The sequence below is a fragment of the Amycolatopsis vancoresmycina genome, assembly GCF_000716785.1.
Taxonomy (GTDB): domain Bacteria; phylum Actinomycetota; class Actinomycetes; order Mycobacteriales; family Pseudonocardiaceae; genus Amycolatopsis; species Amycolatopsis vancoresmycina.
Window position 1 is genome coordinate 1 of record NZ_JNYY01000019.1, and the last position, 112,776, is coordinate 112,776.

The following is a 112,776-nucleotide window of genomic DNA, read 5'->3' on the forward strand; positions in this document are numbered from 1 at the left end:
GAGCAGCCAGCGGCTGGAGATGCCCTGCATCTGGGGGACGGATTTGGTGGTGGTGGCCAGGGTGCGGGCCGCGGCCCGGCTCAGGCTCGAGGGCGCCTGTTCGTCGGTGTTCAGGGCATCCACCGGATCGGTGACAGTCACAGCGAAACCTCACTCATTGGTAGCGCGGATTGGTGGCGTGCCAGGTGAACCCGCCGCCCATCCAGGACCGGACGCCCACCAGGAACCGCTGCAGCTCCGGTGACGGCACCGCCATCAGGTCCCGGTGTCCGTCCTCGAACTCGTGGACGATCCGGTTGTGCAGCTCGACGGTCGCCTCGACCGCCTCTTCGACCGGGCAGCCGCGGTCGGCGGCGATCTGCAGGACCATGTTGCAGACCGGTTTTTCGTCGGCCGCGTCCTTGGCCACCGAATGGAGGTCGTTGACCAGCACCGACGCGGTCCCGGCCCGCATCATCGCCTCGCGCACGCGGGGGTCGTAGTAGAACGGCGCGGCCAGTTCGTAGCCGCCGACGGCGTCGACCAGGGTCATCGACGTGTAGAAGCTGTCGTGCTGGCGCGCCGCCAGGTACTCCCACGCCGGTGGGTAGCGGCCGGTGTGGCGCCAAGCCGCGTAGGCGTCCCAGCTGACGAACATCGAGAAGGTCGCGTAGCAGACCCGCTGCACGAGCACCGGCGAGCCGTGCCGGCCGAGGTGGTCGATCGCCGAGTGCAGCCCGACGAGGATCGGGTCCGACCGCAGGGCCTCTTCGAGGGGCGCCGAGAACTCCCCGGCCGGCGCGACCGGGTCCATGGCCGCCATGACGAGCGCCAGGCGCGGCGGCAGTTCGGTCGGCGCCGCGCCCAGCGTGCTGTCGTCGGCGTAGTAGTCGTCGGCCGCCCACCAGACCGCGTTGAGCTGCGCCGCGACGAGCAGCCGGTCCGGGTCGTCGCAGTCGGCGTGGGCGAGCATCACCAGCCGGCCGAACCCGCCGCCGGCGATCTGCTCCAGGCCCTTGCCGGTGAACCCGCAGCCGGCCGCCCACGCGACCAGCCGCCGGTCCACCTCCGCGGCCAGGCCGTCGTCGACCCGGCCCACGACCGGGCAGTACAACGGCGGCGCGCTGCCGTCACCCCACGGCAGGTAGGCGTACGCCGGGTCCGGCCCGGACGCGGGCGCGAACTGCGTCGCGATCCGCGCCGCCGACGTCCCGAGGCCGAACGGCACCGCCGCCGCCCCGCCGGAAGTCCACTGTGGACAGGTGCTGCGCTCCCCGGTCACCCCGCTCGCCTCAGACGCGATCGGCGGCGATCAGCAGGTAGTGGAAACTGCCCTCGCGGTAGGCGGTCAGGAACGGCTTCTCGACGCCGGTGGCGACCGACGACTGCTCGCGCAGCTCCCAGTAGGGGATCGTCGCCGCGGTCAGGTCGACGACGTTGATCGGCACGAACCCGTTGGCGGCCAGTGCCTTGAAGTAGTCGCCGCGGGCGTGGATGTTGCAGATGTAGTGCTGGTCGATCTGGCTCACCGCGCGCGACCGGCCGCCCGTGACGTCGTTGTAGCACCCGGTGATCGTCACGTACCGGCCGCCCGGTTTGAGCTGCCTCGCGTGCTCGGCGAACAGTTCGTTCAGGTCCACGTACATCGTGCTCTCGTTGTTCCAGATGCCCTGGAACACGCCGGATTCGAACCCGGTGCCGAGCATGTTCTTCAGGTGGTAGCGGACCGAGCCGTCGATCCCGCGCTGCCGCACGTGCTCGTTGGCGAACCCGACCTGCTGCTCCGAGATGGAGATGCCGTCGACCTGGCAGCCGAACCGCAGGTGCGCCATGACGCTCGTGCCGCCGCGGCCGCAGCCGGCGTCGAGCAGCCGGTCCTCCGGCGTGATCGGGCCCAGGTGGTCGAGGAGGACGTCCGCCTGCGCGGTCTCGAGCCGGTGCATCTCGGCGATGATCGCCTCGTCGCGCGTCGCGACCGGGGCCTCGAGCACGGCCGGGTCGTAGTCGCCGAGGCCGTAGTGGTGGTGGTAGAGGCCGTCGACGTCGCCCAGCCGGAGGTTCACCGGATCCTTCTCCGCGTTCCAGTAGTCGGCGACCGACTGCTGGTACGCGGTGCGGGTCACGGGCTTCTCGAGAGCGGTCATCGATTGAACTCCTCGGTCGTTTCCTTGACAGGAAAGGGATCCGATCCCTCATGGGAAACGCTAGTGCCGGGAGTTTCGGGTGGACAAGAAGCTTCACTCCCGCTGCCCGAGTGTGGCCCGTCCGGCCCAGCGGGGCCCGCGCCGGGGTGTGCAGCGGGGTGGGTTCAAGGCCCCGTTCGGGACCGGGGACACCTCGACCGGCTGACGGTTCGCCACCGTCCGTGTCAACCCGCTCTGAGCTGCCCGCGAGCTGACGCCGAAGAGCGTCTCGCCGCGTGCCACGCTCACCGGCCGGGCCTGGCCCCCTCCGTCGTGATCCCGGCGAGGAAGTGCCGTTGCGCCACGAAGAACACGATGAGCAGCGGCACGGTCGTGAGGACGCTCCCGGCCAGCACGATCTCCCACCGCTGCTCGCCGGCCTGGCCGAACTGGTCCGACAGCGCCTTGAGCCCGCGGGGCAGCGTGTAGAGCGCCGGGTCGCGCAGGTAGATCAGCGGCTTGAGCAGGTCCGACCAGCTGGCCTTGAGCTCGAACACGAAACTGACGATCAGCGCCGGGCGGCACAGCGGCACCGCGATGCGCCAGAACAGCGTCCAGTGGCCCGCGCCGTCGACGCGCGCGGCTTCGAACACCTCGCGCGGCAGGCCGAGGAAGAACTGGCGCAGCAGGAAGATGTAGAACGCGCTGCCGAACAGGTTCCCGGCCCACAGCGGGACCTGGGTGTGCGCCAGGCCGACGCTGTTCCAGATCAGGTACACCGGGATCATCGTCACCGCGGCCGGCAGCATCATCGTGGCCAGCACCAGGCCGAAGAGCGCGTTGCGGCCGGGGAAGCGGAAGTACGCGAAGCCGAACGCCACCAGCGAACTGGTCAGCGTCACGGCGACCGCCGCCGCGAGCGACACCACCACGCTGTTGACCAGCCAGGCCGCGACCGGCGCCGCCCGCCAGATCTCGGCGTAGTTGTCCCACGCCCAGGTGCGGGGGATCAGCAGGTTGTCGAAGACCTGCGCGCGCGGCTTCACCGACGCGCTCAGCAGCCAGACGAACGGGTACAGGAACAGCACGGTCGCCGCGGCGACCGCGCCCCACCGCAAGACGCGGCGGGCGGTCACCGGTCACCGCCTTCGTAGTGGATGAACCGGCGGCTCAGCCGCACCTGCACCAGCGTGATCGCCAGTATCACGACGAACAGCAGCCACGCCATCGCCGAGGCGTAGCCGAGGTGCAGGAACTCGAACGCCTGCTGGAAGAGGTAGATCAGGTAGAACAGGGCGGCGTCGTTGCTGTAGGTCGCCGCCGCCGCGGAGCCGTAGAACGCGGTGTAGGCCTCGTCGAACGACTGCAGCGCCGCGATCGTCTGGACGATCAGGGTGAAGAACAGGGCCCCGCTGATCATCGGCACGGTGATCCGCCGGAACCGCTGCCACGCCGACGCGCCGTCGAGCTCGGCGGCCTCGTACAGCTCCCGCGGCACGCCGCGCAGCGCGGCCAGGTAGATCACCACCGTGCTGCCCACCGACCACAGGTGCATGAGCACCAGCCCCGGCTTCACCCACGGCCCGTCGGTGCTCCACTGCGGCCCGTCGATCCCGACCAGCCCCAGCGCGGCGTTGACCAGCCCGGCCTGGCCGTTGAACAGGATCAGGAACAGCACGCCGACGGCGACCTTCGGGGTGATCTCGGGCAGGTAGAACACCGTGCGGAAGAACCCGGCCGACCGGCGGCCCGCGCGCGTGAGCAGCGCCGCCAGCGCCAGCGAGACGGCCATCGTGGCGGGCACCGACAGGACGGTGTAGACGAGCGTGTTGACCAGGCTCGTGCGCACGGCCGGGTCTTCGACGAGGTGCCGGTAGTTGGCCCAGCCGACGGCGCCGGGCGGGCGCAGCGCGTCGTAGTCGGTGAAGGAGAGCACCAGGCTGGCGACCATCGGGACCGCCATGAAGATCACGAACCCGATCATCCACGGCGACAGGAACGCATACGCGGCCCAGGTTTCCCGCGTGCGCCGCCTCACCGGCGGGCCACCGCGGCGTCGAGCGCCCGCTGGGCCTCCTGCTGGGCCTGCCGCAGCGCCTCGGCGGGCTGCTGTTCGCCGGACAGGACCCGGTTGACGGCGTTCTGCCACGCCGTCTTGAACTCCGATCCGGCCGGGGACGCGGGCATGGTGAAGGCGCTGTCCTGGGCCTTGAGGACCGTCCGGACGGCGGCGTCGAACGCCGGCCGGTCCCGCAGCTGCCCGAGACTGCCGAAGATTTCCTGGTCCGCGACGCGGTTTCCGGTGTAGACGCCGGTGAACGCCTTGCCGGTGGCCTGGCGTTTCCCGGCGCGGGCCTTCGCGGCGGCGACCCACGTCGGTGCGTCGGTCATCGTCTTGATCCAGGCGCAGGCCTGGTCCTTGTGGGTGCTGCCGGCGGGGATCACCCACGCGCTGCCGGTGACCCAGTCGATCGGGGCGCCGGCGCCGTCGGTGAACGGCGCCGCGGACACCCGCACGTCGGGCGAGTAGTCGGCGAGGACGTTGAGGTACCAGTCGTCCATCAGGGTGGCCGCGAGCTGTCCCTGCCGGAACGGGTTCTTCTCACCGAAGAAGTCGAACGAGTCGCGGAACGCCTTCACCGCACCCCAGCCGCCCTGGGCGTCGATCAGGGACTTGGCGTACGTCAGGGCGTCGGCCAGCCGGGGGTCGTCGAGGTGGGCGGTGCGGCCGTCGTCGCTGAGCATCCGGACACCGTTGGCCCTGGCCCACAGCGGGAGGAACTCCGGGATCTTCGGGTCGAAGCCGATCCGCGACAGGGTGCCGTTCGTGCGGGTGGTCAGCTTCTGCGCGGCCGCGGACAGCTTCGCCCGGTCGGCGGGGGCGAGGTCCTGCGGTGTGAGCCCGGCCGCCGCGACGGCGTCGTCGTTCACCAGCAGGACCCGGTTGTCGTAGAACTCCGGAATTCCGTAGACCGTGCCGTCGAGGGTGGTTTCCCGCAGGGCGGCGGGCCGGTACTGGCCGACGTCGATGTGCTGGTTCGCGATGCAGCCGGTGAGGGGTTCGAGGGTGCCGCGGGCGGCGTAGGTGCCGAGCAGCTGCCGGTCGAGGTAGACGAGGTCCGGCGGGGTGTGCGAGGCGACGGCGGCGAGGAACTGCTGGGCGTCGAAGGCGCCGCCGCCGACCTTCACCGTGGCCGGCGCGATCGCTTTGCCCGCCAGGTCGGCCCGGGTGGTGGCGATCTCGTCGCCGAGCCCGAACCCCATCGTCGTCAGGGTGGCCGCCCCGCCGGTGTCACCGCCGCTGCCGACCCCGCCGCACCCGGCGAGCAGCACGACCACGCCCGCACCGGCCAGAAGTTTCCGCACCATCGCGCACCCCTCCCAGAGGGGCGGCGGTTACCCACCCGGCGAGCGGTCCAAACCAGTGGGGTCAGTGCGGGTCGGTGACCCAGGGGTTGGCCCGGCAGACGGCACCGTCGGGCCGGACGTTCGCGGCGGCCCCGGGTTCGGCGCGGTTGAGGTTCGCGAGGTAGGTGTTGGAGAGCCCGAAGGTCTGCTGCATCATCACCGGCGCCGGCGCACCGGGGGCGGGGCAGCCGACGTGGCCGAGGCCGAGGGCGTGGCCCATCTCGTGGTTGACGGCGTAGGCGCGGTAGCCGGCGAGGTCGCCGTCGTAGGAGTGGGCGCCGCGGAGCCACCGGGCGAGGTTGAGGACGATCCGGTGGTCGCGGGTGAGCCGGCACGAGGAGTCGAAGGGGATGGTGAAGCCGCAGAGGTCGGGACGCCGGGCGGTGCCGGGACTGGTGAGGCTGATCCGGACGGCGGGCTCGGCACCGGGATCGGCGAGCCGCCGGAAGGTGACTTCGCCGAGCCCGGTCCAGCCACGGGGATCGGCGAGGATGGCGTCGACGTCGTCGGCGAAGGAAGGAACGTCGACACCGTCCTCGACTTCGACGGTGTAGGTGAGGACCCGGTCCCCGGTCCCGATGTCGCGGCCCGGCCCGGGAATGACGTGCCAGGTACCGGCGCCGGACTCGGTGACGGGAACCCCGTCGGGCAGGGCGGCCGGTTCGGGCGGAGGAGCGGGGTGCGCGGCGGGAACCGGGGTGACGGCCTGCGCGGAGGCGACCCCGGAGACCCGCCGCGGTTCGGCAGCCCGCGGCGTGAGGAGCAGGGCGAGAGCGAGGGCAACGGCGAACACGAGCACGGCGGGCGGCCACCAGGCGGACGGCGCCGGCGCGGGCGGCGGAGCGGAAGCGGGGATGACGAGGGGGGAGGGGGCGGCGGGCCGCGGGACGCGCGGAGCGGGCGGGCCGACGGAGATGGCGGGTGCGATGAGCAGGCTCTTCCTTGGGACGTGGGTGGATTCCGGTTCTGGTGCCTCGGGTTCGGCGGGAGCCGGTGCTTCCGGGGCGGCCGGGCTGGCCGATGGTGGTGCCGGTGCGGCGACTTCGGCGGAGATCCGCGGGGCGCGCGCGGATGCCGGAGTGGGAGGTGCCGCGGCCAGATCCGCCGGGCCGGGCCAAGCCGGGGCGGCCGCGGTAGCTGACTCCGGCGCCGGTTCGGCGGGGGTGATGGAGGCGGGGGTTGCGAGAATCGCCGGAGCGTCGGCATCGGCTGGTGCGGTGGATGCGGGTGCCGCGAGAATCGTCTGCGCTACCGGCGTTTCGGCCACCGCAGCCGAAGTCAACCCCGCCGCAACCGGATCACCCGCGGGCGTCGGCTGCTTCTGCGCCGGAATCCGCGGGATCCGCGGCGACCGGGGTGCCGCCGTCGCGCGGGCGGCCTGGCTGCGGCGGCGGGGCTGGGGCAGCCAGTCCACGCGGGCCGCCGGGGTCGGGTCAGTAGGCAAGGGCCACGCTCGCACACGCCGGCGCCGGCGCGCCCTCGGACCGGGGGTAGGACACCGTCGACGGGTCTCCGTCCGACGTGTACCGGTGGCCGCTCGGGGCCGCCAGCTCGTCGAGCCAGTGCGTCGAGCCGTACTCCGCTTCGCGGCCTTCGGACTGCGAACGGATCCGCGGGATCGCGCCGGCGTCGAACGACGAAGCACACGGTGACGGCGCCGGCCCGGCACCCACCAGCAGCACCCCGGCGTACGCGTAGCCGGGCCCGCGCTGCGCCAGCTCTTCGCGGCGCGGGTGCATCCCGAACGGCAACGCCAGCGTGGCCGGCTGGTAGCCCGGGATCGCCTGGCGGATCAGCGCATCTCCCTCCGTGATGGCCGTGGTCGCCTCGCTCTCCGTCGCCTTGTGGAGGTTCGTGTGCCGGCGCGTGTGGTTGCCGATCTCGAACCCGTGCTCGGCCAGCCACCGCAGCGTCCGGCCGTCGCCCGGGTCGGCGAACGGGTGCTCGTTGACGTACAGGCTCGCCACCGGGCGGAACCGCGGGTGCGCCGCCGCGACGTCCAGCAGGATGCGGATCGCCGTGCCCGGGGCCGGCTGGCCCTGCGGGGTCAGGCTGAACGTGCTCGGGTCGCCGTCGTCGAAGGTCAGGACCACCGGGTGCGCGCCGGCCGGCAGGTCGAGCCGGCGGGCGGCCAGGTCGGCGGCCGTGATCGGCACGTAGTTCTCGGCGGCGAGCCGCTCGAGCTCCGCGGTGAAGTCGGCGGGCGTGCGGTCGTACACCGAACGCGGCTGCGCGGCGAGGCGGTGGTACATCAGGACCGGCACGCGGCCGAGCTCGTCGGCGCCGACCTGCCGGGCCACGGCGGGCGTGACCCGGACCGGGGCCGCGGACGGCGCCGGCCGCGACGGAGCGGGCGCCGGGGCCGGCGCCGGGCCGCCACAGGCCGCCACGGCGAGGAGCGCGGTGAACCCGGTACCGAACCGGAAAAGGCAACGCATGCGGGAAGTGTGCTGCCGGCCCGGAGCGGGTGCGGGCCGGGCCACCGGGTCGGGTGAGCGCGGAATTGCCGTGCCCCGCCCGGAAAACCGCGTTTCCGCAGGCCGGGACGCCGAGCGCGGAACCGGCGCGAGCACGATGCGGTGATCGGCGCGAAACGGGTTTGGTCAAGATCGCGATCGGGTATTTCCCCGCGATGGTCCCGAAAAAGGCGGTTGCCGCCGAACGAACCTTCGATCGACGTCTGGTCCTCACCGCCGCACTCGCGGGCTTGGCCACGAGCGCGTGCGGCGCGCTGCAGCGGGGGCAGCCGCTCGCGGTGCCGGCACCCGCGGCCGCGGCCGCCGCGGCTCCACCGCCGCCACCGCCCCCGAACCCGCTCGAAACGAGCCTGCTCGTCGGCTACTGCGGAGCGCCGGGCGCCAAAGCCCTCGGCCGCATGACCGGCGACCTCGCGGAGGCGAGCCGCGGCCTGCGCCGGCAGATCGAGGCGTTCCCGGCGGGCCGCCCGATCACCCCGGTCGTCGAGCTGATCGCGACCACCGTGCACCGCTCGCCCGGCGCGGACGGCATGTACCGCAGCCGCTGCGACGAAGGGACGGTGCGCGACTACCTCGACGCCGCGCGGGCGCTGAAAGGCCTGCTGCTGCTGAACATCCAGCCCGGCCGCGCCGACTTCCTGCCCGAGGTCAAGGCCTACGAGCGCTGGCTGACCGAGCCCGACGTCGGGGTCGCGCTCGATCCCGAGTGGGCCGTGGAGCCGGGCGTGGTACCGGGGAAGAAGTTCGGCCGCACGACCGGCGCCGAACTCGACGACGTCGCCCGCTACCTCGGGGCCCTGGCGGACGCGCACCGCCTGCCCGCCAAGGTGATGGTCTACCACCAGGTCGCGGCGTCCGTGGTGCGCGACGAGCAGCTGCTGCACGCCCACCACGGGGTGTCAGTGGTCAAGGTCGTCGACGGCATCGGGTCGGCCACCGCCAAGAAGGCGACGTGGAAGACGCTGATGACGACGATGCCCGGCCACGTCCGGCCGGGGTTCAAGCTGTTCTTCGAGGAGGACACCCGCCGCGGCGCGGCCCTGATGAGCCCGGCGGACGTCATGGCGCTGAACCCGGCCCCCGCCTACGTCGTCTACGAATGATCCCCGGCAGACCAAAGCCCGGTGCGGTCCGCCGCACCGGGCTTCTTCTTGTTCCGCAGGGTTTCGTCGGCCACGGGCGACGAAAGCCCGGCGCGGGAGGGGAACCGCGCCGGGCCGTCGCCGGCTTGTCCGTCCGGGGGTCCGGCCGGCTCAGCCGACCGGGACGGGCAGCCCGCCGAGAAGGTCGTTCACCAGCGCGGAAAGGCTGATCAGCACGCGCTGCAGCAGCGCGTTGAGCAGGGCCGACACCGGCGGCAGCGACTGCCGGGAGTGCAGCTGGGCGGCGAGGTCGTCGACGCCCTTGCGCGCCTTCGCGGTTTCCTGCTGCGCGGTGGCGGCGCTGTCCTTGGCCGCGGCCTGGATGGTGTACCGGTTGCCCTGAGCCAGATCGGAGAGCAGCGGGTCCAGCCGGGAGAGGGTGGCCTGCGTGCCGGGCACGTCCCCGCGGTCCGCCCGCGCCGCCAGCTGGTCGCGCAGGCCCTGGACCTCGGCCGCTGCGCTGGTGGTGCTCGACGATCCGGTTCCGCCGGGCCCGCCCGCGGTCGCCACACCCACCCCCGCCAGCGTCACCGCGGCGGCGGTGACGAACACCGTGAGCGCTCGGGTCAGTGCACTTTTCATGTCGTACTCCTCCGGATTGTGCGTTGCCGACTGCGATCATCGTGAGCGCCGATCCGCGATAGCGCGAGCGGATGTCCGGGGGCCGGCGGCAACGACCGATTTCGCACGGTGTACGGCCCCGCGACGGCACCGGAACAAACATCAAGTTCGCGTGAAGCACGTCGGAAGCCGTTTTGCGCTTTAACTACGGTCTGTAATACCATCACTCGTGCGTGTCGGCAGGTTACGATATTCGGCTGAATCGGCCCGATTTTCTTCACCTCGGGTGCGACTGGCGCCGGATCCGGGTGACAACGCGGTTTCACCCGTTCGTGAGGTTTAGGGAAAGAAAGAATGGGTAATCAGGCGCGTTTGCCGTGCGCACGAAAAGACACCCTTAAGAAGGGTACGACGAAAAAACACTTCTGGCACGCCGAGTCACTCGCTAATCTGGGTGGCGGTCGCGGGCCGGTTTTCCGGTCGTCCACGCGGCCGCCTCGGTGCCGAGACCTGACAACTGGGCGCCAATCGGAGAAGCAGGAAACGCAGAACGTCCCGACGCCGTCGGCGCCGGGACGTTCTGCGCGAAGAGAAGAGAGAAGGGGGATCCGCGGTGCGGGGCACCAGGGGTACTCGGCCACCCGGCGGAGACCGGGCGCGGGGTACCGGTGACGCCCAGCCGATCGGCGGGCTCCGCCACGGGGCGAGTGGATGCCGGGTGCGGAGTGCTGGTGGCGCTCGGGTGCTTGGTGGGTTGCGCAATGGGCCGAGTGGGTGGCGGCCGTGGGTTGCTGGCGGTGCTCAGATGCCTGGTGGCTTCCGCCGCGGAGCGGGCTTCCGCTGGCCGTCGGTTGCTGCTGGTGCTCGGGTGCGTGGCGGGTTCTGCATTGGGCCGTATGGCGGGCCGCCGTGGGTGGCTGCTGGTGCTCGGGCGCTTGGCGGGTTCTGTTGCGAGCCGGGTGGATGCCGGGTGTGTGGCGGGTTCCGCACTGGGCCGTATGGGTGGCGGCCCCGCTCTACCCCCGTAACCCAGCCACCCAGCGGGTTCCGCCAAGCCGGTGGCTGCCGGGCGCGAAGCGCCACTGACGCCCGGGCGCCCGGCGACCCCCGCCGCGAGCCGGGCACCTGCCGGCCGCGGGGTATCCCTCAGGCGCCCGGCGGGTTCCGTCGCGGGCCGGCGGGCGGGTACGTGTTGGCCGGCGGCTCCGCTGCTGCCGCCGGGTATCCCGCCATCGCTCCCGGTTTGGGGCCTCGCCTGACCAGGCCCGCCAGGCCCAGCAGGCCGACCAAGCCCAGCAAACCCCACAACCCGTTGTCGTCGTTGTCGTCCTTTGCCGTGTCGTGCGCGTTGCCGTCGTCGGTCTGCGCGTGCCATGCCGGGGCCGCGAACTCCGGGGCCGCCGATGCCGGCAACGCGCCGGTCAGGGCGATGGCCGCGGCCGTGACGGCTCCGCAGAGCAGTTTCCGTGCCGTGTGCGTCATCTCGGTTCTTCCTTCCGTGCCGAGGTTCCTTCCCCGGCGGCGTACCCCCGCCGCCTCCGTTCATTCCCGCTGTCACGGGAACGAGCGAAGCCGCCGGGACCCGGTTCCGGCCGCTTTCCCCGCGTTTGTAAGATGGTTCCCGGTTCAAGACCGAGCCGGGCAGGGACGCGTTGTGCGTGTACGTCCGCCACCGGCCGTCCTTCCCCTTCTCAAGCGCAGCAGTGCATCCGAGCCGGGCCATTCCGTCCACTGCCGTGGACCGGGGGAGTAATGAACACTGATCTCGTCGTCGCGCCGCTCGGCGCGACCTTCACACCACGCCTCATCTGCACCACCGGCGACCGCCTGATCCACCCGGCGGACGGCCGCAACGACCTCGCCAGGATCGTCGTGCGCTGGGCCCGTGCCTGGGTCCCCGAAACCTGGCCCGCGCGCCAGTACTTCGCCGCGCTGGGTATCGGTGACGAGGAAAACCCCTGCTACGGCGACGAAGCCGTCGTCGGCTGGCACCTGCTGCAGCCGCGGCCGGACTCGCTCGCGTGGCGGGTGCGGTCGGGCGAGATCGACGTGACCACCGCGCTCACCGCCGAAGCCGAGGCCTGGCCCGAATAGCACGCCCTCCCGAGGAGCTCTGCGCCGCCACCACCGTGGTGACGCAGGGCTCTTTCGCGTGCCCGCGTTCTCCCTTGCCCCGCAAGCGATTCCGGCGGACGATGGTGGGAAGGCGTTGGCCGGCCGGAAAACCCGGTTAACCCGATCGGACCACCCTTTGCGCGGTCAGAGGCTCGCGGTACCCACACGATGGTGGCACGGAGTGGAAACGGCGCGCGGGCCTCAGTACGTTTCCACCACGCAGGACGGACAACACACTTTTACCGCCGTCCTGATTCTCCGAAATCGTTCACCGAGGAGCAATCCATGCTGAAGAAGATGGGCTTCGTCGCGGTCACCGCGGCGGCCGGCGCGTTCCTGGCCGGCGGGGTCGCCGCGGCCGGCACCCCGGAGGGGCACGAGCACCACCACCACGGTCACCACTACGGCGACTACGACCAGATCGGTCAGGTCGGCCTGGTCAACCTGAACAACACCGACGTGCTCCACAACGTCAACGGCACGCTCGGCGTGTGCGGCAACGACATCAACGTGCTCGGCGTCCAGGTGCCGCTGCACGACGTCGCCAACGGCATCGGCGTGCCGATCCTGTCGCCGGGCGCGCACGCGGCCGAGGGCGAGTCCCCGTACAACTGCGCTTCGGGCGGCCTCGCCGACGGCGGCACCGACCAGGGTCACTGAAAAATCTCCGTGCCGGAGCCGCCCGCTGTGTGTGCGGATGCCGGCTCCGGCACGGAGCCGGCGGGTTGCGCCGCCGCCGCGCCGCGTGCCCGGAACTCGGAGCGAGCTGCACACTCCGGTTCCGCGTCCCGGGCACGCCGCGACGCCGGACGACGCCGGCCCGGGTGGGACCGGCCGCGACGCTGGAGAAGTGTGCCGGTCCCACCCGGCGTGCCCGCACCCTAACCGACTTCACCGGGCCCGGCGAACCGAAGCCGGGCCCGGTTCCCTTCCCCCGATCCCCTGCCGGACGGTCCGGCGGGTTTCCATAAGGAGTTCTCTCCCGTGATCAAGCAGTTCGGCTTCGTCGCCACCGCCCTCGCCGCCGGGATGGCGGTGCTCGGCGGATCCGCGTCCGCGACCACCGTCAGCGTCGCGGGCCACCCGGTCGACTCCACCGACCAGTTCGGCCTGATCGGCAACGTGCAGAACCTCGACGCGGTGCACAACCTGAACCTCGTCGGCGGGGTCTGCGACAACGACATCAACGTGCTCGGCGTGCAGGTGCCGCTGCACGACGTCGCCAACGGCATCGGCGTGCCGGTGCTCTCCCCGGGCGAGCACGCGGCCGAGGGCGAGTCCCCGTACAACTGCGCCGCCGGTGAGATCGCCGACGGCGGGACCGCCCAGGGCAACTGACCGATCGCGGTCCGGACCGCCGTGCGGGATTCCCGCGCGGCGGTTTTTCACGTCCGGTCGAGCCGGTGCACGGCCACTTCGCGCACGACGAGCAGCACCGCGGCCGCGACCGGGACCGCGACGAACGCGCCGACCACGCCGAGCAGGGCGAACCCGAGGAGCACCGCGACCACGGTGACCAGCGCGGGGATCCGGACGGCGCGGCCGACGACCTTCGGCAGCAGCACGTAGTCCTCCAGCAGCCGGTAGGCGACGAAGAAGCCCACCGTCGCGAGCCCGGCCGGCACCGACACCGTGAACGCGACGAGGCTGGTGCCGGCCCCGGCCGCCACCGAACCCGCGACGGGGACGAGGTCGAGCACGGCGACGAGCACGGCCAGCACGAGCGAGTAGGGCACGCCGAACACCTGGAGCCAGGCGAACGTCAACGCTCCGGCGACCAGCGACACCACGACGTTGCCGACGAGGTACGCGCCCACCTTCCGGAAGACCGCGTCGCCGATCAGGATCACCCGCGGCCGCCGGGACCGCGGGGCCAGCCGGTACAGCGCCGTGCGGATCCGCGGGAAGTCGGCGACGAAGTACGTGGCGAGCACGACGACGATCGCCGCGTCGGCGAGCAGCCCGGCCAGCGACCTCGCCACGTCCGACGGGCGGACCGACCGGACGGCGGCTTCGAGCCCGAAGGTTTCGTTGGCCTGGCCGAGCAGGGTGGTGTGGTCGCGCAGCAGGGCCAGGTAGCGCGGAACGCCGTCCTGCAGCTGCGTCGCCTGGTCGGCCAGCGGCACGGCGGCCGCGGCGAGCGCCCCGCCGAGCACGGCCACCCCGGTCACGACGACGACGGCGGTGGCGAGCGCGCGCGGCATCCGGCGCGCGAGCCGGGCCGTCACCGGCTCGAGGCCGACCGCGAGGAAGAACGCGACACCGATCAGCAGCAGCGCGTCGGAGGCGGCGAGCACGACCTCGACGACGGCGACGGTGACGACCACCCCGGCCGCCGCGAGCATGCCGGTGAAGAACGGCGACCGGCGGTCGAGCGGTTTCCCGGGTGCGCCAAGGGGTTCCGCCTGCTGGGCGGCCGCTCCCTCGGCCTCGCCGATCGGGTGCCCGGCGCGGTACGCCCCGCGTCCGCTCGTTGCGTGCATGCGACGGCGGCTACCCCCGCCCGGCCCGCGCGAATCCACCCGATCCGGGCGCGCGGGCAAGTCCACGCTTCCCGGTGACGGCGGCCGCCTGCCGTTGCCGGAAGCGTTGGGGTGTCAAGAGAATCGCGTATGCGTCTCAAGGGTTTCCCGCTCGCCCTGGTCCTGGCCGTCACCGCCGCGTTCGCGGTGGCCCCGGAAGCCGCGGCGATCAGCGCGCCGCGGCTGCTGATCAACCAGGACTTCCCCGATCCGGACGTCCTCAAGACCGCCTGGGGCTACTTCGCGTTCTCGACGGGCACCGGCGCGACGCGGATCCCCTTCGCGACGGCGCCGGCACCGGAAGGGCCGTGGCGGGTCGCCGGGGACGCGCTCGGGGCGGTACCGGTGTGGGCGAAGCCGGACGGTGGGTTCTGGGCACCGGATGTCACGCAGCTGGCGGACGGCACGTTCGTGCTGTACTTCGCGGCCGCGCAGCAGACCGGCGGCGAGATGTGCCTCGGCGCCGCGACGGCGGCGAAGGCGGCGGGCCCGTACACGCCGGCGGGCGACCGGCCGCTGGTGTGCGCGCCCGAGGACCACGGCGACATCGACCCGCAGACGTTCGTCGACACCGACGGCTCCCGCCACCTGCTCTACAAGAGCGACGGCGCGGCGACCGGACCGCCGGCGGCGATCTGGACGCAGCGGCTGCAGGCCGACGGCCGCACGCTCACCGGCCCGCGCACCGAGCTGCTCCGGGCCGACCTCACGGCGGAGAAGGCCGTCGTAGAGGCGCCTTCGGTGGTGAAAACGGCGTCCCGCTACCTGCTGTTCTATTCCGCGGACACGTTCCAGAGCACGGGCTACCACACGAGTTACGCGTCGGCGCCGGCGTTGGCGGGCCCGTTCGTGAAGGCCGACGCCCCGGTCCTGTCGACCGGCCTCCTCGGCGGCAAGGTGGACGCCCCGGGCGGCGCCGACGTGGTGGACGGCCACATCTACTTCCACGGCTGGCTGGGCGGCGGCCGCACCGCGCGGGGCCTGTACGAGCTGCCGATCTCGGTGGCCGGCGACGTGCCGAAGCTGGGCTGAGCGTGTCACTCATACGGGTAGCGCTCCGGTTGGCCGGCGCGGGGCCGGATATCCGGGAGCGAGGGAACGGAGGAGAGCGATGACGGTGTGGTGGGGTTTGGCGGGCCTGCTCGGCCTGCTGGGGTGCTGCGGTCTGGTCCGCGGCCACCGAGCGAACGGCGCGATCGACGACGACCCCCTGGCCCGCTACCCGGCGGCCCGCGAACCGGCGACCCCGAACGCGGACGCGGCCCACACACCGCTGATGACCCCGGCGATCACCCCGGACATGCTGGCGGCCCGGCAGCATGCGGAGCCACGGCGGGAGGGAGCGGTGCCCGGGGCGGGGAGGATGGCGGGGGAGATCCCGGCTCCGCGGCCGGTGGAGGAAAGGCCGCCGGTGCGGGAGGAGGTTGCGGCACCGCAAGGTCAGGCGGAACACTATGCGCCGGGCCCGCGGGTCGTGACGGAGATGCCTGTGCCGCAGGGCGGTCCGCATCCGGCGGCGGAGGCCGCGGTCGACGGAGATGCCTGTGCCGCAGGGCGGTCCGCACTCAGCGGCGGTGCCGACGAGCGCCGCGGGGATCGGTGTCGATGAGCGGGTTTCCGCGGTGGCGCAAGAACCCGCGGAAGTGCCGAGCCCGCAGCCGCAGACCGCGGGTGGTTCCCAGCCGAAGCATGCGCTCGGACCGGATGAAGAGCCGGAGATCCCGCAGGCGCGGTCCGGCCCCGAACCTCGGCCGACCGCCGACCAACCGGAGCCGCAACCCCAGAAAACCCTTGCCCCGCAAGCAAAAACCCCGGTCGGCCCGTTCCTGCGCGGGCTCGCCAAGCTCTTCCGGCGTCCCTGACCCTCAGCCCGGCAGCGCCACCACCTCGGTGACCCCGGCCAGCAGGTCGCCGTGGTCGTCGATGCGGTCGAGGACCTCGTCCGCCGTGAACGTCAAGTGGGTCACGTGGCGGCACGCGCGGACCTCCTCCCACGTCACCGGGGTCGATGCCGTCGGGTGGTCGCGGCCGCGCAACGAATACGGGGCCACCGTGGTCTTCGCCGGGTTGTTCTGGCTCCAGTCGATGAACACCCGGCCCGTCCGCTGGGCCTTCGCCATCACCGCCGTCACCGACTCCGGTGTCTCGCGCGCCAGGCGCTGGGCGAGCCGCTTCGCGTACGCCGACGGTGCCGCCGGGTCGTCCGTGCGGATGCCGCAGTACAGCTGCATCCCCTTCGAGCCCGACGTTTTCGCGTACGGCCGCAGCCCGTCCGCCACCAGCACGTCGTGCAGGCGCTCGGCCACCCGGCAGCAGTCGACGATCGTCGTGCCCGGGCCCGGGTCGAGGTCGAACACCAGGCGGTCCGGGGGGCGGCGGGCGCCCGACTCCACCGTCCACTGGGGTACGTGCAGCTCGAGCGCCGCCATGTTCGCCGCCCACACCAGGCCCGGCAGGTCGTCGAGGAGCGGGTAGTCGATCGTGCCGCCGCTGCCGGCCAGCCGGACCGTGCGCAGCCAGTCCGGGGCGCCCTTCGGGACGTTCTTCTCGAACCACTTCTGGCCGTCGACGCCGTTGGGGTAGCGGATGAACGTCACCGGCCTCCCCGCGAGGTGCGGCAGCAGCACCGCCGCGACCCGCGAGTAGTAGTTGATCACCTCGCCCTTGGTGAACCCGGCCGCCGGGTACAGCACCTTGTCCAAATTGGACAGGGTGAGCCGCCGGTTCCCCGCCTGGACGGTGATTCGCTGCCCCGAAGGCTCGGGAGGCGGCGGCGCCGGCGCGGGCTCGGCCGGCCCCGCGCGCGGGGCCAGCACCTCCGCCGGGTCCTTGTCCTGGCGCAGGCCGCGCCAGGCGGTGTGGCGGACGCGGCCGCCGCGGGTGAACTGGCGGTAGACGATCTCGCCCACCAGCCGCGGCTCGACCCAGTGCGCGCGGCCGGTGTCCTCCCGCGGCGGCGGCGTCGCGAACGGCGGCGTGCGCCGCTCGATGGCCTGCAGCTGCTTCATCAGGTCGGCGCGGCCGGCCTGGCTGAACCCGGTGCCGACGTCGCCGAGGTAGACCAGGTCGCCGCTGCCGGGGTCGTGGGCGCCGAGCAGCAGCCCGCCGAGGGTGCCGGTGAAGCTGCGCTGGCCCGGCCGCCAGCCGCAGACGATCACCTCCTGCGTCCGGATCAGCGGGTGCTTCAGCCACGAATCCGGGCGCTGGCCCGGGAAGTAGGCCGACGAACGCAGTTTCGCGACGACGCCCTCGTACCCGGCGGCCCCGGCGTGCGCGAGGAAGTCCGCGGGCGTGCGGCGGTCGGCCGCCAGTTCGTCGAAGGTGACCGCGCGGACCACCGAAATGCGGTACGGATCGGGCATCGGCAGTTCCGCCAGCAGCCGGCGGCGCTCGTCGTAGGGCAGGGCCAGCAGGCTGCGGTCACCCAGCCGGAGCAGGTCGAAGGCCAGGAACCGGACCGGGACGTCGGTGAACTCGAGCCCCTTCGGCCCGCTCTGGTGCCGCACCCAGCGGCCGCGGCGCTCCTGCATCCGCTCGAAGTCGATCCGGCCGTCGTCGCCGTAGACGACGACCTCGCCGTCCAGGTAGGCGGCTTGCCCGTCCAGTGCGGGGGCGAGCACGCCGGCGAGGTCGGCGAACTCCGCGGTGAAGTCGATGTTGTTGCGGCTGGTCAGCACGGTGGTGCCGTCCGGCGCGATCCGCATGGCCGCGCGGTAGCCGTCCAGCTTGTACTCGTAGGCCCACTCCGGGCCGCTGCGCAGCCGTCCGCCGTCGGCCTTGGCGAGCATCGGCTCCAGCCAGGCCGGAACGCGCGATGCCTCGTCTGCCGCCATGTCGACCTCCGTCACCTTGCGCGATCAAGGTAACTCGTTCGGCCTAGCTTTGCTGGGTTTTCGCAGGTGAACGCCGCTTGAACGCGTGTTCGGCCCGCCTTTTCAGGCCGGCAGGAGGTCGTCGACGGCGCGGCGGAGGGTCGCGCGCACCTTCTCGGGATCGTCGAGTTCGCCGCCGTGGAGGGCGCCGTCGCGCAGCAGGACGAGCACGCGCGCCGCGTGGTCGGGCTCGGGGTGGCCGAGTGCCGCGGCCTGCTCGCGGAGGACGCCGAAGAACCACTGCCGGTGGTCCTCGATCACCTGGCGCACCTGGTGCCCGGCGTCGGGGTATTCGGCGGCGGCGTTGAGGAACTGGCAGCCGCGGAAGTCTTCGCCGCGTGTCGCGTCGCCGACCACCGCCATGGCGTCGACCAGGCCTTCGCGCGGGGGCTTGCCCACCCGCGCCGCGTCGACGGCCACGCGGATCCGGCGGCTCGTCTCGGCGAGGTAGGCCGCGACCAGGTCGTCCTTGGTCGGGTAGTGGCGGTAGAAGGTCGCCCGGGTCACGGCCGCCTCGGAAACCAGGCGTTCCACGCCGACGGCGTGGATGCCCTCGGCGTAGAAGAGCCGGGTGGCGGTCGCGAGCAGCCGGTCCTTCGGGTGCGGCTCGGCAGTCGTCATCCCGTCAGCATAGAGAAAGACCGATCGTTCTGCTAGAGGGTGTTCGTCACGTTGCCACGGCGGTCCGGGCGGGCCAGAGTAGTCGACAGAAAGACCGATCGTTCTCGCTAAGGAGCCAGCCATGAGCAAGCCCACCATCGTCCTGGTCCACGGCGCCTTCGCCGACTCGTCGAGCTGGACCGGCGTCGTCGCGAAGCTGCAGGAGCAGGGCTATCCGGTCAAGGCGGTGGCGAACCCGCTGCGCGGCGTCGAGTCCGACGCGGCCTACGTGAAGGACGTCGTCGACGGCGTCGAGGGCCCGGTCGTCCTGGCCGGCCACTCCTACGGCGGCGCCCTGATCACCCGCGCGGCCACCGACACGCCGAACGTCCGTGCCCTGGTCTACATCGCCGCCTTCCAGCCCGACGCGGGGGAGAGCGTGTTCGAGCTGTCCGGCCGCTACCCCGGTGCCAAGCTCGGCCCGGAGACCACGAACGTCCTCGTGCACGACGGCGAGCCCGAGCTGTCGATCAAGCCGGAAGACTTCGCCGAGGTCTTCGCCGCCGACGTCCCCGCGGCCACCGCGGCGGTCCTGGCGGTGACCCAGCGGCCGGTCGCGCAGCAGGCGCTGGCCGCGCCGTTCGAGGGCACCCCCGCGTGGACCAAGCTCCCGTCGTGGACGCTGGTCGCGAACCAGGACAACGCCATCCCGGCCGCGGCGCAGGAGTTCATGGCCGAGCGCGCGTCGTCGACGGTCCGCCGGATCGACGCCTCGCACGCGGTCGCGGTGTCCCAGCCGGACGTCGTCGCCGAGGTGATCCTCGCCGCGGCCGCAACCGCCGAGTGAGTCAGCGGCTGAGGGCGGTGGTTTCGGCCAGGCGTGACAGCTTTTCCGGGTTGCGCACGGCGTAGAGGCCGGTGACGAGGCCGTCGTCGACGCGGACCGCCACCACGGTGTCGATCTCGCCGTCGCGCCGCAGGAGCAGCGCCGGGTAGCCGTTGACCTGGGCCGCTTCGAGGGTGCCGCCGGCGAGGTTGCCCAGGCCGGCGGCCAGCAGGCGGGCCACGTCGGCGGCTCCGGAGACCGGTGACAGCGTCGCCTGCACGACGCCGCCGCCGTCGCCGAGGAACACGACGTCCGGCGCCAGGACGTCGAGCAGGTCCCGCAGGTCGCCCGTCTCGACGGCGCGCCGGAACGCTTCGAGCGCGTCCCGGGTCGCGGCCGCCGAGACGGTCCCGCGCGGCCGGCGCGCGGCGACGTGGGAGCGGGCGCGGTGCGCGATCTGGCGCACCGCGGCCGGGCTCTTGCCGACGGCTTCGGCGATCTCGCCGTAGTCCAGCGCGAACACCTCGCGCAGCACGAACACCGCCCGCTCGGCCGGCCCGAGCGTCTCCAGCACCAGCAGCATCGCCATCGACACGCTGTCGGCGAGCTCGACGTCCTCGGCGACGTCGGGTGCGGTCAGCAGCGGCTCGGGCAGCCACGGCCCGACGTAGGACTCCTTGCGCCTGCCGAGCGCTCGCAGCCGCATCAGCGCCTGGCGGGTGGTGATCCGGACGAGGTAGGCACGCTGGTCCCGCACCGCGGCGAGGTCCACGTCCACCCACCGCAGCCACGTCTCCTGCAGGACGTCTTCGGCGTCGGCGGCCGAGCCGAGCAGCTGGTAGGCGACGGTGAACAGCAGGTTGCGGCAGCCGAGGAAGGCTTCGGTGGCGGGGTCGGCCATGGGGGCTCCTCTTCGTTTCCGGGTCCGCCCACCAGATGCCGGGCGCCGCCGCGGTGTGACAGTGATCGTCGTCACCCGCCGGGCCTGTCACGCGGCGGGGGCCGCCGGCATCTCGTGGCCGTCCGGATCGACCACGAGTGAGGACCACCCCATGGAATCCCGGTTCACCCTGACCGACAACGAAATCGGCGCCCGGTTCGCCAAGCGGTTCGGCACCGCCAGCCTGGCCGTCATCCAGTCGCCGCTGGAGAAGGTCACCCAGGAGCTGGTGTCGCTGCGCGTCAGCCAGATCAACGGCTGCGGCTGGTGCGTCGACATCCACACCAAGGAGCTCGCGGCCGCCGGCGAGCCCGCCGTGCGGATCCACCTGGTCGCGGCCTGGCGCGAAGCCACGGTGTTCACCGAAGCCGAGCAGGCGGCGCTCGCACTGGCGGAGGAGGGCACCCGGATCGCCGACGCGGCCCCCGGCGTCTCCGACGAGACGTGGGCCCGGGTCCGCAAGCACTACGACGACGACCGGATCGCCGCCCTGGTCGCGCTGGTCGCGCAGATGAACGCGGCCAACCGGCTCGCGGTGATCGTGCACCAGAAGGGCGGCGCCTACGAGCCCGGCATGTTCGGCTGAGCCGCCGGTTCGTGCTTCGCTGAGGGCATGACGAAGGCGGAGCGGTGGCGTCGGTACTGGGACCGCAAGTCCCCGGCCTACGACGAGGAGATGGGCGTCTGGGACCGCCGCCTCTTCGGCGACTCGCGCGAGTGGGCCTGCGGGCAGGCCACGGGCGAGGTGCTGGAGGTGGCGGTCGGGACCGGGCTGAACCTGCCCTGCTACCCGGACGGGGTGACGCTCACCGGCCTCGACCTCAGCGAAGGGATGCTCGCCATCGCCCGTGACCGGGCCCGCGGGCTCGGCCGCGAGGTGACCCTCCGTCAGGGCAACGCCGAGGAGCTGCCGTTCCCCGACGCCTCCTTCGACACCGTGCTGTGCACGTTCGGCCTCTGCGCGATCCCCGGCCACGCGGCGGCGGTCCGGGAGATGGTCCGGGTGCTGCGCCCGGGCGGCCGGCTGATCCTGGTCGACCACGTCGCCTCGACGTCGCGGGTGGTGCGCGGCATGCAGTGGCTGGTCGAGCTGGGGAGCGTGCCGCTGGCGGGCGAGCATTTCCGGCGGCGGCCGTCGCAGCTGGTGGAGGGGCTGGGGCTGCCGGTGGAGCGGCGGGACCGGTTCAAGCTCGGCCTGGTGGAGCGGCTGGTGGCCCGCAAGGTCAGCTGATCAGCACGCTGTCGTGCAGCCCGGCCAGCAGGGCCGCGGCGTCGTCGTAGGTCGCAACCGCGCCGGCGTCGGTGAGCTCGGCCGCGCCGACGCCGCCGGAAAGCACCGAGACCGTGCGGACGCCGGCCTTCGTGGCGGCGTGGACGTCCCAGACCGCGTCGCCGACGAAGATCGTCTCCTCGGGCGAGGTCCCGGCCTTGTCGAGGGCGGCGAACACCGGCTCCGGGTCGGGCTTCGTCGCGTCGACGTCGGCGCCGGAGACGATCCCGGCGACCACGTCGTCGACGTCGAGGACCTTGCGCAGCACGTCGAGCTCGTCCGGCCCCGCCGACGTCGCCAGCACCACGCGGATGCCGCGCCCGGCCAGCTCGCGGACCAGGTCCTGGGCGCGGTCGAACGGGCGCAGCAGGTCCGCGGTCTCCAGGTAGAAGCGGCTGTGCAGCTCCTTCGCGCGGTCGCCGACGCGGCCGGCGTCCTCGTCGCCGAGCAGGGTGCTCAGCAGCTTGCCGGAGCCCTTGCCGATCGCGCGGTGCACCCGCCAGGAGTCGACGTTCCGGCCGAGCTCGTGGAACGCCCGGCGCCAGGCGTGGACGTGGAGGTAGTTGGAGTCGACGAGCGTGCCGTCGACGTCGAACAGGACCGCGGTGGCGATGGCCGGCTCCTCGGGTCGGTGCGGTTCTCCGCGCGGGTGGCGGGAGGACGAACGAGTACCCCGGCCGGGAGGGAAGTACACCTGGTGTGGTCCGGCTCGGGCCGGGGAAGTGCCGTGTTTGACGGGTTCGGCAGGGGTTACCCGATCGGCTGATCCGCGGAGGAGGTGGTCGCCGGTGCTCGCGCGGCACAACTCGGTGTGGCTGGTGCCCCGGCAGGGTGCGCTCGCGAAGGTGGCCGTGGTCGGCGTGCTCGACCGGGCGACGTACCCGCAGCTGCGGGACCGGCTGCTGGAGTTCGCGGTGGATTCCGAGAACGGGGTGCTCGTCGACATCGAACGCCTGGAGCTGCGCGAGCCCGCGCTGACCCGGGTGTTCAGCCTGGTCGCCCTGCGGATCGGGGACTGGCCGGCGGTCCCGTTCGCCCTCGTCACCGGCCGGCCGGACCAGCGGGCGGTGCTCGCCGCCGGTGCGGTGGACCGCCGCGTGCCGGTGTACGCCGACGCCGACGCCGGCACCGCGGAAGCGGCGCTGACCCGGCCGGCCCGCCGCCGGGCCGGCCGGCTGCTCGACCGGTCGGCGCGCGCTTCGGCACTGGCGCGCGCCTTCGTCCGGGACGTCTGCGCGGAGTGGATGGTGCCCGAACTGGCCGAGGACGCCCAGCTCGTCGCGACCGAGTTCGTCGAGAACACGCTGCGGCACACCGATTCCGAGCCCCGGCTGCGGCTCGAGCTGCGCCGGGGGATGCTGGCCGTCGCGGTGTCGGACACCGGGCCGCGGGCCGCAGTGCTGCGGGAACGCCCCGACCCGGTGGGAGCGGGCCTGGGCCTGCGGCTGGTCACGAAGGTGGCGAAGACCTGGGGCTGCAGCCGGCGCTCCGGCGGCAAGACCGTGTGGGCCGTGCTGGCCCGCCGGTGAGCCCCGGCACGGCAGGCCGTGCCGGGGCGCGGTGATCAGGAACCGGGGCCGGAGTAGATCTCCGCGGCCGGCGGCTCGGAGACGGTGGTCGGCTTGTTCCAGTCGCTGAACTCCATCGCGCCGCTCTTCGGGTCCTGCATGCGCAGCAGGTAGTGCGGTTCGGTGGCGGCCACGGTGGCGGTGCCGTCCGGGCTCGTGAAGCTCAGCGCCGGCGCGCCGGCCAGCGTGGTGGGCTCGCCGCCGGTGAAGGTCGACTTCTCCAGTTCGCCGAGGGTGCCCTGGGTGAACGACTTGTAGTCCAGGAACACCTTGAAGGCGTCGGCGATGCCCGCGCCGACCTTGGCCGTGGACGCGACCCACTTGCCGGTGAGCTGCTTGGCGGCCGCCGCCGGGACGCCGGCCTGCTTCACCAGCGAGTCGGTGAACTTGAACCAGTACTTGTCGCCGATGCGCAGGACCGGGATCTCCAGCCCGTCCTTGACCACCGTGCCGCCGGCGCTGTCCGGGTTGAGCTGCAGGTCCAGGTTCACGTTGCTGCCGTCCTGGGCCATCGTGCCCTTGACGTGCACGGCCGACGCCTGCTTGGCGGCGTCGGCGACAGCCGGGCCCACCTTGGCGGCGTCGAGGGCCGGGGCCGCCGGCGCGCTCGGGGACGGCGCGGCGGACGACGAAGAGGCGGCGGCCGGCGCCGGCGTGCTCGGGGTGCCGGAGCAGCCGGAGACGAGGGCGAGGGATCCGGCCGCGAGGAGCGCGGCCAGGCGGAGGCGAGGCATGGGTAGTCCGTTCGTGAGGGCCGGGGCGTCCCCGGGCACGAACGGGCTATCGTCCGAACGGGTGATTCGTTACAGAGAGCCGTCGACCCGACGGCGCGGCCGGAAGTCGCGCTCGGTCTCGACCTCGCCCTGCGCGGTGTGGACGACGTGCCCGACCCGGCGCTTGCGCGCGATCTGCCGCCCGGCCAGCACGGCGTCGATGCGGCGCAGGGAGGTGTTGGATGCCCGCACGCCGCCTTCGACCCGGTTCTTCCACAGTCCGTCTTCGAAGTAGGTGTGCACGTCACCCTCCGCCACGACGCCGCCTCCGATCGCGAGTCTCGCCAGCGACCCGGTTGCCCCGGGAGGTAGCGGACAAACGTGGCCGGGGCGTCAGGACAGCCCGAGTACTCCGATCGCGTTGTCCTTCAGGATCAGCGGCCGCACCTCGTCCTTGATCTCCAGCTCGGCGAAGTCGGCGAGCCAGCGGTCCGGGGTGATCACCGGGAAGTCGGAGCCGAACAGCACCTTCCGCTTCAGCAGCGTGTTGGCCGCGCGCACCAGCTGCGGCGGGAAGTACTTCGGCGACCAGCCGGACAGGTCGATGAAGACGTTCGCCTTGTGCGTCGCCACCGAGATCGCCTCGTCCTGCCACGGCACCGACGGGTGCGCCAGGATCACCGTCAGCTCCGGGAAGTCGGCGGCGACGTCGTCCAGCAGCATCGGGTTCGAATAGCGCAGCTTGATGCCGTGCCCGCCCGGCAGGCCGGCGCCGATGCCGGTCTGCCCGGTGTGGAACAGGGCGGGCACGCCCAGCTCGGCGATCGCCTCGTAGAGCGGGTAGTACCGGACGTCGTTGGGCTCGAACGCCTGCAGGCTCGGGTGGAACTTGAACCCGCGCACGCCGTGCTCGCCCACCAGCCGCCGCGCGCGCAGCACCGCGGCCTTGCCGGCGTGCGGGTCGACCGAACCGAACGGGATGAGCACGTCGGCGTGCTCGGCGGCCGCGTCGGCGATCTCTTCGCTCGACAGCGCCGGATGCCCGGTCGCGGCCGGCGCCTCGACGGTGAAGACGACCGCGGCCATGTTCCGCGCGCGGTAGTGCTCGGCGATCGCGGCCACCGTCGGCGTGCGGTCCTGGCCGGCGCGGAAGTACTTCTCGGACGCGTCCAGTAGTTCCTGGTCGAGGGCGAAACAGCCGTGACCGTCCTGTTCGACGTGGGTGTGCACGTCGATGGCGGTCAGCGAGGAAAGGTCCACGAGGGGCTCCAGGTCAGGGCAGGTCGGGCTGCGCGGCCTTGGCGGCCAGCAGGTGGGCGAGGACGGCGTCGCGGGCGGCGGCGAGCCGGTCGTGGCCGGTGCCGGCCAGTTCGGCGTCGACCCCGGCGACCAGGGTTTCGGCCAGTTCCGGCGTCAGGTGGACGCGGCCGAGGTCGCGCCACCACGCTTCGGTGGGCGGGCCGAGGTGGCGCAGGACGTGCGCGAGCCCGCCCGCGCCGCCGGAGAGGTGCTGGTTGGCGAACGGGCCGAGCACGGCCCAGCGCAGGCCGGGGCCGTTGGCGATGGCGGCGTCGATGTCGGCCACCGTCGCGACCCCGCGTTCGACGAGGGAGTACGCCTCCTGCCACAGCGCGGCCTGCAGCCGGTTCGCGACGTGGCCGGGCACCTCCCGGGCCAGCCGGATCGGCCGCTTCCCGAGCGAGGTGTAGAACGCCATGGCCCGGTCGACGACCTCGGGCGCGGTGTCGCGGCCCGGCACGACCTCGACCAGCGGGATCAGGTGCGGCGGGTTGAACGGGTGCCCGACGACGACCCGCTCGGGGTGGCGCGGGCAGCCGCGGGCGATGACGCTCGGCAGCAGCCCGGACGAGCTGCTCGCCAGGATCACGTCCGGCCGCGCGGCTTCGTCGAGGACGGCGAACAGCGCGTGCTTGACGTCCTCGCGCTCCGGCCCGTTCTCCTGGACGAAATCCGCGGCCGCGGCCGCCTCGCCGGCGTCGGCGGCGAACCGCAGCCGATCCGCCGGCACGCCGTCGAGCGCAGCCCACAACCGCTCCTCGGCGCCGGGCGCCGGATCGGTGGCGACGACGTCGAAGCCCCGCTCCAGGAAGAGCGCGGCCCAGCTCGCGCCGATCACGCCGGTGCCGACGACCGCGACGGTGCTCATGCGGACGCCCCGAAGTGGTCCAGTGCGGTGGGATCGGCCAGGACGTCCCGGCCGACGACTTCGTCGACGGGCGCGCCGAGCAGGAGTCTCTTCACCGGCAGCTCCAGTTTCTTCCCGGTGCGGTTGCGGGGGATCGCCGGGACGGCGGTGATCGCGTCCGGCACGTGCCGCGGCGAGAGCGCGGTCCGCAACGCCGACGCGATCCGGCCGCGCAGGGCGTCGTCGAGCGAGAAGCCGTTGCGCAGCGCGACGAACAGCCGGAGGTCGCCGTTGCCGCCCGCGGGGTCTTCGAGGTGCACGACGAGGGAGTCGGCGATCTCCGGGAGTTCCTCGACGACGGCGTAGAACTCGGCGGTGCCCAGCCGGACGCCGCCGCGGTTGAGGGTGGCGTCCGAGCGGCCGGCGATGACGCAGCTGCCCTCCGGGGTGAACCGGACCCAGTCGCCGTGCCGCCAGATCCCGGGGTAGGCCGAGAAGTACGTCTCGCGGTAACGCTCACCGGAGTCGCCCCAGAACCCGACCGGCATCGACGGCATCGGCGCGGTGATCACCAGTTCGCCCAGCTCGCCGACCACCGGCGCACCGCGCTCGTCGAACGCCTGCGCGTCGACGCCGAGGCAGGGGCCGGCGATCTCGCCCGCCACGACCGGCTGCAGCGGGCCGCCCTGGACGATGCCGCTGCACACGTCGGTGCCGCCGCTGCCGACGTTGAGCAGGACGCCCGGGAGCTTCTCGTGCACCCAGTGGAAGCCCTCGGCGGGCAGCGGGCTGCCGGCCGCGCCGAGCTGCCGCAGCGCCGACAGGTCGTACTCGGCGGCCGGGTCGAGGCCCGCTTTCCGGCACGCCATCAGGAATCCCGGGCTCGCGCCCAGCAGCGTCGCGCGCGTTTCCGCGGCCAGGCGCCACTGCCACGCCAGGTCCGGGTGCAGCGGGTTGCCGTCGACGAGCACGATCGACGCGCCGGTGAGCAGGCCCGAGACCAGCGCGTTCCACATCATCCACGCGGTGGTGGAGAACCACAGGATCCGGTCCCCCTGCCGCAGGTCCCAGCTGAGGCCGTGGTTCTTGAGGTGCTCCAGCAGGATGCCGCCGTGGCCGTGCACGATCGCCTTCGGCTTGCCCGTGGTGCCGGAGGAGAACAGCACGCACAGCGGGTGCGCGAACCCGACCGGCTCGAACCCGGGCGTGCTCTCGGTGAGCAGATCGGCCCAGGCGAGCGTGCCGGGGAGGTCGTGGCCGCCGTAGGGGACGTGCACGACGTGCTCGACGGTGGGCAGGCCGGCCCGGATCGCGGTGACCTCCTCGCGGCGGTCGACGTCCTTGGCGCCGTAGCGGTAGCCGGACACCGTCAGCAGCACCCGCGGCTCGACCTGGCCGAACCGGTCGACCACCGAGCGGGCGCCGAACTCGGGCGCGCAGGACGCCCAGATCGCGCCGAGGCTCGCCACCGCCAGGTAGGCGACCACCGTCTCGGGGATGTTCGGCAGGTACGCCACGACGCGGTCGCCGCGCCCGACGCCGAGCCGGGCCAGTCCCGCGCGGGCGCGCGCGACCTGGTCCCGCAGCTGCGCCCAGGTCAGCTCGGTGCGCTCCCGCGTCTGGGAGTAGGCGATGACCGCGGCCGCGTCGTCCGGGCCGTGGCCGAGGGCGTGCTCGGCGTAGTTGAGGGTCGCGCCGGGGAACCACTCCGTGCCGGGCATGGCCCGGTCGGGGACCACGGCGGTGGCGGGGGTGGCGAAGCGGACGCCGAAGAAGTCCTTGATCGAGGACCAGAAGCCGTCGAGGTCGGTCACCGACCAGCGGTGCAGGTCCGCGTAGCCGTCGAAGAACCGCCCGCGGCTTTCCAGCCAGCGCAGGAACCGGCCGATTTCGGTGGTCTGGCGCGCGTCGGGCGCGACCGGGCGGAGGATCACGGGACGACCTTCCCCGCGCGCTTGTCGAGGAACGCCTGCATCCGTTCCTTCGCCTCGGCGCTGCCGCCGGCGACCGCGGCCATCAGCGCCTCCATCAGGTACCCCTCGGCCGGGTTGGCCTCGGCGATGCGGGGCAGCGCCTGCAGCACGGCGAAGTTGGTGATCGGCGAGTTGTCCGCGATCTTGCGGGCCAGGCCCAGCGCGTGCTCCAGGCCGTTTTCGGCGCGGTAGTGCGACAACCCGGCCGCGTGGCCCTCGTCCGCGTCGAGCACCCGGCCGGTGAGCATCATGTCGGCCATCCGGTGCGCGCCGATCAGCCGCGGCACCCGCACCGACGCGCCGCCGCCGACGAACAGCCCGCGCTGCCCCTCCGGCAGCGCGTAGAACGCCGAGGACTCCGCGACGCGGATGTGCGCGGCGGCCGCCAGTTCCAGGCCGCCGCCGACGACCGCGCCCTTGAGCACGGCGACCACCGGCACCCGCCCGCGTTCGAGCCGCTCGAACGCGCGGTGCCACATCATCGAGTGCTCCAGGCCCTCGAACGCGTCCCGCTCGGTGAGCTCGGCCAGGTCCAGCCCGGCGGAGAAGTGGTCGCCGACGGCGTCGAGCACGACGGCCTTGACCCCCGGCGGCGGGCTGCCGAAGAACGACTCGAGGCCGAGCACGGTCGCGTCGTCGAGCGCGTTGCGCTTCTCGGGACGCGCCAGCCGCAGGACGGCGACGTCGTCCCGCAGCTCCAGGCGCAGCGTCGGGGGCAGGAGGGGGCTGGTCATGCGGATCCGTTCGTGAAGGTTTCGGCGGCGCGGGCGCGCAGTTCGACGCGGCGGATCTTGCCCGTCGCGTTGCGGGGCAGGGCGTCGGTGAACTGCACGTGCTTCGGGATCTTGTAGCGCGCCAGGTGCTGCTCGAGGTGGGCCCGGAACGCCGGTTCGTCCAGCTCGGCACCGGGCCGGACGACGACGAACGCGGCGCCGGCTTCGCCCCAGCGCTCGTCGGGCACGCCGACCACGGCACAGGCGTCGACTTCGTCGAGCCGGACCGCGGCGGCTTCGATCTCCGCCGGGTACACGTTTTCCCCGCCGGAGATGATCATGTCCTTGACCCGGTCGACGACGTGCGCCCAGCCGTCGTCGTCGACGCGGACGACGTCCCCGGTGCGGAACCAGTCGTCCTCGACGAAGCTCGCGGCCGATTCCCCGGGCCGGTTCCAGTAGCCGCCGAAGACGTGCGGGCCGCGCACCAGCAGCTCGGCCGGTGTCCCGTCGAGCGGCTGCGGCGTGAGCCCGGGGCCGAGCGCGGCCACGTCGGTGAAGAAGTGCGGCACCCCGGCGGCGACCGGGTGGTCCAGGGTGCCCTCGTGGGTGGCCATCGAGACGCCGGGGGAAGCCTCCGTCATGCCGTAGCCCTGCAGGAGCTTGACGCCGCGGTCGAGCCACGCGCGGGCGACGCGCTCGGCGACCGGCGACCCGCCGTAGAGCACGCAGGTCAGCGAGCTCAGGTCGGTGCGGGGCCAGTCCTCGTGGCGGCACAGCATCTCCAGCATCGTGGGGACCGCGGAGAAGCTGGTGATCCCGGCTTCGCCGATCCGGGCGAGGATGGTGCCCGGCTCGAACCTGGCCACCGGTTCCACGCTGCCGCCCTTGAACAACGTCGGCAGCGTGATCTGGCCCAGCCCGACGCAGTGGAACAGCGGCGCGATGCACAGCGCCTTGTCGGTGCCCAGGACGTCGAGGTGGGCCAGCTGGTTGACGGTGTTCCAGGTGAGGTTGCCGTGGGTGAGGACCGCCGCCTTCGGCCGTCCGGTGGTGCCGGAGGTGTAGAGCAGCAGGCACGGGTCTTCCAGCCGCACCGGGGTTTCCGGAGCCGGTCCGGCCTCGGCCAGTTCGGCTTCGAAGGTCCCGGCCGTGGCGAGGACGACGCCGCCGGGCAGCCCACCGGCCGCCGCCACCAGGTCGGCGGTGTCCGCGCTGTGCACCAGGACTGAAGCGCCGCTGTCGTCGAGCATGTACCGGATCTCGGCGGGGGAGAGCCGGTAGTTCAGCGGGACGAAGATCGCGCCGCAGCGGGCGGTGGCGAACAGCGTCTCGAACACGGTGATGGCGTTGACGCCGAGGTAGGCCACGCGGTCGCCCGGCCGCACACCGAGCCGGGTCAGCGCCCCGGCGAGCCGCTGCACCCGGTCGGCGAGCCCGGCGTAGGTGAGCGACCGGCCGGCCTCGGTCAGCGCCGTGCGGCCGGGGTTGATCCGCGCCCGCCGTGCGGGCCAGCTGCCCAGGCCGAAGTCGGGGAGGTGCACCGAAGCCTCCTTCACCACCGCAGCACCGGTTTGATCGCGGTGCCCGCGAGCATGTCGTCCACTGCCTGCTGAATCTGCCCGAACTCGTAGTGCGTGACCAGCCTTTCGAGGGGGAACCGGCCCGCGGCGACCAGTTCGGCCAGCGTCGGCACCAGCGCCTGGGTGTCGGCGTCACCCATGGTGAGGCCGGTGACGTGCCGTCCGGGGAGCAGGAAGTTGACGTCCACCCCGACCTCGGTGCCGAACGCGGGCGCGCCGACGACGACCGCGGTGCCGCGCGCGGCGAGGGTGCCGATCGCCGCCGCCAGGACACCCGCGTTGCCGGTGGTTTCGACGACGCCGTCGACGCCGCGGCCGCCGGTCAGCTTGCCGACCGTCTCGGCGAGGTCCTCGCCGCCGGTGTCGATCGTGTCGGTGGCGCCGAGTTCGCGGGCGAGGCCGAGCCGGCCGGGCACGCGGTCGACGGCGATGATCCGGGTCGACGGCGTCAGGCGGGCGGCCATCACCGCCGACAGCCCGACCGCGCCGGCGCCGGTGACCAGCAGCGTGGCGCCCGGCCGCGGGGCGAGGACGTTCCAGACCGCGCCGGCGCCGGTCATGACGCCGCAGCCGAGCGGGGCGAGGAGGTCCAGCGGCGCGTCGGCGGCGACCTTGACGACGCTGCGTTCGTCGGCGACGGCGTGCCCGGCGAAGCTGGACTGGCCGAAGAAGTGCCCGCCGAGCGGGGTGCCGTCGCGGGAGATCGGCGTGGTGCCGTCCGGGCGCTGCCCGCCGAGCAGGTTGGCGGGCAGCCAGGTTTCGCAGTAGGCGGGGTGGCCGTCGCGGCAGTTCGCGCAGCCGCCGCAGGAGGTGTAGCTGAGCAGGACCCGGTCGCCGGGCCGGACGCGGGTGACGGCGGCGCCGGTCTCCTCGACGATCCCGGCGCCCTCGTGCCCGAGCACGCCGGGCAGCGGGAAGGGCAGGGCACCGGCGGCGACGCCGAGGTCGGTGTGGCACACACCGGTGGCGACGATCCGGACCCGCACCTCGTCCGGGCGGAGCGTGTCGAGGGCCACTTCGCCGAGGGTGAAGCCGGAGCCGGCGGACTCCACGACGGCCGCGGTGGTTCTCGTGGGGGACATGGGCTTTCTCCTGGGTGGGCTCAGGCGAGGGAGATGACGACGGACTTGGTGCGCGTGTACGCGTCGAGGGATTCGGGGCCGTATTCGCGGCCGAAGCCGGAGTCCTTGACGCCGCCGAAGGGGATCGCCGGGTCGAGCATCGCCCAGTCGTTGACCCAGACGATCCCGGCCTGCAGCCGCGCGGCGACGCGGTGCGCGCGGGCGAGGTTCGTCGTCTGCAGCCCGGCCGCGAGTCCGTAGGGCGTGCTGTTGGCCAGCGCGATCGCTTCGTCTTCGGTCGCGAAGCGCTGGACGGTCAGCACGGGACCGAAGATCTCCTCCCGGATCACGCGGGAGTCCGCCGGCAGGTCGGCGATCACCGTCGGCTGGAAGTAGAAGCCGCCCTCGATGTCCGGGCGGCCGCCGCCGGTGACGATCCGGCCGCCGTCGGCGCGAGCCTGCTCGACGTACTCCTCGACCTTCGCCCGGTGGCGTTCGCCCGCCATCGGGCCGACCACCGTCGCGGGGTCGAACGGGTCGCCGACCGGCACGTGCGGCACGGCTTCGGCGAGCGCGCCGAGGATCGTGTCGTAGAGCGCGTCGGCGACCAGCAGCCGGGGCCCGCCCATGCAGAACTGGCCGGTGTTGAAGACGAACGCCTTGATCACCGCGGCGACGGCCTGCTCGACGTCGGCGTCCTCGAACACGAGGTGCGCCGCGTTGCCGCCCAGCTCCAGGGTGACCGGCTTCAGGTGCTGCCCGGCGACGCCCGCCGCGTGCCTGCCGACCGCGGTCGAGCCGGTGAACGCGATCTTGTCGACCCCGGGGTGGCTCAGCAGGGCGTCCCCGATCTCCGAGCCGAAGCCGGTGACCACGTTGAGCACGCCGTCCGGCACGCCGGCCTCGGCGAGCAGCTCGGCCATCAGCAGCGCGCTGAGGGAGGTGTCCTCGGCCGGTTTGTGCACCACGGTGTTCCCGGCGGCCAGCGCGGGCGCGATCTTCGACGTCGACAGGATCAGCGGGAAGTTGAACGGCGTGATCGCGGCGACCACGCCGAGCGGTTCGCGGCGCGTGTAGGCGTGCGAAGGGATCGGGATCTGCCGCGTGGCGCCGTCCACGCCCTGCGCGAGAGCCGAGTAGTACTCGTACTGTTCGGCGACGGTCTCGACGTCGACGGCCCGGCACAGCGAGATCGGCTTCCCGACGTCGGCGCTTTCGAGGGTCGCGAGCTCGTCCGCGCGGGAGCGCACCAGGTCCGCGGCCCGGTGCAGTACGCGAGCCCGTTCCCGCCCCGGCGTCGCGGCCCAGCCCGCGAACGCCTGCCGGGCCGCGTCGACCGCGGTGCCGACGTCGGCGGGCGTCGCGCGGGCGAGGGTCGTGAGGGTCTGCCCGGTGGCCGGGTCCACGGCGTCGAAGCGGTCCGCGGTCTCCGTCCACCGGCCGCCGACGAACAGCCGGCCCGGCTCGACGGCCGGGCGAGGCCGGGTGCCCGGCCGCTCCTCCACTGCGGTCATCGTCCGACTCCTCACTGAGCGACGTCTATATCAGGAACCCTGACATCGGCCAGGATGCGCGGGCGGGCCCGCCGCTGTCAAGGGCGCCGTCTCCGAGGCTCCTCGCGCGAAGCAATTTTCCGCGGCCGAAATTTGTCCGGCCGTTAACCGGACCCGAGGTGGACGGACCAGTTTTTCAGCGGAAAAACGGATATTTCACCGGGGCGGCCGGGAAGCGTAACGGCTGGTTGGAAGGGTGCGACTCACCACTGCCCGCGAAACGGCCGTGGTGTTTCCGCGACCTGGAAAGCCGGAAAGAGGTTACCCGTGAACCCGACGATTTCCCGGCGGTTCGCTCGCCGGACCCTGCCGCCCGGCGCGGCGGTGTTCGCTCTGCTGACCGCCGCCGGGACCGCCGTCGCCGCGACCTTCGCCGCGGGTGTTCCGGTCCGGGTGCCCGACCACCCGCTGGGCGGCGAGGCGGCGTGCGCCGCGCTCGTCGCGCAGCAGGAGGCGCGCGGCAGCGTCAACTACCCCGCGTCCGAGGTCGAGCCGTACCTCGCCGCCGACCCGGCCGACCCGCGCCACCTCGTCGGCTCGGTCCAGCAGGACCGCTGGAACGACGGCGGGTCCAACGGCCTCACCACCGTCGTCTCCCGCGACGGCGGGGTTTCCTGGACGCCGGCCGCCGCGCAGCCGCGGTTCAGCATCTGCGCCGGGGCGGCGGCCGGCTCGCCCGGGTACTTCCAGCGCACCACCGACCCGTGGGTCGGCTTCTCCGCCGACGGCCGGGTCGTCTACTCGATCGCGGACTCGTTCAACGCCGACGGCCCGGCGTTCGGCGGCGCCAGCGCGATCCTCGTCAGCCGCTCCCTCGACGGCGGCGACCACTGGGAAACCCCGGTCACCGCGCGCCTGGACACCTCGACGCAGGTGCTCAACGACAAGGAGTCGGTGACCGCGGACCCGCTGCTGCCCGACCGCGCCTACGCGGTGTGGGACCAGCTGGTCTCCCCGCAGAGCCACGCCAACCCCAGCGCGTACAACCACGCGTTCACCTACCGCGGGCCGAGCTACTTCTCCCGCACCACCGACCAGGGCCGGACCTGGAGCACCGGCCGGATCGTCTTCGACCCCGGGCAGAACGACCAGACGATCGGCAACCAGATCGTCGTGCCTGCCACCGGCCCCGGCCGCGGGGTGCTGATCGACGGCTTCGACCTGATCGCCAACAGGGGCGGCGCCTGCCCGTTCACCCACGGCGGGCAGCACTGCCACGGCTCGTCGACCTCGACCGCGGCGGTCATCCGGTCCGCCGACGGCGGGACGACGTGGTCCGGCGCGATCGGCATCGACACCCAGGAGGTGGCGTCGGTGACGATCGCCGGCCACCCGGTCCGCTCCAGCGACGAGCTGCCCGAGTTCGCCGTCAACCCGGTCAACGGGCACGTGTACGCGGTGTGGCAGGACTCGCGGTTCAGCGCGTCCGGCGCGGCGAAGATCGCCTTCGCGCAGTCCACGGACGGGGGACTGACGTGGGGTGCCACGATCCGCGCCGACCAGTCGCCGGGTGACACCCCCGCGTTCGTGCCGCAGATCCACGTCACCGCCGACGGCACGATCGGCCTGAGCTACTACGACCTGCAGCACGCGACCGCGGCGCAGCCCGGGCTCACCGACAGCTTCATCGCCCACTGCCACGCCGCCACGAGCGACTGCGGCAACCCGGCGAACTGGGCGGTCAACGGGCAGACCCGGCTGACGGCCGCCTCGTTCGACTTCACCACCGCGCCGGACGCGGGCGGCTACTTCCTCGGCGACTACTCCGGGCTCGCCGGAACGTCGTCGTTCACCGCCTACTTCGGCGTCGCACGGCCGGTGGCGGTGAGCGGGGTGTCGGACGTCTTCGCGAACCACGCCGGCTGAGAGGTTTTTTCGCGGTTCACCCGGATGGGTGGTTTGAGAAACGCGCGTGCGGGTCGCGTGCGGAGGTGCCGGGTTCGGCCGTTGGCGGGGTTGCGCCGTTCGGATCAAGGACTACGCTGCGAAGTGCGGTTCAGCAAGTACCAGCCGCCGTCCCCCGAACTTGCCAGCGACCGAGCGGGTCGGTCGAAAACGCCCCGCTCGTCACGTCATCTGCGAATGAGGCGTGGAAAAATGTTAGTCGTCCAGCCCCCCGCGACGGCGATCCCCGTAGCGCCGCCGGCGCGTGCACAGCGCAGTGCGTTCGACATCCAGGTGATCCGCCCGTACTTCGGGGCGGTGATGGTCCGCATCCGCGGCGCCCTCGACGCGGACAGCGCCCCGCAGGTCCGCTCGGCGCTGGACACGTGGGCCCACCGCCGGTTCCCGGTCCTGGTCCTCGACCTGTCGGAGGTCGACTTCCTCGACGGAGCCGGCCTGGCCGCCCTCGGCGGCATCCAGGCCCGCACGGTCCGCGAGAACGCGACCCTCCGCATCGTCACCGGCGACAACCGCGTGGTGCGCCGCGCGCTGTCGGCCAGCGGCCTCGACCACGCCCTCAACGTCAGCCGCCTCCCCTCCGGCTGGGAACGCGCCACCGAAATCCCCAGCCAAAGCTGACACCTCCCGCCGCGACTCCACGGTCACCCGGCCGTGGAGCCGCCGCCACGCGTGTCGTCCGTCCAGGTACGCGAGTCGACCGTCCAGGTACGCGTGTCGTCCGTCCAGGTACGCGAACCGACCCTTCCGCGGGTGGTCCGCCGTGGTCGCTCAGGGCCGGTCGAGGCCGGCCAGCTCGGCGAACGGCCGCCGCACGCGGACCTCCGGGCCGGACAGGTCCAGGTCCGCCCACTCCACGTACCGGCTGTGGCGGTGCAGCCGGCGGATCAGCGCGACCAGCGCCTTCGGCCCCCGCTGGTCGTGCCGCTGGTACCCGAACAGCCGCACCCGCGTGCGGCCCACGATCACCCCGCGCACCACCAGTTCCGGCAGCCCGTCCGAGCGGGGGACCGCCTCCGCGCGGATCTCGCGGATCGCGCCCAGGTCCCGGCCGTTCGCGTCGCGGGCGCGGCGGCCGAGCAGCTCACCGGCTCGCACGGCCCGCTCCCGGGATCCGGCCGACGATCTTCCGCCGCAGCCAGTCCTCCGACGGGCTGTCCGTCGCCTGCGCCACCGCCGTCGTCACCACGATCGTCGGCTCCACGCGGCGGATCGCGTTCAGCGGGATGCGCTGCGGCGCGCCCGCCCGGAAGCCGCGGCCGATGTGGTGCAGCAGCCTGCCGATCGGGCCGCCGATGCGGTCGGCGAGCGCCTCCGGGCCGACGAGCAGCGCGTCGACGACGTACGTCCCGCCCTCCGCGCGGAGCTCGAGGTCGTCGACCTTGCCGACGACGGTGCCGTCCTCACCGGTGATCTGCCGGTCGAGCAGCGAGTCGCTCAGATCGACGAAGCCGCGATCGGTCCACGGGTTCATTGGCCTGCTCCGGTGAAGATCATCAAGGGGATCGCCGTCACCGCCGCGACGACGATGATGACCAGCGTGCCGACGCCGACGATGTTGCTGAAGCGGCGGTTGGCGTGCTTCCCGAGGTACTCGCGGTCGTTGGCCACGATCAGCACCGGCAGGTAGGTCAGCGGCAGCGCCACCGCGGAGAAGATCAGCGAAATCTCGGTCAGGCCCACCGGGTCGATGCCCGTCTGCACCACCAGCACCGCGAGCAGCAGGCCGGCGCCGACGGTCAGGTGGAACCGGGCGGCGTTGCGCGGCGCGCGGCGCTTGCCCCAGTCCCAGCCGAAGTACTGCGCCAGCATGTACCCCGACGACAGCCCGGTCTCCAGCGCCGCGCCGAAGGTGGCGGCGAAGATGCCGATCAGCACGATCACCAGCCCCGCGGTCCCCAGCGCGAGCGTCACCGGCAGCACGATCTGGCTGACCTGGCTGACGTCGACCCCGGCCGGGAACAGCACCGTCGCCGCGCACGCCATCACGGCGATGGCGAGCAGGCCGCCGAGGGGGAAGCCGAGCAGGACGTTGGCGCGCTGCACGGACAGGTCCTTGACCTGCCAGCCTTCTTCGACGCCGCCGGAGGAGAAGAAGAACACCTCGTACGGCGTCATCGCGGACGCGAACAGCGCGACCGCGTGGTAGGCGTAGGTCGGCAGCGCCTCGTCCGGCGGCGGGGCCAGCCCGGCGACCTGCGAGCCGAGCGACGACCAGTCGGGGTGCAGGAAGAAGATCGCGACGGCGAACACGCCGATCGCGAGCCCGCCGAGGCCGAAACCGGTTTCCATCCGCTCGAACCCGACGCGCCAGATCACCAGCCAGACGAGCACGCCGATCGGCAGCACCCACACCAGCCGGTCGACCCCGGAGGCCAGCTCGACGGTGATCGCGACGCCGCCGATCTCCGCGCACACGGTCAGCAGCGTGATGAGGAACGACCCGGCGAGGTTGAGCAACGCCATCCGCGGGCCGAGGCGCTCGCGGATCAGGTCGAACACCGGGCGCCCGGACACGGCGACGACGCGCCCGGACATGTCGGCGTAGACGCAGATCCCGAGCACGCCCAGCACGGTCACCCAGACCATCGCCATCCCGTAGCGGGCGCCGACGACGCCGCTTTCGACGAGGTCGCCGATGTCGACGAAGCCGCCGACCGCGGTCAGGATGCCGAGGGTGACGGCGAGGAGCTTCTTGCTCACGACGTCACGCCCCAGCGGGCGAGTTCGCCGATCAGGCCCTGCAGTTCGGCGTCGATCTCGTCGAGGCCCCGGTCGGTGCCGTCGCCGAGGCCGTCGTCGAGCCGGTGGGCGAGCGCGACCCCGCGGTCGGTGATCGACGCCAGCGCGGCGCGGGCGCGGTCGTCGGTCAGCTTGCCGGCGTCCTGGCCCGCGGATCCGAGTGCGTCGGCGGTGTCGCGGACGGTGACCGCCAGGCTGGGCACCGGCGGGACCGCGGCCCGGTCGGCGGTCACCACGAGCCGCAGGAGTTCGAGCTGGCCCCGGATTTCCCGGCCGGCGTGCACGGTCTCGGCCTGGGGATCCGCCCCGCAGCCCGCCACCAGGGCCGCGACCGCGACGAGCGCGCTCGCCGCGCGGAGCCGAAGCGCATTCACGGCCGCGGGATACCCGATCGTGGCAGCGGTAAACGCTCCTCGCGGGAGTCTCCACGGTGGACAGACAGGCGGCCGAACCGGGGCCAGAGCGGGAAAAGGCCGCGTGAAGATGGCTTCCGAGCGGACGCCGGACCGGACGAAAACGACCTTCCGGTCACGGCGGCTTGCGCTAGGACCTGGCCCGGCGCCACAGCGCCAGCGCCGCCGCGGCGAGCGCGCTGCCTCCGGCGGCGACGAGGCCGTGGTGGTGGCTCGCCCACAGCTGGAGGCTGCGCGGGGCCGCCTTGCCGTCGAACTCGCCGTGGGCGCCGAAGTCGCGTCCGCGGTCGGCCGGCGCCCACAGGTTTTCCGGCTGGTCCACCGGCTTCGGGTCGCCGGTCTGCTGGGACCGGTACCCGGTGCGGGCGAGGTAGCGGTCGAGGATCCCGGGGGCGACGGCGTTCGCGACGAGCGTGCCGACGGTGCTGCCGCCGACCCAGTACTCCCGCCGCCCCGGGTGATCGGCGGCGTGCACCACCGCGCGGGCGGCGACTTCGGGCTGGTAGATCGGCGGCACGGGCTGCGCGTGCCGCGGCAGCTTGGAGCGGACCCAGGAGAACTGCGGCGTGTTGACAGCCGGCATCTGCACCATCGTCGTGCGGACGTGGCTGCCGTCGTGCAGCAGCTCACAGCGCAGGGCCTCGTTGAAGCCCTGGATGGCGTGCTTGGCGCCGCAGTAGGCGCTCTGCAACGGGATCCCGCGGTAGGCGAGGGCCGACCCGACCTGCACGATGGTGCCCCGATCGCGCGGCTTCATCCGCCGCAGGGCGGCGGTGGTGCCGTGGACGTAACCGAGGTAGCTGACTTCGGTGACGCGCCGGAACTCGTCGGGCTCGATCTCCTCGAACGGCGCGAAAACGGACGTGAAGGCGACGTTCACCCACACATCGATCGGCCCGAGCTCCTTTTCGGCCCGCTCGGCGGCGGCATCGACCTGCCCGAAATCGGCGACGTCGGTGGGGACGGCGAGCGCGGTCCCACCGGCCGCGGTGACGTCGTCGGCGGCGGCCGCGAGCCCGGCTTCGCCGCGGGCAAGCAGGGCGACCCGGGCGTGCCGGGCCCCGAAGGCCCGGGCGACGGCCCGGCCGATGCCGCCACTCGCCCCGGTGACGACGACGACCTGGTGCGGGGTTGCGCTGGTCATGGGCCCTCCGATCGGAAGCAGGCTGTCGGGTGCGGAAACGGAGCCGGCCCGGTCGAGCTGCCCGGCGTGGGCCCGGCTGCCGGAGCCGGGGCCGCGCCCACTTCGCGCGTCACCGCAAGCTCCGGCGCACCGCGAATCCCACCGCGGCCGCGGCACCCGCGCCGAGCGCGGCCACCACCGCCGTCCGCCTGCGCCGCGGTGGCGAAGCCGACGGCGGCCGGTCGAGGCCGCTCGCCAGCAGCTCCGCCAGGTGCACCCCGTCCCGCCCGCCGCTGTCGAGCTCGTGCAGCTGGGTGCGGCAGCTGAAGCCGTCGGCGAGCACCGCGGTCTCCGGCGAAGCGTCACGGACGCGCGGAAGCAGCACCCGCTCGGCGCACGCCTCCGACACCGCCCGGTGTCCCTTCTCGAACCCGAAGTTGCCCGCCAGGCCGCAGCAGCCCGAGTCGAGGTGCTCGGCGTCGACGCCCGCCGCTGCGAGGAGCTTGCGGTCCGCGTCCCAGCCCAGCACCGCGTGCTGGTGGCAGTGCACCTGCGCGATCGCCTTCGCGTCCAGGCGGGGCGGGCGGTAGCCGGGAGAGTGCTCGGTCAGCAGTTCGGCGAGGGTGACCGTCTGCGCGCGCAGCCGCCGGACGTCCTGGTCGCCGGGGAACAGGTCGGCCGCGTCGGCGCGGAACACCGCCGTGCAGCTGGGTTCCAGGCCGACGACGAGCCCGCCGTCGTGCAGGTGCGGGGCCAGTTCGCGGACCGTGCGGGCCAGGACGTGCTTCGCGACGCCCAGCTGCCCGGTCGAAATCCACGTCAGACCGCAGCACAGCGCCGCCGACGGCAGCTTCACCCGCCACCCCGCGTCCTCCATCAGCCGCACCGCGGCCTGCCCGACGTGCGGGTGGAACGAGTTGGTGAACGTGTCCGGCCACAGCAGCACCGTTCCGCGGGCGCTGGTGCCGGACGGCCCGCGCCGCGCGAACCACTGCTGCAGCGTTTCCCCGGCGAACATCGGGACTTCGCGGTCCTCGACGCCCGCGGCCAGGGTCGCCAGCCGGGACAGTCCTGGCGTGTGCGTCAGGGCGTTGACCACGCGCCCGGCCCGCAGCCTGCCCACCACCTGGGCGAACGCCGGCAGCCAGCCCATCGTGAAGTCCGAGCGCGGCCGCCGCCACGGCCGGCCTTCGTAGTGGTGGGCGAGGAACTCCGCCTTGTACGTCGCCATGTCCACATTGGCCGGGCAGTCGGTCTTGCACCCCTTGCAGGCCAGGCAGAGATCGAGGGCGTCCCGCACCTCCGTGGAGCGCCAGCCGTCGCCGACCGGGCTGTCGCCGTGGCCGTCCAGCATCTCGAACAGCAGCCGCGCCCGGCCGCGCGTGGACTGCTCCTCTTCGCCGGTCACCTGGTACGACGGGCACATGACCTGCCCGCCGCCGGTGGTGTGCTGCCGGCAGCGGCCGACGCCGACGCAGCGGTTGGCGGCCTGGGCGAACGAGCCGCCGTCGTCGGGGAAGCGGAAGTACAGGTCCTGCGGATCGGCGGGCGCCCAGCTCGCGCCCAGGCGCAGGTTCTCGTCGAGCCGGTAGGGGGCGACGACTTTGCCGGGGTTCATCCGGTTCCCGGGGTCGAAGACGGCCTTCAGCCTGCCGAAGGCGAGCACCAGGTCGGCGCCGAACATCTTCGGCAGCAGTTCGCCGCGGGACTGGCCGTCGCCGTGCTCGCCGGAGAACGAGCCGCCCAGCTCCGCCACCAGGTCGGCGGCGCGTTCCATGAACCGCCGGTAGGTGGCGACACCGTCGGCGCGGTAGAGGTCGAACGGGATCCGCGTGTGCACGCAGCCCTGGCCGAAGTGGCCGTAGAGGCTCGGGCCCGTTTCGCCGGCGTAGCCGAACTCTTCGTACAGCGCGGTCAGCTTCCGCAGGTACTCGCCGAGCCGTTCCGGCGCGACGGCGGAGTCCTCCCAGCCTTCGAAGGTGTCGGGCCGGCCCGGCAGGTGCGCGGTGGCGCCGAGCCCGGCCTCGCGAACCTGCCAGAGCTCCTCTTCGCGGGCGGGATCGTCGAGGAATTCGACGTCGGCCTCGTGCTCGGTGTCGTGCAGGGCGTCGAGCAGCTCGTGCGCCTGCCGCTCGGCTTCTTCGTGCGTGGCGGCGGCGAACTGCACCATCAGGAACGCGCGCCCGTGCGGCAGCTCGCCGAGCGCCTCCGGGTTCATGCCCTTGATCTGCTCGTCCCGGATCAGCTTGTGGTCGACGCCTTCCAGTGCGACCGGCTCGTGCGGGAGCACCGCGGGCACGGCGTCGGCGGCGGTGGCGATGTCCCGGTAGCCGAGCACCACGAGGGTCCGTTCCGGCAGCACCGGGACCAGCTCCAGCTCGGCCCGCAGCACGGTGACCAAAGTGGACTCACTGCCGACGAGCAGCCCGGCGACGTCGAAGTGGTGCTCCGGCAGCAGCGAGTCCAGGTTGTACCCCGAGACGCGGCGCGGGATGTCCGGGTACCGGCGGCGGATCTCCTCGCCGCAATCGTCGCGCAGCCGGCGCAGCTGCCGGTAGATCGCGGCCCGCGGATCGCCGTGCCGCTCGATCGCGGCGTACTCCTCGTCGGTGGTTTCCCCGCACCAGAACCGGGTTCCGTCGTAGGTGACGACTTCCAGGCGGGCGATGTTGTCGACGACCTTGCCGGTCCGCTGGGCCGTGGCGCCGCAGGAGTTGTTGCCGATCATCCCGCCGAGGGTGCAGTTCATGTGCGTCGCCGGTTCCGGCCCGAACCGCAGGCCGGTGTCCGCGAGCTGCCGGTTCAGTTCGTCGAGCACGATGCCCGGTTGCACCACGCAGGTTCGTGCGTCGGTGTCGACGGACTCCAACCGGTTGCAGTACTTGGAGAAGTCGAGCACGACGGCGGTGTTGGTGCACTGGCCGGCGAGGCTGGTGCCGCCGCCGCGGGACAGCACCGGCGCGCCGAACTCCCGCGCCACCGCGAGCGCCGCCACCGCGTCCTCCGGCGTCCGGGGCAGCACGACCCCGATCGGGACCTGCCGGAAGTTGGACGCGTCGGTCGAGTACGCCGCGCGCGTCCCGCGGTCGAACCGCACTTCGCCGGTCACGCGCTCCCGGAGCGCGGCGGCGAGACCGTCGAAATCCTGGCGTACCACCGGATCGGGCAGCTGAACGCCGGCCATCGCGGGTCCTCCTTCAGAGTGCGTATCCGGCCGCGGCTTCGGCCCGGAAGGTCAGCCCGTGCCCCGCCTCGGCCATCGACGGCGCCACCGTGCCGCCGGCCGGATCGAGGCAGCCGTCGAAGAAGAGCCGCTCGATCCGGTCGTGGTCGGCGAACCACTCGATGTGCCGGAAGTTCGGGGTGGTGACGGCAGCGTGCGCGGAGAGGTTCGGCGCGCAGTGCGCCGAGACGTCCCGGTTGACCGCGGCGGCGAGGGCGGTGGCCCGCCGCCACTCGGTGTAGCCCCCGCACCGGGTGACGTCGATCTGCAGGCAGTCGACCACCGGCAGCATGCGCGCGAAGCAGGGCAGGTCGTAGCCGTACTCCCCGGCGGCGATGTCCGGGCCGCCGGGGACGCGGGCCGCCGCGAGCCCGGGCAGGTCGTCGCTGGAAACCGGCTCTTCGAACCACGTGACGCCGTATTCCCCGAGCCGCTCGGCGACGCGGCGCGCCCGGCCGGGGGAGTAGGCGCCGTTGGCGTCGACGTACAGCGCCGTGTCGTCGCCGATCGCCTTGCGGGCCAGCGCAATCCGGGCGAAATCGCGGTCCGGCGACTCACCGATCTTGATCTTGACGCGCGGGATGCGCTGCTGCCGGACCCAGTGGTCCAGCTGCGCGGCCAGCTCGTCGTCGGTGAGCGTGGTGAAGCCGCCGCTCCCGTACACGGCGGCCTCGTCGTGCACCCGGCCGAGCAGCCGGCTCACCGGCAGCCCGAGCGACCGGGCGGCCGCGTCCCACAACGCGATGTCGACGGCGGACATCGCGCACGAAACCAGGCCCGCCCGCCCGAGGTTGCGGATCGCGTGCTGCATGGCCGTCCAGCAGGCGGGCACGTCGAGCACCGGGCGGCCGCGGACGGCCTCGGCGAGCACGCCTTCGACCAGCGGCACGCAGGCCGCGTCGGCGTACGTCCAGCCCAGCCCGCGGATCCCGCCGGCTTCGGCGTGCACGACGACGATCGTGGTGGCGTCCCAGGTCAGCGTGCCGTCGGCCTCCGGGGCGGGGGCCGGCACCCGGTAGGCCCGGGCGCCGACCCGCTCGACCGTCGTCACCGGTGCTTCCCGGGCAGGAACTCTTGCAGCTTCGTCTTGACGCCCTGGGCGACGAGGTGGAACGCGTCGGGGTCGCCCTTGAGGACGGCCTGGGCGGCCGACTTCACCTGCTCGAACGTGGCGTGCGGCGGGATCGGCGGCACGTCCGGGTCGCAGCGGACGTCCAGCACCGCCGGCTTGCCCGCGGTGAGCGCGGTGTCCCAGGCCGGGGCCAGCTGCTCCGGCTTGTCCACCGTGACGGCCGCGAGCCCCAGCGACAGCGCGAAGCCGGCGTAGTCGACGTCCGGCAGCGTCTGGGACTCCTCGAACTTCGGTGCCCCGCCCATCGCGCGCAGCTCCCAGGTGACCTGGTTGAGGTCGTTGTTGTGGAACACGCAGACCACGCACCGCGGGTCGCTCCAGAGGTGCTGGTAGCGGGCGATGGTGATCAGCTCGGCGAGGCCGTTCATCTGCATGGCGCCGTCGCCGACGAGGGCGATCACCGGCCGGTCCGGGTGGGCGAACTTGGCCCCGATCGCGTACGGCACGCCCGGGCCCATGGTGGCCAGCGTGCCGGACAGCGACCCGCGGATGTCGCCGCGGATGCGCAGGTTGCGGGCGTACCAGTTGGTGGACGAGCCGGAGTCCGCGGTGACGATCGCGTTCTCCGGGATCCGCTTCGACAGCTCCGACACGACGGCCATCGGGTTCACCGGCTGCGCTTCGACGGCGGCTTCCTTGTCGATCGTGTCCCACCAGGACGCGACGTTCTTCTCGATCGTCTCGCGCCACTTGCGGTCCGGCTTGCTCGTCAGCCGCGGCAGCAGGGCGCGCAGGGTGGCCGCGCTGTCCCCGACCAGGTTGACCTCGGTCGGGTAGCGCATCCCGATGAACCGGCCGTCGAGGTCGATCTGCACCGCGCGCGCCTGTCCGAAGTCCGGCAGGAACTGGCTGTACGGGAAGTTCGAGCCGACGATCAGCAGCGTGTCGCAGTCGCGCATCAGCTCGTAGCTCGGCCGGGTGCCGAGCAGCCCGATCGAGCCGGTCACCCACGGCAGGTCGTCGGGCAGGACGTCCTTGCCCAGCAACGCCTTCGCCACGCCCGCGCCGGTGACCTCGGCGACTTCGCGGACCTCCTCGGCCGCGCCGCGCGCGCCCTGGCCGACCAGGATGGCGACCTTCTCGCCCGCGTTGAGCACCTCGGCCGCCGCGTCGATGTCCCGCTCCGCGGGGATCGAGCGGGACCACGCCGTGCCCGGCGGGCTGGAGGGCACCTGCTTGAACGCGTGCTGCGGCGGGGAGTACGGCTCCTCCTGCAGGTCCGCGGGGATGATCAGGGCGGTCGGGCAGCGGGACGACTCGGCCGTCCGGATGGCCCGGTCGAGTGCGTTCGGCAGCTGTTCGGCCACGTTGACCTCGACGAGGTACTCGCTCGCGACGTCCTTGTAGAGCGCCTGCAGGTCGACTTCCTGCTGGTAGCTGCCGCCCATCGCGCTGCGCGCGGTCTGCCCGACGATGGCGACCACCGGGACGTGGTCGAGCTTCGCGTCGTAGAGGCCGTTGAGCAGGTGGATCGCGCCCGGGCCCGAGGTGGCCATGCAGACGCCGACCTTGCCGCTGAACTTCGCGTAGCCGACGGCCGAGAAGGCCGCCATCTCCTCGTGCCGGGCCTGGACGAACCGGGGCTGGTTGTCCGCCTTGCCGAACGAGGCGACGATCCCGTTGATGCCGTCGCCCGGGTAGGCGAAGACCTGCTCGACGCCCCACTCGCGCAGGCGCTGGAGCAGGTAGTCACCGACTGTCTGGCTCATGAGTACTCCCTTTGGCGTGCGATGCCGCTTCGGTGAGCGCTTCGTGGACCCGGCGGGCCACGACGGCGGGCCGCGGCCGTGCCGGTTCGGGCCACCGGGCCAGGACCGCGGGCTCTTCCGCACCGTCCGGTTCCACGGCGAGGGACCAGCCGCTGTCGGCGGTCCACTGCAGCATCAGGAACCGGCCCGCGTGCCGGGCGGCCAGTGCGATGTAGGCGGTCGACGGGCTGCCGGGTTCGCTCCACGACGCTGCCGGTTCGACGCGCAGCAGTTCGGCGACGGTCTCGACGTAGTCGCGCAGGGCCGTGGCCTCGACGTGCCCGGGATCCGGTTTCACCGGCGCGGACGCCTCCTTTCGTGGTCGCCGTCGGCGCTCACGAATCGCTGTACCCGCTTTCGTCGTCTATCATACTTGCGTGACGCAAACGTGGCAGCCGCAAGACGGCACCGACGCGGCCCTGGCGGTGTTGCGGGCGATGGTGATGATCGCCGACGCCACCGTCGGGCGGAACACCGAACAGCTGACGCTGACCCAGTTCCGCGCGCTGCGGGTGGTGGTCGACCGGACGCCGGTCACGATGGGCCGGGTGGCGCGCGAACTCGCGCTGAACCCGTCCTCGGTCACCCGGGCGTGTGATCGGCTGGTAGCCCTGAACCTGCTGGAAAAGGCGCCCAACCCGCTGAACCGGCGGGAGACGCTGCTGGCCCCGGCCGCGGCGGGGCGGCAGCTGGTGGACCGGGTCGACCGCGACCGCCGCCGGGTACTGGCGGACGTCCTCGGCCGGCTCGACCCCCCGGCGCGCGCCGCCGCGGTGTCCGCTTTCGAGCGGTTTGCCGGGGCCGTCGAAGCGGACGAAAGGGATTCGCGTTCATTGTTGCGCGGCGCAACTTAAGGTCGGCGGAAAAACGTTTGGCCACCGGCGGACGGGGTATCCCGGGCGCCATCAGGCCGTGATCGGAGGTCCTTGCGGTGGGAAAGCGCGACGGAATCACCGAGCCCTGGGGGACCAGGACGCCCTACGGCCCGGGCGAGCCGTGGCCGGTCCGGGTGGACAGCCACCTGGCCGGCGGCCTGCGGCCGGCCGACGTCGACCGGTGGGTCCGCAGCGCCGCGGTGCTGCACTCCAACGGCGACGGGCTCGACATCGCGGTCAAGGACGGCCGGATCGCCGGCGTCCGCGGCCGCGCCGACGACCGCGTCAACCACGGCCGCCTCGACCCGAAGGACCTCTTCGCCTGGCAGGCCAACTCGTCGCCGGACCGGCTCACGACGCCCCTCGTGCGCAAGAACGGCGAGCTCGCCGAGGCGAGCTGGGACGAGGCGATGGACCTGATCGTCCGGCGCAGCAAGGATCTCCTCGACGCCCACGGCCCGGGGTCGCTCGGCTTCTACACCAGCGGCCAGCTGTTCGCCGAGGAGTACTACACCCTGGCCGCGATCGCCCGTGGCGGCCTCGGCACCCACCACCTCGACGGCAACACCCGGCTCTGCACGGCGACCGCGGCCGCGGCGCTGAAGGAGTCCTTCGGCTGCGACGGCCAGCCGTCGTCCTACACCGACGTCGACCACGCCGACGTCATCGCCCTCTTCGGCCACAACATGGCCGAAACGCAGGCCGTCCTGTGGACGCGCATCCTCGACCGGCTCGCCGGGCCGAACCCGCCGTCGGTGCTCTGCGTCGACCCGCGCGACACCCCGGTCGCCCGGGCGGCGACGCTGCACCTGGCGCCGCTGCCCGGGACCAACGTCGCCCTGATGAACGGCATCCTGCACGAGATCATCGAGCACGGCCGGGTGGACCGCGCGTACGTCGAACGCTGCACGGTCGGCTACGACGACCTCGCGGCGACGGTCGCGGACTACCCGCCCGAGCGCGCCGCGGAGATCTGCGGGCTCGACCCCGGGGAAATCCGCGAAGCCGCCCGGCTGCTCGGCTCGGCGGACCGGCTGCTGTGCACGGTCCTGCAGGGCTTCTACCAGTCGCACCAGGCGTCCGCGGCCGCCGTGCAGGTCAACAACCTCGTGCTGCTGCGCGGGATGCTGGGCAGGCCCGGCGCCGGTGTGCTGCAGATGAACGGCCAGCCGACCGCGCAGAACACGCGCGAATGCGGCGCCGACGGCGACCTGACCGGGTTCCGCAACTGGGCCAACGACTCGCACGTGGCCGAGCTGGCGGCGCTGTGGAACGTCGACGCCGGCAAGATCCCGCACTACGGGCCGCCGACCCACCTCATGCAGATGCTGCGCTACGCCGAGACCGGGACGCTGCGGTTCCTCTGGGTGTCGGCCACCAACCCCGCCGTCTCGCTGCCCGAGCTGCACCGCATCCGGTCCATTTTGGACTCGTCGCGGCTGTTCCTGGTCGTGCAGGACGCCTTCCCGACCGAGACCGCCGAGCTGGCCGACGTGGTGCTGCCCGCGGCGATGTGGGGGGAGAAGACGGGCACGTTCACCAACGTCGACCGCACGGTGCACCTGTCGGAGAAGGCGGTCGAGCCACCCGGGCAGGCCCGCCCGGACCTCGACGTCTTCCTGGACTACGCGCGGCGCATGGACTTCCGCGGCAACGACGGCGAGCCGTTCCCGCAGTGGCACGACCCGGAAAGCGCGTTCGAGGCGTGGAAACGCGCGTCGGCGGGCCGGCCGTGCGACTACAGCGGCCTGAGCTACGCCAAGCTGCGCGAGGTCAGCGGCGTCCAGTGGCCGTGCACCCCGGACAGTCCACACGGGACCGAACGGCTCTACGCCGACGGGAAGTTCTTCGCGCAGCCCGGCTACTGCGAAAGCTACGGCCGCGACCTCGTCACCGGGGCGCCGGTGGAACCCACCGAATACCGGGCGCTGAACCCGGACGGCAAGGCCATGCTCAAGGGCGCCGAGTACCTCCCGCCGCACGAGACACCGGACGAGGACCACCCCTTCTTCCTGGTCAACGGCCGGACGATCCACCACTTCCACACGCGCACGAAGACCGGCCGGACACCGGAACTGCGCGCGGCCGCGCCGGAGGTGTGGCTCGAGGTGTCCGAACGCGACGCGGCCGCCGCCGGGCTCGCCGAAGGCGACCTCGCGGAGGTTTCGACACCCCGCGGTGCCGTCCGCGCCCGGGTCCGCATCGGCGGCATCCGCGACGGCGTGCTGTTCCTGCCGTTCCACTACGGCTACTGGGACACCGGGCACCCGGCGGGCAAGGACGGCGACCGCGCGGCCAACGAGCTCACCTTCACCGACTGGGACCCGGTGTCCAAACAGCCCCTGTTCAAGACGGCCGCGGCCGCGCTGCGCCGGGTCGGCCCCGTGCCCGCCCCGGCCGCCGGGCCGGTGCCCGCGACCGTCGACGAGGAGGTCGTCCGATGAAGCTCGACCTCGTCCTGCGGGAACTCCACCGCTCGGAGCGGGCGCTGGCCAAGGACCTGCTCAAGACGTCCGGCCGGCACCACGCCGAGCACGAGATCCACCACCTCGCCCGCGACCTGGCCGGCTGGTCGGCGGCGCACGTGCGGGACATCGCCCGCGCCGGCCGGGACCACGGCCTGGACCTCGGCGAGGACGTGCCCGGTCCCGGTCCGCTGGAGCCGGTGCGGACGGCACTGTCCGAGCTGGGCGGCCGCCGCCCGGAGCCGGGTGTGCTGCTGCTGGCGGACCTGCGCCGCCTGCACCGCCGCGCGGCGGGCGTGTCGCTCGACTGGGAGTTGCTGGCGCAGGGCGCGCAGGCGGCGAAGGAGCCCGGGCTGCTGGCGCTGGCGAGCCGCTGCCACCCGCAGACGCTGCGGCAGCTGAAGTGGGCGAACGCGATGCTGAAGGCGCTCTCGCCGCAGATCCTGACCAGCTAGGTCAGCCGTGACGGGCGGACCGGGAGCCCGACGGCGGAGCGGTGCGGTTGCGCAGGAAGGCCAGCGGGTTGTCGCCGAGGCTGTCGATGGCCCTTCGGCGCACGATCGTGCTGACCGCCGTCATCCCGACGCCCCAGACCGCGACCACCCCGACCACCGCGGGCGCGGGCAGGACGCGGCCGAGGTGGGCGAGGTTCACCGTGACCACCAGGGCGGCGATCCGGGCCGCCCGCTGGTACCAGCGGCCGGGCTCGGCCGAGAAGACGCGGGTGCCCGCGATGTAGACCGTCAGGCCCGCGGTGAGCAGCCAGGCCGACGCGGCCGGCGGGGACTCGTGCAGCGAAAGGTTCACCCCGGCCGCGATGAGCAGCAGCGCGAACGCCGGTGTCAGGTGACCGCCCGCGTACAGCGAATAGGCGAGCGCCGGGTTGCCGCCGGAGAGGCCGAGCATCTTCTCGGAGAGCTCCGCGGCGGAGGTGAAGTACAGCCACCACAGCGCGCCGGCGAGGACCAGTCCGCCGACCATGGCCGCCCAGTAGGCGAAGTCGTCGGCCGGGCGTTCGAGCGCTGCCGTGCCGACCGTGATCACCAGCTCGCCGAGCAGCAGGATCATGAACAGCCCGAAGCGTTCGGCGAGGTGGCCGGAGTCGACGGCCAGGTTCGGGTCGCGCGGCCCGTCGAACATCGCCTGCCGCCGCTCCCGGGCGGTCGTCCGTTCCCCGCGGTGCCGGTGCCGGCCGCCGAGGAGCAGGAACCCGGCCTCCTGGATCAGCGCGAACGCCCAGATCCCCCAGCCGTTGGGCACCACCGCCGACACCGCGAAGAGGACCGCGGAGATCGCGTACCCCGTGCTGATCCGGCGCTGGTCGAGCCCGGGCCGCACCGGCCACCGGTGGGCGGCCGCCAGGAGCACGCGGACGGCGGCCATGGCCGCCACGAAGACCGTGGGGTGCCCGTCGAAGACGTGGTGCACCTGGGTGGCGGCGATCGCGCACGGGATGGTGCCCGCCAGCACGAACAGCCGGTCGGCCGGGCGGCTGTCGTCCCCGCGGCGGTTGTAGAGCACCGCGAAGCCGATCCACGTCCACCACAGCGTCGCGAACAGCCCCAGCGCGCCGGCGATGCGGGCCCAGTGCGGGTCCGCCACGATGCTGTGCGCCACCTGGCCCACCGCGAACACGAAGACCAGGTCGAAGTACAGCTCCACCCAGCCGACCCGCTTGCCGTGCGCGGCGCCGGTCTCCAGGTCCACATCGGTCACGGCGGGGATTCTGCCGCACCGCGGGCCCGGGATGCCCACCCGGGCCGGGCGGGAATTAATAACCCACCATTCGAACAATGGCGGAATCGGCCCCGGTTGCCGCTGTCGGTAATTCTGCCGCCGCGGTAACCCGGCGCGGGTTAACCCGTCGGTAGGGCCCGGAGCTGCGCGAACGTGCTTGAACAGTGTGCAAGCTGCGACCATCGGAACACAATCAGTGAGCCGCTGAAACAATTCGAACCCCGCGCTCGGAAACGCCGCCGCGCAGGGTTGACAAGGACGCCGGGCGTGATGTCTTCTGCTGGTCGGCCTGATCAACGCCACGTCACTGGGGATCCGCGTCCTGTCCGAGTTCGACGTCAGCCGTGCGCACGCGGCTGGGAATCGAGCGATTCCGCCATGCACGAAAGCAGATCCACGCCCCGCCGTCCGGCGGACGCCGCGTGGTGGCCGGCGCACTGGAGCGTCCGCACCAGGATCAGCGTCGTCCTGCTGCTGCCGGTCCTGGTCGCGGTGGCGCTCGCGGAAATCCGGATCCAGGGCGAACTCGACCGGGCGACGGCGCTCAGCGCGGCCCGCGACCGGCTGCCGGTGCTGCACGACACGATCGACCTGACCGCGTCGCTGGGCCAGGAGATGGTCGCCGCGGTCGCGGTCCCGGCGGGTGCGCCGGACACGCTGACCGCGGCGGTCGACGCGAAGGTGGCCGCGATCCAGCGCGACGCCGGTTTCGCGCCGCTGCCCGCCGACACCGGCCGGGCGCTCAACACCGCGCTGGGCAAGCTCGCCGGGATCCGCGCGGCCGGCGCCGGCGGCGGCGACGTCCGCACGAAAGCCGCCGGCTACAACGACATCATCAGCACACTGGGCGACCTCGTGCCCGCGATCGTCCCGGCGGGCGACGGCAGCGCGGAGACCACCCGGCTGCTGGTGCACCTGCGTGGCGAACTGGCCACCGAAGAGACCTACCGGCGGGCCGCGCAGACCAGCCCCGACGACGCTTCGCTGCGCCCGGCCGTCATCCGGACCGCCGCCGAGCAGGAGGTCCTCGCCGAGCAGGTCGAGCACCAGCTGAGCGGCGCCCGGCTGGCGAAGTTCACCGCCGCGACCGGCGCCGCCGACCGCAGGCTCGACGCCCTGCAGGAACCGGGCGGCGGCCGCCCGCTCGCGTCGCTGCTGCCCTCGATCACCGCCGAGGCCGCCGGGGTCACCGGCGTGCTGGACGACGTCGCGGCGCAGCTGGCGGCGAACGTGGCGGCGGCGGCCGACGACGCGAGGTCGGACTCGCTGCGCGACACGGCGCTGGTCCTCGGGGCGCTGCTCGGCGCGCTCGCGATCGCGCTGCTGGTGGTGCGGTCGCTGGTCACGCCGGTGCGCCGGCTGCGCGCGGCCGCCCTGCGCGCGGCGAACGAGCAGCTCCCGGAGACCGTCAAGCAGGTCCGGGAGGGCCACGACGTCGACTGGCGCGCGGTGCCGGACTCCGGGATCCGGACGGAGGAGGAGATCGGGCAGCTGGCCCGCGCGTTCGACGACATGCACCGCCAGGCGGTCCGGCTCGCCGTCGAGCAGGCCGAGCTGCGCAAGCAGGTCAGCGAGATGTTCATGACGCTGTCGCGGCGCAGCCAGTCGCTGGTCGAGCAGCAGCTGTCGATCATCGAGGACCTGGAGGCGGGGGAGCAGAACCCGCGGCGGCTGGACGAGCTGTTCCGCATCGACCACATCGCGACCCGCCTGCGCCGCAACGGCGAGAACCTGCACGTCCTGGCGGGCGGCCGCCCGGTCCGCCACGGCCGCGAACCGGTCCCGGCGCGCGACCTGCTGCGTGCGGCGACGTCGGAGGTCAAGGACTACCGGCGGGTGGCGCTGGGCAACGCGCCCCGCGGCTCGGTCCAGCCGGAGGCGGCGGCGGACGTGGTGCACATCCTCGCGGAGCTGCTGGAGAACGCGACGCGGTTCTCCCCGCCGGAGCACAAGGTGGCCCTGACGGCCGACCGCGGCGCGGACGGCGGCCTGCTGATCGAGGTGGTCGACCAGGGCCTTGGCATGACGCCGCAGGAGCTGACGACGGTGAACGACCGGCTGGCGGCGGCCGGCACGGTGGGCCCGGAGACGACCCGCCGGATGGGACTGTTCGTGGTGGGCAGGCTCGCGGCCCTGCACGGGGTGACGGTCCGCCTGCGCGCAACCGGAACGGCGGCCCGCCACGCGGGGGTGACGGCGAGCGTCCACGTCCCGGGAGCGCTGGTGCTGGCGGACCTGGCCCGCCCGATCGGCGCAGGCCGCCCGGCGGCGCGCAACGGCCACACGCGGACGCCGGAGGTCCCGGCGCAGGCGTCGACGCCGATCTTCGAGCAGGTGGTGACGAGCTGGTTCACCGAGCCGTCGGCCAAGCCGGTGGCCCGGCGGAACGGGGCGGCGCCGAAGGTTGGGACGCCGGTGGAGTGGCCGCCCGAGCCCGAGCCCGAGCCCGAGTCCGAGCCCGCCGGCCAGGTCACGCGCATCGAGCCGGTGGGCGAGACTTCCGGCACCCACTGGGCAGTCCCGGCGGACACAGCAGAAACTGCGGCGCCCGCCGATCCCGTGAGCTGGCCCGGCCTCGCCGAAACCCCTCCACCACACCGAGCCGCCGAGGCCGAGCCCTCCGCCGAAAGGCCGGGTCAGGCCGAGCTCGCCGCCGCACCGCCGGTTCAAGCCGAAACCACCGTCGTCGGCAGCTGGGACACCCCCGCCGACCGCACGCGGCAAGCCGCCGAAAGCGCTCTCCGGCCCGCCGCCGCGCAGCGGCTCACCGAGGCCGGGCTGCCCACCCGGCGGCCCGGGGCGCAGCTCGCGCCCGGTGCGGTCGTCCCGCGCGTGCGGGAACAGGCCGGTGGGGCGCCGTTCCGCGATGCCGCCGCCGTGCGCAGCAGTCTCTCCCGCCACTACCAGGGCATGCGCGCGGCCCGGCGGGAAACCGCCGCCCGCGCCGGGGAATCCGGAAAGGACGAAGGGGATCCGCGATGACGGAACTGCACGCCCGCCGCTCCGAGGCGCCGGCCCGGTCGCTCGGCGGGACACTGGCCGTGCCCGGTTCCGCCGTGCCGCCCGAACGGACGGCGACGCTGAACTGGCTGGTCAACGGGTTCGTCCAGGACGTGTCGGGGATCGCGCACGCCGTGCTGGTCTCCGCCGACGGCCTGCTCGTGGCCGCCGACGACACCCTGCCCCGCGAGCGCGCCGACCAGCTCGCGGCCATCGCGGCCGGGCTGTCCAGCCTGTCGCTGGGTACCGCCGAGCTGTTCACCGCCGGGCGGGTGGTGCAGTCGGTGATCGAAATGGAGCAGGGGTTCCTGCTGCTGATGAGCGTCGGCGACGGCTCGAACCTCGTCGTGCTCGCCTCGACCGGCTGCGACATCGGGCTGGTCGGCTACGAGATGACGATGCTGGTCGAGCGGGTGGGGCAGAAGGTCGACGTGCCCGCGCGCGAGATACCGGTGGCCCAGGACCACCGGTGATCGACGACGCGCCGGGGGGCGAGCCGCGCCGCAGCGCGGCACTGGCCCGCCCCTACGCGTGGACCGAAGGCCGGACGGCGCCGGCGGTCGAGATCGCCGTCGAAGCGCTGGTCGAGACCACGGCGGCGGGCCGGGCCGAAGCCGGCTACCTGACGTCGAGCGCGCAGGCGGAGATCCTCGAGCTGTGCCTCCGGCCGCGGTCGCTGATGGAGATCGCCGCGCTGCTGGCGCTGCCGCTCGGGGTGGTCCGCGTGCTCGTGGCGGACCTGATGGAGGACACCCTGGTGATCGTCCGCGACACGCTGTCGGACACCGCCACCTGGGACGAGCGCCACGACCTGATGGAACGCGTGCTGCACGGGCTGCGCGACCTGTAGCCCCGGGAAGGACTCGACATGGAACACTTCGCGCTGGGGCACTGGCTGCTCGTGCTGGCGTACCTGACGTCGGTGGTCGGCTGCGCGCTCGGCCTGGCGTGCGCGGTGCAGGCCCGGTACGCGGCCGACGCCCGCCACCGCCTGCGGTGGCTGGTGCTGGCGGCGGTCTCGATCGGCGGCGTCGGCATCTGGCTGATGCACTTCGTCGCGATGCTCGGCTTCAGCACCCCGGGCATGCCGGTCCGCTACGACATCTTCCGCACGGTGCTGTCGGCGGTCCTGTCGGTGTCGGCGGTGTTCGCGGGGCTGCTGGTGGTCGGCGGCCGCGCGAAGTTCGGCTGGTGGCGCCTCGCGCTCGGCGGCGTGGTCACCGGCCTGGCGGTGAACGTCATGCACTACACGGGAATGTCGGCGCTGAGGGTGAAGGGCGACTTCGGCTACGACGGCGGCCTGGTGGCGCTGTCGGTGGTGATCGCGGTGGTGGCGGCGACGGCGGCGCTGTGGTTCGCGGTCTTCCTGGACCGGCTGTCGTTGCGGCTGCTGGCGGGGTTCGTGATGGGCGCGGCGGTGACGGGCATGCACTACACGGGCATGGCGGCGGTCCGGATGAACATGGACATGAACGCCCAGGACCCGGCCGGGGTGGAGGTGTTTTCCTTCCTGTTCCCGGTGTTCGTGGTGGCGGCGATCGCGATGGCGGTCCCGCTGTGCGCGGTGCTGCTGGCCCCGGCGGTTTCGCCGAAGGCCACCGCGGAAGACGTCGTCGCGGTGTGAAACGGCCCGCGGGGAGCACCCCCGCGGGCCGTCACTTCACCTCCTCACAGGCTGCACAGCAACGAACACGCCTTCGCCGCCGACCAGTCCGTTGTGGACGGAGGGGTGCCCGGCGGGACGTTCACCGGCACGTAACTCACCTTCGCCTTGTTGGTGATCGGGAACAGGTTCAACAGGGCGTACGTCGCGCAGTACACCTGTTTCGTCTCGCCCGCCTGCAGCGTGAACGGGCCTGTCTGGCACGACGGCTCCACCGTGTCCACCACCTGCGCCGACGTGATGCCCACCGGACCCTGGTTCGTCACCGTGATCCGCCAGTACGCCGAGGCCGCGAGCACCCCGAGCAGGCCCACCGGGGCCTGTTTCGCCCACGGACCGGCACCGCCCGGGCCGCAGTCGGCCGGGTGGATCGCCGTGCAGATCTCCTTCTCCACGGTCACCTTCGGCGTGCACGACGCGCCCGGCGCCACCGGGAGCGTCACCGTGTTGGAACTGAACGAACCCGTCGAGTCCGTGCCCGTCGCCGTGTTCGCCACCGAGGTCACCGTGCAGTCCGCCGAGATCGTCGTGCGGAAGCACAGCTGCGGGGCGTCGCCCGTGAAATCGACCACCAGCGAGCCGCTGAAGCCGGTTCCGGAGTGCAGGACCAGCGTTGTCGTCACCGTGATCGACGGGTGCGCCGCCACCGGCACGCCGGTCAGGTCGACCGAGCCGTCCGGGGCGAAGCCCGGGGTCGGCACCACGGCCCCGTCCTGGTCGACCACCGTCACGCGGGACGCGGCGAAGTCGACGTTCGCCGGGTCGACGCCCGTCAGCCGGGCCGACGTGTAGCCCTGGACGTGTGAGCCTCCGTCGCAGTAGAAGTCACCCGGACGCAGGGTCACCTGCCCGCCGGAGCGGACGCACGGCGTCGCGCCGGTGGCCGGGTCCATCGAGAACAGGATGCCGGCGTCGCCCAGGCCGATCAGGCAGCCCGACGGCGGGTCGTACGCGTAGCCGTAGTCCCGCGTGGCGCCGCCGTTCACCGACGGGTGGGTGATCCGTGCGGGCAGTCCCGCGCACGGCGCGCCCGTCGTCCAGTCGTGGCACACGGCCGCCCCCGCGATCCCGCCGTTCCAGACCGGGAGGTAGCTGCGCAGGTGACCGCCCGGATCGGTGACGACCTCCGGGTCGAAGACGTACGTCCCGTTCGGCAGCGCGGCCGCGCCCGGCGGGGCGGGCAGGGCCGAGCCGTCGAGGGCGTAGCACGTGGTGACGTTGGTGCCGCCGGTCGTCGACGCGCACGCGCCCACCGGGGCACCGGTCGTGCCGAACGCCGTGTAGGCGTTGTAGTTGTAGTTGCCCGCCGGTCCCGTCGGCCGCGAAGCGGCCCAGCCGGCGCACGCGGTGGCCGTCGCCGGGTCGAAGCAGCCCAGCGACGGCTGCTGCGCGACGCCCGGGTTCGAGGTCGACGCGAACACCTTGCCCGCCACCGGGGTCACCGAGCCGTAGACGTACGGCTGGTTGGCGGCCGGCACGATCGGCGCGAACGGCTGGCCGCCGCAGGCGCTCTGCGTCGTGATGGTCCAGCAGGTCACCGCGCCGCTGCTGACCAGGCCGTAGAGGTTGCCGCCGGTTTCCGCGAACCCGGTGATGCTGGTCACCGGCGGCGACCCGCCGGTGGCGGCCAGCGGCCAGTACCCGCAGTTGGCCGCGGCGGCCATGTCGAGGCAGGCCACGCCGACGGACGCCGCCGTGACGGCGGGGTAGTAGACCTTCCCGGGCGTGCCGGGGTCGCGGACGTACTGCGAGACCATGGTGCTGGCGATGTCCCCGGCCCCCAGGGTGCCGAGCGGGCCGGGCGCGGTGTTGAGCACCTTCGGCCACGGGCCGCCCGGGCACCGCGCGCCGGTGGCGAGGTCGGTGCAGACCACCTTCGGCGAGGTGGCCCCCAGGTGGTGGTAGATGTTCCAGCCCTGCAGCGCGCCGCCCGGGGTGCGGTACAGGATCGGCGAGAAGCCGTCGCCGCCGGTGGCGGTGGTGACCGCCTGCACGGGCGGGGTGAGGGCGCCGGAGAGCTGCGTCGAGTCCGGGCCGGCGGCCGGGTTCGTCGCGCGGACCGCGGTCACGCCGGACGCCGGTTCGGTGCCGGTGAACGTGCTGCCGTCGGTGGACCACTCCGGTGTCCAGCCGGGTGGCGCGTGCAGCGAACCGGGCTGGTAGGCCTGGCCCGCCCCGACGGCGTCGGTGATGGTGGCGGCGCCGGTCGTGGTGGCGTGGTCGTCGTAGCCGATCACCCAGTTCGCGGTGGCGCCGTGGGAACCGGCGCCCTGCACGGACTTCGTCAGCGCGGACACCGGGGCGGGGTCGGCGGCCGCGGGCAGCGGGACGGCGGCGGCCACCGTGAGCACCAGGGGCAGGACTGTCCCCAGCATGCGTCTTCGCATGGTCGGTCCTCGATTCTCGGGAATGCGCGGGAAACGATTTCCCGGCCGAAGGAAAATCCTATGCCGCGTGGCCGACGTGGTTGAAGAGTTCTCACCCGGGCGCCGAAAAGGCGATGCGAACAGCGCAATTCGATGGTGTTTCACCGGGCTGGGCACGTGCCGTGACGACGGGGTTTTCCGGTAGGCGTCACCCGGATGCCGGTCTCGCCTCACTCGTTCGGGTAACGAGGGGAGGCTAAGAACCCGCGTTTCCGGCCCTCGGTGAAGATTTATTTACCGGGAACTAACCGGATTCGGCGTCGAAGCGGAGGTTCGAGGTGATGCGGTAGCGGTCGCCGCGGTAGACCGACCGGGTCAGTTCGACGATCCGGCCCGTCGTGTCCCGGGTGAGCCGTTCGATGTGCAGGATCGGGGCGTACACGGCGATTTCGAGGAGCTCGGCCTGGTCCGGGTTGGTGACCGCGGGTTCGATCGTCTGCACCGCGTCCTGCACGGCGATCCCGAACCGTTCCCGCAGCAGCCGGTAGAAGTTGCCCGTCTCGAGGTCGCCCGGCTGCAGGCCGGGGACGAGGACGGCGGGCAGCGCCAGGTTTTCGATCGCGATCGGTTCGTCGTCGACGTCCCGGACCCGGGTGACGCGCAGCACCGGCGCGTCCGGCTCGAGGTCCAGTTCGGCGGCCAGCGACCGCGGGGCGGGTGACACCGCGAACGCGACCACCCGGCTGGTCCAGTGGCCTTCCGCGGGCGGCACCGCCAGCCCGGTCGCCAGTTCCTGGGTGACCTTGTGCGGGCTGGTGAACGTGCCCCGGCCGCGCTGGCGCACGAGCAGCCCGGTGCGGGTCAGCTCGTCGATGGCCGCCCGGACGGTCGGGCGGGAGACGCCCAGTTCGGCGGCCAGGTCCCGTTCCGAGGCCAGCCCGGTGCCGGGGCCGGCGTTTTCGATCACCTTCAGCAGGTGCCGCCGGACGCGGTCGCGCTTGGCGGTGGGCGGCCGGTCCGCCGGTTCGTCCCTTTCGTTTCGGGGGTTCCGGGTGGCGGAGCCCCCGGCCGGGGGCGAAGCCCCGGAGGTTCCAGCGGTCAAGGCATCGTCTTCTCGGACACGGGGACCGCGCCGGCGAACCGGACGCGCTCCTTCGGCAGGGCACCCAGCGCTCGCAGCCGGCCGAGGTGGCCGGTCAGGCGCCGGTGGAAGTCAGCATAACCGCGGCCCGGCGGCGACCACGCCCGCTCGGCCAGCGCGCACAGCCGCGGGAAGGCCAGGTGCCGCACGTGGTCGGGGGTCGGCGCGTGCTCGGTCCACAGCTGGGCCTGCGTGCCGAGCACCCCGGGCCCGGTCCCGTCGCTGACCGGCAGCCCGCCGGCCAGTGGATCGAAGCGGTAGACGTCCGCGAGCGTCGTCACGGGCTCGCGTGGCGGTTCGCCCGGCTCCTCGCTCTGCCGGTAGTCGAAGTACGTCGAGGTGTGCGGCGCCATCACGACCCGGTGGCCGCGGGCGACGGCGAGCGCGCCGTGGGCGGCGTCGCGCCACGCGGTGACGACCAGCTCCGCGGGCAGCCGTCCCGCGGCGTGGCCGGTCTCGTCCCAGCACACCGCCTGCCGGCCCAGTCCCGCGACGATGTCGTGCAGCCGGCCGAGGAACCACGGGTGGAGTTCGGCGGGGGCCACCCCGAGGCGGGCGGCGGTGGCCTGCGCGGCCGTGCTGGTTTCCCACTGCGTCGTCGGGCATTCGTCGCCGCCGATGTGCAGGTACGGCGCCGGGAACACCTCGGCGACCTGGGTGAGCACGTCCCGGCAGAAGGCGAAGACGCCGTCGTGGACGCCGAGGATGTCCGGGCTGATGCCCCACTCCGTCCACACCGGCTGCGGCACCGAGGGCCGGTTGCCCAGCGACGGGTAGGCGGCCAGCGCGGCCCGGACGTGCCCGGGCAGGTCGATCTCCGGCACGATCCGCACGCCGCGCTCGGCGGCGAAGGCGACCAGGTCCCGCAGTTCCCGCCGGGTGTAGAAACCGCCGTGGGGCACGCCGTCGAAGACGCCGCTGCCCGCCGGCCCGACCATCGATTCGGCCCGCCAGGCCCCGATCCCGGTCAGCCGCGGCCACCCGTCGATCTCGATCCGCCAGCCCTGGTCGTCGGTCAGGTGCAGGTGGAGCACGTTGTACTTGTGCAGGGCGAGCAGGTCGACGAACTCGCGGAGGAACTCCAGCGGCATGAAGTGGCGGGCGACGTCGAGCAGCACCCCGCGCCACGGCAGCCGGGGCGCGTCGCGGATCGTCAGGCACGGCAGCCGCGGGGACAGCTGGCGGACCGTCTGCACGCCGGCGAGCAGGCCCGCTTCCGTGGACGCGGTCAGCAGCGCGTGCCCGGGCGTGACCTCGAGGGTGTACTCCTCCGGCCCGAATCCCGGTCTAAGCGCCAGCCGGATGCTCGGTCCATTGTGGACCAAGGGCAGGCCGGTGTAGGCGGCGAGCAGCCGGGCCGGGCCCCGGGTGCCGGGGCCCGCCAGGATCCCGGTGGGCACGCAGGAACCGGCGCGGCGGGTCAGCCGCGCGGGGAAGGGGATGAGCATCAGCCCTTCACCGCGCCCGCGGTCATGCCTTCGACCAGGTGGCGCTGCACGAGCGCGAAGAAGACGACGACGGGCAGCGCGAACAGCGTCGACGCGGCGATCAGGCCGCCGTAGTCGGTGCCCGTGCTGGTGCTGAACGAGACCAGCCAGACCGGCAGGGTGTACCCCGAGCTGTCCTTCATGATCACGTAGGCGAACAGGAAGTCGTTCCACGCCGTGATGAAGGCGAACACGCTGGTCGCGATCAGCCCGGGCAGCACCAGGGGCAGCAGGACCGAGCGCATCACGCGCCCGCGCGTCGCGCCGTCGACCATCGCCGCTTCCTCCAGTTCGACCGGGATGCCGTGCAGGAAGCCCCGCAGCGTCCAGATCGTGAACGGCAGCACGAGCGCCACGTAGGTCAGGACCAGCCCGAAGAGCGTGTCCAGCAGGTGCGCGCTCTTCAAGCTCAGGAACAGCGGGATGACCAGCGCGGGCACCGGCACCATCTGCAGCACCAGCACGCCGATCAGGAAACCGCGGCGCCCGAAGAACCGGAACCGCGTCAACGCCGTCGCCGCGAGGAAGGCGACCACGATGGACAGGACGACTACCGCGACCACGACCACGACGCTGTTGAGGAGGTCCTGGACGAACCCGGGCTTCGCGAGCGCGCCGGCGAAGTTGCCGAGCGTGACGTCGACCGGCAGGAACTCCGGCGTGGGCTGCAGGATCCGGCCCGCGGGCTTGAACGCCGTGAGCACCATCCAGTAGACCGGGAAGATCCACACGAGACAGAAGACCGCCGCGGTCGCGTTGCGGCCGATCCGCCGGATCACAGGTTCTCCCCGGAGCGCGCGAGCCGGCGCACGTACACCGCGGTCAAGCCGACGAGCAGCGCGACCGAGACGACGGCGATCGCCGCGCCCTGGCCGAAGTCGTTGCGGCTGAAGGCGCGGGTGAACGTCCAGATGCCCAGTGTCGTCGTGCCGCCGCCGGGGCCGCCCTGGGTGAGGATCCAGATCTGGTTGAACACGGTGAAGTCCCAGATGACCGAGAGGATGGTGACCAGGCCGAGGATCGGCTGCAGGAAGGGGAAGGTGATGGTGCGGTGCACCCGCCACGGCCCGGCGCCGTCCAGCGCCGCGGCTTCGTAGTAGGACCGCGGGATCTGCGTCAGGCCGGCGTGCAGGGTGAGCGCGACGAACGGGACCGACTGCCACACGACGAGCAGCCAGACGAGGGTGAACGCCGACGCCGGGGTCGTCGTCCAGTCGTGCTGGGTGAGGTCCCCGAAGCCGAGCTGCGTGAGCAGCCAGTTGACCACGCCGTAGCCGGGCTGGAAGAGCCACTGCCAGACCAAAGTGGACGCCACGTTCGGCAGCGCCCAGGCCGCGATCAGGCACAGCGTCACCGCCGTGCGCATCCCGCGGCCGAGGCGCTGCAGCAGGAGGGCGACGGCCAACCCGATCACCAGCGTCCCGGTCACCAGCGCGGCGCAGAACCCGACGCTGCGCGCGAGGACCGGGAGCAGCTGGGGGTCGGCGAGCACGGCGGTGTAGTTGTCCAGGCCGGCGAAGCCCGTCTTGCCGGTGAACAGCGACCGCAGGCCGTACTCCTGCAGCGAGATGACCACCAGCCGGACGAGCGGGTAGCCGAGCACGAGCCCGAGCAGCGCGGCGGCGGGCAGGAGCAGGCCGTAGGGCAGCAGGGAAGGGCGTCGCGTTCTTTCCCGGGTGCGCGCTTTTTCCAGCAGCACAGGGACTCCTTCGCGGAACAGGGGCGGGGTGACCCGGCAGGGACGGCGGTCGGCCGGGCCACCCCGCCGGTCAGCGGGCGCCCAGCGCCTCGGTGAGGTGGGCGTCGAACTCCCGGGCCGCGTCGGCCACCGGCCGGCGTCCGGTGGCGATGTCGGCGAAGAACGTGTTGATCGACTTGTCGCTCTCGATGGTCGCCCAGCCGGGGGCGGCCGGGGTGGCGACGCTGGTCTTCGCCGCGGTCGCGAAGGCCGCGTTGAGCGGCGGCAGGGTGGGCGTGATCCGGTCGATCAGCTCGGTGGAGATCGGGGTCCAGCCGTCGATGCCGGAGACGGCGTCCCGCTGCACGGCCGGGTCGGTCGCCGCCTTGAGGTAGGCCAGCGCCAGGTCCTGGTGGCGGCTCTTGGCGGCGACGGCGAGGTCCGAGCCGCCGAGGAACACCGGCTGCGTCTTCCCGGGCGTGGCGCTCGGGAACGGGAAGGTGCCGAGCCGGTCCTTCAGCTCGGGCTTGTTCTTGAGCACGGTGTTGACGCTCGTGTCGAGGATGGTCGCGGCGCCGCCGGAGGAGAAGATCGCGGCCTGGTCCGGGGCCTTCGTGTCGACGTTGCGGGACGCGGGGGAGGAGTAGGCGTTCTGGAAGTCCTTCCACGCCTGCAGGCCCTTCAGCGCCTCCGGGCTTTCGAGCGCGCCGGCCCACTTGCCGTCCCGCTGCACGGCCAGCTGCCCGCCGGCGTCCCAGACGAACTGCAGCGCACCGAACCAGTACCGGCCGGGGAAGTGGAAGGCCGAGTAGTCGGGCGCGGGGTGCTTGGTCTTGATCTTGTCCAGGGCGGCGGTGAGCTCGGCCAGGGTCTTCGGCGGGGCGGTGACGCCGGCGTCGGCCCAGACCTGCTTGTCGTAGATCACCGCCCGGTTCCCGGCGAACAGCGGCGCGGCGTACAGATGTCCGTCCACAGTGGCCGGTCCGGCGAGGCCGGGCAGCCAGGTCTGCCCGGCGGCGAGGGTGTCGCGGTGCGGGTTGAGGTCGGTCAGCGCGCCGTTGGCGGCGAACAGCGGGACGTCGGTGTTGCCGATTTCGATGACGTCGGGCGTGTTGTCCTGGGCCAGCGCGGTGCTGATCTTCGTGTTGATGTTGTCCCATTCCTGGATCTGCACGGTGACCTTGGCGCCGGTGGCCTTCTCGAAGGCGGCGTTGACGGCGGCGGTGGCCTTGTCGCTGAGGTCGCCGTTCATCAGCCAGACGGTCAGCGTGCCACCGCCACCGGCGGCGGGAGCGGGGGTGTCGGTACCGCAGGCGGCGGCGGTCACGGCGGCGACGGCCAGTGCGGCGGCGAGGATGCGTCTGCGCATGGGGATTCCCGGAGGCGTGAGGTGGGTGCGGTGCGGGGGCTCGTGAGTGGTAAGGCGCGTTAGAACGCGCCTTACCACTCACGACCGGTGGGTCAGCAGTGGCCGAGGTCGCGCCACTGGGCGGTGAGGCCCGGCTCGGAACCCTGGGTCCACCAGTTCGCCTGCCAGAGGTGGGCGTTGTGCTTCGCCCGCTGGCCTTCGAGGTACACCGTGCCCCAGTCCCATTCCGGCGCCGTCGAGCAGTCGGCGGGCTGGGACGGGGTGGTCGGGGTGGTGGGCGTGGTCGGCGTCGTCGTGGGCGTGGTGGCCGGCGGCGGGGTGGTGCAGCCGCTGACGGTGTCCACATGGGACGTTCCGGCGCTGCGGTACTGCCCGGCCTTCGCGACCGCGTCGGCCGGCGAAACGACCTGGTTGCCCGCGTAGTACGTCCAGTCGACCTGTTCGGTGTAGACGCTGTTCCCGCTCGTGTGGCCGGCGGTGTCGATGAACCACATGTTGTAGTTGATGGACATCGGCGTGCGCGGGTACACCGGGTCGCCCTGCGCGTCGGTCGTGTGGTCGGCCGTCAGGACGCCATCGATGTAGTACTTCACGTGCCCGCCCGACACCTGCGTGACGATGTCGTGCCAGCCGGCGAAGCTGCGGTTCTGCGCGGTGGACGTGCGCAGGCCGTCCCAGGTCGGGTTGTTCCAGTAGGTGTACCAGCTGGTCTGGTAGTCGGCCTGCGGGCCGCCCCAGCCGCCGTTGGGCAGGTACTCGGAGAAGTCGAGCTCGCTGTAGAGCGGGTCGCGGTCGTACCGCAGCGGGGAGATCGTGAAGTAGGTTTCGTTGACGTGGTCGCCGTCGGGGCCGCTGTCCGGCGCGTCGGTGAAGCGGACCCGGCTGGCGTACGTGCCGTCGAGGAACCGCAGCTGGTTCTGGTAGAGCTCGGCGTGCGTCGTGCCCGCCGCGCTGCCGTCGGTGGTGGCGGTCAGCTGGGCGACGCGCTCGCCGCCCACGGACGGGAAGCTGACATTGCCGGTCAGCCACCGCGCGCCGGGCACACCGGGGCTGCCGACGTCGTTGCGCGTGGTCCAGCCGGCCCCGCCGAACGCGGGGTCGGTGGGCGAGGCGTAGTGGAAGTCGTCGAACAGCACGCCGCAGTCGGCCGCCGCGGCCGCCGGGCTGGCGGCGGCCCCGCCGGAGAGGAGCAGGGCGGTCGCGGCCACGGTCGCGACGCTCGTCAGGACTGCTGTCGTGGTGCGGGTTGAGCGGGACATGGGTCGCCTCCTGGGAATGCCGTCCGCGGGGAGCGCCGATTGGTCTAGACGAATCAGGTGGCCAGTACCTTCCTCTTGACCATTGGTAAAGTCAAGAAGGGAGCAGAACTTACCTTTGGTAATTTCTGCGGGGGTGGCTCAGCGCGCGAGCCCGCCGGGGCCGCAGAGCAGGTGCCGCGGCCGCAGCCCGGCGCCGCCGACGCCGGACACCCCACCCGGCACCCCGCACCGCGCCAGGTGCGCAGGGCAGCGGGCGCCCGCGCGGCGGTAGCTGCCCCGGCCGCCGGAAGCCGTCACGAACCCACCTCGCGCAGCGGGACCGCCATGATGGGGGCGAGCCGAGCGGAAGGACAGCGCATGGAGCTGACCGAGGAAGAGGCCGGGATCGTCGCGGTCGTGCGGGACTTCGTGGACCGCGACGTCCGGCCGGTGGCGCGGGAGCTGGAGCACGCCGACACCTACCCCGAAGCGCTCATCGAGCGGATGAAGGCGCTCGGCGTCTTCGGGCTCGCCGTCCCCGAGGCGTGGGGTGGGACGCCGGTCTCGGCGCGGTGCTACGCCGAGGTCACCGAGGAACTCGCGCGCGGCTGGATGAGCCTCGCCGGGGCGATGGGCGGGCACACCGTCGTCGCCGAACTGCTCGCCGGGCACGGGACCCCCGAGCAGCAGGCGCGCTACCTGCCCCGGATGGCCACCGGCGAGGTCCGCGCGACGATGGCCTTGACCGAACCCGGCGGCGGCTCCGACCTGCAGGCCCTGCGCACCACCGCCCGCCGCGACGGCGAGTCCTATGTGGTCGACGGCGCGAAGACCTGGATCACCAACGCCCGGCGGTCGCAACTGGTCGCCCTGCTGTGCAAAACCGACCCGCACGCCGAACCCGCGCACGCGGGCATCAGCATCCTGCTCGTCGAGCACGGCCCCGGCTTCACGGTTTCCCGCGACCTGCCGAAGCTGGGGTACAAGGGCGTGGAGAGCTGTGAACTGTCCTTTGCGGACTTCCGGGTGCCGTCGACCGCGCTGCTGGGCGGCGAAGCCGGCCGCGGGTTCGCACAGATGATGCGCGGGCTGGAGCTCGGCCGGATCCAGGTGGCCGCCCGCGCGCTCGGCGTCGGCCGGGCCGCGCTCGAGGATTCCCTGCGGTACGCCCAGGAACGCGAGACGTTCGGCAAGCCGATCTGGCAGCACCAGTCGGTCGGCAACCACCTCGCCGACATGGCCACCAAGCTGGAGGCGGCGCGCCAGCTCGTCCACCACGCCGCCCGCCGCTACGACTCCGGCGAGCGTGCCGACCTCGAAGCCGGGATGGCGAAGCTGTTCGCCTCCGAGACGGCGATGGAGGTCGCCCTGAACGCGGTCCGGATCCACGGCGGCTACGGCTACTCCACCGAGTTCGACGTCGAACGCTACTTCCGGGACGCGCCGCTGATGATCGTCGGCGAAGGCACCAACGAGATCCAGCGCACCGTCATCACCCGGCAGCTGATCCGGCGCCACCGCACCGGCTGAGGCGGGATCGAGCGTGGGGGGCCGCGCCGTCTTGGGGGGAGGGGGCGGCGCGGCCCCGCCACGCTCTGCCGGGCCACGCGAGGGGGGCGCCGCGTGCCGGCTGGTCCGAAGTGCCCTAGCGGGTCCGGTTCGGTGCCGAATGGACCGTCCAAGGAGGATTGCCGCATTGTGGCCGCCAAGTGCCGATGTGCACCCATTGGCGGCCCCACGGGTGGGACATGAGGACGGTCGGGCGCCGGCACCGGGGGCAGGTCTGCGGTGCCGAGTCGATGGACACTCGTCCTCCTCCGGGTGGTGGCTGGTCGCGGGGAAGAGGATCGTCCGAACGGGACCGGAGCGGACCGGGGAAACTACCCGGATCGCTACGCGGGTCGCCCGGACTGGCCCGCCAGCCACGAAGCCACCTGGGTGCGGGAGGTGAGGCCGAGCCGCACCAGGATGTTCTCGACGTGCCCCTCCACGGTCCGTCCGCTGAGGACGAGCGCGGCCGCGATGTCCTTGTTGCTCATCCCGCGCGCCACCAGCTCGGCGATCTCCCGCTGCCGCCGGGTCAGCCCGCCGGGCGGGGCCGCTCCGGCCGCCGGTGCCGCGGGCGGCCGCTCGCCCAGCGCACCCCGGACGATCTCGTCGAGGCCGGAGGCGGCCGCTTCGGCGAAGGCCGCGTCGAACGCCTCGTCCCCGAGCGCCTTGCGGGCCAGGGCCGCGCACTGCTCGTCGACACCCTGGTAGGGATTCGTCTCGCCGACGCGCGCGCCGCTGAGCCGCCAGGCCGAGGCGGCGCCCCCGAGCAGCCGGGCCACCCGGTCGTGCGCCCCTTGCGCGGAGTGGCACCACGCGAGCGCCTCGACGAGGAACGCGAGCAGCGTGCGGTCCGGCAACCGCAGTGCGATCGCCTCGCGCAGCAGGTCCGCCGCCGCGGCGGGCTCGCCCGCCCGCCACCGGTGGATCGCGACGGCCCACAACGCATAGCCGCGTGACCACTGTGCCCCGTGCCGGTCGGCCAGGGCGAGCGCCTCTTCGGCGGCGGCCGCGCCGCGCGAGTCGCCGAGGAAGAACCGCGCGGCGGCGAGCAGGACCAGCGTGTCGAACACCAGCAACGCGTCCCCGGCCGTGCGGTACCCGGCCAGCGCCCGTTCCAGCAGTGCGGCGCCGCCCGCCAGGTCGCCGGCGAAGAACGTGGCCATGCCCGCACATTCCGCGTGGCCTGCCCGGAGCCGTGCGTCGCCGAGCTCCTCGGCGAGTTCGTCCAGCTCCGCCAGTAGCTCGGCGTGCGGCGCCCCGGTCTGGATCGCGAGGAACGCCATCGCGTACAGCCCGCGGGCCCGGACCAGCGTGCGCTCGCCGCACAGTTCGAGGCCGCGCCGCAGGTGAGCGCAGCCCTCCGGGACGAGGCCGCCGCCGTACCAGAAGTTCCACAGCGACGCCGCGATGTCCAGCGCCTGGGCCGCCCGTCCGGGGTCGGCGAGGCAGTGTTCGAGCACGGCACGGAGGTTGGTGTGTTCGCGCCGGAGCCGGCCGACCCATTCGGTCTGCTCGGGGCCGAATCCCTCGGCCCGGTAGCGGCGCGCGAGGTCCGCGTAGTACCCGGCCTGCCGGGCCCGCACTTCGGCCTCGTCGCCTGCTTCGGCGAGCCTGGCGCTGCCGTACTCGCGGACGGTCTCCAGCATGCGGTACCAGGCGTGCCGCCCGAAGGTGCCGTTGCGGCGGCTGAGGACGGACTTGTCCACCAGCCCCGTGACGACGTCCAGCGTGCCGGCTTCGGCGGGCGCGCAGACGTGCTCGGCGGCGTCGAGGTCGAAGCCGCCGGGGAACACCGACGCCTGCGCCCACAACCGCTGTTCCGCGCGCGTGCAGAGCTCGAAGCTCCAGCCGATCGCCGCTTCCAGGGTCCGGCGGCGGGGCCGGGCGCCCTGCGGTGCGGAGGTGAGCAGGCCGAGCCGGTCGTCGAGCCGCTCGAGGACCTGGTCGACCGACAGCACGCGGACGCGGACCGCGGCCAGTTCGATGGCCAGCGGGATGCCTTCGAGCCGGCGGCAGATCCGGTTCACCGCCGCCCGGTTGCCGGGGGTGAGGGCGAACCCGGGCGCGACGGCGGCCGCGCGTTCGGCGAACAGCGTCACCGCCTCGGCCGGGCCGGCGCCGGTGTCCGCGGCCGGGACGGGCAGCGGCTCGACGTGCAGGATGTGCTCGCCCTCGACGTGCAGCGTGTGCCGGCTGGTGGCCAGCACCCGGAGGCCGCCGGCGCCCGCGAGCAGTTTCGCTACCAGGGTCGCGCACTCGTCCGCGACGTGTTCGCAGTTGTCCAGCACCAGCAGCAGCTGCCGGTTTTCGAGGTGTTCGGCGAGCCCGGCCGCCTGGTCGCTGGTGCCGCGCAGGCCGAACGCCGTCGCCACGGCGTTCGGTACCAGGCGGGGATCGCCCAGGTCGGCCAGCTCGACCAGCCACACGCCGTCCGGGAAGGCCCGGCGCACGTCGGCCGCGACCCGCAGGGCCAGCCGCGTCTTGCCGACACCCCCGGCGCCGGTCAGGGTGACGAGCCGGGCCGCCGACAGCAGCCGCTTGGCCTCCCCGAGCTCCTGCCGCCGTCCGACGAAGCTGGTCAGCTCCGCCGGCAGATTGCCGGTGCTTCGGCGGGGTCGGGCACCCATGCGGAGAGTCTAGGTCCGGACGGACGCGGCTCAAGTCGAACCGGCGGGCGGCAACTACTTCGTCGCAGATATTGTTAACAATCTCATCGACGATTAGGGTGCGGGTATCGAGACCCGAAGCGACGAGGAAGCACCGTGATCATCGACTGCCACGGCCACTACACCACCGCACCGCCCGCCCTCGCGGCGTGGCGGGACCGGCAGATCGCCGCCCTGGACGGCGGCGGCCCCGCGCCCGCCCGCGCCGACCTGCGGATCAGCGACGACGAACTGCGCGAGACGATCGAGCCGAACCAGCTGCGGCTGATGGACGAACGCGGGATCGACCTGACGATCTTCTCGCCCCGCGCCTCCTTCATGGCCCACCACGTCGGCGGCTTCGAGACCTCGGCGGCGTGGGCGGCGATCTGCAACGAACTCTGCCACCGCGTCAGCGCCCTCTACCCGGAGCGGTTCGCCCCGGCGGCGATGCTCCCGCAGTCCCCGGGCGCCGACCCGGCCACCTGCCTGCCCGAGCTGACCCGCTGCGTCGAGGAGTACGGCGCCGTCGCGCTGAACCTCAACCCCGACCCGAGCGGCGGCCACTGGACGGCCCCGCCGCTCACCGACCGGTCGTGGTACCCGGTGTACGAAAAGATGGTCGAGTACGACATCCCGGCGATGGTGCACGTCAGCACGAGCGTCAACCCGGCGTTCCACACCACCGGCGCGCACTACCTCAACGCCGACACGACCGCGTTCATGCAGCTCGTGCAGGGCGACCTGTTCACCGACTTCCCGGCCCTGCGGCTGATCATCCCGCACGGCGGCGGCGCGGTGCCCTACCACTGGGGCCGGTTCCGCGGCCTGGCGATGGCGCTGGGCAAGCCGGCGCTGGAGGAACACGTGCTGGACAACGTCTTCTTCGACACCTGCGTCTACCACCAGCCCGGTTCGGACCTGCTCTTCGACGTCATCCCGGCGCGCAACATCCTGTTCGCCTCGGAGATGATCGGCGCGGTCCGCAGCGTCGACCCGCGCACCGGCCACCACTTCGACGACACCCGCCGCTACGCCGAAGCCGCGAACCTGTCCGAAGAGGACTGGGCGGCGATCCGGGAGCACAACGCCCGCGCCGTCTACCCGCGCCTGGACGCGCTCCTGAAGGGCCAGGGCCGGTGACCGCGGCCAAGACGCCGGGCTGGCTGGACTGGAACGCCGAACCGTCCACACCGGACTTCCGGCTGCCGCCCGGCGCGGTCGACGCCCACTGCCACGTCTTCGGCCCGCAGGCGCGGTTCCCGTTCGCCCCGGAACGCAAGTACACCCCGTGCGACGCGAGCAAGGAACAGCTCTTCGCGCTGCGCGACCACATCGGCGTCGCCCGCACCGTCATCGTGCAGGCCACCTGCCACGGCGCGGACAACTCCGCGATGCTCGACGCCGTCCGTGCCGCCGGCGGACGGGCGCGCGGGGTCGCGACCGTCCGGCCCGACATCGGCGAAGCCGAACTGCGGCAGCTGCACGCGGCCGGTGTCCGCGGTGTGCGGTTCAACTTCGTCAAGCGGCTGGTCGACGCCGCGCCCCACGAAGACCTGAGCGCGATCGCGAAGAAGATCGCCCCGCTCGGCTGGCACGTCGTGCTGTACTTCGAGGCCGCCGATCTGCCCGGACTCGAAGGCTTCTTCGGCACCCTGCCCGTGCCGCTGGTGATCGACCACCTGGGACGGCCGGACGTCACGAAGCCGGTCGACGGCCCGGAATTCCGCCGGTTCCTGGACTTCGCCGCCGCCCACGACGTCTGGGTCAAGGTGAGCTGTCCCGAGCGGCTCACCGTCACCGGGCCCCCGGCCTACGCCGACGTCGTGCCGTTCGCCCGGCGCGTCGTCGCGGAGTTCCCGGACCGGGTGCTGTGGGGGACCGACTGGCCGCACCCGAACCTGAAGCAGCACATGCCCGACGACGGACTGCTCGTCGACCACGTCCCGCGGATCGCGAACACCCCCGAAGCGCAGCGGAAGCTGCTCGTCGGCAACCCGATGCGCCTCTACTGGCCCGGCGAAACCGCCTGAACCCCCCGAAGGGCCTGCAATGCAGCACGCCAATGCGCTCCACCGGCTGAACCGCCTGCCGATCGCCCGGTTCCACAAGTTCACCCTGCTCGCCGTCTCGTTCGCCTACTTCTTCGAGTTCGCCGACATCAACAGCTTCGCCACCACCGCGCCCAAGCTGATCAAGCTCTGGGGCGTGACGGTGGACCAGGTCGCCTACGTGACGTCGGCGTCGTTCGTCGGGATGTTCTTCGGCTCGATCATCGCGAGCACCGTCGCCGACCGCTGGGGCCGGAAGAACGCGCTCGTGCTGACGACGGTGTGGTTCGGCGTCTTCTCGTTCGCGGCGGTGTTCTCGTGGGACATCGTGTCGCTGGGCGTGTTCCGCGTCCTGACCTCGGCCGGCCTGTCGGCGATGACCGTGGTCGCGGTGATCTACGTCAACGAGCTGTACCCGGCGGCGAACCGCGGCAAGTACCAGGCGTACGCGATCGTGATCGGCATCTGCGGCACGCCGGTGACCAACCTGATCGCCAGCGCGGTCGTGCCGCTCACCAGCTGGTCCTGGCGGCTGGTCTACCTGTGGGGCGCGCTCGGCGTCCTGCTCGTGCTGGTCACCCGGCGCCTGAAGGAGTCGCCCCGCTGGTACGAAAGCCGCGGCGAGCACGGACGGGCCGACGCGGTGCTGCGGGAGATCGAGGCGCAGGTCGCGGCGGAGAAGGGCCCGCTGCCGGAGCCGGCGCCGCCGATCGAGGAGGCGCCGGTGGCCAAGGCGCCGCTGCGATTGTTGCTGCGCCGGAAGTACTTGCTGCCGACGCTGCTGCTCACCGTCTTGTGGGTGACGCAGACGATCGGGTTCTTCGGCTATTCGAGCTGGGCGCCGACGCTGCTGGCCAAGGAGGGCTTCAGCGTCGAGAAGTCGGTGTTCTACGTGGCCCTCACGACGGTCGGCGCGCCGCTGGGCTCGTACTTGGCGGCCCTGGTCACCGACCGCTTCGAGCGCAAGTGGTGCCTGGTCGCCTTCGGGACCGTGATCGCGCTGTGCGGGCTGCTGTACGGCCTGACGTTCGACCCGGTGCTCATCGTGGTGTTCGGCTTCCTGGTCAACATGTTCGAGCGCGGGTACACCGCGCTGGGGTACGCGTATTCGCCTGAGCTGTTCGACACGCGCGGCCGCTCGCTGGGCACCGGCGTGTCGTACGGCCTCGGACGGCTGTCGAACGCGGCGGGCCCGCTGGTCGTGGCCGCGCTGTACAACGGCAGCGGCTACCGGAGCGTGTTCTTCTTCATCGCCGGGACGTGGCTGGCCGGCGCGGTGGTGCTGGCGGTCTTCGGACCGCGGACGCGGCAGGCGCGGCCCGCGCGCGCCACCGCGGCGCCGGCCGGTGTCTAGAACGCGTACCGGACGCGCAGGTAGGGCGCGTGGACGGCGATGAGGTCGAGGAGCTCGTCCAGCAGGGCCCGCTTGTGGCCGGCCCGGTAGCGGACGTTCACCCCGCCGCCCTCGCTGCGCTTGGTCTCCTGCAGGTCGGGCCGCCACAGGACCCGCTCGGCCTTCGGGTGCCAGCCGAGGTTGACCTCGTGCAGGCCGCGGTTGTGCGTCAGCATGATCACCTCCGCGGCCAGCTGGGCCTTGGTGGCGTCGTTCGTGGCGTCGCCGAGGTCCTGCAGCAGCCGCGTCCAGTCCGCGAGCCAGCCGTCGTAGACGACGACGGGGCTGAGGTTGACGTGCACCTCGTACCCGGCGGCGGCGAAGTCGTCCAGGGCGCGCAGCCGGTCGGCGATCGGGCTGGTGCGCAGGTCCAGCAGCTTCGCGGGCCGCTCGGGCATCAGCGAGAACCGGATCCGGGTGCGGCCGCGCGGGGCCAGGTCCAGCAGCCCGCGGTGGACGTACTTGGTGGCGAAGGACGCTTTCGCGGTGGGGTGCCCGGCGAACAGGCCGATCAGGTCCGCGACGTTGTCGCTGACCAGGGCGTCGACCGAGCAGTCGGAGTTCTCACCGATGTCGTAGACCCACGCCGCGGGGTCGCACTGGTTCGGCTCCGGCTTGGGCCCCTGCCGGGCGATGTGGCGGGCCAGGTACCCGGTGATCTGCTCGATGTTGGCGAAGACGGTGATCGGGTTGGAGTAGCCCTTGCGGCGCGGGACGTAGCAGTAGGCGCACGCCATGGCGCAGCCGTTGGACGTCGACGGGGCGATGAAGTCGGCCGAGCGCCCGTTGGGCCGGGCCGTCAGCGACTTCTTGATCCCGACGACCAGGGCCTCGCGCTTGATGCGCACCCAGCGGCGGACGTTCGTCTCGTCGCCGTGCAGCTCGGGGATGCGCCAGTGGCTGTCCACCTCGACGACGGTGGCGCCGGGGAAGCGGTCCAGCACCTGGCGCCCGCGGGGGAGCTCGGCGGCGGCCGGCTCCACGTAGATGCGCGACGGTGCGAGCAGCTTCTCCCGTTCGAGGGTCGCGTCGTCCACGAGCGGTTCACCTGCGCAGTTCCGGGGCTTCCGAGCCTACCCGGGCGAGGTGCCGGAGCTGATCCCGCGCCGCGGTGGCCACGTCGTGGCGCACGCCGAGCTCGCCGAGCATTTCGGCGGCGGCCGTCATCTCGGCGGTGCGGCGGACGGCGTGCCGGTGGGACCCGTCGACCAGGCGGTCCACGGTGGCCGCGTCCGCGGCGGTGAGCTCGCCGACGACGATCTTGCGCAGCCAGTCCTCGCAGCCGGCGGCCCGGGCGGCCTGCAGGGCCTCGACCACGGCGGCGGACATGCCCTTGAAGAAGACGCTCCGCAGCAGCTTGCGTTCGGCGGCGAGCCCGGCCTCGCCCGGCATGACCTCGACCGCCGCGCCGAGCGGGTTCAGGAGCGCCGCGACAGTGTCGGCGGCGGGCCCGGTGGCCAGCATCGGGACCCGCAGCCCGCGACCGGGGACGGGGGCCATGATCGCGACGTCGGCGAAGGCGACACCGCGTTCGGCGGCGAGGGTGGCCAGCCGGCGTTTGGTGCCGGGGGATGCGGTGTTCAGGTCGGCCCAGGCGGTGCCGGGGCCGAGGCCGGCGAGCCCGGCCTCCAGCGCGTCGAGGGCGGCCGACGCGCTGTTGACGCTGAGCACGAGGTCGGCACCGCGGGCGGCGTCGGCCTCGGACTCGGCGGCCACCACCTCGCCGGTGGCGGCGACGGCCGGGTCGTACCCGCGGACGGTGACCCCGGCCGTCACCAGATCGCGGGCGAACGCGCCCCCCGCTTCGCCGAGTCCGAGTACCGCGACGGTTCCGGTCATAGCAGAATCCTCCTTGCCAGCTACGATCGAGTACACGATGTGCTCGACAAAATTGTCAACAAAAACGGAGCCGAGGTTATGACCGACAGTGTTGCGGACCGGCAGCCGGGGGAGCGATCCGCGGTGGCGGCGATCCGCGACGCCATCGTCCGCGGCGAGTTCGTGCCCAACCAGCGGCTGGTCGAGGCCGATCTGTCGGCTCAGTTCGGGGCGAGCCGGGCGACCGTGCGGGCGGCGCTGATCGAGCTGGCGAACGAGGGGCTCGTCGAGCGGGTCCAGAACCGCGGGGCCCGGGTGCGCGCGGTGTCGCTCGAGGAGGCCGTCGAGATTTCCGAGGTCCGCATGATGCTGGAGTCCCTGTGCGCGGCGAAGGCGGCGGAACGCATCTCGGACGCCGAGGTGGGCGAGCTCCGCGAGCTGGGCGAGCGCATGCAGATGGCGGTGGCGGGTGGCGACGTGGTCGGGTACTCGGGCCTGAACCAGCGGCTGCACCGCCGGATCCGCGAGATCGGCGGCCAGCACACGGCGGCGCAGGTGCTGGAGCGGCTTCGCGGGCAGAGCGTGCGGCACCAGTTCCGCCTGGCGATGCGCCCGGGCCGGCCGCAGGTTTCGCTCCCGGAGCACCTGGCGATCATCGACGCGATCTGCGCGAACCACCCGGAGAAGGCGGCCGAGGCGGCGCGGGTCCACCTGGCGAGCGTGATCGAGGCGCTGAAGGCGGCGGACGCCGAAGTCTCCCCGCTCCACCCCTGACCCGCCGGCGGAGCTCCAGGTGGGCCGGCTGAGTATGCGGGTGGGCCCACTTCGCCGCCAAAATTGTTGACAATTTCGTCAACCGGATCGTACGGTAAGCGTATGAAGCCCGTCATCGTCACCGATCCGCCGCGTGCCGACCTCGAAGAGGTGACCCGGCTGGCGGACTACGGCGTCGCCACCGTGCACGAGGCGCTCGGCCGCTCCGGGCTGCTCGGGGCGGACCTCCGGCCGATCCAGGACGGCGCGCGGGTCGGCGGCACCGCCGTCACCGTCCTCTGCTGGCCCGGGGACAACCTGATGATCCACGCGGCCGTCGAGCAGTGCCGCGAAGGCGACTTCCTCGTCGTCACCACCACCTCGCCGAACCGGGACGGCCTCTTCGGCGAGCTCTTCGCCACCGCGCTGCGCCGTCGCGGGGTGCGCGGGCTCGTCACCACCACCGGCGTGCGGGACGTCGCCGACCTGCGGGCGCTCGGCTTTCCCGTGTGGTCCGCCGCCGTGAGCGCGCAAGGCAGCGTCAAGGCGACCGCGGGTGCGGTGAACGTGCCCGTCGTCGTCGGCGGGCAGCTCGTCCGGCCCGGTGACGCCGTCCTGGCCGACGACGACGGTGTCCTCCGCGTGCGCCGGGAAGACGTCCGGACCGGACTGCAGCGGGCCAGGGCCCGCCTGGAAAAGGAAGCCGACGCCAGGGAAGCGTTCGCGAACGGCCAGCTCGGCCTCGACCGCTACGGCCTGCGCGACCGGCTCGAAGCCCTCGGCGTCCGCTACCTGACCGCCGAGGAGTACGAAAAGGAGCAGGCATGACCGGCGTGCGCTGCATGCTCATGCGCGGCGGCACCTCGAAGGGTGCCTACTTCCTCGCCGAAGACCTCCCCGCCGACCCGGCCGCCCGCGACGACCTGCTGCTGCGGATCATGGGCACCCCCGACCCGCGCCAGATCGACGGCCTCGGCGGCGCCCAGCCGGTCACCAGCAAGGTCGCGATCGTCTCGGCGGCCGCCGAGCCCGGCCACGACGTCGACTACCTCTTCCTGCAGCTCGGCGTGGCGGAGCCCACCGTCTCCGACCGCCAGACGTGCGGCAACCTCCTCGCCGGCGTCGGGCAGTTCGCCGTCGAACGGGGGCTCGTGCCCGCCGGGCACGGACGCACCACCGTCCGCGTGCGGCTGCTCAACACCGGTTCGATCGCCGTCGCGACCTTCGCCACGCCCGGCGGCGAGGTCGACTACCGGGGTGGCACGGCCATCTCCGGCGTGCCCGGCACCGCCGCCCCCGTCGAGCTCGCCTTCACCGGAACCGAAGGGTCCGTGTGCGGCAGCCTCCTGCCCACCGGTCACGTCCGCGACGACGTCGGCGGCATCGAAGTGTCCTGTGTGGACAACGGGATGCCGGTCGTGGTGGCCCGCGCCGCCGACCTCGGCGTCACCGGGTACGAACCGGTCGGCGACCTCGCCGCCGACACCGCGCTCGCCGGCCGGATCGACGCCCTGCGCACCGAAGCCGGGAAGCTGATGGGGCTCGGCGACGTCGGCGGCAGCCCGGTGCCGAAGACCACCCTGGTCGCCGCGCCGCGCGACGGCGGCGCGATCTGCACCCGCACGTTCATCCCGGTCGAGCCGCATCCGTCGATCGGGGTGCTGGGTGCGGTGAGCGTCGTGACCGCGCTGCTGCTCGACGGCGCCGCCGGCCACGAACTGCTCGTCGCCCCGGCCGGCGGCGAGCCCGTCGAAGTCGAGCACCCGAGCGGCAAGCTCGCCGTCGGCATCGAGTTCGACACCACCGTCACCCCGCCCCGGGTCCACCGGTCGGCGATCCTCCGCACGGCCCGGAAGTTGTTCGACGGCACCGTTTTCCCCCGGTCCTGAGGAGCCAGCCTTGCCCGACCCCTCGCCCCGCCACGAGATCGCGCACCTCGGGCACGTCGAGCTGTTCACCCCCGAGCCGGAGCAGAGCCTCGGCTTCTTCGTCAACATCCTCGGCCTGACCGAGAACGGCACCGACGGAGACTCGGTCTACCTGCGCACCTGGGACGACTACGAGCACCACAGCCTCAAGCTCACCGCGGCGAAGACGTCCGGCGTCGGCCGGACGGCGTTGCGGGCCTCCAGCGAGGAAGCGCTCGACCGGCGCGTGGCGGCGCTGGCGGAGTGCGGCCTCGGCGTCGGCTGGGTCGACGGCGACACCGGGATCGGCGCCACGTACCTGTTCCGCGACCCGGACGGCCACGAACTCGAGCTCTACTGGGAAACCGAGCGCTACCGGCCGCCGGAGCACCTGCGGCCGGCGCTGAAGAACCAGGCCCAGGCGTACCCGGGCCGCGGTGTCGGCGTCCGCCGCCTCGACCACGTCAACTACCTGGCCCGGGACGCGGAGGCCAACGGCCGGTTCGTCTGCGACGTCCTCGGCGGCCGGGTGACCGAGCAGATCCGGCTCGACAGCGGCGTCGTCTCCGGGCAGTGGACGCACTTCGCGCAGAAGTCCTACGACCTGGTCTACACCACCGACTGGACGGGCTCGCACGGACGGCTGCACCACATCGCGTTCGCCACCGACACCCGCGAAGACGTCCTGCGCGCCGCCGACATCGCGCTCGACAACGGCGTCCACATCGAAACCGGGCCGCACAAGCACGCGATCCAGCAGACGTTCTTCCTCTACCTCTACGAACCCGGCGGCAACCGCATCGAGCTGTGCAACCCCACCGGGCGGCTGATCTTCGCGCCGGACTGGGAGCCGGTCACCTGGACCGAGGCCGAACGGGCCAAGGGCCAGGCGTGGGGCCTGAAGACGATCGAGTCGTTCCACACCCACGGCACGCCGCCGGTGCCCTGACCGGTTCCGCGGCGCTCAGCTCGTCTCGCGCACCTCCAGGTGGTGCGGCGCGACGATCGACCGCGGCGGCTCCGGGTCCGCCGCCTGCCGCGCCAGGCGGTCGAGGGCGAGTTCGGCGATGCCGTCCTTGTCCGGGGACACCGTCGTCAGCGCCGGCACGCTGTAGCGGCCGTCTTCGATGTCGTCGAAGCCCACCAGTGCCACCGACTCCGGCACTGCGACGCCGCGGTCGGCGGCGGCCCGCAGGGCCCCCAGCGCCAGCTCGTCGGTGAAGCAGAAGACCGCGTCGGGCGGTTGGTCGGCGTCCAGCAGCCGCAGCATCGCCCGGTGGCCGTCGGCGCGGTGCAGGCGCCCGACCGGCACTTCGAGCTCCGGCTCGGCCGGCAGCCCGGCTTCGGCCAGCGCCTGCCGGTAGCCCGCGAGACGCTGGCGGGCGGTCGCGTTCAGCGAGCGCGGCTGGATGCCCAGCGCCGCGACGCGGCGGCGGCCCGGCGCCAGCAGGTGCGCGGTGGCCTCGCGGGCGGCCGCGACGTTGTCGATGGCGACGTGGTCGACGCCGGCCGTGCCGTCGTGCTCGCCGAGCAGCACCAGCGGGACGGGGTCCGTGCGCGCGGCCAGTTCCGCGGGCGCCACCGCCCACGGGCTGAACAGGACGCCGTCGACGAGCTGGCTGCGCTTGCCGTGCAGCAGCTCCTTCTCGCGCTCGGCGTCGCCGTCGGTCTGGTCGATGAGCACGGTCAGGCCGCGGGCGCCGGCGACGCGCACGGTCCGCGCGGCGAGCTCGGCGAAGTAGGGCGAGTCGATTTCCGGGATCACCAGCGCGACCAGCCCGGTCCGGCCCTGGCGCAGCGTGCGGGCGGCCAGGTTGGGCCGGTAGCCGAGCGCGTCGATGCTCGCCTGCACCCGTTCGCGGGTCGCCGGGGCCACGTAGCGGAACCCGTTGACCACATTGGACACCGTGCGCACCGACACGCCGGCGTGCTCGGCGACGTCGCGCAGTTTCGGATTCACCGGCGCATCGTACCTCTTGCAACGTGGCATGCCACGTTGCAAACTGACTTCGCCACGCCGTCGTGCCCTTCAGGAGGCCAGGATGACCGCGACCGTTCCCGCCCCGCTGCCCGCGGCCGAACTCGCCCGCCTGACCGGGCGCCTGCACGCCGACGGCATCATCGGCCTGCCCGGCGCGTTCACCCGCGACTGGGTGCGGCGGCTCGGCGAAGACATCGACGTCGCGTTCGCCGAGGCCCGCGCCCGGCCGGACGGCGCCGTCGGTCGCGGCCCACACCGCTTCTACGTCGAAATCCACCCGGAGCAGCTGCGCGGGTTCGCCGACCTCGTCACCCACCCGTGGATCACCGCCGTCGCCGAGTCGGTGCTGGGGCCGGCGTACCGGATCGTCGAGGTCGGCTTCGACGTCCCCCTCGCGGGCGCGGTCGACCAGCCGTGGCACCGGGACTTCCCGATGCCCGCCGAAACCGCGCGCGACCGCAGGCTGACGTCGCTGGCGGTCAACGTGACCGCGGTCGACACCGAGCCGGACATGGGGCCGTTCGAGATCGCCCCAGGCACGCACTGGGACGACGGCAGCGCGTTCGAGCACGGCATGTTCCCGCCGCGGGCCGCCTACCCGCGCTACCGCGAGCTCGCGGCGCGCAAGTTCCCGAAGATGGGCGACATTTCGATCCGGTCGGCGCTGACGGTCCACCGCGGCACCGCCAACCGTTCGGCCAAGGCGCGCCCGGTCCTGGTCCTGGGCCTCGACGCGCCCGGCGCGGGCAACGACGCCCGCCACGACACGGCGGTGACACCGGGGTTCTGGGCGGCGCTGCCGGAATCCGTGCGCGCCCACCTGGACTGCCCGGTCGTCGACGTCCTGCGGCCGATCACCCAGAAGCACACGATCGAGGGCCTGGTGATGGGGGAATCGGGGGACGCGGGCTGAGCCCGATGTTTGCCCCGCGCGGACGAGGGCATCACGAGGCCATGGCTGAAGCGGGAATCACCGAGATGTCGGGCCGGGCCGGGGTCGTCGCGGCCCTGCGACGCGTACTGCTCGCCTTCGGGGTCGGGGGTGCGCTGGCGTGCCTCGCCTGGATGGCGTTGTGGCTGGCCATGCACGTCTGAACGTCCAGGCTCCGGCCACGTGGGTGCCCGCCGTGGCCGGAGCCTGGTTTCACTGGCAGGCTTCGCAGTCCGGGTCGTCGATGCGGCAGGCGGCGCCGTCGGTGAGCGGGAAGTCGAAGTCCTCCAGCACGGGGACGGTGGCGGTCTCTTCCGGAGTGGTGGTGGCGGACATGGCCCTCCCTTGTGGACGAACGGTTACGCCTGTGTGTAGCGCCGAAGATCGCCGGGCATTCCGTGACGCGCGCCACAGGACGCGGTGCCGCCCGGCCAGGTGATCTCCGGAACCGCCGTCGGCGGGCGTGCCGCACCTGCGTTACCGTCGCGGTCGGGGGGGCCGGGGGAAGGCGGCAGATGACGATCGACCACGCGGACGGCCCGGTGCGCAAACGGGGCCGCCGGGCCCACCGGCCCGATCCCGGCGACGGCCCGGTCGCCGCCTTCGCCCACGCGTTGCTCTTGCTCAAGGAGACGGCGGGCGATCCGTCCTACGACCGGATGCGCACCGAATTCGGGGCGGTGGCGTCGAAGTCGGCGCTGGCGGCCGCCGCCCGCGGGCTGCAGCTGCCCAGCTGGGAAACCACCTGGGAGTTCGTGCGGCCACTGGCGGTCACCGTGCTCGGCGAGGACGAAGCACAGGCCCGGCGCGAGTGGCGGGCCCGGTGGACGGCGGCCCGGCCGGACGGCGGCGACCCGGGACCGGCACCGAAGCACGGCCGGCACGGGTGGCTGCTGGTCGCCACGGTGGTGGCCGTGGTGGTGGCGGGTGCCGTGGTCGCCGTGAGCCGGCCGCGGTCCGGCGGCGGGGAACCGTCGCTGCCGATCGCGGGCGACGCCTCCAGCCTGGTCGCCGACGTCACCTACCCCGACGGCAGCCGGGTCCCGGTGAACCAGCGGTTCGTCAAGACGTGGCGGCTGCGCAACGCCGGCACGGTCGCGTGGCACGGCCGGTTCCTGCAGCGCCTGCCCCCGCTCGACGGCCTGGACGTCTGCCACACCGATCCGCGCGTGCCGCTGCCCGACGCCGAACCCGGCGCGGACGTGACGGTCAGCGTGCCGGTCCAGGCCCGCGGCACGCCGGGGGCGTGCCAGGTGTTCTGGAAGATGGTCGACTCCGGCGGGCGGCTCTACCTGCCGCAGTCGAGCGGCATCTACTTCCAGGTGGAAGTGACCGGCTGAGCCCGCGGGCCCAGCCGGCCGGGGCTCAGATGAAGTAGTCCACGTTGGCGACGAGGCTGGTGCCCATGCCCTTCACCCGGACCTCCAGGTTCGACGCGGTGTTGGCGGGCCACTTGACGGTGCCGACCCCGGACTGCCCGCAGCCGATGCCCTGCCAGGCGTCGGGGTGGGCCGCCTTGCCCATCCGGGCCTCCACGCACGCGGCCTGGTTGGTGCCGGACTGCGTGTTCCACTCGACCCGCAGCTTCCCGCGCCAGCCGCTCGCCGGGCTGGTGTACGAGCAGTGCCGGGACACCGGGCCCCACTTGGCCACCGCGCCGGTGGCGGTGCCGGAGCACAGTGCGGACGTGCCGAGCGAATCGGCTCCGGCGGGTGCGGCGGTCAGGGTCGCCAGCGCGACGGCGGTCCCGATGACGGCGGCCGCGCGGCCGCGGGCCGCCTTGCTGCTCTGGGTGCGCATGGGAATGTCCGTTTCCTTTCTCGACACCGGCGCTCTGCCGGTGTCACGGAGCGTCGCAAGGCGGCGGCGAACGGGACAACAACCCGGCTGTCCGGGGAATGTCCGCGCACATCAGGACATTTCCGTGTCCGGCGGCGGCCGGGTGGGTAGTCCTCCCATCGGTTGCTCTCGGTGCCGGTGGAAGGTGGGTTTTCGTGCCGCAGTGGGTGGAGGCGGGGCTGTGGGGCCTCGTCGGCGGGGCCGCGCTCGTGCTCGGCGCCGCCGCGGCGTGGTGGGTTCGCGTGCCGCGGCGGGTGGTCGCCGGGATCATGGCCTTCGGGGCCGGGGTGCTGATCTCCGCGTTCGCGTTCGACCTGGTCGACGAGGCCCAGCAGGCCGGCGGGCTCGGTCCCACCGCGGGCGGCTTCCTCGGCGGCGCGGCGGTGTACGTCCTGATCAACGTCCTGCTCGCGCGCCGCGGCGCCCAGCACCGCAAGCGTTCCGGCGGCCGTCAACCGTCCGAACAGGACACCGCGGGCAGCGGGGCGGCGATCGCCGTCGGTGCGCTGCTCGACGGCGTCCCGGAATCCGTCGTGCTCGGCCTGTCCCTGCTCGGCGGCGGCGGGATCGGGGTCACCGTGCTCGCGGCCGTGTTCATCTCGAACGTCCCGGAAGGACTGTCCAGCGCGGCCGGCATGAAGGCCGCCGGGCGCAGCGCCCGGTACGTCTTCGGCGTGTGGACCGGCATCGCGGTGGCCAGCGGGGTCGCGGCCCTGGTGGGCAACCTGCTGCTGCGGACCGCGTCCCCCGCGACCGTCGCCGCGATCACGGCGGTGGCCGCGGGGGCGATCCTGGCCATGATCGCCGACACCATGATCCCCGAGGCGTTCGAACGGACCGAGCTCTACACCGGCCTGCTGGCCACGATCGGCTTCCTGACGGCGTTCGTCATCGGCCACGCCGGCTGAGCGCGACCGCGACCGCGACCCCGGCCGCGGTGAACAACACCGTGGCCACCGGGCTCAGGTACTTCGACAGGCTCGGCGCCGTGCTCGGCCCGGCCAGCCACGACGTCAGTGCGACGGCGTAGACCGCGGCCACGGCGGCGGCCCACCAGCGGTGCGCCCGGCGGCGCAGCGAACCGATGAGCACGACGGCGATCGGCACGGCGGCCAGGAAGGCGAACTGGCCGGCCACCATGACCGGGACGGCCCAGGCCGCGACGAGCACGGCCGCCGGGGTGCGGGGCGGGGCGGTGACGGTCATCGTGGCTCCTCAGCGGGCTTCGGCGGTGGTCTTGAGGTCGGCGAGCCAGGCGTCGAGCCCAGGAGCCAGGTAGCGGATCGCGGTCGCGGGGTCGGCCTCGATCTGCGCACCGGTCCAGCTCTCTTCGGTGCGGACGAGCACCCCGCCGCGCACCGGCGTGAACGTCCAGACGTGCACGCCGCGGTCGATGCGCAGCCCGTCGCCGATCGCCGGGCCGGTCCAGCGCACGCACCGGCCGGGTTGCAGCTGCTCGACGGTCGAGGTGATCACCAGCGTGGTCGCGGGCGTGCTGGGCGTGGCGGGTGCCGGCGTGGTCCACCGGAACCGCGAGCCCGGCCGCAACGGCCCGGGGTCGAGCCGTTTCGCGCTGGTGACGGCGGACTGCCACGCGGGCCAGCCCGCGACATCGGTGTGCAGCTGCCAGGCCGTCCGGGCCGGGGCCTCGACCAGCGTCTCGGTCCGGTGGTGGAGCCGGGCCGCGGGGTCGATGCCGGCGCCCCGGCAGGTGAGGGACGCCGAGGCGGCGGCCGGGGTGGCGGGGCTCAGGAGACCCGCGGTCAGGGGAAGCAGCAGCAGTGCGGAACGCAACCGGTGGACGTTCAAGGTTCTCTCCCTGTTGTTAGCGCCTGTCTCGATAGTTAGAAGCTATAACTCAGCCGGCGTGAGTGTCAATAGGAAAAGTGATAGCCTCTAACGGTGACGGAGAACGGGACCTCGCGGGAGCGCTACCGGGCCCAGGTGCGCGCGGAGATCAAGCGCCACGCGTGGGAGCAGATCGCCGCGGCCGGGGTGCCCGCGCTGTCGCTCAACGCGATCGCCAAACAGGTGGGCATGAGCGGCCCGGCGCTGTACCGGTACTTCGCGAGCCGCGACGAGCTGATCACCGCCCTGATCCGCGACGCCTACCGCAGCCTGGCCGACACAGTCCGGGCGGCCCGCGACGACGGCGCCGGGTTGCGCGGGCTGGCGCACGTCATCCGCGACTGGGCCCGCGCCGATCCGCAGCGGTACTTCCTTGTCTACGGCACGCCCGTGCCCGGCTACCACGCGCCGGACGACACCACCGCGATCTCGTTCGAGGTGATGGCCGTGCTGCTCGACGCCTGCGCGGCGGAGGCGGGCGACGCGCCGCCGACACCGTTCGAGGAGCACCTGGAAGCCCACCGCGAGTGGGCGGGCGGCCACCCCGCCCCGCCCGCCGTCCTGCACCGCGCGCTGTCCTTCTGGACCCGCCTGCACGGCGTGCTCTCGCTCGAGCTGGCCGGCCACTTCGCCGGCATGGGGTTCGACCCGGACCTGCTGATCACCGAAGAGCTGGCCGCCCGGTGATCACCCGGTCTGCGCGCGGATCCAGTCCGCCACGACGTCGACCCGGGCGATCGTCTCCGGCCCCGGCTGCGGGCACGGCGGCCCGGTGTTGACGATGGCCACCAGCGTCGCGCTGTGGTCGTCGTCCGAGACGAAGAACGGGCCGCCGGAGTCCTCCGGGCACGGGCCGTTCTCCACCGTGCGGGTGCCGACCGGCTGGGCCTCCAGGGTGGCCTGGCCGATCGCCGACACCCGGAACCGCCCGCGTTTGAGGTGGTCGGACGGGCCGAGCACGGTCGCCGAATGCGAACCCCAGCCGGCGAACTGCAGCTGCCGGCCGACCGCGGGCCGCGTTCCGGCCAGCGCCACCGGGGCGATGTCCTGGATCGGGCGGGCGAGCTTCGCCACGGCCAGGTCGTTCACCGGCGACTGCCGGACGTCGACGACTTCGGTCGTGTAGCCGCCCGGATCGGAGTCCTTCAGCCGTCCGACGGTCACGGTCATCGTGTACGGCGGCTTCCCGCCGATCCGGGCGTCCGCCAGGTCGTGGAAGCAGTGCCCGGCGGTGACGATCCACTGCGGCGCGACCAGCGAGCCGCTGCAGGCGCCGCTGCGCACGCCGCCGCCCGGGACGGGGATGTCGTCGGACGTCAGCTTCGCGTTGAAGGGCAGGACCGGGTTCGGCGCCGGCGGCGGGGGAGTGGTGGTCACCGGCGCCGGCGTGCCGCCCACGCCGTACCCGCCGGTCGCCGCGGCCAGCACGGGCCCGGTGCCCGGGACGCCGGTCACGGTGTGGGCGAACGCGAGCGCGGCCCCGGCCAGCAGCCCGGTCGTCATGGCGCGGGCACGGAAGAGCCGCCGTCGATCCGAAGGTGTCCTCACACTGGGAAGCACGGATGGGAGCGCCGAACGGTTGAGTGCCCGGCCGGGATCTCCCCGCCGGGCACTCGACCGCCCGTCAGGGGCGCTGGCCCACCTCGTCCACGAACGTCTTCACCGTCACCGCGCTCTCGGGCGTGCCCAGGAACTGGTACGTGGTGGCGTCGAAGACGAGCACCACCGGCTTCGCCTTCGGGCTCGAGCCGGGGGAAACCGGCCACGTGATCCCGACGCCGGGGCGGCCGGCGCCGTCGGTGACGTGGTCGAGCGCCGTCAGGCCCGGCACCCTCGCCGCCGCCTCGAACAGCGCGGCGTAGGACGCCGGCGGGAGGACCTGCTCGTAGGCCAGGCCGTAGACGTCCTTGCCCATGGAGTTGACGTCGCCCTTCCGGTCGCCTGCTCCGGCCTCGAGGTAGGCGAGCATCGCGTCGGCGGTCGTCGGCAGGTCCGTCCGGTAGACCGACCGCGGGGTGCAGTCCTGGAGCATTCCCTCCTTGCGGGGATCGTTCGTGCCGTACATCGGCGCCTTGCCGTTGCGGCAGCCCCCTTCCTTGAAGCCGGCGATCAGGCTGTCGCGGGTGCCGTCGACCGAAAACCAGACCTCGCGGACGTGGTGTTCCGGCTCCTCCGTCCGCACGTACAGGAACTGGTCGGGACGCGGCGGCTTGGCCGGCTCCTTGAGGGCCGTGCTCGCCGCCGCGGTCAGCACCTTCACCGGGTCGGCGTGCGCCACCCCGGCCCCGACGCCGACCTGGTCGGCGGGGGCCAGCGCGACGACGGCGGTGATCGCGGCGGCCAGGCCGATCGACGCGCCGGCGGCCCAGAAGAACCGGCCCGGCCGGCGCCGCCGTTCGCCGCGGGCCGCGGCCAGCAGCCGGTCCCGGGCGGGGGCGAGGTGCTCCGCCGACGCGAAGCCGATGGTGTCCGCGCGCTCGCGGATCAGGTCCAGGTCATCCATGAGCGGAGGTCTCCTTCACGAGGTCGAGGCGGCCGAGCTCGGCGCGGACGCGGCCGCGGGCCCGGTTGAGGCGTGATTTCACGGTGCCGACGGGAATGGCCAGCGCTTCGGCGACTTCCTGGTAGCCGAGCCCCTCCGCGGCGACGAGCAGCAGCACGTCCCGTTCGCGGGGCCGCAGCGCGGCCAGCGCCCGGTCGAGCCGCCGCCCGAGGGCCTGCGCGCTGACCTGGTCGGCCACCCGGTCGGCGTGCCCCTCTTCCGCGGGCGGCGGCCCGACGGCCAGCCGGAGCTTCAGTTCGCGCACCTCGGTCCGCCGCTGCCGGGCGACGAGGTTGGTGGCGATGCCGTAGAGCCACGGCCGGGCGTCGGACCGGTCCGGGTCGAACTTCGCCCGCTTGTCGAACGCGATCAGGAAGGTGTCCGCCAGGACGTCGTCGGCGGTGGTGGGACCGAGCCGCCGCGCGAGGTAGCGGTGGATGTGCCGCGAATGCCGGTCGAAGATGACCGCGAACAGGCTCGGCTGCTGCCGCGACCGCGCGATCACGCTCGCGTCGTCGTCGGCATCGGTGTCTTCCGGGGTCATCGCCCGCCTTTCGCTCCGGTCGGTGTCATCGGCTCTTCACGGACCGGGCGGATCGGGTTCCGGGATCACCGGCGTTCGGCGGCGAAAGTGACGCAGTTCACTCAGGCGCAGGGGTCGTCGTCGGCGAGCAGGCGGCGGTTCGCCTCGCCGAGGCCGTCGGCCAGCGCGGTCAGCTGGTCCGGGGTGAGGACGTCGATCAGGAGCTCGCGGACCAGGGCGACGTGGCCGGGGGCGGCCCGCTCGAGCCGGGTCGCGCCCTCGTCGGTGAGCACGGCGTAGACGGCCCGGACGTCGCTTTCGCAGGCGCGACGGCGCACCAGCCCGGCCTGTTCCAGCTGCCCGATCTGGTAGGTCAGCCCGCTCTTGGAGTTCGACACCGCGCAGGCGAGCTCGGCCATCCGCAGCTCGCGGTCCGGGGCGCCGCCGAGCCGGGCGAGGATCTCGTACTGCAGGTGGGACAGCCCGGCGTCGCGCTTGAGCTGCTGGTCCAGCCGCTGGTGGAGCAGGGTGGCGGTGGTGCGGAACGCGGCCCAGGCCCGCTGTTCGCCGTCGCTCAGCCACCGTGGACGACCCATGCCACCACGGTACCCGGTGTTCAAATTCGAACGGGCCTACCGCCGGGCCGCCGCCGTCGCCAGCTGTTCGGTGATCTCGGCGAGCAGCTCGCTCGCCGCCTTGTCGAGCGCGGCCAGGTCGGCCAGCGTCGTCTCGGTCGTCGTCACGGGCACAGTTCCTCCTCCACGGCGTCGTGCCGGGCGATGACGGCGGCGGCGAAGGCGGCGTGCACGCGGAGGTACTCCTGCAGGCCCACCGCGGAGTCCGCCCAGGTGTGCCAGCGGACGTGGGCTTCGGCGACGTCGATCTTCGCGGCCGCGGCGACGGCCGCGGGACTGGTGCCGGCGAGGATCGCCTGGTGCATGAGCGACGGTGACACGGTGTGGGCGAGCTCGGCCAGCGCGGCGAGGCGGGCGAGCTCGGCGAGGGCGTCGTGCGAGACCGGACGGCGCCGCGGCCGGGGGACCGGGCGGGAGTTCTCGAGGCCGTCGGTCAGGACGCTGGTCATCAAACGACTCCTGAGGCGGAAGCAGCTGAAGCAACCCGAACGGCGGATGTTTACCCCGGTCAAGCCGGGGTAAACACCGCCGCTCGTGATCTCCGTCTCATCAGGACGGGTGAGGCTCAGCTGAAGCGGACCGCCCCGCAGTGCCACGGGATGCGCTGCGGCCGCACGCTTTCCAGCGTCGGGACGACCGGGGCGATCGTCCCGTCGCGACGGAAGGTCAGCTTGTCGATCGTCGTTTCGCGGTGCGTGCCGTCGCCGCCCGGGATGCCGAAGCGGTGGTACGCCAGGTACCAGTCGTCGGTGCCGGGGACCTGCAGCATCGAGCTGTGCCCGGTGCCGAGGACGCCCAGGTGGGTGTCCTTGCTCAGGATCACGCCGCGGTTGGTGAACGGCCCGGTGGGGCTCGGCGCGGTGGCGTAACCGACGCGGTAGTCGGGGCTGCGGGTGTCGTCGATGGACCAGCTGAGGTAGTAGGTGCCCTTGCGCTCCACCATGAACAGCCCCTCGCGGAAGTCGTCGAGGCCGGTCAGGCGGGTGATCTTCGCCGGGTCGTAGGACACCATGTCGTCGTTCAGCGGGACGACGTAGGCGTTGCCGTTGCCCCAGTACAGGTACGGCTGTCCGGTGTGGTCGAAGAACACCGCCGGGTCGATGGCCTGGCCGCCGTCGGGGTTCGTCGCGATCAGCGGCTTGCCCGAGTCGACGAACGGCCCGGTCGGGGAGTCGCTCACCGCGACACCGATCTTGGCCTCGGCGCAGAAGTAGAAGTAGTACTTCCCGTTGTGCTTGGCGATCGTCGGCGCCCAGGCGTTCTTGTCCGCCCAGCCGACGTCCTTGCCGAGGTCGAGGATGACGCCCTCGTCCTTCCAGTCGACCAGGTTCTTCGACGACCACGCGGAGAACTTCGTGCCGCTCCAGCCGTCGAAGCCGTCGGTGGTCGGGTACAGGTAGTAGGTGTCGCCGAACGCGACGATGTTCGGGTCGGCGTGGTATCCCGGCAGCACCGGGCTGCGGGTTTCGTGCGCCTCGACCGTCCACACGCGACGGTCGCCGCCCGCGCCGGTGACCGTGAACTGCTTGGGCGAGCTGAGGTCCACCGGCTTGTCCGGCTTGATGGTCGCGCCCGGCGCCAGGCCGAACTTCGGCGCCAGCCGGCGCAGGTCGGTGCCCGGCTTGACGGGCAGCACGACCGTCCCGGCGCCGGCGTCGATGACCGCCGGTGTCTTCAGCGCGTCGAGCTGCACCGACCGGATCGCGGTGCTGTTCGACGGCAGCGTGGCGACCTCGGTCCCGGACAGCGCCCGGTTGTACAGCCGCACGTCCTTCATCTTGCCGGTCAGCGTCTTGTCGCCCGCGTAGGTCGAGCGGCCGAGGTAGTTCGCCGCCGTGACGCCGCCGCCGAGGTCGGCCGGCTTGATCGTGGCGTTGGCGTTGCGGCCCACTTCGACGCCGTCCAGGTAGAGCACCTCGACGCCGTTGCCGACCGTGAGCGTCACGTTCTTCCACACCCCGCGCGGCAGCCCGCCGCCGGAGTCCGCCCCCTGTTCGGTGGTCCAGTTCCCGGTCGCGATGGCGCCGCGGAAGCCGCCGCTCGCGGTGCCGCCGGTGGTGAACAGGTAGCCGTTGCCGGTGCCGTCCTTCGCCGTGTTCCCCAGGCCCCACAGGAAGTACGGCGTCTGCTGGTTCGGGTCGACCAGGACGTCGGCCGACACGGTGGCCGCGGCGGCGCCGGTGAGCAGGTTGTTCGGCAGCTGCACGTGCCCGTTCTTGCCGCCGAACGCGAGCGAGCCGCCGGCCCAGGAGACGTCACCGGCGAGGGCGCCGTCGTAGCCGTGGCCGGTGGTGTCGGCGGCGACCGTGCCCGACTTCGCGTCCAGCGGCCAGTGCGCGACCAGGCCCTTCGCGTCGGCCTGCACCGGCGCCGGGGGCGCGCTCAGCCGGTTCATCTCGGCCTGCGTGACCGGCAGGACGGTGCCGTGCCGCGGCGACGCGGGCAGGTGCGCACCGGTGGACATGGTCCACTGGCCGGAGTTCAGGTCGGTGGTCTCGAACGGGACGTACCCGCGGCCGCCGAACTCGTCGATGAACAGGTACCACTTGTTCTCGGTGTTGGACTTGAACCCGGTCGGCCCTTCGCCCGCGGAGAGGCCGGGACTGGTCGCGGTGGCCTTGCCGATGCAGTCGGCGACGAAGCCGTAGTGCGGGTCGAGCAGGTCGGTGGCCTTCTCCTCGGTGATGAACTTGCTGCACGGCGTCGAGGAGGTGTTGTTGCGCTCGTCCTTGGTGAAGCGGTAGTAGGTGTCCTGGTTCTTGATGACCGTCGAGTCGATCACCGAGTAGCCCGGGTCGATCCACACCTGCGGCGCGCTGAAGGTGACGAAGTCGCGCGTGGTCGCGTACATCATCCGGTTGTAGCTGTCCCCGGTGTGGTTCGGGTCGTTCTCCGCGTAGAGCTTCGAGGCCCAGTAGACGACGTAGGTCCCGCGCTTGGCGTCCCAGAACGCTTCCGGCGCCCAGGTGTTGCCCGCGGTCGGCGGCGAGACCTGCACGCTGCGCTGGCGCGACCAGTGCGCGAGGTCGGTGGACTCCCAGACCATGATCGACCGGCTCCCGGTCCGCTGCGCGGCGTCCCACCCGCGGCCGGCGTAGATCCGCAGGTCGGTGGCCAGCAGGTAGAACTTGTCGCCGTCGGGCGAGCGCAGGATGAAGGGGTCGCGCACGCCCAGTTCGCCGAGGCTCGACTTGAGCACGGGCCGGCCGTTGTTGAGCTCGCTCCAGTTCAGCGGGTCGTTGCCCTTGCTGAGCGCGGAGTAGATCTGCTCGCCGTCGGAGGTGCCTTCACCGGTGAAGTAGAAGAAGCTGTAGCCGGCGAGGGGTTCCTGGACCGGCTTGGGGACGACGGTGGCGGCGAACTTCCGCGTCGTGCTTTCGCGGCCCTGGCTGACCTTCGCGGTCAGGACGACCTTCGCGGGCGCGGCGCCGGTCGCCGGCCGGGTCACCTCGCCCGTGGGGGTGATGACGGAAGGAGCGGAGGACGTCCAGCTGACGCTGGTCCCGTCCGGACCGGCGGTGGGCAGGGTGAGGTTGCCGCGGACGTCGTCGACACCGGGCACGGAGAGCGCGCTCGCGGCGGCGCGGAGCGCGGTGCCGGCATCGGAGGGCGGAGCGGCACCGGCACCGGTGCTGCCGAGGGGCACGAGTGCGGCCGCGACGGCCAGCACGACGCCGAAACGGCGCGGGGAGAACAACTTCATCGTTGTCGGTTCCTTCGGGGCGCGTCGAGGACCAGCGCATGTTAACGTTAACATGATCTGGGGTACGCTGACTGTAGGTCGGTCTCGGCCGGTGGTCAAGAGCCGGACGGCTGCAGGGTCGTGAGTGGTAAGGCGCGTTCTAACGCGCCTTACCACTCACGACCCCGCAGCGGCGGCCGGGCTCGGCGGATTCGGGGCCGCCTTGGTCTACCCGGCGTCGGCGAGCCGGCGGGCGATCTCCCGGCCCGGATACGGCGTCTTCCGGCTTTCCCCGTGCAGCGCCACGTAGAACTCGTTCACCACCGCAGCCACCGGCGCGTAACGGCCCAGCAGTTCGCCTTCCTCCGCCGGGAGACCAGGCACCACCCGGCCCGCGGCGCACTCCCGGACGAAAGCGTGCCGGGTGCGGAAATCCGGCCCGCCGACCTGGCGCCGGGCGATCGTGTTGACCAGGTGCGTCAGCACGTACGCCCGGTCGTGCGTCGTGTGGGCGGCCAGGAACTCCGCCTCCGCGGCCGACAGTTCGAAGTCCGGGAACGCCGCGAGGCCGAAGTCGGTCAGGTGCAGCCGCTCGCCGTCGGTGAGGACGTTCGCGAAATGCGCGTCGAAGTGCTGGATGCCCTGGCCCGCCAGGAAGTCCGTGATCGCGCGCAGGTCGCGGTGGGCGACGCCGAGGTCGTCCGGGTGCTCGCCGAGCCGCTGCGCGAGGGTGCGTGGGACGTGCTCCAGGAACAGCACCAGGTCCGCCGTCGCGTCGTCGAGGGCTTCGAGCCGGCGGCGGACGCCCGGGTCGTCGTGCCAGAACGCGACGTCCGCGGCGCGGTCCGCGCGGGGGCGGGGCAGGCCCGGGAGGATGCGCCAGTGGTGCAGCAGCGGGAAGTTCTCGCACTGTCCAGAGTGGACCCACGCGCTCGCCGCGCGGTGGGCCGCCAGCTCGCGCCACGCCCCGCCGCCCGCCGAACCCACCCCGTAGTGGGACCACGGGGGCAGGCCGTACAGGTCCGCCGTCGAGCCTTCGTGCCGCCGCTCGACGTCGGTGAGGGGGACCCGCTTGACGAAGACGGGCTCGCCCGCCACGGTGAGCTCCCAGGTCGACCCGCCGATCCCGGTGGCCAGCGGGCGGGCGGCGGCCAGGACGTCGCCGGGGGCCGTCGCAAGCACCTCGGCGATCCGGGTGTGGCGGGCCAACCTCGTCATCCTTCGACGGTACTCACGGGCGGACCACCGTGACGGCGAGCCGCCGCGGGCCGTGCTCCGCGTGGTCGAGGGCCGCGGCGATGTCGTCGAGCGCGAACTCCGTGACGGAGAACTGCCCGAGGTCGAGCAGGCCCGCGCAGGCCAGGGCGATCAGGCTCGCGGGCGCCGTCCGCGGGTGCATCCACTGGCCGCGCAGCGTGATGCTGTTGCGCATCAGCCAGCGGTACGGCACGGCGAGGTCGTCGCCGACGCCGCCCATCAGCACGACCCGGCCCCGCTCGCGGACCGCCATCGCCGCGGCGAGCACGGGCGCGGGGCCCGCCGACGGCGGCAGCAGGTCGAGAACGACGTCGATCGGGCCCGGTGCCGCGCGGCGCAGGCTGTCGTCGTCGGCCAGGTGCACCGTCCGGACGCGCGGGCCGAACCGGCTCTCCAGGTCCGCCAAGGCGGCCTCGTCACGGCCGGGAGCCACCACGCACGCCGCGCCCATGGCCAGCGCGACCGCGACGCCCGCGCTGCCGAAGTGGCCGGTCGCGCCGCTCACCAGCACCGTTTCCCCGGCGCGGAGACCGGCCGCCAGCAGGCCGCCGTACGGAACCATGCAGACGGTCAGCGCGGCCCAGCGAGCGGCTTCGGCCGGCTCGAACGGCCCGAGCGGGACCGCGTTCTCCGTCGGCAGCAGGAGCTGCTCGGCGTACGCGCCGTGGCCGTAGTGCCGCTGCAGGAAGAGACCGCCGTCGCCGCGGCCGCTGAGGCCCTGGAGGGTGATGTCGGGGGTCAGTGCGTCGTCGCGTGACCGGATCGCCGGATCGCACAGCACCCAGTCGCCGGGGGCCAGGCGGGTCGCGTCCGGCCCGGTCGCGCGCACCCGGCCGATCGCCCCGGCCCCGGGCACGACCGGGAGCGTGAGCAGATAGTTCCGCTCGCCGCGGAACACCTCCGCCGCATACGGCAGCACCGGCGCCGCCACGACGTCGACGAGCACCTCACCCGTGCCCAGCACCGGCGCGGGAATCTTGTGCAGCGACAGCGGTTTGCCGAATTCTTCGAGCACCGCGGCTTTCATTTCGTCCATGACGACGATCGTCGGGCGAACCCGGCACCGCAACCAGCCCTGGTATCATCCTGGGATTGCCGAATGCCACGCGGAGGTCGTCATGCCGGACGCGGCCCGGGCCGGGCTGGGGGAGTTCCTGCGGTCCCGGCGCGAACGGCTCAGCCCGGCCGCGCTCGGGCTGCCGGACCGGCGACGGCGGCGGACACCGGGCCTGCGCCGCGAAGAGGTCGCCGAACTGGCCGGCATCGGCGTCGACTGGTACATCCGGCTCGAACAGGGCCGCACGGTCAGCCCGTCGTCCGAGACGGTCGAGGCGCTGGCGAGCGCCCTGCGCCTCGACCCCGCCGAGCGCGCCCACCTGCGGGAGCTGGCGCTGAACCCGGCCCGGACGCCGTTCACGCCCGAGCGGGTGCCCGAGGCCACCCGGCGGCTCGTCGAAAGCCTGACCGAGCCCGCGTACATCACGGGCCGCCGCTGGGACCTGCTGGCGTGGAACCGCGCGGCGGACGACCTGTTCGGCGATCTCGCCGCGAGCCCGGAAGCCGACCGGAACATCCTGGTCTGGCTGCTGCTCGGCGAGCGGTCCCGGCGGTTGTTCGGCGACGGCTGGGCCGCGCAGGCCCGGCACGTGGTCGCGCAGTTCCGCGCGGCGCACGACCTGTGGGCGGGCGATCCCGCGTTCACCGAGCTGGCGGCCCGGCTGCAGGCCGGCTGCCCGGAGTTCGCGGCGTGGTGGGGCCGCCACGACGTCGGCCACAGTGGACCCGGCCGGAAGACGCTGTACCGGCCCGAGCCGGAAGACTTCGACTACGCGACCTTCCAGGCCGCCGAAGACCCGGCGCTGCGCCTGACGATCTACGCGCCCACCAGGGGCAGGTAGACCTCGTCGACGAGCTCGACGAGCACGGCGTCGTCCACTGTGGTCAGTCCGCGGGTGAGGAACTCGTGGCGCAGCAGGTCGAGGGCCACGGTGGCGACGCGCGGGCGGCGGGCCCGGGGTGAGGCCTCGCCGCGGGCGACGGCTCGTTCGACGATCGCGAGCCAGGGTTTCGTACCGCTTTCGACGGCGTGCCGGTGCAGCTGTTCCCGCAGCTGCGGTTCGTCGCCGACACCGGTCAGGAGCCCGCGCAGGACCCGGGCGGCGGGGGAGGTCTGGCCGCAGTTGATCGCCCGCAGCAGGGCCAGCGCGTCTTCGCGGAGGCTGCCGGTGTCGGGTGGATCGAGGGTGTCCGCGGCCAGGTGGCGGTAGGCGGCGACGCCGAGCGCGGCCCGGTTCGGCCAGCGGCGGTAGATCGCGTTCTTGTTGGTGCCGGCGCGCTGGGCGACCCGTTCCATGGTCAGGCCGGGGTAGCCCGTTTCGGCGAGCTCCGTCGCGGCCGCGCGCAGGATCGCCTCCGCCAGCTCGGTGCCCCGGCGCCGGGTCCGCGGTGTCGCCATGGCACCAGTCTACGGTACGGTACGGACCGTACCTTAACGACTGGAGGGACTATGCGAGCCAAGGGCATCGGCTACGACACCGGGCTGGCGCGCGGCGGCCGGTTCAACCGCCCGTTCGACCCGGAGCTGGTCCGCCGCGAGCTGGCGATCATCCGCGACGACCTGCACTGCACGGCCGTCCGGCTGATCGGCACCGACCTCGACCGCATCGAATTCGCCGCCGTCGAGGCCGCGGCGCTCGGGCTGGAGGTGTGGTTCTCGCCGTTCCCGTGGGACCGCACGCCGGCGGAGATCCTGGACCTCCTCGCCGACGGCGCGGCCCGTGCCGAACGCCTGCGCCGCACGGGGGCTGAGGTCGTGTTCGTCACCGGCGCCGAGCTGAGCCTGTTCAACCACGGCTTCCTGCCCGGCGACGACATCCCCGCGCGGGTCTCGCACCTGCTGGCGTCACCGGAGCTGCGCGACAGCCTTCCGGTGCGGGTCAACGAGTTGCTCGCGCGTGCGGTCGAGTCGGTGCGGGCCCGCTTCGGCGGCCGCGTCACGTACGCGGCCGTTCCGCTGGAACGCGTCGACTGGACGCCCTTCGACATCATTTCGGTGGACGCCCACCGCTCCAAGGAGGTCGAGCACGTCTACCGCGAGGGCGTCCGGAGCCTGGTCGCGGCGGGCAAGCCGGTCGCGATCACGGAATTCGGCGTGACGCCGTACCGCGGCGCGGCGGACCTGGGCGCCCGCTGCGGCGAAATCCTCGAGTACGAAGACGACGTCCCGGTCCGGTTGACCGGCGAGTACGTCCGCGACGAGGAGGAGCAGGCCGGCTACCTCCGCGAACTCGTGGAAATCTTCACGGCGGAGGGCGTCGACGCGGCGTTCGCCTGCACGTTCGTCTGCTACGGGCTGGTGCACCGGGCGGACCCCCGGACCGACCTGGACATGGCGAGCTGGGGCGTGGTGAAGGTGCTGGAGGACGGGACGGGGACGACGTACCCCGGCGTTCCGTGGGAGCCCAAGGCGGCTTTTGGCGCGCTGGCGGACTGCTACGCCTGAGCCAGGAACTCCGCCATCGCCGTCGTCAGGGCCGCGCTGCTCATCGCCGTGAAGTGGGTGCCGGGCACCCGGGCGAACCGGCCGTTCGGGAGGGCCGCGGCGAGGGCGTCGGCGGTGGCGTGGCCGTCGTCCTCGTCGCCGACCAGGACCAGGGTGGGTGTCGTGATCCGGTGCAGGTCCGGCGTCGGCACGTGGGTGCCGAGGACGTGCCGCAGCGCCACCGGATCCCCGCCGCCCTGCCGGAGCCAGTACGCGGGCGACCCGGGCTCGACGGGCTCGCCGTCGATCAGGGCGGTCAGCGCGCGGTGGTAGGTGCCGGTGCGGGACGTCGTGCGCTGCACGGCGTCGAGGCCCTGGCCCGCCACGACCGCGCGGCCGGGGCGGGCACCGCGGGCGAGCAGGCGCAGCACCACCCGGCCGCCGTACGAATAGCCGCCCAGGTCGTACTCGCCGACGCCGAGGTGGGCGAGCAGCGCGAGGCCGTCGTCGGCGAGGACGTCGGGCGGGTACGCCGCCGGGTCGGCCGGGGCGGCGCTCGCCCCGTGGCCGCGCAGATCGGGGAGGATCACCCGGTGCCCGTGCTCCGCGAGCGTCGCCGCCGGGCCGAGCCAGTCGCGGCCGGAGCCGGTGAACCCGTGGAACAGCACCAGCACCCGCCCGGTGCCGAGTTCGCGGTAGGCGAGCTCCCGGCCGTCGCCCGCCCGGAATTTCTCCATGCCGCCCAGCGTACAGCGATCCGATGATTTCTTGGCGAACCACCGTCGCAACTGGGTTGGCGTTGACAAGTAGCCGTCGGCCTTCTACGTTCAAAGCGCAAGACATCGGATGTCCAGCCCGGTTTGCCGGGTCCGTCCGCCGACCGATGTGCACCCCTGCCGAACTGCTCGTCAGGAAGGACACACCGACGATGCCGGAATTCCCCCGCCGGACGGCCCTGCGATCCCTCGCCGTCTCGCTCCTCGCCGTCCCGATCGTGCTGGGTACGGCCGCCCCCGCCCACGCGGCCCCGCTGTGGCACCCCGACCCCGCCACCGACGGCCTGAAGGCCTTCGAGGGCATCGAGGCCGACCGCGGCAACCGCCACCCCGACCGCAAGTACGTGGTCGTCGAAGGCGATCACTACCGGTTCAACATCTGGAAGGACGACCGCGACACCACCGGCGGCGGCGACCGCCAGCGCACCGAGTCGAAAGGCATGGTGCAGAACGGTTCCCCGCTGAAGATGCACAACGGCGAGACGTGGACGATCTCCTACGAGATGTACATCCCGGCCTCGCTGCACGGGACCAGCAAGTTCACCCACATCTTCCAGACGAAGACGCCGTCGACCAACGGCGGCCCGTGGGTGACGCTGGACCTGACCCGCAGCGGCAGCAAGGAAATGCTCAACGCGCGCGCCTACGCCAACTCGGGTTCACCGAGCATCGCGGCCACGGACCTGTCGCCCCTGCGGGACAAGTGGATCACGATCGAGTGGACGTTCACGCCGGGCGCGAAGGGCAAGGCGGCGTGCGTCATCCGCAACGGCACCGGATCGGGTGCGCCGGTCGCCGCGCAGGGCAGCATGAGCAACGTGAACATCCCCGACCAGGGCGACTACGTCCGCCCGAAGTGGGGGATCTACCGGTCGGTCGAGAGCGCCTCCTCCGACATCCTCGACACCTACCTGCTGTTCCGGAACTACACGGCGGCGCGCAAGTAGCGTGGCGAAGCCCGCCGGTCCGGGGTGACACTGGCGGGATGAAGGTCGTCGACGGGCAGCGGAGCACCTACCGCCCGTCGACGGCCTCGCCACCGCCCCTGCGCCGCGGTCCGCTGCTGGTCACGGCCGTTTTCGCGGCGCTGGGCGGCGCCCTGATCCCGGCGGCCGCGGTGCCCGCGCTCTGGCGGATCTGGCAGCTTTACGCGATGTTGTTCGGCGCCGTCGCGGCCGTCGAACTCGTCGCCGTCGTCGCGGTGACCGGGTGGCCGACGCGCAAGACGGCGCACTTCGGCGCGCTGACGGCGTTCGGCGGCTTCGCCCTCTGGGTGCTGAGCAGGCCGCTGGGGCTGCTCACGCGGTTCGACCCCTGGCAGCCCGCGGACACGGTCGCCGGGTTCACCGACTGGGTGGCCGCCGGGCTGCAGGTCGTCGCGGTGGCCGGCTTCCTGGTCGTGGCCCGGCGCCGGGCGCACCCCCGCCCCTCGGCGCTGCGGCGCGTGTCGGCGTGGATCGTGCTGTTCCCGGTGCTGCTGCTGGTCATCGTGACCGGTGCGGCGGGCACCCTCGCGGCCAGGGACGGCCTCACCGGCACCAGCGCTTCGACGCTGCTCGACAGCGGCCCGGGCACGGTCGAATACTGCCGTCCCGGCGGGATCCCGCTGGCGATGGACATCGCCCGGCGGCCGGGCGGCCCGCCGGCCCCGGTGGTGCTCTTCCTGCACGGCGGCGGACTGGTCTTCGGCAACCGCAAACCCACCGGCCCCGGCGCCCTGCTCGACGGCTCCCGGGCCGGCCCGCTGCGCGACGAGCTGACGGCCCGCGGGTTCGCGGTCGCCGCGATCGACGTCCGGCTCGCCCCCGCGGCACCGTGGCCGGCCCCGCTCGCCGACGCCCGGTGCGCGGTCCGGTTCCTCAAGGCCAACGCGGCCGCCTTGGACGTCGACCCGGCCCGGATCGCGGTGTTCGGCACCGGCACGGGCGGCACGCTGGCGTCCCTGCTCGGCGTCGAACGCGGACCGGACACCGGCCAGTACGCCGGTCAGGACAGCACGGTCCGCGCGGTGGCCGCGGTTTCGGCCCCCGCGGACTTCGACCTCGCGGGCCTGGACCCGCGCACCCGCGCGTCGATCCTCCTCGCGCTCGGCCGTTCACCCGCGACGCTGCAGGCGGCGAGCCCGCTGGCGCACGCCGGCCCGGGCGCCCCGCCGTTCCTGCTCGACGGCGGCCGCAAGTCGGGCGAGCTCGCGGCCCGGCTGCGCGCGGCCGGGGTTCCGGTGACCGAAGGCCCGGTGTCCGATCGCGACATCGCCGCGTTCTTCGCCGCGGCCGCGGCGTGAAGACTTGCGCTGGAGCGCGCTCCAGGTCCTAGCGTGGGGCCACACCGACCACGTCAGGAGCACGTTCCCATGGAACTCGGTTTCCACCTCCCCATCTTCGACATCGACGGCGGGACCACCGCCATCGCCGGTGAGCTCGCCCGCGTGGGAGCCGCCGCGGAGGAGGCCGGGGCGACCTGGCTGTCCTTCATGGACCACTACTTCCAGATCGAGCCCACCGGCCTGCCCGCCGAGGCGCACATGCTGGAGGGCTACACGACGCTCGGCTACCTCGCCGCGCACACGTCCCGGATCGACCTGGGCCTGCTCGTCACCGGCGTGACCTACCGGCACCCCGGCCTGCTCGCGAAGATCGTCACCACGCTCGACGTCCTGTCCGGCGGCCGGGCCACCCTCGGGATCGGCGCCGCCTGGTTCGAACGCGAGCACCAGGGGATGGGCGTGCCGTTCCCGCCGGTCGCCGAGCGGTTCGAGCGGCTGGAGGAGACCCTGCGCATCTGCCGGCAGATGTGGGACCCGGCGGACAACGGCCCGTTCGAGGGCAAGCACTACCGGCTGGCGGAGACGCTCTGCTCGCCGCAGCCGATCAACCGGCCCCGGGTGCTCATCGGCGGCGCCGGCGAGCGCAAGACCCTCCGGCTGGTCGCGCAGTACGGCGACGCGTGCAACCTCTTCGGCAGCTCGCCGGCCGACGTCGAGCACAAGCTGGACGTGCTGCGCCGCCACTGCGACGACGTCGGCCGCGACTACGACACGATCCGCAAGACGATCCTGGCGAACAACCCGCGGCCGACGCCGGAAACCCGCGACGACTTCGTCCGCTCGATGGCCGACTACGCGAAGCTGGGGGTGCAGACGGCGATCGTCACCCCGACGACCGGCTCGCCCGCCGCGTGGATCGAGGGCATGGCGCCGGCGGTGCCGCAGCTGGCCGAACTCGGCTAACCGGCCAGGATCCGCGCGGTGACCAGCTCCGGCCGTTGCAACGGCAGGGCGTGGGTCGCCCGCGGCACGATTTCGACGTCGAACAGCGGGTTGAGCGCCTGCACCCGCTGTTCGACTTCGCGCGCGGTGTGGATGACGCTGCGCTCGCCCAGGACGAGGCGGACGGGGACGGTGATCGCGCGCAGCTGGTCGTCGCTGAACAGGTACTGCGCCGGGTGGTGGGCGCGGTACTTCAGGCCGCCGAACAGCAGCGGGCGGAAGGTGCGCCGGACCGCCGCGCGGGGGCGGGGGTCGAACCAGGTCGCGATTTCCCGCACGCTCCACCGGATGAAGCTCCACCCGATCGGCGCGAAGCCGGGCGGCTCGACGGCGACCACGCCCGCGATCCGGTCCGGGCTGCGGGCGGCGAGGGTGAGCGCCAGCCACGCCCCGCGGGACACCCCGGCCAGCAGGAATTTTTCGTGGCCGAGCGCGTCGAGGACGTCGGCCAGCCAGTCGGCGCAGTCGTCCCCGGTTCCGGTGGCGCGTGTCTGGTGTGACCGGCCGGGTTCGCCGATCGTGTCGACGGCGTACACGCGGTGGTGCGCGGCGAGGTCGGCGACGTGCGGGTACCACGACAGGGACGTGCCCATGGCACCGGACAGCAGCACGATCGGCGGTCCTTCGTCACCGCTCGCCCGGACGCGGGTCGGCCCGTAGCGCGTGGTTACGTCGAGGTCCTGCACCGGCACGGGCCAGAGAGCAGCGATTCTGTCGTACGCGGCCAGGTACCGCTCTTCGCTGCGTGCGTTCTTGAATGCGCCGATCATGATCCCTCCCCAGGTTTCATGGTGCAGATGCACGATAACAGATCGTGGCCAGTTGTGGCAGAGTGATCGCGTGCCGAAACGCGTGGACCACCAGCAGCGCCGTGGTGAGATCGCGGAGGCGCTGTTCCGGGTCGTCGCCCGGGGTGGGGTGCCGGCGGTGACGCTGCGTGCCGTCGCGGCGGAGGCCGGGATCTCGATGAACCTGGTCCAGTACTACTTCCCGGCCAAGGAGGCCATGCTGCGGTTCGCCTGGCGGCGGGTGGTGGAGCTGAGCGTCGAACGGGCGGCGGCCGAGGTCGGCCGCGCGCTGGAGACCGGCGACGAACGTGCGGTGGTGCGGGCGTACCTGGCCGCGGTGCTGCCGTCCGACGACCGCACGCGCCTGCTGGCGGCGGTCCAGATCGCGTACTTCGCCGCCGACGTCACCCGCGGCGGCCCGCACCCGGACGAAGAAGCGTTGCTGCCGCACCTGGTGCGCGGCCTGACCGAGCAGATCGCGGTGGCGCAGCGGGGAAAGCGCGTCAGCGCAGCACTGGACGCAGGCATGGAGGCCGGCGCCCTCGCCACGATGGCCGCCGGTCTCGTGACCGGAATCCTCGGGGGAGCTTACACCGCCGAAGCGGCTTTCGCTCTCGTCGACTACCGGATCGCGCAATTGTTCCGTCCATAAAGGACGGTGAACCGACCGGCCGGCGCGGCCGTGTGCCCGGGTGAGGTGGCGACCCGAAAGGAGGGGCTGATGCCCCACACGCGCACCGCAGGACGACACCGCAAACCCGCGACGATCGGGCTGGCGGCGCTGCTGGGAGTCGCGGGCGCAACCGCGACGGCCATCGCCCTGACCAGCCCGGCGGGCAACGCGGCGACGGAGAACTGCGGCGGCCTGGACACGGCGTTGCAGAACAACCTGAGTTTCATCGCGGGCCAGCAGGCGGCCCCGGACGCCCAGTCGCCGGCCCGCATCGCCAACCGCCAGGCGGTGGTCGCCCAGATCCAGCAGCGGCGCGAGGCCGCGGGCTGCGCGGGCCAGGTGAAGGCGAACGAGGTGGTGGCCCAGTGCGCGGCCATCGCCGAAGCGGCCCAGAACGCGGTGGCCGACGGTGGTATGGCGGGCCGGAAGGCCGCGGCCGGCAAGGGCCAGGAGAAGGGCATGGCCGGCGTCGACGAGAACGGCATGGCGGGCAAGAAGAACGCGGCGGCCGGGAACGGCGAGGCCGACGAGAACGGCATGGCCGCGGAGAACGACGCGGCGGGCATGAACGGCATGGCGGCGAAGAAGGGCGCGGCGGCCAAGAAGGGTGCTGCCGACGGAAACGGCAAGGCCGGTCGGCAGAACGCGGCTGATCAGGACGCCGCTGCCGCCTGCGAGGTGGTCCAGAAGTGCGTGGCCCAGGCCGCCGGTGCGGCCGACGCCAACGGGATGGCGAACCAGAACGGCAAGGCCGCCGACCAGAACGGCATGGCCGACGAGAACGGCATGACCGAGCAGAACGGTATGGCCGGTAAGAGCAAGGCCGCCGACCAGAACGGCATGGCCGACGAGAACGGTATGGCCCAACAGAACGGCATGGCCGGTAAGAACATGGCCGCCGACCAGAACGGCATGGCCGACGAAAACGGTATGGCCCAACAGAACGCCATGGGCGGCAAGAACAAGGCCGCTGACCAGAAGGGCATGGCCGCGCAGGAAGGCATGGCCGGCCAGAACGGCAAGCAGGATGCCGCCGACCAGAACGGCATGGCCGCCCAGCAGAACGCGGCCGAGCTCTCCGCGCAGGACTGCGCGGCCCTCCTGAACTGCGTCTCCCAGGCCGCCGATCCCGCTGCCGCGGCGCAGCAGCCGGGCATGGCCGCCGAGGACAAGAAGGCCAAGAACAAGAAGTCCGGCGTCGATGCCGGTGCGGTCGCCGCCCAGTGCGTCGCCGCCGGCACGGCCTCGGCCGAAACGGTTCCCATGGGGCGCTGACCGGCCCCCGGCCCGGACCGGGCGACCCCCGGTCCGGGCCGGAAACCGCCCCGATCCGGTGACCGGCGGGAACTCCGGCACGTCGCCGTTCGTTCACCACGCAGAGCGCAGTACCCTGGCGTTCGGAAACGACCGACGACAGCACGAGGCTTCAGTGACCACCGACCCGGCGGCCGAGGACGCTTCCCTGCGCGAGGCGGCCGACGAGCTCGTCGTCGCCGGGCAGCTCCCGCGGTTCCTCCTGATGTACAAGTTCGCCATCGAAGAGCTGATGACGAAGCTGCGGATCCTCAGTGAGGAGTTCGACTTCGTCCACCAGCACGACCCGATCGAGCACATCACGAGCCGGGTGAAGCGGCCCGAGGCGATCAAGGAGAAGGTGCACCGCCGCGGGCTCGGCGGCGACTGGGTCTCCGCCGCCCACGTCCTCGACGACATCGCCGGGATCCGCGTGGTCTGCCCGTTCGTCTCCGACGTCTACGAGGTCGCGCGCATGCTCACCGCGCAGGACGACGTCGAGCTGCTGCGCACCAAGGACTACGTCGCGAGCCCGAAGGCGAACGGCTACCGCAGCCTGCACCTCATCGTCCGCATCCCGGTGTTCCTCTCCGACCGCGTCGAAAAGGTCAAGGTGGAGGTGCAGCTGCGCACGATCGCCATGGACTTCTGGGCGGCGGTCGAGCACAAGCTGTCGTACAAGTACCGCGACAGCGTGCCCGCCGACTTCGCGGGCGAGCTCGCCGCGGCGGCCAGGACCGCCGCCGACCTCGACGCCCGGATGGCCGCGCTGCACGAACGCATCCGCTAGCTAGCGCGGCGCCATCGCGCCGAGGGCGTCGAGCAGGATCCGCAGCCCGAATTCGAACTCCGCTTCGTGGTCGCACACGGCCAGGAACGGCGCCGCCGCGGCCACCGCGGGCAGCCCGGTTCCTTCGAGGTCCGCGAGCCGGCGGCCGCTGTACGTCGGTGCGGTTTCGACTTCCCGCATCAGCGTGCCGATCAGGAACGCCAGCACGGTCCGCAGCCCGTGCACCGCGCGGTCCGGCGGGAACCCGGCCGCGAGCAGCGGCGCGAGCACGGCTTCCACCGGCGCCAGCGCCGTCATCGACGCGAGCCGCCGGGTGAGCACCAGCGGTGCCGCGCGCGCGTGGCCGAGCATCGCGGCGCGGAACCCGTGCGCCAGCGCGGACATCGTCTCCCGCAGGTCCGCGTCCGGCGGCGGCGCGGGGATCGCGGCCAGCAGGACCTCGGCGATCCCGTCGAGCAGCGCGTCCTTGCCGTCGACGTGGTTGTACAGGCTCATCGGGTCGACGCCGAGCCGGCGGGCGAGCTTGCGCATGCTCACGGCGTCCAGGCCCACTTCGTCGACGAGCGCGAGGGCTTCCCGCAGGATCCGTTCCCGCGACAGGCTCCCGGTGTCCTTGGGCGGACGTCCGCGGCGGCCGGTCACGGAGCGAGCACCGCGGGCAGGTGCTCGAAGCCGCGCAGGATCCGCGTCGACCGGCGGCGGCCGCCGGGCAGCACGCGCAGCCCGGGGAACCGGTCGAAGATCGTGCGCAGCCCGATCTCGCCCTCCATCCGCGCCAGCGAGGCACCCAGGCAGTGGTGGCGGCCGGCGCCGAACGACACGTGGTCGCGCGCGCCGGCCCGGCTGACGTCGAAGACGCCCGGGTCGGCGAACACCCCGGGATCGCGGTTGGCGCCGGCCAGCACGGTGGTCACCAGCGCCCCGCGCGGCAGCGGCACCCCGGCGACCTCGGTGGCGCGCGTGGCCAGCCGCCCGGTCAGCAGGACCGGCGGGTCGTAGCGGAGCACCTCCTCGACGGCGTTGCCCCACAGTTCGGGCCGTTCGCGCAGCACGGCGAGCTGGCCGGGGTCGCCGGCGAGCAGGGCGATCCCGCTGCCGAGCAGGTTGACGGTCGTTTCGAAGCCGGCCGCCAGCACCAGGCCGGCGGTGGACTTCAGCTCGGTTTCGGTGAGCCCGACCCCGCCGTCGCGGGCGGCGACGAGCTTGCTGAACAGGTCGTCGCCGGGGTGCCGGCGCAGGTGGTCGAGGTGTTCGCCGAGCCAGGTGTCGAACTCGGCGAGCGCGGTCTCGACGTCGCGGAAGGTCCGCCAGCCGAGCCCGAGGTCGAGGCTGGGCGCGGCGGCCGCGCCGAGGGACAGCACCTTGCCGAGGTCGGACGGCGGCACGCCGAGGATCTCGCTGATGACCGTCACCGGCAGCAGACCGCAGTAGGCCTCGACGAGGTCGAGCGGCCGCGCGGGGTCGAGCCCGTCGAGGAGGCCGTCGGCGATTTCCTGCACGCGGCCGCGCAGCTGTTCGACGGCCCGCACGGTGAACACGCCGGTGACGAGCTTGCGGTACCGCGTGTGCTCGGGCGGGTTGACGGCGAGCAGCGACGGCGGCCGCACGGGGTGCAGGTGCTGCGCGGCCGACCAGTCGGCGAGCCGCCCGAGCGCGGAGCCGTCGGACCCGATGATCCCGACCCGGAAGTCGTCGCTGGAGAGCACCTCCCGCACGGCGGCGTGCGTGGTGGTCATCCACCCGAACCGCGTCCGCGCCAGGGGCCCGGCGGCCCGGATCTCTTCGAAGAGCGAGGTGAGATCCCGCCCGTCGGCCGCGGCGACGACCATGCGTCCCTGCAGGTCCCCGCGCCGGGCCTCGCGGCGCAGGACGGTGCGGGGGAGCGCATGGCCGAGCCCCCAGCGCACGACGGGTTTCGTCCAGGCCAGGGCTCCGGTCATGACAGTCCCTCCGGTCGGCGTGCCTACAGTGTAGGTTATCGCCGGCCGGGCGAGGTGTGGGCGAAGCCGGGGCCCACCGGTGCCAGCAGCACCGCCAGCGCGATCAGCTCCGTCAACGCCATCCCGCGTTCCACCAGCCCGAGCGGGATCAACGTCCACCACCGCCCACCCTCGACGGCCGCGACCACCACCGCGCCCAGGATCACCGCGAACCAGCCCAGCGACGCCACCGCCAGCACCCGCGCCAGCAGGCGGCGTCCCGGCGAGGACGGGAACGCCGCCCGCGCCGCCACCAGGACCGCCAGCGGCAACGCCACGAACGCCACCACGCTCGCGATCCGGTGCAGCGTGCCGCCGAAGTCCGCGCGGGAGACCGTGGCCCAGTCTGGCTTGGGGAACGCCACGATGACCAGCAGCCCGACTGTCCACAGTGTCCCCAGGATCGCCGCCGGTACCGGCAGCCGCCCTTGGCGCTGCAGCACCGCCAGTCCCGCCGCCGAGCCCAGGGCGACCAGGACCACCGCCAGGTCGAACACCCACTTGTGGTCGGACAGGCCGTACTCGCTGATCGTGCGGCGGGTGACGCTGATTTCGTCCGTCGGCGGGATGACCTGCAGCAGCAGCACCAGACCCGCGCCGACCACCAGCGCCGCGATGCCGGCCAGGGAGACCGCTCGTCGCGCAGGGATCGTGACCATGGACCGACAGTAGCCGACCGGTGGTTGAACTCCTCGTGAAAAAGGGCTGGTCAGCGTGTACGACTTACGGCGGTTACCGCAGCCGGATTTCCTCCATTATGGTCGCTCGCTACCGGTAGGTCCGTCCTGCCGGCCTCGGTCAAGGAGGTCGCTTCCTGTGGGGAATTCACCAAGACGGCTGGTGATGCTGGCTTCGGCCGTCGCACTGGCCGGAACGTTCGTCGCGCTGCCGGCCGGAACCGCCGGCGCCGCGCAGAACATCCTGCGTGCCGACAAGTCCGTCGCTCGCTCGTGCTTTGCGAAACTGCAGCCCACGGGCACCGCGGGCACCGATCGCCGCGAGGTCACGTCCACCGTGGACGGTCTCGTCCAGGCGCGGCTCAAGCCGGCCCAGGGTGCCGAGGGCGACTGGGACGTCGCCGTGTTCGACAAGGCCACCGGTGCGGTGGTCGCCGCCTCGGCGGCGTTGCGCACCCACGAACTCGCCGAAAGCTTCGTCAAGAAGGGGCAGGCACTCGTCGTCCAGGGCTGCCGGTACGGCGGCCCCGCCGACCGGGCCCAGCTGGGGATCGACTTCCTGGCGCTGACGCCGCAGGGCACGCCGACGGGCGCCCAGCGCGCGGAACTCGTCCGCGTCGAGACGCCCACGCGCGCCGACAAGAACAAGCTGACCGCCCTCGGCCTCGACGTCACCGAAAAGGGCGACGCGACCGGCGTCGAGGTCGTGCTCGCCGGCGACGCCGACCGCAAGACGCTGAAGGACAGCGGCTTCAAGTCGAAGGTCATCGAAGCGGACCTGTCGGCCAAATCGGTCCAGGACGCCAAAACCGACCGCCAGTACGCCGCGACGACGGCCGCTTCGGCGCTGCCCTCCGGGCGTACCAGCTACCGGCACCTCTACGAGTACAACTTCGAGATGAAGGAACTCGCCCGCAAGAACCCGAACCTGGTTTCGGCGTTCACCATGCCGGAATCGACGTGGGAGGGCCGGGACGTCGTCGGCGTCGAAATCGCCACCGACGTCAAGAACATCACCGACGGCAAGCCGGTGAACTTCACCATGGGCGTGCACCACGCCCGGGAGTGGCCGGCCGCCGAGCACGTCATGGAATGGGCGTACGAGCTGGTCAACGGCTACTCGCGGGACGCCGCCATCCGGTCGCTGGTCGGCAAGACGCGCAACATCGTCGTGCCGATCGTGAACCCGGACGGCTTCGAGATCTCCCGCGAGGCCGAGCCCAAGGGCGACTTCACCCGCTTCGACTACGAGATGAAGCGGAAGAACTGCAACGTCAACGACTCGCCGCCGCAGTTCGCGACCGGCGTGTGCAAGGCGAACCCGGGCGGCCGCCTGCGCGGCACCGACCCGAACCGCAACTACGCGGGCTTCTGGGGCGGCAACGGCGCCGAGATCGCCTGGAGCGGTGACACCTTCCGCGGGTCCGCGCCGTTCAGCGAGCCCGAGGTGCGCAACGTGCGCTCGATCGTGGCTTCGCGCCAGGTGACCAACCTGCTGACGATGCACACCGTCGCGGCGCTGGTGCTGCGCCCGCCGGGCGTGGCGGACGTCCGCGCGCCGCTCGAGGAGCCGGCCTACAAGGCCCTCGGCGACAAGCTGGCCTCGCGCAACGGCTACACGAGCGAGCCGAGCTGGGCGCTCTACGACACGACCGGCACCACCGAGGACTGGTCGTACTGGGCCACCGGCGGCTGGGGCTTCACGATCGAGGTCGGCGGCAACGGCTTCCACGGGCCGTACGCCGACAGCGTCGTGGCCGAGTACGCGGGCCTCGCCCCCGCGGCCGGCGCCGGCAAGGGCGGCAACCGCCAGGCGTTCCTGGACATGCTGGGCAACGCGGCCGACCCGCAGCAGCACTCGACGCTGATCGGCTCGGCGCCCAAGGGCTACCAGCTCAAGCTGCACAAGACGTTCCAGACGCCGACGTCGCCGGTGATCCAGCCGGACGGCTCCACCAAGCCGCCGATCTACTACACCGACGACCTGAACTCGAAGTTCACCGCCACCGGCGGGCGCTTCGCGTGGTCGGTCAACCCGTCGACGCGGCCGTACGTCGCCGGCCGGTACGGGCGCGACCCGCAGGGCCCGGCGCAGCAGGGCTTCCCGGTCACCAACCCGGCGGGCGTGCCGGCGATCAACCAGAACTACCCCGTCGACCCCGCGGGTGACTCGTTCACCTTCCACGTCGACGGCCTGCCGAAGGTCGACAACGGGAAGTTCAGCGTCAACGTCAACTGGAAGAGCACCTCGACCGACTGGGACCTGTACGTCTACGACTCGGCCGGCAACCTGGTCAGCTCGTCGGCGAACGGCGGCACGACGTCCGAACACGCCGTGCTGTTCGACCCGCCCGCGGGCGACTACCGGGCCGTGGTGGTCAACTACGACCAAGCCGACCCGAACGCGGTCGACGACTGGACCGGTGACGTGTCGTTCTCGTCGCCGATCCCGCCGACGTACGGGACGAAGGAGGCGTACCAGCTGACGTGCTCGTCGCCGAGCGGCAAGCTCGTCGGCGTGGCGGACGTCTTCGCCGACCGCGGCCAGACGGTCGACGTCGGCGAGGTCTGCACCCGGTCCGCGCACGCGCAGAAGCAGCGCGCGTCGGGCGGCGTGCGGTAGTTCCCGGTTCGTTCGTGAAGGCCTCCTCGTTCGCGCGAGGGGGCCTTCACGGCGTTACGGCGAGGGTGATGCCCAAGGCGACGAGAACCGTGCCCACGACGCGGCTCAGGGCCGGTTTCGCGTGGGCGTACCAGCGCTGGGTGGCGGGCGAGGAGAACAGCAGGGCGACGCTCAGGTGCCACCCGGCCGAGGCGGCGACGATCAGCGCGACCGCGGCGGCCTTGACGGCGGTGGGTTCGGTGGGCGGCAGCGCCGCGGTGAGGACGCTGCCGAAGAACGCCGCGGCCTTCGGATTGGTGAGGTTGCTGAGCACGCCGCGGCGGAACGCGTTGCCGCGGGCTTCGGGCGGGGCGGTTCCCGGGGTCCTGGCGGTCAGCCACAGACGGAGGCCGAGCCAGGCCAAGTAGCCGCCGCAGACGACCCGCAGGGCGGTGGCGAGCCACGGTTCCCGCGCGAGCAGCGAGCCCAGCCCGAAGACGGCGACGGCGGCCAGCAGCCCGCCCGCGGCGACGACACCGAGCGCAACGGCGACGGCGGCGCGCCGGCTCCCGGCGGCGGCCGTGTGGGCGATGAGGACGAAGTTGGGGCCGGGGGAGACGGCGGCCGGGAGGTAGGCGAGGAGGACGGTGCCGAGGGTCGCGACGGGGCTCATCGCGCCGGAACGCCTTCGCCGGTCCTGGGGCCGGCGTCGTGCGGAAGGCGGCGGGACGACCCCGGAACTGTCGGTGTCCTCGGGTAGCGTGGAAAACGGGGGCTGCTCACGCGGCCCGGCCGCCGCCGACGACCTGGTCGCGCATCGTCCGCAGCGTCTCGTGGTCCACAGTGGACGGATCCGCGGCCAGCCACTCGCCGATCTCGTGCAGGAACTCCTCCGGCGTCATCGGCGCCACGGGCAGGTCGCCGGGGTCGGCCGTGGTCAGGTCGCCGCTGCGGCTCGGGTACACGATCATCGCCCCGCGCAGCGCCACGCCCGGCAGCAGCTCGCGGTAGGCCGCCAGGCTCTCGGCGAGCCGGCTGCCGCCGCCGCGGAACGGCCGCCCGTTGCGCAGGAGCCGGCCGTCCTCGGCCGTCTCGTAGTGCCCGGGCAGCCACAGCTTCGACTCGATCAGCACCAGCCGCTTGCCGCACAGCACCGCGTGGTCCACGTCGGCGAACACCGAGCCCGGCCAGGCGAGGCCGTGGAAGATCCGGGCGCCCGGCAGCCGGGTCAGGTAACCCTCGAGCAGGTCGGCCGTGAGCCGCTCGGCCAGCTCGTCGCGCTCGGTGCCCGGCGCGCCGAAGACGGTGCGGCCGCCGAACTCCGCGGCGTACGCCTCGCGGGCCTTCGCGGCCCGCAGGTACCCGCGCGCCAGGCGCTGGACCAGCAGGGCCGTGCCGGCGGTGAGCAGCAGCCAGACGATGAGCACCGGCGTGCTGAACCCGACGCCGGTGACCAGCGGCAGCAGCACGAGCACCATCCCGGCCACCGCGACGACCACCGGCGTGTGCCCCGGCCCGCGGCGGCGGCCGTGCCGCATCCGGGTGTCCTCGACGGCGATGTGCCACCAGCTCAGGTCTTCGGCGTCGAGGTCGGGCAGGTCGGGGACGAACCCGGGCTCGTCGCCGAACCGCCGCCGGGGGCGCGGCCGGACCGGCACCGCCACCGGCACCACGGTGGCGCCGCCGTCGTAGCGCGCGCGGGCCGCCGGGTCGCTCAGGACGTCGTAGGCCTCGCGCAGCAGCCGGAACGTGCCGACCGTGCCGCCGCCGTCCGGGTGCATGGTCTTGGCCAGCCGGCGGTAGGCCGTCTTGACGTCGGCCGCCGTGGCGTCCCGGCGGACGCCGAGCACCTCGTAGTAGTCGACCTCGGGCACGCGGGCGTTCACCTCCGGATGGCTGCGCGAAGACTTTATGGGGTCGGGTCGCGGGCGCTGTCACCGCCTCGGCGGCGCGCCGGGGTGATGCTCCTCGGTGCAGGTCAGGGGCGTGTGCAGGGTTTTGCCGCTCGTGGTGGGGAATGCGGCGGTGGTGCCCGCGGGGCGGCGGGGGCCGGCCCGGCACTGTCCATTGAGGACTGAATGTCACCCGGAAGTGTTGTTGCGCTGGGGAAAGACGGGTTCTCCGTGACGTTTCGTAGTCTCAATCCACTCGAATGGCCGTGAACATGTGTTCGAATGTTCGGCTAGTCTGGGGGCATGTCCTCGACACCCCTCAGACGTGACGGGCCCACCGCCACCCCACCTCGGCAGCGGGCCCGTCACCCTCGTCAGCGCTCGCGCAGCAGGTACCGCTGCAGCTTGCCGCTGGCGTTGCGCGGCAGCGCGTCCAGGAACCGCACCCGGCGCGGGTACTTGTACGGCGCGGCAACGGCTTTGGCGTGCTCCTGCAGGGCGTGCACGACGTCCGGGCCCGGGGCGACGCCGGGCCGCAGCACGACGAAGGCGGTGACGACGGCACCCCGGTCCGGGTCGGGGGTGCCGACCACCGCGCATTCGTCGACGTCCGGATGGGTCAGCAGCACCTCTTCGACCTCGGGAGCCGCGATGTTGTAACCGGAAGAGACGATCATGTCGTCGCTGCGCGCCACGAACCGGAAGTAGCCGCCGGGCTCGCGGACGTAGGTGTCGCCGGTGATGTTCCAGCCGTCGCGCACGTAGCCGGTCTGCCGCGGGTCGCCGAGGTAGCGGCAGCCGGTGGGGCCCTGGACCGCGAGCAGCCCGGGCGTGCCGTCCGGCGCGGGACGGCCGTCGAGGTCCAGGACGGCGGCGCGGAAGCCGGGGACCACCTTGCCGGTCAGGCCGGGACGCACGTCGTCGTCGGCGGCGGAGATGAACACGTGCAGCAGCTCCGTGCTGCCGATGCCGTCGATGAGCGGCCGTCCGACGACCTCGCGGTACCGCTCGGCCACGGCGGCGGGCAGCGCTTCCCCGGCGGAGACGGCGCGGCGGACCCCGGCCAGGAGGGGGCCGTCGCCGGCGCCGAGGATCGCGCGGTAGGCGGTGGGCGCGGTGAACAGCACCGTCACCGCGTGCTCGGCGACGGCCGACGCCAGCTCACGGGGGGTCGCGCGCTCCAGCAGGAGCACCGACGCGCCGGCGTGCAGCGGGAACACCAGCAGGCCGCCCAGGCCGAAGGTGAAGGCCAGCGGCGGGGTCCCGCAGAAGACGTCGCCGCCGGTGGGGCGCAGCACGTGCCGGGAGAAGGTGTCGGCGATGGCGAGCAGGTCGCGGTGGAAGTGCATGGTGGCCTTCGGCGTCCCGGTGGTGCCGGAGGTGAAGGCGAGCAGGGCGACGTCGTCGGCGGCGGTCGGCACGTCGGCGAAGGTCGCCGGGTGGCGGGCGCAGCGGCCGGCGAGTTCGGTGCCGTAGGACACCGCGGGCAGGCCGGGCGGCAGTTCGTCGAGGAGGCGCTCGTCGCACAGGGCGACCGTGGGCTGCGCGCGTTCGGTGATCTTGCCGAGCTCGTGGCGGCGCAGCATCGGCATCGTCGTGACGGCGACGGCCCCGGCCTTGAGGACGCCGAGCCAGCACGCCGCGAGCCACGGCGTGTTGGTGCCGCGCAGCAGCACGCGGTTGCCGGGCACGACGCCGAGCTCGGCGCTGAGGACGTGCGCGACCCGGTTGGCGCGCGCCAGGACGTCGCCGTAGGTCCACGTCTCGGCCGGCGAGCGCAGGCAGGGACGGTCCGGCCCGAGCCGGGCGGCGGTGCCGTCGAGCAGCACCGTCGCGGCGTTGAGCTGCTCGGGGTAGTGCAGCTCCGGCAGGTCGAACACGAGCCGCGGCCACTGCTCGGCCGGCGGCAGCCGGTCGCGGCAGAAGGAGTCGGTGTGAGCGCTGGGAGTAAGCCTCATCGCAGCCCCTCCGTCTCGGCTGTCCCGGCCGCAGGATCGCCCGGCCCAGGGCAATGTAACACCGGTTGCGACCGTCGAGAAGGCGCAATGTCGCACGGTTGACGACGGCTACCCGGGGGCGATGAGGAGTGACGCTCAGTCGGCGGCCAGCGCGTCGAGTTCGGCGATGATGGCGGGGTAGGCCTCCGGGCAGCGATCGACCAAGTCCTCGACGACGTGGGCCCAGTCGTCCTCGGTCAGCTCCTTGAGCAGCGCCTCCTCGGGGGACAGGTCCTTGGTGGGCGGTCCGAAATAGCGGGCGGGGACCACGGAGATCGCCGTCTCGTACCGCCGTTCCCCGATGAAGGTGCCTGCGCCGGAGGTTTCCTCGGCGACCTCGGTCAAGCTCCTGATCCGGGTGGAGCACAGCCTCACCACCCGTCGTGCCTGCCCGGCCACCAGCCTGAATCCGGCTTTGAGGTCTTCCTCGGCCGGTGGGGCGACGGCCGCGAGGCGGCCGATCAGGTCGCGCGTGCGGGCGCGGTCACCCCAGTCCGCCGTGACCGCGATCATCCGAAGCAGGCCGCTCATCGTGTCGATGGGATCGGTGAAGGCCTCGACGAGTTGCTCGGCCTCGTCCAGCAGATCCCCGTCACGCGTGTCGCGGGCCACCAGCAGGACCGCGGCCGCGCGGTCCCGGAGGTCGTCAGCCTTCCGGGCGACGGCTCGCGCGCGTTCGGGGAGACCGGCGGCCAAGGCAGCTCGGATGAGGTCGAGCCGCGGCCGCCACTCCAGGGCCGGGTCGGCCACCCGGGAC

The 112,776-nt window shown here is 72.9% G+C and carries 108 protein-coding genes and 1 pseudogene (1 of these 109 only partly in view); 41 read left to right on the forward strand and 68 right to left on the reverse strand.

Annotated features, from left to right (window positions below; translation table 11 throughout):
• The 8 genes and pseudogenes from OO60_RS47975 to OO60_RS35035 all read right to left on the reverse strand — a co-directional run.
• A pseudogene (locus OO60_RS47975) lies at positions 1-141 on the reverse strand (Crp/Fnr family transcriptional regulator); the annotation flags it as partial.
• Between the two features lie 13 nt (positions 142-154).
• Positions 155-1,261: a family 2 encapsulin nanocompartment cargo protein terpene cyclase gene (locus OO60_RS35005; protein WP_033262970.1), complete on the reverse strand. Its 1,107-nt coding sequence runs from the start codon at positions 1,259-1,261 to the stop codon at positions 155-157.
• 10 nt (positions 1,262-1,271) lie between these two features.
• A complete protein-coding gene (locus OO60_RS35010) occupies positions 1,272-2,123 on the reverse strand; it encodes a geranyl diphosphate 2-C-methyltransferase (protein ID WP_004560971.1) in 852 nt (283 codons plus the stop codon).
• A gap of 284 nt (positions 2,124-2,407) precedes the next feature.
• Entirely contained in the window at positions 2,408-3,238 is an 831-nt protein-coding gene (locus OO60_RS35015; RefSeq protein WP_004560972.1) for a carbohydrate ABC transporter permease, read from the reverse strand.
• On the reverse strand, positions 3,235-4,140 hold the full coding sequence (locus OO60_RS35020) for a carbohydrate ABC transporter permease (protein WP_004560973.1): 906 nt from the start codon (positions 4,138-4,140) through the stop codon (positions 3,235-3,237). Before OO60_RS35020 ends, OO60_RS35015 begins: the two co-directional genes overlap by 4 nt.
• A complete protein-coding gene (locus tag OO60_RS35025; RefSeq protein WP_004560974.1) occupies positions 4,137-5,471 on the reverse strand; it encodes an extracellular solute-binding protein in 1,335 nt (444 codons plus the stop codon). The genes OO60_RS35020 and OO60_RS35025 overlap by 4 nt, the downstream gene beginning before the upstream one ends.
• 61 nt (positions 5,472-5,532) lie before the next feature.
• A complete protein-coding gene (locus OO60_RS35030; protein ID WP_033262971.1) occupies positions 5,533-6,309 on the reverse strand; it encodes a DUF3152 domain-containing protein in 777 nt (258 codons plus the stop codon).
• A 634-nt stretch (positions 6,310-6,943) separates the two neighbouring features.
• Positions 6,944-7,948 carry a polysaccharide deacetylase family protein gene (locus tag OO60_RS35035; RefSeq protein ID WP_033262972.1) on the reverse strand — a complete coding sequence of 335 codons (1,005 nt, stop codon included), beginning with the start codon at positions 7,946-7,948 and terminating at the stop codon, positions 6,944-6,946.
• 269 nt (positions 7,949-8,217) lie between these two features.
• Here OO60_RS35035 and OO60_RS35040 point away from each other — a divergent pair, with 269 nt between their 5' ends.
• Positions 8,218-9,090, forward strand: coding sequence for a hypothetical protein (locus OO60_RS35040; RefSeq protein WP_244885626.1), 873 nt, complete (start codon positions 8,218-8,220; stop codon positions 9,088-9,090).
• Positions 9,091-9,240: 150 nt separating this feature from the next.
• On the opposite strand, the gene OO60_RS35045 is transcribed toward OO60_RS35040, so the two are convergent.
• Both OO60_RS35045 and OO60_RS35050 read right to left on the reverse strand, forming a co-directional pair.
• Positions 9,241-9,711, reverse strand: a complete 471-nt coding sequence (locus OO60_RS35045; RefSeq protein WP_003073242.1) for a hypothetical protein — start codon at positions 9,709-9,711, stop codon at positions 9,241-9,243.
• Between the two features lie 1,125 nt (positions 9,712-10,836).
• Positions 10,837-11,172 carry a WGxxGxxG family protein gene (locus tag OO60_RS35050; RefSeq protein ID WP_003073239.1) on the reverse strand — a complete coding sequence of 112 codons (336 nt, stop codon included), beginning with the start codon at positions 11,170-11,172 and terminating at the stop codon, positions 10,837-10,839.
• A 270-nt stretch (positions 11,173-11,442) separates the two neighbouring features.
• Between OO60_RS35050 and OO60_RS35055 the strand changes: the two genes are divergently transcribed.
• The 3 genes from OO60_RS35055 to OO60_RS35065 all read left to right on the forward strand — a co-directional run bounded on the left by OO60_RS35055 (position 11,443) and on the right by OO60_RS35065 (position 13,143).
• Entirely contained in the window at positions 11,443-11,784 is a 342-nt protein-coding gene (locus OO60_RS35055) for a hypothetical protein (RefSeq protein WP_033262974.1), read from the forward strand.
• A gap of 306 nt (positions 11,785-12,090) precedes the next feature.
• Complete coding sequence (locus OO60_RS35060; protein WP_003073234.1) at positions 12,091-12,465, forward strand: hypothetical protein; 375 nt, start codon at positions 12,091-12,093, stop codon at positions 12,463-12,465.
• Positions 12,466-12,789: 324 nt separating this feature from the next.
• Positions 12,790-13,143 (forward strand): hypothetical protein, encoded by a 354-nt coding sequence (locus tag OO60_RS35065; protein ID WP_003073231.1) that lies wholly within the window; start codon positions 12,790-12,792, stop codon positions 13,141-13,143.
• 47 nt (positions 13,144-13,190) lie between these two features.
• Here the strand turns inward: OO60_RS35065 and OO60_RS35070 are convergent, their stop codons facing one another.
• Positions 13,191-14,288, reverse strand: a complete 1,098-nt coding sequence (locus tag OO60_RS35070; RefSeq protein ID WP_033262975.1) for an AI-2E family transporter — start codon at positions 14,286-14,288, stop codon at positions 13,191-13,193.
• Positions 14,289-14,417: 129 nt separating this feature from the next.
• Between OO60_RS35070 and OO60_RS35075 the strand changes: the two genes are divergently transcribed.
• Together OO60_RS35075 and OO60_RS35080 are read left to right on the forward strand one after the other, a co-directional pair.
• Positions 14,418-15,359, forward strand: coding sequence for a glycoside hydrolase family 43 protein (locus OO60_RS35075; protein ID WP_003053890.1), 942 nt, complete (start codon positions 14,418-14,420; stop codon positions 15,357-15,359).
• Positions 15,360-15,438: 79 nt separating this feature from the next.
• On the forward strand, positions 15,439-15,936 hold the full coding sequence (locus tag OO60_RS35080; protein WP_033262976.1) for a hypothetical protein: 498 nt from the start codon (positions 15,439-15,441) through the stop codon (positions 15,934-15,936).
• A 256-nt stretch (positions 15,937-16,192) separates the two neighbouring features.
• Here OO60_RS35080 and ligD read toward each other — a convergent pair whose 3' ends face one another.
• Positions 16,193-18,160: a DNA ligase D gene (ligD, locus tag OO60_RS35085; protein ID WP_033263021.1), complete on the reverse strand. Its 1,968-nt coding sequence runs from the start codon at positions 18,158-18,160 to the stop codon at positions 16,193-16,195.
• A gap of 102 nt (positions 18,161-18,262) precedes the next feature.
• Positions 18,263-18,820, reverse strand: coding sequence for a TetR/AcrR family transcriptional regulator (locus OO60_RS35090; RefSeq protein ID WP_003053882.1), 558 nt, complete (start codon positions 18,818-18,820; stop codon positions 18,263-18,265).
• 121 nt (positions 18,821-18,941) lie between these two features.
• On the opposite strand from OO60_RS35090, the gene OO60_RS35095 reads away from it, so the two are divergent.
• Positions 18,942-19,646 carry an alpha/beta fold hydrolase gene (locus OO60_RS35095; RefSeq protein ID WP_003053879.1) on the forward strand — a complete coding sequence of 235 codons (705 nt, stop codon included), beginning with the start codon at positions 18,942-18,944 and terminating at the stop codon, positions 19,644-19,646.
• A gap of 1 nt (position 19,647) precedes the next feature.
• Here the strand turns inward: OO60_RS35095 and OO60_RS35100 are convergent, their stop codons facing one another.
• Entirely contained in the window at positions 19,648-20,526 is an 879-nt protein-coding gene (locus OO60_RS35100) for an RNA polymerase sigma-70 factor (protein ID WP_033262977.1), read from the reverse strand.
• A gap of 151 nt (positions 20,527-20,677) precedes the next feature.
• Between OO60_RS35100 and OO60_RS35105 the strand changes: the two genes are divergently transcribed.
• Both OO60_RS35105 and OO60_RS35110 read left to right on the forward strand, forming a co-directional pair.
• The gene (locus tag OO60_RS35105) at positions 20,678-21,151 is read left to right on the forward strand and encodes a carboxymuconolactone decarboxylase family protein (RefSeq protein WP_003053871.1); all 474 of its coding nucleotides are present in this window, start codon (positions 20,678-20,680) and stop codon (positions 21,149-21,151) included.
• Between the two features lie 27 nt (positions 21,152-21,178).
• Positions 21,179-21,796, forward strand: coding sequence for a class I SAM-dependent methyltransferase (locus OO60_RS35110; RefSeq protein WP_003053867.1), 618 nt, complete (start codon positions 21,179-21,181; stop codon positions 21,794-21,796).
• On the opposite strand, the gene OO60_RS35115 is transcribed toward OO60_RS35110, so the two are convergent.
• Positions 21,789-22,529: an HAD family hydrolase gene (locus OO60_RS35115; protein ID WP_003053864.1), complete on the reverse strand. Its 741-nt coding sequence runs from the start codon at positions 22,527-22,529 to the stop codon at positions 21,789-21,791. The two genes, OO60_RS35110 and OO60_RS35115, sit on opposite strands and share 8 nt — an antisense overlap.
• Positions 22,530-22,623: 94 nt before the next feature.
• Between OO60_RS35115 and OO60_RS35120 the strand changes: the two genes are divergently transcribed.
• Entirely contained in the window at positions 22,624-23,364 is a 741-nt protein-coding gene (locus OO60_RS35120; RefSeq protein WP_003053861.1) for an ATP-binding protein, read from the forward strand.
• A 35-nt stretch (positions 23,365-23,399) separates the two neighbouring features.
• Here the strand turns inward: OO60_RS35120 and OO60_RS35125 are convergent, their stop codons facing one another.
• The 9 genes from OO60_RS35125 to OO60_RS35165 form a co-directional block, all read right to left on the reverse strand.
• Positions 23,400-24,137, reverse strand: a complete 738-nt coding sequence (locus OO60_RS35125) for a hypothetical protein (protein ID WP_003053859.1) — start codon at positions 24,135-24,137, stop codon at positions 23,400-23,402.
• 69 nt (positions 24,138-24,206) lie between these two features.
• Complete coding sequence (locus OO60_RS35130; protein WP_003053856.1) at positions 24,207-24,434, reverse strand: DUF2188 domain-containing protein; 228 nt, start codon at positions 24,432-24,434, stop codon at positions 24,207-24,209.
• Between the two features lie 75 nt (positions 24,435-24,509).
• Positions 24,510-25,376 (reverse strand): 4-hydroxyphenyl-beta-ketoacyl-CoA hydrolase, encoded by an 867-nt coding sequence (gene couO / locus OO60_RS35135; RefSeq protein ID WP_003053853.1) that lies wholly within the window; start codon positions 25,374-25,376, stop codon positions 24,510-24,512.
• Positions 25,377-25,389: 13 nt separating this feature from the next.
• Positions 25,390-26,283 (reverse strand): 3-hydroxyacyl-CoA dehydrogenase NAD-binding domain-containing protein, encoded by an 894-nt coding sequence (locus tag OO60_RS35140; RefSeq protein WP_003053850.1) that lies wholly within the window; start codon positions 26,281-26,283, stop codon positions 25,390-25,392.
• Positions 26,280-28,196: an acetoacetate--CoA ligase gene (locus OO60_RS35145; RefSeq protein ID WP_003053847.1), complete on the reverse strand. Its 1,917-nt coding sequence runs from the start codon at positions 28,194-28,196 to the stop codon at positions 26,280-26,282. The genes OO60_RS35140 and OO60_RS35145 overlap by 4 nt, the downstream gene beginning before the upstream one ends.
• Entirely contained in the window at positions 28,193-28,969 is a 777-nt protein-coding gene (locus OO60_RS35150; protein WP_003053844.1) for a crotonase/enoyl-CoA hydratase family protein, read from the reverse strand. The genes OO60_RS35145 and OO60_RS35150 overlap by 4 nt, the downstream gene beginning before the upstream one ends.
• Positions 28,966-30,492 (reverse strand): acyl-CoA synthetase, encoded by a 1,527-nt coding sequence (locus tag OO60_RS35155; RefSeq protein WP_033263023.1) that lies wholly within the window; start codon positions 30,490-30,492, stop codon positions 28,966-28,968. Before OO60_RS35155 ends, OO60_RS35150 begins: the two co-directional genes overlap by 4 nt.
• An 11-nt stretch (positions 30,493-30,503) precedes the next feature.
• Positions 30,504-31,613, reverse strand: coding sequence for an NAD(P)-dependent alcohol dehydrogenase (locus OO60_RS35160; RefSeq protein WP_003053839.1), 1,110 nt, complete (start codon positions 31,611-31,613; stop codon positions 30,504-30,506).
• Between the two features lie 20 nt (positions 31,614-31,633).
• On the reverse strand, positions 31,634-33,106 hold the full coding sequence (locus OO60_RS35165; RefSeq protein ID WP_051767856.1) for an aldehyde dehydrogenase family protein: 1,473 nt from the start codon (positions 33,104-33,106) through the stop codon (positions 31,634-31,636).
• A gap of 306 nt (positions 33,107-33,412) precedes the next feature.
• On the opposite strand from OO60_RS35165, the gene OO60_RS35170 reads away from it, so the two are divergent.
• Positions 33,413-35,011: a sialidase family protein gene (locus OO60_RS35170; protein WP_033262978.1), complete on the forward strand. Its 1,599-nt coding sequence runs from the start codon at positions 33,413-33,415 to the stop codon at positions 35,009-35,011.
• Between the two features lie 231 nt (positions 35,012-35,242).
• Positions 35,243-35,668 (forward strand): STAS domain-containing protein, encoded by a 426-nt coding sequence (locus OO60_RS35175; protein WP_033262979.1) that lies wholly within the window; start codon positions 35,243-35,245, stop codon positions 35,666-35,668.
• Between the two features lie 150 nt (positions 35,669-35,818).
• On the opposite strand, the gene OO60_RS35180 is transcribed toward OO60_RS35175, so the two are convergent.
• The 9 genes from OO60_RS35180 to OO60_RS45190 form a co-directional block, all read right to left on the reverse strand.
• Positions 35,819-36,145, reverse strand: a complete 327-nt coding sequence (locus tag OO60_RS35180; protein ID WP_033262980.1) for a hypothetical protein — start codon at positions 36,143-36,145, stop codon at positions 35,819-35,821.
• Entirely contained in the window at positions 36,132-36,521 is a 390-nt protein-coding gene (locus OO60_RS35185; protein WP_033262981.1) for a PRC-barrel domain-containing protein, read from the reverse strand. The genes OO60_RS35180 and OO60_RS35185 overlap by 14 nt, the downstream gene beginning before the upstream one ends.
• A complete protein-coding gene (locus tag OO60_RS35190; protein WP_033262982.1) occupies positions 36,518-37,750 on the reverse strand; it encodes an NRAMP family divalent metal transporter in 1,233 nt (410 codons plus the stop codon). The genes OO60_RS35185 and OO60_RS35190 overlap by 4 nt, the downstream gene beginning before the upstream one ends.
• Entirely contained in the window at positions 37,747-38,163 is a 417-nt protein-coding gene (locus OO60_RS35195; protein ID WP_033262983.1) for a hypothetical protein, read from the reverse strand. Before OO60_RS35195 ends, OO60_RS35190 begins: the two co-directional genes overlap by 4 nt.
• 169 nt (positions 38,164-38,332) lie before the next feature.
• Positions 38,333-39,346: an SDR family oxidoreductase gene (locus OO60_RS35200; RefSeq protein ID WP_033262984.1), complete on the reverse strand. Its 1,014-nt coding sequence runs from the start codon at positions 39,344-39,346 to the stop codon at positions 38,333-38,335.
• A 109-nt stretch (positions 39,347-39,455) separates the two neighbouring features.
• A complete protein-coding gene (locus OO60_RS35205; RefSeq protein ID WP_033262985.1) occupies positions 39,456-42,509 on the reverse strand; it encodes an FAD-binding and (Fe-S)-binding domain-containing protein in 3,054 nt (1,017 codons plus the stop codon).
• Between the two features lie 13 nt (positions 42,510-42,522).
• On the reverse strand, positions 42,523-43,599 hold the full coding sequence (locus OO60_RS35210; protein ID WP_003058309.1) for an enolase C-terminal domain-like protein: 1,077 nt from the start codon (positions 43,597-43,599) through the stop codon (positions 42,523-42,525).
• Complete coding sequence (locus OO60_RS35215; protein WP_003058306.1) at positions 43,596-45,389, reverse strand: thiamine pyrophosphate-requiring protein; 1,794 nt, start codon at positions 45,387-45,389, stop codon at positions 43,596-43,598. Before OO60_RS35215 ends, OO60_RS35210 begins: the two co-directional genes overlap by 4 nt.
• On the reverse strand, positions 45,370-45,726 hold the full coding sequence (locus tag OO60_RS45190; protein WP_003058302.1) for a DUF6292 family protein: 357 nt from the start codon (positions 45,724-45,726) through the stop codon (positions 45,370-45,372). The genes OO60_RS35215 and OO60_RS45190 overlap by 20 nt, the downstream gene beginning before the upstream one ends.
• A 79-nt stretch (positions 45,727-45,805) precedes the next feature.
• Between OO60_RS45190 and OO60_RS35225 the strand changes: the two genes are divergently transcribed.
• The 3 genes from OO60_RS35225 to OO60_RS35235 all read left to right on the forward strand — a co-directional run bounded on the left by OO60_RS35225 (position 45,806) and on the right by OO60_RS35235 (position 49,223).
• Positions 45,806-46,282, forward strand: a complete 477-nt coding sequence (locus OO60_RS35225) for a MarR family winged helix-turn-helix transcriptional regulator (RefSeq protein WP_003058298.1) — start codon at positions 45,806-45,808, stop codon at positions 46,280-46,282.
• A gap of 77 nt (positions 46,283-46,359) precedes the next feature.
• Positions 46,360-48,747 (forward strand): molybdopterin oxidoreductase family protein, encoded by a 2,388-nt coding sequence (locus OO60_RS35230; RefSeq protein ID WP_033262986.1) that lies wholly within the window; start codon positions 46,360-46,362, stop codon positions 48,745-48,747.
• A complete protein-coding gene (locus OO60_RS35235; RefSeq protein WP_003058290.1) occupies positions 48,744-49,223 on the forward strand; it encodes a hypothetical protein in 480 nt (159 codons plus the stop codon). Before OO60_RS35230 ends, OO60_RS35235 begins: the two co-directional genes overlap by 4 nt.
• A gap of 1 nt (position 49,224) precedes the next feature.
• Here the strand turns inward: OO60_RS35235 and OO60_RS35240 are convergent, their stop codons facing one another.
• The gene (locus tag OO60_RS35240) at positions 49,225-50,484 is read right to left on the reverse strand and encodes a low temperature requirement protein A (RefSeq protein WP_003058289.1); all 1,260 of its coding nucleotides are present in this window, start codon (positions 50,482-50,484) and stop codon (positions 49,225-49,227) included.
• A 399-nt stretch (positions 50,485-50,883) separates the two neighbouring features.
• Between OO60_RS35240 and OO60_RS35245 the strand changes: the two genes are divergently transcribed.
• From OO60_RS35245 to OO60_RS35260, 4 genes are read left to right on the forward strand one after another with little or no spacing between them, the layout of a single operon-like run.
• Positions 50,884-53,487 (forward strand): sensor histidine kinase, encoded by a 2,604-nt coding sequence (locus OO60_RS35245; RefSeq protein WP_033262987.1) that lies wholly within the window; start codon positions 50,884-50,886, stop codon positions 53,485-53,487.
• Positions 53,484-53,978, forward strand: coding sequence for a roadblock/LC7 domain-containing protein (locus tag OO60_RS35250; RefSeq protein WP_004561907.1), 495 nt, complete (start codon positions 53,484-53,486; stop codon positions 53,976-53,978). The genes OO60_RS35245 and OO60_RS35250 overlap by 4 nt, the downstream gene beginning before the upstream one ends.
• On the forward strand, positions 53,975-54,355 hold the full coding sequence (locus tag OO60_RS35255) for a DUF742 domain-containing protein (RefSeq protein WP_004561908.1): 381 nt from the start codon (positions 53,975-53,977) through the stop codon (positions 54,353-54,355). Before OO60_RS35250 ends, OO60_RS35255 begins: the two co-directional genes overlap by 4 nt.
• Positions 54,356-54,373: 18 nt before the next feature.
• Positions 54,374-55,129 (forward strand): MHYT domain-containing protein, encoded by a 756-nt coding sequence (locus OO60_RS35260; protein ID WP_004561909.1) that lies wholly within the window; start codon positions 54,374-54,376, stop codon positions 55,127-55,129.
• 44 nt (positions 55,130-55,173) lie between these two features.
• Here the strand turns inward: OO60_RS35260 and OO60_RS35265 are convergent, their stop codons facing one another.
• The 8 genes from OO60_RS35265 to OO60_RS46725 form a co-directional block, all read right to left on the reverse strand.
• A complete protein-coding gene (locus OO60_RS35265; protein ID WP_033262988.1) occupies positions 55,174-57,555 on the reverse strand; it encodes a DUF7617 domain-containing protein in 2,382 nt (793 codons plus the stop codon).
• Between the two features lie 283 nt (positions 57,556-57,838).
• Positions 57,839-58,636: a GntR family transcriptional regulator gene (locus tag OO60_RS35270; RefSeq protein ID WP_004561911.1), complete on the reverse strand. Its 798-nt coding sequence runs from the start codon at positions 58,634-58,636 to the stop codon at positions 57,839-57,841.
• The gene (locus tag OO60_RS35275; protein ID WP_004561912.1) at positions 58,633-60,123 is read right to left on the reverse strand and encodes a beta-N-acetylhexosaminidase; all 1,491 of its coding nucleotides are present in this window, start codon (positions 60,121-60,123) and stop codon (positions 58,633-58,635) included. Before OO60_RS35275 ends, OO60_RS35270 begins: the two co-directional genes overlap by 4 nt.
• Positions 60,123-60,941 carry a carbohydrate ABC transporter permease gene (locus OO60_RS35280; RefSeq protein WP_004561913.1) on the reverse strand — a complete coding sequence of 273 codons (819 nt, stop codon included), beginning with the start codon at positions 60,939-60,941 and terminating at the stop codon, positions 60,123-60,125. Before OO60_RS35280 ends, OO60_RS35275 begins: the two co-directional genes overlap by 1 nt.
• Positions 60,938-61,861 (reverse strand): carbohydrate ABC transporter permease, encoded by a 924-nt coding sequence (locus OO60_RS35285; RefSeq protein WP_004561914.1) that lies wholly within the window; start codon positions 61,859-61,861, stop codon positions 60,938-60,940. The genes OO60_RS35280 and OO60_RS35285 overlap by 4 nt, the downstream gene beginning before the upstream one ends.
• A 70-nt stretch (positions 61,862-61,931) precedes the next feature.
• Positions 61,932-63,209: an extracellular solute-binding protein gene (locus tag OO60_RS35290; protein WP_004561915.1), complete on the reverse strand. Its 1,278-nt coding sequence runs from the start codon at positions 63,207-63,209 to the stop codon at positions 61,932-61,934.
• Positions 63,210-63,301: 92 nt separating this feature from the next.
• The gene (locus OO60_RS35295; protein WP_033262989.1) at positions 63,302-64,468 is read right to left on the reverse strand and encodes a glycosyl hydrolase; all 1,167 of its coding nucleotides are present in this window, start codon (positions 64,466-64,468) and stop codon (positions 63,302-63,304) included.
• 138 nt (positions 64,469-64,606) lie between these two features.
• Positions 64,607-64,765, reverse strand: a complete 159-nt coding sequence (locus tag OO60_RS46725) for a hypothetical protein (protein WP_156081344.1) — start codon at positions 64,763-64,765, stop codon at positions 64,607-64,609.
• A 60-nt stretch (positions 64,766-64,825) separates the two neighbouring features.
• Between OO60_RS46725 and OO60_RS35300 the strand changes: the two genes are divergently transcribed.
• The gene (locus tag OO60_RS35300; protein ID WP_004558679.1) at positions 64,826-65,977 is read left to right on the forward strand and encodes an acyl-CoA dehydrogenase family protein; all 1,152 of its coding nucleotides are present in this window, start codon (positions 64,826-64,828) and stop codon (positions 65,975-65,977) included.
• 362 nt (positions 65,978-66,339) lie between these two features.
• Here OO60_RS35300 and OO60_RS35305 read toward each other — a convergent pair whose 3' ends face one another.
• The gene (locus OO60_RS35305; protein ID WP_004558680.1) at positions 66,340-68,625 is read right to left on the reverse strand and encodes an ATP-binding protein; all 2,286 of its coding nucleotides are present in this window, start codon (positions 68,623-68,625) and stop codon (positions 66,340-66,342) included.
• 135 nt (positions 68,626-68,760) lie between these two features.
• On the opposite strand from OO60_RS35305, the gene OO60_RS35310 reads away from it, so the two are divergent.
• The 3 genes from OO60_RS35310 to OO60_RS35320 are packed head-to-tail and all read left to right on the forward strand — an operon-like array spanning position 68,761 to position 72,048.
• The gene (locus OO60_RS35310; protein ID WP_033262990.1) at positions 68,761-69,786 is read left to right on the forward strand and encodes an amidohydrolase family protein; all 1,026 of its coding nucleotides are present in this window, start codon (positions 68,761-68,763) and stop codon (positions 69,784-69,786) included.
• Positions 69,783-70,676, forward strand: a complete 894-nt coding sequence (locus OO60_RS35315) for an amidohydrolase family protein (protein ID WP_004558682.1) — start codon at positions 69,783-69,785, stop codon at positions 70,674-70,676. Before OO60_RS35310 ends, OO60_RS35315 begins: the two co-directional genes overlap by 4 nt.
• A gap of 19 nt (positions 70,677-70,695) precedes the next feature.
• Complete coding sequence (locus OO60_RS35320) at positions 70,696-72,048, forward strand: MFS transporter (protein ID WP_004558683.1); 1,353 nt, start codon at positions 70,696-70,698, stop codon at positions 72,046-72,048.
• Here OO60_RS35320 and OO60_RS35325 read toward each other — a convergent pair.
• Both OO60_RS35325 and OO60_RS35330 read right to left on the reverse strand, forming a co-directional pair.
• A complete protein-coding gene (locus OO60_RS35325; RefSeq protein ID WP_004558684.1) occupies positions 72,045-73,124 on the reverse strand; it encodes a spore photoproduct lyase family protein in 1,080 nt (359 codons plus the stop codon). The genes OO60_RS35320 and OO60_RS35325 overlap by 4 nt on opposite strands.
• 7 nt (positions 73,125-73,131) lie before the next feature.
• Complete coding sequence (locus OO60_RS35330; RefSeq protein ID WP_004558685.1) at positions 73,132-73,926, reverse strand: NAD(P)-dependent oxidoreductase; 795 nt, start codon at positions 73,924-73,926, stop codon at positions 73,132-73,134.
• A 78-nt stretch (positions 73,927-74,004) separates the two neighbouring features.
• On the opposite strand from OO60_RS35330, the gene OO60_RS35335 reads away from it, so the two are divergent.
• From OO60_RS35335 to OO60_RS35350, 4 genes are all read left to right on the forward strand, one after another.
• Positions 74,005-74,679 (forward strand): GntR family transcriptional regulator, encoded by a 675-nt coding sequence (locus tag OO60_RS35335; RefSeq protein ID WP_033262991.1) that lies wholly within the window; start codon positions 74,005-74,007, stop codon positions 74,677-74,679.
• A 102-nt stretch (positions 74,680-74,781) separates the two neighbouring features.
• Positions 74,782-75,486 (forward strand): 4-carboxy-4-hydroxy-2-oxoadipate aldolase/oxaloacetate decarboxylase, encoded by a 705-nt coding sequence (locus OO60_RS35340; protein ID WP_004558687.1) that lies wholly within the window; start codon positions 74,782-74,784, stop codon positions 75,484-75,486.
• Positions 75,483-76,547, forward strand: a complete 1,065-nt coding sequence (locus OO60_RS35345) for a 4-oxalomesaconate tautomerase (RefSeq protein ID WP_004558688.1) — start codon at positions 75,483-75,485, stop codon at positions 76,545-76,547. Before OO60_RS35340 ends, OO60_RS35345 begins: the two co-directional genes overlap by 4 nt.
• A 10-nt stretch (positions 76,548-76,557) precedes the next feature.
• Complete coding sequence (locus OO60_RS35350) at positions 76,558-77,514, forward strand: catechol 2,3-dioxygenase (protein WP_004558689.1); 957 nt, start codon at positions 76,558-76,560, stop codon at positions 77,512-77,514.
• A gap of 15 nt (positions 77,515-77,529) precedes the next feature.
• Here OO60_RS35350 and OO60_RS35355 read toward each other — a convergent pair whose 3' ends face one another.
• Positions 77,530-78,525: a LacI family DNA-binding transcriptional regulator gene (locus tag OO60_RS35355; RefSeq protein ID WP_004558690.1), complete on the reverse strand. Its 996-nt coding sequence runs from the start codon at positions 78,523-78,525 to the stop codon at positions 77,530-77,532.
• Between the two features lie 82 nt (positions 78,526-78,607).
• Here OO60_RS35355 and OO60_RS35360 point away from each other — a divergent pair, with 82 nt between their 5' ends.
• Positions 78,608-79,459: a phytanoyl-CoA dioxygenase family protein gene (locus tag OO60_RS35360; RefSeq protein ID WP_004558691.1), complete on the forward strand. Its 852-nt coding sequence runs from the start codon at positions 78,608-78,610 to the stop codon at positions 79,457-79,459.
• Positions 79,460-79,500: 41 nt separating this feature from the next.
• Positions 79,501-79,641 (forward strand): hypothetical protein, encoded by a 141-nt coding sequence (locus OO60_RS47260; protein ID WP_004558692.1) that lies wholly within the window; start codon positions 79,501-79,503, stop codon positions 79,639-79,641.
• Between the two features lie 49 nt (positions 79,642-79,690).
• Here the strand turns inward: OO60_RS47260 and OO60_RS48275 are convergent, their stop codons facing one another.
• Positions 79,691-79,813, reverse strand: coding sequence for a hypothetical protein (locus OO60_RS48275; protein ID WP_004558693.1), 123 nt, complete (start codon positions 79,811-79,813; stop codon positions 79,691-79,693).
• Between the two features lie 179 nt (positions 79,814-79,992).
• Here OO60_RS48275 and OO60_RS35365 point away from each other — a divergent pair, with 179 nt between their 5' ends.
• A complete protein-coding gene (locus OO60_RS35365; RefSeq protein ID WP_004558694.1) occupies positions 79,993-80,817 on the forward strand; it encodes an NBR1-Ig-like domain-containing protein in 825 nt (274 codons plus the stop codon).
• 25 nt (positions 80,818-80,842) lie between these two features.
• On the opposite strand, the gene OO60_RS35370 is transcribed toward OO60_RS35365, so the two are convergent.
• Positions 80,843-81,277: a hypothetical protein gene (locus OO60_RS35370; RefSeq protein ID WP_004558695.1), complete on the reverse strand. Its 435-nt coding sequence runs from the start codon at positions 81,275-81,277 to the stop codon at positions 80,843-80,845.
• A 194-nt stretch (positions 81,278-81,471) separates the two neighbouring features.
• Between OO60_RS35370 and OO60_RS35375 the strand changes: the two genes are divergently transcribed.
• Positions 81,472-82,224: a ZIP family metal transporter gene (locus OO60_RS35375; RefSeq protein WP_004558696.1), complete on the forward strand. Its 753-nt coding sequence runs from the start codon at positions 81,472-81,474 to the stop codon at positions 82,222-82,224.
• On the opposite strand, the gene OO60_RS35380 is transcribed toward OO60_RS35375, so the two are convergent.
• Both OO60_RS35380 and OO60_RS35385 read right to left on the reverse strand, forming a co-directional pair.
• The gene (locus OO60_RS35380; protein ID WP_004558697.1) at positions 82,205-82,522 is read right to left on the reverse strand and encodes a hypothetical protein; all 318 of its coding nucleotides are present in this window, start codon (positions 82,520-82,522) and stop codon (positions 82,205-82,207) included. The two genes, OO60_RS35375 and OO60_RS35380, sit on opposite strands and share 20 nt — an antisense overlap.
• Positions 82,523-82,531: 9 nt before the next feature.
• On the reverse strand, positions 82,532-83,125 hold the full coding sequence (locus tag OO60_RS35385; protein ID WP_004558698.1) for an SRPBCC family protein: 594 nt from the start codon (positions 83,123-83,125) through the stop codon (positions 82,532-82,534).
• Between the two features lie 93 nt (positions 83,126-83,218).
• On the opposite strand from OO60_RS35385, the gene OO60_RS35390 reads away from it, so the two are divergent.
• Positions 83,219-83,851, forward strand: coding sequence for a TetR/AcrR family transcriptional regulator (locus OO60_RS35390; RefSeq protein WP_004558699.1), 633 nt, complete (start codon positions 83,219-83,221; stop codon positions 83,849-83,851).
• Here OO60_RS35390 and OO60_RS35395 read toward each other — a convergent pair whose 3' ends face one another.
• The 8 genes from OO60_RS35395 to OO60_RS35430 form a co-directional block, all read right to left on the reverse strand.
• Positions 83,852-84,667 (reverse strand): S1 family peptidase, encoded by an 816-nt coding sequence (locus OO60_RS35395; RefSeq protein ID WP_033262992.1) that lies wholly within the window; start codon positions 84,665-84,667, stop codon positions 83,852-83,854.
• 121 nt (positions 84,668-84,788) lie between these two features.
• Positions 84,789-85,667: a CU044_5270 family protein gene (locus OO60_RS35400; RefSeq protein ID WP_033262993.1), complete on the reverse strand. Its 879-nt coding sequence runs from the start codon at positions 85,665-85,667 to the stop codon at positions 84,789-84,791.
• Positions 85,660-86,250 (reverse strand): RNA polymerase sigma factor, encoded by a 591-nt coding sequence (locus tag OO60_RS35405; RefSeq protein ID WP_033262994.1) that lies wholly within the window; start codon positions 86,248-86,250, stop codon positions 85,660-85,662. Before OO60_RS35405 ends, OO60_RS35400 begins: the two co-directional genes overlap by 8 nt.
• A 101-nt stretch (positions 86,251-86,351) precedes the next feature.
• Positions 86,352-86,825: a MarR family winged helix-turn-helix transcriptional regulator gene (locus OO60_RS35410; RefSeq protein WP_003069607.1), complete on the reverse strand. Its 474-nt coding sequence runs from the start codon at positions 86,823-86,825 to the stop codon at positions 86,352-86,354.
• Positions 86,826-86,968: 143 nt separating this feature from the next.
• On the reverse strand, positions 86,969-87,313 hold the full coding sequence (locus OO60_RS35415) for a hypothetical protein (RefSeq protein ID WP_003069610.1): 345 nt from the start codon (positions 87,311-87,313) through the stop codon (positions 86,969-86,971).
• Between the two features lie 116 nt (positions 87,314-87,429).
• Entirely contained in the window at positions 87,430-90,567 is a 3,138-nt protein-coding gene (locus OO60_RS35420; RefSeq protein ID WP_033262995.1) for a family 43 glycosylhydrolase, read from the reverse strand.
• Positions 90,568-90,774: 207 nt separating this feature from the next.
• Positions 90,775-91,764 carry a BUD32 family EKC/KEOPS complex subunit gene (locus OO60_RS35425; RefSeq protein ID WP_033262996.1) on the reverse strand — a complete coding sequence of 330 codons (990 nt, stop codon included), beginning with the start codon at positions 91,762-91,764 and terminating at the stop codon, positions 90,775-90,777.
• 13 nt (positions 91,765-91,777) lie between these two features.
• Positions 91,778-92,839 carry an alcohol dehydrogenase catalytic domain-containing protein gene (locus OO60_RS35430; RefSeq protein WP_342341986.1) on the reverse strand — a complete coding sequence of 354 codons (1,062 nt, stop codon included), beginning with the start codon at positions 92,837-92,839 and terminating at the stop codon, positions 91,778-91,780.
• Positions 92,840-92,921: 82 nt separating this feature from the next.
• On the opposite strand from OO60_RS35430, the gene OO60_RS35435 reads away from it, so the two are divergent.
• Positions 92,922-93,701: a helix-turn-helix transcriptional regulator gene (locus OO60_RS35435; RefSeq protein ID WP_004560592.1), complete on the forward strand. Its 780-nt coding sequence runs from the start codon at positions 92,922-92,924 to the stop codon at positions 93,699-93,701.
• Here OO60_RS35435 and OO60_RS35440 read toward each other — a convergent pair.
• A complete protein-coding gene (locus OO60_RS35440) occupies positions 93,677-94,258 on the reverse strand; it encodes a TetR/AcrR family transcriptional regulator (RefSeq protein WP_004560591.1) in 582 nt (193 codons plus the stop codon). The genes OO60_RS35435 and OO60_RS35440 overlap by 25 nt on opposite strands.
• A 51-nt stretch (positions 94,259-94,309) precedes the next feature.
• Here OO60_RS35440 and OO60_RS35445 point away from each other — a divergent pair, with 51 nt between their 5' ends.
• The gene (locus tag OO60_RS35445; RefSeq protein ID WP_033262997.1) at positions 94,310-95,305 is read left to right on the forward strand and encodes a glycoside hydrolase family 113 protein; all 996 of its coding nucleotides are present in this window, start codon (positions 94,310-94,312) and stop codon (positions 95,303-95,305) included.
• On the opposite strand, the gene OO60_RS35450 is transcribed toward OO60_RS35445, so the two are convergent.
• Positions 95,296-96,021, reverse strand: a complete 726-nt coding sequence (locus OO60_RS35450) for an alpha/beta fold hydrolase (protein WP_033262998.1) — start codon at positions 96,019-96,021, stop codon at positions 95,296-95,298. The two genes, OO60_RS35445 and OO60_RS35450, sit on opposite strands and share 10 nt — an antisense overlap.
• Positions 96,022-96,212: 191 nt before the next feature.
• Between OO60_RS35450 and OO60_RS35455 the strand changes: the two genes are divergently transcribed.
• The 3 genes from OO60_RS35455 to OO60_RS35465 all read left to right on the forward strand — a co-directional run bounded on the left by OO60_RS35455 (position 96,213) and on the right by OO60_RS35465 (position 99,289).
• The gene (locus tag OO60_RS35455) at positions 96,213-97,007 is read left to right on the forward strand and encodes a hypothetical protein (RefSeq protein WP_033262999.1); all 795 of its coding nucleotides are present in this window, start codon (positions 96,213-96,215) and stop codon (positions 97,005-97,007) included.
• A 38-nt stretch (positions 97,008-97,045) separates the two neighbouring features.
• Positions 97,046-98,344, forward strand: a complete 1,299-nt coding sequence (locus OO60_RS35460) for an alpha/beta hydrolase (RefSeq protein ID WP_033263000.1) — start codon at positions 97,046-97,048, stop codon at positions 98,342-98,344.
• A 69-nt stretch (positions 98,345-98,413) separates the two neighbouring features.
• On the forward strand, positions 98,414-99,289 hold the full coding sequence (locus tag OO60_RS35465) for an LLM class F420-dependent oxidoreductase (RefSeq protein ID WP_003077884.1): 876 nt from the start codon (positions 98,414-98,416) through the stop codon (positions 99,287-99,289).
• Here the strand turns inward: OO60_RS35465 and OO60_RS35470 are convergent.
• Entirely contained in the window at positions 99,286-100,098 is an 813-nt protein-coding gene (locus tag OO60_RS35470; RefSeq protein WP_003077887.1) for an alpha/beta fold hydrolase, read from the reverse strand. The two genes, OO60_RS35465 and OO60_RS35470, sit on opposite strands and share 4 nt — an antisense overlap.
• A gap of 70 nt (positions 100,099-100,168) precedes the next feature.
• Here OO60_RS35470 and OO60_RS35475 point away from each other — a divergent pair, with 70 nt between their 5' ends.
• The 3 genes from OO60_RS35475 to OO60_RS35485 all read left to right on the forward strand — a co-directional run bounded on the left by OO60_RS35475 (position 100,169) and on the right by OO60_RS35485 (position 102,872).
• Positions 100,169-100,768: a TetR/AcrR family transcriptional regulator gene (locus tag OO60_RS35475; protein WP_033263001.1), complete on the forward strand. Its 600-nt coding sequence runs from the start codon at positions 100,169-100,171 to the stop codon at positions 100,766-100,768.
• Positions 100,769-100,837: 69 nt separating this feature from the next.
• Positions 100,838-102,064, forward strand: a complete 1,227-nt coding sequence (locus OO60_RS35480; RefSeq protein WP_033263002.1) for a hypothetical protein — start codon at positions 100,838-100,840, stop codon at positions 102,062-102,064.
• Positions 102,065-102,218: 154 nt separating this feature from the next.
• Positions 102,219-102,872 (forward strand): GTP pyrophosphokinase, encoded by a 654-nt coding sequence (locus OO60_RS35485; RefSeq protein WP_003077895.1) that lies wholly within the window; start codon positions 102,219-102,221, stop codon positions 102,870-102,872.
• Here the strand turns inward: OO60_RS35485 and OO60_RS35490 are convergent, their stop codons facing one another.
• The 3 genes from OO60_RS35490 to OO60_RS35500 are packed head-to-tail and all read right to left on the reverse strand — an operon-like array spanning position 102,873 to position 105,510.
• The gene (locus tag OO60_RS35490) at positions 102,873-103,514 is read right to left on the reverse strand and encodes a TetR/AcrR family transcriptional regulator C-terminal domain-containing protein (RefSeq protein WP_003077898.1); all 642 of its coding nucleotides are present in this window, start codon (positions 103,512-103,514) and stop codon (positions 102,873-102,875) included. It lies immediately after the preceding gene.
• Entirely contained in the window at positions 103,511-104,812 is a 1,302-nt protein-coding gene (locus OO60_RS35495; protein ID WP_003077900.1) for a cytochrome P450, read from the reverse strand. Before OO60_RS35495 ends, OO60_RS35490 begins: the two co-directional genes overlap by 4 nt.
• 35 nt (positions 104,813-104,847) lie before the next feature.
• On the reverse strand, positions 104,848-105,510 hold the full coding sequence (locus tag OO60_RS35500) for a DUF998 domain-containing protein (RefSeq protein ID WP_003077902.1): 663 nt from the start codon (positions 105,508-105,510) through the stop codon (positions 104,848-104,850).
• A 184-nt stretch (positions 105,511-105,694) separates the two neighbouring features.
• On the opposite strand from OO60_RS35500, the gene OO60_RS35505 reads away from it, so the two are divergent.
• Entirely contained in the window at positions 105,695-108,151 is a 2,457-nt protein-coding gene (locus OO60_RS35505; protein WP_003077904.1) for a M14 family zinc carboxypeptidase, read from the forward strand.
• 46 nt (positions 108,152-108,197) lie between these two features.
• On the opposite strand, the gene OO60_RS35510 is transcribed toward OO60_RS35505, so the two are convergent.
• From OO60_RS35510 to OO60_RS35525, 4 genes are all read right to left on the reverse strand, one after another.
• Positions 108,198-108,803, reverse strand: a complete 606-nt coding sequence (locus tag OO60_RS35510; protein ID WP_033263004.1) for a LysE family translocator — start codon at positions 108,801-108,803, stop codon at positions 108,198-108,200.
• A 106-nt stretch (positions 108,804-108,909) separates the two neighbouring features.
• Positions 108,910-110,004: a DnaJ domain-containing protein gene (locus OO60_RS35515; RefSeq protein ID WP_033263030.1), complete on the reverse strand. Its 1,095-nt coding sequence runs from the start codon at positions 110,002-110,004 to the stop codon at positions 108,910-108,912.
• Positions 110,005-110,396: 392 nt separating this feature from the next.
• A complete protein-coding gene (locus tag OO60_RS35520; RefSeq protein ID WP_033263005.1) occupies positions 110,397-111,980 on the reverse strand; it encodes an AMP-binding protein in 1,584 nt (527 codons plus the stop codon).
• 135 nt (positions 111,981-112,115) lie between these two features.
• Positions 112,116-112,776, reverse strand: partial view of a hypothetical protein gene (locus OO60_RS35525; RefSeq protein WP_155848854.1) — the 3' portion only. It continues 146 nt past the right edge of the window; the window shows 661 of its 807 coding nt (coding positions 147-807); its start codon lies beyond the right edge, outside the window — the gene reads right to left on this strand; it ends in the stop codon at positions 112,116-112,118.

Coding starts and splice junctions, on each gene's coding strand:
- OO60_RS35505 (WP_003077904.1), top strand. CDS start 105,695: ATGCTGGCTTCGGCCGTCGCACTGGCCGGAACGTTCGTCGCGCTGCCG.
- OO60_RS48275 (WP_004558693.1), bottom strand. CDS start 79,813: ATGTCCGCCACCACCACTCCGGAAGAGACCGCCACCGTCCCCGTGCTG.
- OO60_RS35380 (WP_004558697.1), bottom strand. CDS start 82,522: ATGACCGTCACCGCCCCGCCCCGCACCCCGGCGGCCGTGCTCGTCGCG.
- OO60_RS35460 (WP_033263000.1), top strand. CDS start 97,046: ATGAAGGTCGTCGACGGGCAGCGGAGCACCTACCGCCCGTCGACGGCC.
- OO60_RS35205 (WP_033262985.1), bottom strand. CDS start 42,509: ATGGCCGGCGTTCAGCTGCCCGATCCGGTGGTACGCCAGGATTTCGAC.
- OO60_RS35235 (WP_003058290.1), top strand. CDS start 48,744: ATGAAGCTCGACCTCGTCCTGCGGGAACTCCACCGCTCGGAGCGGGCG.
- OO60_RS35435 (WP_004560592.1), top strand. CDS start 92,922: ATGCCGGACGCGGCCCGGGCCGGGCTGGGGGAGTTCCTGCGGTCCCGG.
- OO60_RS35010 (WP_004560971.1), bottom strand. CDS start 2,123: ATGACCGCTCTCGAGAAGCCCGTGACCCGCACCGCGTACCAGCAGTCG.
- OO60_RS35185 (WP_033262981.1), bottom strand. CDS start 36,521: ATGAACCCGTGGACCGATCGCGGCTTCGTCGATCTGAGCGACTCGCTG.
- OO60_RS35405 (WP_033262994.1), bottom strand. CDS start 86,250: ATGACCCCGGAAGACACCGATGCCGACGACGACGCGAGCGTGATCGCG.
- OO60_RS35035 (WP_033262972.1), bottom strand. CDS start 7,948: ATGCGTTGCCTTTTCCGGTTCGGTACCGGGTTCACCGCGCTCCTCGCC.
- OO60_RS35165 (WP_051767856.1), bottom strand. CDS start 33,106: ATGACCGCAGTGGAGGAGCGGCCGGGCACCCGGCCTCGCCCGGCCGTC.
- OO60_RS35510 (WP_033263004.1), bottom strand. CDS start 108,803: ATGAGCCCCGTCGCGACCCTCGGCACCGTCCTCCTCGCCTACCTCCCG.
- OO60_RS35415 (WP_003069610.1), bottom strand. CDS start 87,313: ATGACCAGCGTCCTGACCGACGGCCTCGAGAACTCCCGCCCGGTCCCC.
- OO60_RS35250 (WP_004561907.1), top strand. CDS start 53,484: ATGACGGAACTGCACGCCCGCCGCTCCGAGGCGCCGGCCCGGTCGCTC.
- OO60_RS35160 (WP_003053839.1), bottom strand. CDS start 31,613: ATGTCCCCCACGAGAACCACCGCGGCCGTCGTGGAGTCCGCCGGCTCC.
- OO60_RS35080 (WP_033262976.1), top strand. CDS start 15,439: ATGACGGTGTGGTGGGGTTTGGCGGGCCTGCTCGGCCTGCTGGGGTGC.
- OO60_RS35140 (WP_003053850.1), bottom strand. CDS start 26,283: ATGAGCACCGTCGCGGTCGTCGGCACCGGCGTGATCGGCGCGAGCTGG.
- OO60_RS35090 (WP_003053882.1), bottom strand. CDS start 18,820: ATGACGACTGCCGAGCCGCACCCGAAGGACCGGCTGCTCGCGACCGCC.
- OO60_RS35360 (WP_004558691.1), top strand. CDS start 78,608: ATGACCGCGACCGTTCCCGCCCCGCTGCCCGCGGCCGAACTCGCCCGC.
- OO60_RS35400 (WP_033262993.1), bottom strand. CDS start 85,667: ATGGATGACCTGGACCTGATCCGCGAGCGCGCGGACACCATCGGCTTC.
- OO60_RS35345 (WP_004558688.1), top strand. CDS start 75,483: ATGACCGGCGTGCGCTGCATGCTCATGCGCGGCGGCACCTCGAAGGGT.
- OO60_RS35455 (WP_033262999.1), top strand. CDS start 96,213: ATGCCGGAATTCCCCCGCCGGACGGCCCTGCGATCCCTCGCCGTCTCG.
- OO60_RS47260 (WP_004558692.1), top strand. CDS start 79,501: ATGGCTGAAGCGGGAATCACCGAGATGTCGGGCCGGGCCGGGGTCGTC.
- OO60_RS35055 (WP_033262974.1), top strand. CDS start 11,443: ATGAACACTGATCTCGTCGTCGCGCCGCTCGGCGCGACCTTCACACCA.
- OO60_RS35050 (WP_003073239.1), bottom strand. CDS start 11,172: ATGACGCACACGGCACGGAAACTGCTCTGCGGAGCCGTCACGGCCGCG.
- OO60_RS35125 (WP_003053859.1), bottom strand. CDS start 24,137: ATGCCTCGCCTCCGCCTGGCCGCGCTCCTCGCGGCCGGATCCCTCGCC.
- OO60_RS35295 (WP_033262989.1), bottom strand. CDS start 64,468: ATGTCCCGCTCAACCCGCACCACGACAGCAGTCCTGACGAGCGTCGCG.
- OO60_RS35395 (WP_033262992.1), bottom strand. CDS start 84,667: ATGACGACCGGGCTGCTGGCCGGGGCCGCGCTCGCGTTCGCCCACACC.
- OO60_RS35365 (WP_004558694.1), top strand. CDS start 79,993: ATGACGATCGACCACGCGGACGGCCCGGTGCGCAAACGGGGCCGCCGG.
- OO60_RS35305 (WP_004558680.1), bottom strand. CDS start 68,625: ATGGGTGCCCGACCCCGCCGAAGCACCGGCAATCTGCCGGCGGAGCTG.
- OO60_RS35105 (WP_003053871.1), top strand. CDS start 20,678: ATGGAATCCCGGTTCACCCTGACCGACAACGAAATCGGCGCCCGGTTC.
- OO60_RS35335 (WP_033262991.1), top strand. CDS start 74,005: ATGACCGACAGTGTTGCGGACCGGCAGCCGGGGGAGCGATCCGCGGTG.
- OO60_RS35150 (WP_003053844.1), bottom strand. CDS start 28,969: ATGACCAGCCCCCTCCTGCCCCCGACGCTGCGCCTGGAGCTGCGGGAC.
- OO60_RS35300 (WP_004558679.1), top strand. CDS start 64,826: ATGGAGCTGACCGAGGAAGAGGCCGGGATCGTCGCGGTCGTGCGGGAC.
- OO60_RS35425 (WP_033262996.1), bottom strand. CDS start 91,764: ATGACGAGGTTGGCCCGCCACACCCGGATCGCCGAGGTGCTTGCGACG.
- OO60_RS35215 (WP_003058306.1), bottom strand. CDS start 45,389: ATGAGCCAGACAGTCGGTGACTACCTGCTCCAGCGCCTGCGCGAGTGG.
- OO60_RS35060 (WP_003073234.1), top strand. CDS start 12,091: ATGCTGAAGAAGATGGGCTTCGTCGCGGTCACCGCGGCGGCCGGCGCG.
- OO60_RS35070 (WP_033262975.1), bottom strand. CDS start 14,288: ATGCACGCAACGAGCGGACGCGGGGCGTACCGCGCCGGGCACCCGATC.
- OO60_RS35420 (WP_033262995.1), bottom strand. CDS start 90,567: ATGAAGTTGTTCTCCCCGCGCCGTTTCGGCGTCGTGCTGGCCGTCGCG.
- OO60_RS35175 (WP_033262979.1), top strand. CDS start 35,243: ATGTTAGTCGTCCAGCCCCCCGCGACGGCGATCCCCGTAGCGCCGCCG.
- ligD (WP_033263021.1), bottom strand. CDS start 18,160: ATGGCGGCAGACGAGGCATCGCGCGTTCCGGCCTGGCTGGAGCCGATG.
- OO60_RS35430 (WP_342341986.1), bottom strand. CDS start 92,839: ATGGACGAAATGAAAGCCGCGGTGCTCGAAGAATTCGGCAAACCGCTG.
- OO60_RS35265 (WP_033262988.1), bottom strand. CDS start 57,555: ATGCGAAGACGCATGCTGGGGACAGTCCTGCCCCTGGTGCTCACGGTG.
- OO60_RS35340 (WP_004558687.1), top strand. CDS start 74,782: ATGAAGCCCGTCATCGTCACCGATCCGCCGCGTGCCGACCTCGAAGAG.
- OO60_RS35450 (WP_033262998.1), bottom strand. CDS start 96,021: ATGGAGAAATTCCGGGCGGGCGACGGCCGGGAGCTCGCCTACCGCGAA.
- OO60_RS35100 (WP_033262977.1), bottom strand. CDS start 20,526: ATGGCCGACCCCGCCACCGAAGCCTTCCTCGGCTGCCGCAACCTGCTG.
- OO60_RS35410 (WP_003069607.1), bottom strand. CDS start 86,825: ATGGGTCGTCCACGGTGGCTGAGCGACGGCGAACAGCGGGCCTGGGCC.
- OO60_RS35045 (WP_003073242.1), bottom strand. CDS start 9,711: ATGAAAAGTGCACTGACCCGAGCGCTCACGGTGTTCGTCACCGCCGCC.
- OO60_RS35500 (WP_003077902.1), bottom strand. CDS start 105,510: ATGGTCACGATCCCTGCGCGACGAGCGGTCTCCCTGGCCGGCATCGCG.
- OO60_RS35290 (WP_004561915.1), bottom strand. CDS start 63,209: ATGCGCAGACGCATCCTCGCCGCCGCACTGGCCGTCGCCGCCGTGACC.
- OO60_RS35075 (WP_003053890.1), top strand. CDS start 14,418: ATGCGTCTCAAGGGTTTCCCGCTCGCCCTGGTCCTGGCCGTCACCGCC.
- OO60_RS35520 (WP_033263005.1), bottom strand. CDS start 111,980: ATGAGGCTTACTCCCAGCGCTCACACCGACTCCTTCTGCCGCGACCGG.
- OO60_RS35465 (WP_003077884.1), top strand. CDS start 98,414: ATGGAACTCGGTTTCCACCTCCCCATCTTCGACATCGACGGCGGGACC.
- OO60_RS35480 (WP_033263002.1), top strand. CDS start 100,838: ATGCCCCACACGCGCACCGCAGGACGACACCGCAAACCCGCGACGATC.
- OO60_RS35495 (WP_003077900.1), bottom strand. CDS start 104,812: ATGACCGGAGCCCTGGCCTGGACGAAACCCGTCGTGCGCTGGGGGCTC.
- OO60_RS35200 (WP_033262984.1), bottom strand. CDS start 39,346: ATGACCAGCGCAACCCCGCACCAGGTCGTCGTCGTCACCGGGGCGAGT.
- OO60_RS35095 (WP_003053879.1), top strand. CDS start 18,942: ATGAGCAAGCCCACCATCGTCCTGGTCCACGGCGCCTTCGCCGACTCG.
- OO60_RS35320 (WP_004558683.1), top strand. CDS start 70,696: ATGCAGCACGCCAATGCGCTCCACCGGCTGAACCGCCTGCCGATCGCC.
- OO60_RS35245 (WP_033262987.1), top strand. CDS start 50,884: ATGCACGAAAGCAGATCCACGCCCCGCCGTCCGGCGGACGCCGCGTGG.
- OO60_RS35025 (WP_004560974.1), bottom strand. CDS start 5,471: ATGGTGCGGAAACTTCTGGCCGGTGCGGGCGTGGTCGTGCTGCTCGCC.
- OO60_RS35260 (WP_004561909.1), top strand. CDS start 54,374: ATGGAACACTTCGCGCTGGGGCACTGGCTGCTCGTGCTGGCGTACCTG.
- OO60_RS35470 (WP_003077887.1), bottom strand. CDS start 100,098: ATGATCGGCGCATTCAAGAACGCACGCAGCGAAGAGCGGTACCTGGCC.
- OO60_RS35110 (WP_003053867.1), top strand. CDS start 21,179: ATGACGAAGGCGGAGCGGTGGCGTCGGTACTGGGACCGCAAGTCCCCG.
- OO60_RS35370 (WP_004558695.1), bottom strand. CDS start 81,277: ATGCGCACCCAGAGCAGCAAGGCGGCCCGCGGCCGCGCGGCCGCCGTC.
- OO60_RS35330 (WP_004558685.1), bottom strand. CDS start 73,926: ATGACCGGAACCGTCGCGGTACTCGGACTCGGCGAAGCGGGGGGCGCG.
- OO60_RS35440 (WP_004560591.1), bottom strand. CDS start 94,258: ATGGCGACACCGCGGACCCGGCGCCGGGGCACCGAGCTGGCGGAGGCG.
- OO60_RS35275 (WP_004561912.1), bottom strand. CDS start 60,123: ATGCTCATCCCCTTCCCCGCGCGGCTGACCCGCCGCGCCGGTTCCTGC.
- OO60_RS35445 (WP_033262997.1), top strand. CDS start 94,310: ATGCGAGCCAAGGGCATCGGCTACGACACCGGGCTGGCGCGCGGCGGC.